Consider the following 115,343-nt stretch of genomic DNA (forward strand, 5'->3'; position numbering starts at 1 on the left):
TGACGGTGCGTATGGAGGCAATCATTAGCTCCATGACACCGAAAGAACGTGAATTCCCCGATTTGATCAAGGGCTCACGGAAACGCCGGATCGCCGCTGGTTCGGGTACGCAAGTACAAGACGTCAATCGTTTGCTGAAGCAATTTATGCAGATGCAAAAAATGATGAAGAAAATGAAAGGCGGCGGTATGGCAAAAATGATGCGAAGCCTTGGCGGAATGGGCGGCAAAATGCCTCCAGGCATGTTCCCTAAACGCTAGAGAATACTTGCATTCGACAGAAAAATCGGTAGAATTGCCGGGCTCTTCGACCCCGGTCGGAGATTTTTCTATTTATTTAACATTATAAAACTGTATCGAGGAACGTAATGGTAACCATTCGTTTACAACGCGGCGGCGCTAAAAAGCGTCCATTCTACCAGATGGTAGTAACCGACAGTCGCAATGCCCGCGACGGTCGTTTCATTGAAAATGTAGGCTTCTTCAACCCGCTAGCGCGTGGTCAAGAAGAAAAACTACGCGTAGATCTTGAGCGTGTTGAGCACTGGGTTGGTCACGGCGCAACAGTATCTGAGCGCGTAGCCAAGCTTTTAAAAGATGCGCGTAGCGCAGCTTAATTCAGCTTAATTAATCAACGTTGGTAATCGCGTAACTATGAATCAACCTGCAGAACATGTCGTCATTGGCCAGTTAGGCGCAGTGTATGGAGTGAAAGGTTGGCTAAAAATTCAGAGTTATACCGACGACGTTGAAGCCATTTTTGATTATCACCCTTGGCAGATTCGTAAGCAGGGTAAAGTGCAAGAAGTTCAAGTCGAGGAATGGCGTCGACACAATAAAGGACTGATTGCCAAGTTGGCAGGCGTAGATGACCGTGATGCGGCGCACTTAATGACAGGTGCTGACATCATTATCGAAGCCGAACAACTGCCTGAGTTGCCAGAGGATGAATTTTACTGGCGTGACCTTATTGGTATGACTGTGGTAAACACTGACGGTTATAACATGGGGACTGTTGACCAGTTAATGGCCACAGCATCGAATGATGTGATGGTGGTGAAAGCGAACAGCAATGATGCGTTTGGTCGTTCTGAACGTCTGATTCCGTTTATTCAGAGTCAGTACATTCAAGAAGTCGACAAGGTAAACAAGCGTATCGTTGTGGATTGGCCGTCGGATTTCTAATGGCTGGAAAATTACAGGTTGGCGTGATAACGCTGTTTCCTGAAATGTTCCAAGCAATTACCGACAACGGTGTAACGGGTAGAGCAGTACGCGATGGGCTGTTAGATATTCAGCTAACGAACCCACGCGATTTTACTCACGATAAGCATCGCACCGTTGACGATCGCCCCTATGGCGGTGGTCCTGGCATGTTGATGATGGTGCAACCGCTCACCGACGCGATTGCAGCAGCCAAACAACAGCTAGGGGCTGATACCAAGGTGATGTATTTGTCACCTCAGGGTCGCAAGCTTGATCACGAAGGCGTGCAAGAACTGGCACAACGTGACAAGTTCATCTTGATTGCCGGTCGCTATGAAGGCATCGATGAGCGTGTAATAAAGCGCCACGTTGATGAAGAATGGTCGATTGGTGATTACGTGTTAAGCGGGGGCGAATTGCCTGCCATGGTCATGATTGACAGTGTGGCACGGTTAGTTCCCGGAGTGCTTGGTCACCAAGACTCAGCTGAAGAAGACTCTTTTGCAGCCGGGTTGTTGGATTGTCCGCACTATACACGACCAGAAGTTTTAGATGGTGAGGCGGTTCCACCAGTGTTACTGAGTGGAAATCATGAAAAAATTAGACGCTGGCGTCTGCAGCAGGCTCTCGGTAGAACCTGGTTGCGACGTCCAGAAATGTTAAACAGCCTAGCTCTGACTGACGAACAGCAACAGCTACTCGATGAATTTATTCATCAATACCAAGCTGATTCTGATGCGGGTAGTTAATCTAGGAAAGTGAGGCTAACATGGCAAAAGTAAGTCAAAATTTGATCAAAGCGATCGAAGACGAACAAATGAAAACCGACCTTCCGGACTACGCACCGGGCGATACAGTGGTCGTTAATGTTAAAGTTGTTGAAGGTAACCGTGAGCGTGTTCAGGCATTTGAAGGCGTGGTTATCGCTAAGCGCAACCGTGGTTTACATTCTTCTTTCACGGTTCGTAAAGTATCAAATGGTGAAGGCGTTGAGCGTACATTCCAAGCGCACAGCCCAATCATCGATAGCATCAAAGTGAAGCGTAAAGGTGCGGTACGTCGTGCTAAGCTTTACTACTTGCGTGAGCGTTCAGGTAAATCTGCACGTATCCGTGAGAAGCTGTCTTAAGATCAGCTTAGATCTGAAAAAACCCGCCAATGGCGGGTTTTTTTATGCCCGAAATAAGGCACAATAAAAGCTCTAGAGAAGTAAGGAGCCCAGGATGTCAGACGCCGCTGTCCCCAACGACCCGCAACAACGCTTACAGCAATTGCGTGAAGCAATTGATGAAACCGATAACGCATTATTACAACTCTTGCAGCGTCGCCGTCAGCTCGCCGCTGAAGTCGGGACCGTGAAGCGTAGCTTGGGCCAGCCACTTTATGTTCCAGAGCGTGAAGTAAAGCTCATCGCGGCGCGACGCAGCGAGGCTGAGGCGATAGGCTTATCACCTGATCTGATTGAGGATGTCCTGCGCCGGGTGATTCGTGAGTCTTATCAGCAACAGCAAGCGGCAGACGTACATCTGGAAGACAAAACCATTGTTGTGGTGGGCGGTTACGGTGCGCTCGGTGGACTCTTTGCCGAACGTTTCCGCGAGGCTGGCGCACACGTACATTGCATTGGCGAAGGAGAGCAAGATCAATTAGCAGCTGTGTGTGCCAACGCCGACTTGGTACTTGTGAGTGTGCCCATCGCTGTCACCGAGGCGGTGATTGAGACCTTGCCGCAGCTGCCGGAACATTGCATCCTTGCGGATGTTACCAGTATCAAGGCAAAGCCATTGCAAGCCATGCTTAAGCAGCATCAGGGCCCAGTGGTTGGCCTGCATCCTATGTTTGGACCGCAGGTAGCGACCTTAGCGAAACAGCTGATCGTGGTGACCGAGGGCCGCGACGCTCCGGCCTATCAATGGTTGCTCAACACTTTGATCCGTTGGGGGGCTCAGCTCTATCAAACCAGTGCCGAGCGTCATGATGAAGCCATGGGCTTTATTCAAGTGATGCGCCACCTTTCCACGTTTGTATATGGCGCGCACCTCGCCAGTGAAAAAGCCGACTTGCAAGAGCTGTTAGATCTCAGCTCCCCGATTTATCGTTTGGAGTTAATGATGGTCGGGCGCTTATTCGCACAGAACGCTGATCTATATGCCGATATTATTCTCGCGCACCCTGAGAACTTCGCCATGATGCGCCGCTATCTGGAGAGCTTTACGCAGGTACTCGGCCAGCTTGAGCAGGGAGACAAATCAGGTTTTGTTGAGAAATTCGCCGAGATAAGCGACTACTTTGGCGAATTCTCACAAAAGTTTTTAGAGGACAGCCAGCGCTTACTTGCCAGTGCCGGCGATGCGCATCAGCTCAGTCAAGTCGCTGGGCGCTAGTGGCTTTTGAAGTAACGTATTAATGCCGGCGGCTTTGCATTCCGCGCTATATTCGCTCGGGTCATGGCCGGAAATCATGGCGGTGGTCGGGGTTTGCTCGCCTAATGCGTCATGAACTTTGCAATAGAGTTCAACGCCATTAAAATCAGGTAGTTCGTGGTCAAGCAGGACAAGATCGGGGCGTTTTTCCACGATGAGTTCGAGTGCTGCTTGGCCGCTTTGTGCGGTACTAATTTGGGTGTCGGGAAAGTGGCTGAGCATGGCTTTCATGACTTCGAGAGAAATGAGGTCGTCATCGACGATGACAACATGAGTTTCCGCAGCAGCCATAAATCCCCCTTAAAAGCGTTGTTTGCTATTCGCTGTTTGCTGTTTGAGAAGACAGATTAAAATAGCGCTCATGTTTTGGCAAACATCAAACATCAAACATCAAACAACAGTGGGTTATGAAGATTTGGGATAGTTTTGTGCGCGGCTACCACTGGCTTCTGGTGATGGCCATTTTCGGTCTTTGGTGGACCGCAGAAGAAGCTCTTATGGACTGGCATATGCGCATTGCTTTTGCCGTTGGAGCATTGTTACTAACGCGTTTCGTGTGGGCAATCGTTGGTAGTGAAAATGCACGCTTGCGGGCTTTTTTCCGTGGCCCCAAAGAGGTGGTACAGCATCTCAAGCATCTACAACGAAAAGACTACACGCCAACCGCAACCCATAACCCCGCTGGCGGTTGGGCTGTGATGTTGATGTGGGCGCTGCTGGTCGTGCAGGTTTCCACCGGCTTATTTGCGACCGACGAGATCTTTTTCTCGGGCCCTTTAGCGAGTCTTGTTAGCAGCGATCTGCAAGGGCAATTAACCGATTTACACGAGTTAAACTTTAATGTGTTACTCACGGTTATTGGCTTACACGTCTTTGCAATTCTGGTTTATCGGCTGAAGGGCGTAAATTTGCTGGGGGCCATGCTGCATGGCAAACGCGAGGGCGTTTCGCAGCCGAAGTTAGTAAATGGCAGTTTGGCTTGGGCACTGGCCGCGGCGATTGCAGCCAGTGCGTACTATTTTTGGTGGTAAACGCTTAGTCTTTGTATTGGTCGTGGCAACCTTTACAGTTTTTTGCGGCGGTCATGAAGGCGGAGCGCATTTGCCCTTGATCGCCGGTTGCCGCTGCAGCTTGTAAGGCATTCGCGTCGACTTGAAGTTGCTCAGCGCGTTCCTGAAAGTCATCCCAGTTATCCCAGATAGCGGGCAAGGCATCAGTGTTATTGCCAGGCATTGCGCCTTCTTGACTAAAACCAACCCACGGGACTGACGCTAGGGCTGCAAAGGTTTCCGCACGCTCTGCGAAAATAGCTGCATCGAACGGCATGTCGCCCTTTAGCATATCGCCCATGTAGGCGAAGTTGTTTTGCATCACTGAAAGTGCTTTTTGGCGATACTCGACCGCTTTATCGGCATCATTGAAAGCGTGTTGTGCGATGCCTGCGGTACTGACGATGAGTGCGGTAGCAACCGTGAATGTTTTGAGCGTTTTCTTCAACATGAAAGAACCCCTTTTTAGAATTGTATCGTATTCAAACTCATGACTAGCATACAACGCTTTACCGATTGTTCTAAGCTGTTTGTCCCTAAAGGCATTGCACTCAGCGCATGAATCCACTTAATGTAGGCTAGAACGTAAAGAATTTAAACCAAAACTCCAACTGCAGAACAACCTACCAAGGGGATGCCGATGATTAGCAGTAACCGCCTCAGCAAGTTGGCGGTGGCGATGTGTGCCGCGTTACCAGCGCTGGCAAGTGCGTCGCAGACCACAACTGTGCAAGGGTTGCATGACAACTCATCAAGTTTCGTCGCATTGCAAAATGCGACTATCATTACCGAGCCAGGCCGTAGCATTGAAAATGCCACGTTAGTGATTCGAAATGGCAAAATTGAACGCATCAATGAAAACAACCGAGCACCAGAGGGTGCGCGTGTGGTTGATTTAACCGGCCATACGATCTATCCGGGTTTTATCGATGCCTATAGCAACTATGGCGTACCAGCGCCGAAGCAAGAGCAACGTGGCCCTTGGTTTTCAACACGCCCGGAATACAACAATAAGCGTGAAGGCGGTAATGCGGCGAACGATGCAATTCATGCCCAAGAACGTTGGGTCAGTGCCTCTGCATCAGATATGAAAGCAGCCAAAGACTATATTGAGCAGGGTTTTACTGCGGTCCAAAGTGCGCGCTTGGATGGTATCTTTCAAGGCCAAGCAGTGACCTTGTCGCTGGCTGATAAAATCGCCAATGATGTGATTTATAATGCTGAAAGTCGCCACTTTGGTTCTTTTGATAAGGGGACGTCTCAACAGCAATATCCGAATTCACTCATGGGCTCGATTGCCTTAATTCGGCAAACGCTTTCCGATGCAAACTGGTACGAGCAAGCTTATGGCAAAGATGCCTATAACGGCCCGGTAGAATACAACGCTGCTTTAGCAGAGCTGGGACCGATTGAACAAGAGGGCATGGTTTTTGCCGTAACTGACGACAAGTCACTGCTTCGCGCCCATGCAGTATTGAGTGAATTTGATGTGCCAGTCACTTTTGTCGGTTCCAATTATGAGTATGCCCGTCTCGACGCGGTGAAAGCCACGCAGGCAAAACTTATCCTGCCGCTCAACTTCCCTGCGGCACCTGAAGTGTCAGGTGTAAACGACGATCTCGATGTCGATTTAGCCGATCTACGCCACTGGGAGCGCGCACCGGGTAATGCTGCAGCGCTGGCGAGCGCTGATATCGACTTCTCATTCACCTTACATCAGCTAAAAAAAGCAGGTGATTTCTGGCCGAATCTGCGCAAAGCGGTTCAACATGGTTTGGATAAAGATCGTGCGCTTGCTGCACTTACCACGGTTCCAGCACAAATTGCCGGTGTTAGTGATAAGGCCGGTAAGCTAGCGCCAGGCTACATGGCTGATTTTGTCATCGCTGAAGGGGACTTGTTCACCGACGGAACCATTAAATCAGTTTGGCTACAAGGTGCGGAAACTGAGCTAGCGCCTTTGCGTACAGCCAATTTTGCTGGGACTCTCGAGGCAGAGTTGGCCGGCCAAGCGGTAAGCTTTGAGTTCACGGGGTCTGACCGCGTAAGTGGTAGCCTGAAGGTCGGCGACGACAGCCATAAACTGCGCTCGGTACGTCGCGATGATGGCCATCTTAACTTTGTTGTTGATGCGACTATCGATGGTGCCCAAGGGGCATGGCGTGTGCAACTTGAACAAACTGCCGAGCATGCGTACGCCGGTGTAGCAGTGGGTCCTCAAGGGCAGCAATTGGCTTTCACCGCTAACCGCGCAGCAAGTGCTGAGACTGAAGTGACCACGGACAGCGCCGATAAGGCTGACAGCACCGTTGATTATGTCAGCCGTCTTACCTATCCGAATGTCGCCTATGGGCTCAATGGCCTGCCGGCACGACAAAACTTGCATATTAAAAACGCAACGGTTTGGACAGCGGATGAAGACGGTGTCTTGGAAAACACTGATATTTTGATTCGCGATGGCGAGTTCTATCGTATTGGTGAAGATTTACGCACCCCGTCAGGCTACGAGGTAATTGATGCGACTGGAATGCACGTCACGCCGGGCATTATCGATGAACATTCGCACATCGCTATTGACCGCGGTGTCAACGAAGGTTCTGAAGCAATCACCTCAGAGGTTCGTATTGGCGATGTAGTCAACCCTGATGACATTCACATCTATCGTTCGTTAGCTGGCGGTACGACGATGGCCCAGCTACTGCATGGCTCAGCCAATCCAATTGGCGGTCAAGCTCAGGTGATTAAACTTCGCTGGGGCGCAACGGCTGACCAGATGAAATTTGATGCGGCGCCGCCGTCCATCAAGTTCGCGCTGGGTGAGAACGTGAAACAAAGTCGCTATCCGTCATGGCTGAGCTCTCGCTATCCGCAAACGCGGATGGGGGTTGAAACACTGATGCGTGATGGTTTTACCGCGGCCTTAGAATATCGCGATCGTATGCAAGCCTACGAAAAGTTAAGTCGTAGTGAGCGGGCGAAAACCGCTGCACCACGTCCTGACTATCGCCTCGAAACCTTACTTGAAATCCTTGATCGCGAGCGCTTTGTACATGCTCACAGCTACGTGCAGTCAGAAATCTTAATGCTCCTGCGTTTAGCCGAGGACTTTAACTTTACCCTGACGACCTTTACTCACATTTTGGAAGGCTACAAAGTTGCCTCTGAAATGGCCAAGCACGGCGCTGGTGGTTCGTCTTTCGCTGACTGGTGGGCTTACAAGTTCGAGGTTTATGATGCGATTCCGCACAATGCCTGTTTAATGTCTGAAAAAGGCGTTTTAACTAGCATTAACTCCGATAGTAATGATTTACAGCGCCGCCTGAATACCGAGGCTGCTAAGTCCGTTACCTATTGTGGTATGGACGAGCACGAAGCACTGAAAATGGTGACCTTAAATCCAGCCAAGCAACTCAAAATTGATGAATATGTGGGTAGTATCAAGCCTGGTAAGCATGCGGATTTTGTCATCTGGAATAACCATCCGTTGAGCTCTTATGCGCGTGTCGAGCAAACGTGGATCAACGCTCGCAACTTCTTCAACCGCGAACGTGACGAAGAGCTGCGCGCAGAACTCCAGACTGAGAAGCAAGCGTTGATGCAAAAAGTTTTAGCTGACCCTAACGCAAGTAAGGGCGAGAGTAATGGCTACAAACGCGAGCAACCAGCTTGGCACTGCGACACTGAACATGATACCTGGCTAGGTACCTTTACTGCGCATAGCCACGGAGGACACTAATAATGAAGAAACTATTAATAGCGGTTGCTGCGGCGACAGTCACTTTGTCTGCTGCTGCCAACGATATCGTGCCGGCGGAGCCACAACAGCAACCCATTTTGCTGCAGAATGGCACCTTACACACGGTGACCAATGGCGTGCAAGAAGACACGGACTTACTCTTTGTCGACGGTAAGATAAGTGCTATTGGCAGTGACTTGGCAGCTCCAGCAGGGGCGCAGATCATTGATATTAGCGGCAAGCACGTGTACCCAGGTGTCATTGCGCTGGATACCACCATTGGCTTGCGTGAAATTGAGGCCGTACGCGCTACTGAGGACGCCGAAGAAGTAGGTGCAGTGACGCCAGAAGTTTCCGGTCATGTGGCTTATAATCCGGATTCAGAGGTGATTCCGACTATTCGCTACAACGGTGTATCGCATGCGCAAATCGTTCCGCAAGGCGACTTAGTTATGGGGCGTTCGAGTTTATTGCAACTCGACGGTTGGACCTATGAAGATGCCGGTGAGCGATTGAACGTGGGAGTTCACGTTAATTGGCCGCGCGTTGGCATCAATACCGCATGGTGGGAGCGTCGTTCGCCGGAAGAACAACGCAAAGCCAATGCTGAAGCCCGTAAGAACCTAGAAAAAACCTTGGTACAAGCGAAAGCTTATTATGACGCTAAGCTTGCTGGGGAGTTACAGGGTACCGACCTGCGTTGGGAAGCAATGCTTGGCCTGTTTGACGGTACATCAACTTTGTTTGTACACGCTAACGACCAGCGTCAAATCGAAGAAGCGATGGACCTTACGCAAGAATGGGGCTTTGATTGGGTGCTGATGGGCGCTCGGGACGCATGGCGCATGGCTGATGAACTCGCGGCGGCTGAAGTTCGCGTGGTGTTCGGTGCGCCGTTTGGTCTACCAAGTCGTCATGACGAAGCCTTTGACCAAGCGTTTGCAACGCCGGCCGCACTTGCTGAAGCTGGCGTGAACTTTGCGCTTAGCTATCCAGGTTATTGGGATGTTCGTAACTTACCGTTTGCGGCGGGTAACGCTGTTGCTTATGGCTTAGATCGCGAAGCTGCGCTGGCAGCTATTACGCTCAAACCAGCCGAGTTTCTCGGTGTTGCCGACCGTCTTGGTTCACTCGAAGAGGGCAAGCAAGCAACCCTGGTTATTTCTGCGGGAGATTTGCTGGACCCAATTGGACAAAAGGTAGAAGCATTATTTATTGAGGGGCGTAACGTTGATTTAAACAACCGTCATTTGCAACTCTATAATAAATATAAGCAAAAGCCTTAAGTAAAATGTTAAAGACAAAAGCCGATTCATTAGAGTCGGCTTTTTTTATTCAGGATTAGCGTAAAAATACGCGGCAAAGCTTGTGTTTAGTGGCTTCTATTGGCACTATTTACAGGTCTCTAATCAAATAATAACAATCAAAGTAGGTATCGAATGTCGGTTTCCCGTCACTTAACGAGCGATGGCAAAGAGTTAACGATCTCAATACATGGCAAATTTGACTTTGGAGTCGTTAATGATTTTCGCCGAGCCTATAGCTCGCTCGGCGATGAAAAGCCAAGAGTTTACATCGATTTACGAGAAACAGAATATTTAGATAGTTCAGCATTAGGGATGTTACTTAATATGCGTAAAGCAATTAACGAACATGTTGAATCTATCCACATCATCAATTGTCGCGCCGAAGTTCGCAACATCCTCGATATTTCGCGTTTCGATAAACTCTTTATTATCGACTAATCGTCGGTAACGGAGGCTCTCGTTATGTTGCAGCCGTCCAAACAAGCCGTTATTGACATCTTTCATGATGATTCGTCGTTCGCTGCGCAAGTAATCGCAGAGGTGCGACGTTTACGGCTGGCACGGAAGATACGGCAACGCAAGTTGGCAACGTGGTCTGCTGCAGATCATCCTCCGCATCCAACGCTTCTAGTCACTGTCGATGCTACCGGCGTGTTAACACCCGCGTTAGCTTGCGCTGAGCAATTGCTTATCGTTCCGGAGCCATTAAGTATAAGAGAGCTATCGCGTTGGCCGGGCGAAGTGATTGAATGGCCGCTCCACCCGACACATTTGTCGCGCCGTATTCAACGTGTATGCAATGCTTTTAATACCGCAGGGCAGTTGCGCGCGGTGCGCGAAAGCCTTTTCTGGCACAATCGCCGTGTCGATCGCGAATATGAGTTGATTGAACACATTTTTCGTAACGCACTAAGCCGCAACTATCTTGATTACCCGCATATCCGAACCTTGCTGGCGCCGGCAGCAAAATTTAACGGCGATCTGTGTTTAGTAACACCAGGGCCGCAAGGTGGCTTATACGTGATGATGGCCGATTTCACGGGGCATGGCTTGGCTCCGGCTACAGGCGCGCTGCCACTTTCTCAAGCCTTTTTCGCCATGGCAGACCGAGGCGTGTCGATTGCTGAGATGGTCACTGAGTTTAATTATCGGCTACATCGCCTGTTACCCAATGACATGTTCTGCGCCTGCTTTATTTTGGAGCTGTCGGCCAGTGGAGAGCGTTTGTCCTATTGGAATGGTGGCATGCCCCCAGCGTTGGTTTATGACGCCGAGGGAACGATTCGTCACCGCTTAAAAGCGCAGCACATGGCGCTTGGCGTGTTGTCCCCCGATGACTTTGATGCACAACTGGTAACCATCCGAACTGAACGCTCTGACTTTGTGGCGCTTTATACTGACGGTGTGATTGAGCTGCTGAGTCAACAACATGAATTTCTGGGTGCGGAAACGTTTGAGCGCTATCTCGCCGACTATCCGAGTCTGAGTGACTTTGATCGCCTTGTGGCCAAGCTTGAGAGCTTTCGCGGTAATCAGCCGCTGCATGATGATTTATCGTTGGCGGTCTTGCAGTGTCTTCCTACAGAGTTAGGTGCACCGGATGAAGAAGCCGAAGTCCATGCACTGCCGTTTAGTTTTGAATCACGACTTACCGTTGAAGACTTGCAACAGCTTGATGTCGTCAGTGCGGTCCTCAGTGTGCTTCGGCGTTTGCCAAAGTTACGTAGTCATCGCACGACGATTTACCTATTGCTAGCTGAAGCTTTTAACAACGCCCTAGAACATGGCCTATTAGGGCTCGATTCACGCATGAAAAATGATCCTGAGGGGTTCGCTTACTATTACCAACTCCGTGCGGAACGACTGGCGGCGTTACGCGAAGGCTGGATTGCAATTCGTGTGGAATATCATCCCCATGAACATTATTTGAAGTTTAACTTAGCGCATTCGGGCGAACCCTATGACCTCACTGAATTAGAGCAAGATAACCAGATACAGCGTACTTATGGCCGTGGTGTAACGTTACTGCAGCAGCTCGCCGACAATGTCCAGTGGCATGCCAACGGGCAAAGTGTCGAATTCGGTTACTACCTCAACAACGGCAACTCAACCGCCCGCTAGTTTCACCGTAAAGCCCTGTTGCTCGAGATAGGCTTTACTCGCTGCGCGCTGGTCACCTTGTAATTCAATCGTGCCATTTTTTACACTGCCACCCACACCACACTGTTTGCGTAAGGCTTTTGCATAGCGTTGCAAGAGTTCTTCTTGAGCAGGCAAGTCAAGAAGAACCGTGACACCTTTACCTTTACGCCCTTTGGTTTGGCGCTGAATACGCACCGGTAAACTGGTATCGGGCGTAACCTCTTGGGTTTGTGCGTCAGGCGTCGTAGCAGGCTCGTTGCTGCTGGAAAAACCTAAGTTCTTTAATTGCTCAGATAAGCTTGACACAGAATCCTCATATTTTAAGCTTGGAATAACTAATGATCGTGTTATATATTTTTAGAATAAGTGAACCATCACCTGTGAGGCTAGAGTTCGGCCATGAAATTGCAGCAGTTACGCTACATTGTGGAAGTATTAAATCATAACTTGAATGTTTCAGCGACCGCCGAGAGTCTCTACACCTCGCAGCCAGGGATCAGTAAACAGGTCAGGATGCTTGAAGATGAGCTAGGGATCAAAGTTTTTGAGCGTAGTGGTAAGCACTTAACGAAAGTAACTCCCGCCGGTGAAGAGGTGATTGTCATCGCGCGCGAAATTTTAAGCAAAGTCGACAGTATAAAAGCGGTAGCAAATGAACACACCTTACCCGACCAAGGTAAGCTGAATATCGCCACAACGCATACACAGGCTCGCTATGCGTTGCCGGCAAAAATAAAGCAATTCATGCAGCGTTATCCAAAAGTTTCGCTGCATATGCATCAAGGTTCACCAGAGCACATTAGCGGACTCGCTGCCAAAGGTGTCGCCGATTTTGCTATTGCAACCGAAGCCCTGCATCTCTATCAAGACCTTATCATGCTGCCGTGCTACCACTGGAATCGCTCAATCATCGTACCTAAGGATCATCCGCTCACTGAGTCGAATCATGTCAGCATAGCGCAGCTTGGCGAATTTCCTATTGTGACTTACGTCCATGGTTTTACTGGGCGTTCTGAACTCGATCGCGCCTTCAGTGCGGCAGGAATCGCGCCCAACGTGGTATTTACGGCAACCGATGCGGATGTCATCAAAACCTACGTGAAGGCTGGATTAGGCGTGGGTGTGGTTGCCACTATGGCGTTTGATGCGCAGCACGACAAAGGCTTAGTCGCATTGCCAGCACAGCACCTTTTTGCGCCAAGTACGACTAAGATAGGCTTTCGCAAAGGAACTTTTTTACGTAACTACATGTTTGAGTTTATCGAGACCTTTGCACCGCACTTGACCAAACCGGTAGTTGAAGAGGCGATGCAACAGCGTACACAAGACGCTGTTGATCGCTTATTTACCCAAGTGCAACTGCCAACACTCTAATGTGCAGGTGCGTGTTTAACACTCAATGATATTGACGGCGAGGCCGCCACGTGCGGTCTCTTTGTATTTGGTTTTCATGTCGTTGCCGGTGTCCCACATGGTTTTGATCACTTTGTCGAGTGAGACTTTGTGATCGCCGCTTCCACGCAACGCAAGGCGCGCAGCATTAATAGCTTTCACTGCCCCCATGGCATTACGCTCAATGCAAGGGACTTGTACCAAGCCACCTACAGGGTCACAGGTTAGGCCGAGGTTATGCTCCATACCAATTTCCGCGGCATTTTCGACATTGCTCGCGTTGCCGCCCATGAGCTCCGCTAACGCACCCGCTGCCATAGAACAAGCGACACCTACCTCACCTTGACAACCGACTTCAGCACCGCTAATTGAGGCATTTTTCTTATACAAAATACCGATGGCTGCAGAGGTCAACAGAAAACGCACGACCGTTTCTTCGTCGAGCGGTGAGATAAACTTGTCAGCATACTTCATGACCGCCGGAATGATGCCTGCGGCGCCGTTGGTTGGCGCGGTTACAACGCGTCCACCTGCGGCATTCTCTTCGTTTACCGCAAGGGCAAATAAGTCCACCCAGTCCATGGTTTGCATTGGGTCTGCTGACTTTTCGTTCTTCAGGCGTTGATAAAGCCCTGGAGCGCGACGACGCACCTTCAAACCGCCGGGTAAGATGCCCTCGGTTTTAATGCCACGGTCGATACATTCGTCCATGGTTTGCCAAATATGCATCAGGCGCTCGCGAATTTCTTTTTCGCTGCGGAACACTTTCTCGTTGGCAAGCATGAGTGAGCTAATACGCAAACCATGCTCATTGCACTGCGAGAGGAGCTCGGCGGCGCTATCGAATGGGTATGGGATCGGCTTACTCGATTGTTCGATGGCTTCCTCTAAGGTGTCATCGAAGTCGGCATCGCGGACAATAAAGCCACCGCCAATGGAGTAGTAAAGATCCTTATAAATGACCTCGTCGCCTTTGTAGAGGCGTAACTCCATAGCATTAGCGTGACGGGGCATAGTTTTGCGTCGATGAAAGGTGATTGCCCCTTCGCGCGGAAACTTAATCTCGTGTTCACCCAGTAACTTCAGCCGTTGGCTTTTCTCCGTCGTGGCTAAAAACTCATCGACTACCGTGGTATCTACGGTTTCGGGGTCTTCACCGGCAAGTCCGAGGATAACAGCTTTACCAGTACCGTGGCCTTTACCGGTTTGGCCAAGAGAGCCGAATAGCTCGACTTTGATGCCGGTAGCTTCGCTAAGCGATACCTTTTGTGCCGCGTCATGCAGAAATTCTTTAGCTGCGCGCATAGGTCCGACAGTATGTGAACTCGATGGGCCAATACCCACTTTGTAGATATCAAAAACACTAATCATAAATGTATTCGTTAACCTTCGTTGAGTGAGCGATACAATGTATGGCGCTCAGGATACACGTGATCGGCCAATTCTCGCAAAATTCCAGCCGTCGCACCCCAAATATTTCTATGTTCATATGGAATAAAGTATACCTGATCGTAAATAAAGCGCCGCAAGCGATAGGCAAAATGGCCTTGCTGCTGCATTAAGTGTGCCAATGGAACTGTGAAAATTTCTTCCACTTCACTGGGATCTGCTTGCAACGGTTGCTTAGGTGTAATGAAGCCGACATACGGGCGGATGAGAAAGTTACTAATGACTGGGTAGTCTTGTAGTACACCCACCAATTCAACATCGTTGGGCTGGAGGGCTATCTCTTCATGGGCTTCACGTAAGGCGGTGGTGTACAGATCAGGATCAGCTAATTCTTGCCGTCCGCCAGGAAAGCTAATCTGCCCCGCGTGGTGCCGCAAATGATTACTACGTTGCGTTAACACTACTTCGAGTTGCCCTTCACGCTCCCACAGAGGGATAAGCACAGCGGCAGGGCGCAGGCGTTTCAATAGTGGACGTTGCTGCAGCTGTTTCGAATGCAGTTGAAAACGGCGCAAAAACTCGTCGCGGGTCATGTGCCCATCTCGCTTACGCTGGTCGAACGTAACACCGGCAGAATTTTTGCGACCTTATCAAGGGTTTCTTGATACTCTTCTGCGCCGGCAGAGTCGATCACCAAGCCGCCGCCCGCCCAACAGTGCAACGCCCCATGCTCGGCTACGAGAGTGCGAATACAAATATTGGTGTCGCTGGCGCCATGCTGCGAAATATAGCCCATGCTGCCGCAATAGAAGCTCCGTCGGTGGGGTTCTAACTCGTCAATAATTTCCATCGCCCGCACTTTGGGGGCACCGGTAATCGAGCCGCCTGGAAAGCACGCTGCAAGCAAGTCTAAGGCCTGCATGGGGGGCTGGAGCTCGCCCACGACCGTACTCACTAAATGGTGAACGGCAGGGTAGCTTTCGATCGCAAACAATTTGGGCACCTGCACGCTACCAGGTTGGCAGACGCGACTGAGGTCATTGCGTAATAGATCGACGATCATGACATTTTCGGCGCGGTCTTTGCTGGCTGATTGTAACGCGTTGGCAAGCGCTTGATCGCGCTCGGGTGTAGCAGCGCGGGGGCGTGTGCCCTTGATTGGTTTGGTCTCGACATGACCTTTGGCATCGACGCGTAAAAAGCGCTCGGGAGATTGGCTCAACAGCGCGCCCTCGGGCAGCCGCATAAAGGCTGAATAGGGCCCTTGGTTGGCGTCACGTAAACGCTGGTAGGCGTCCCACTCGTCACCGTGGTAAGGGGCGGTAAAGCGTTGCGCGAGATTAATCTGGTAGCAGTCGCCAGCCCGCAAATAATCTTGTACTTGCGCGAACTTGGTCAAGTAATCGGCACGGCTCATGTTGCTCTGCCATGCGCCGGCTAAGGCGAAGGCTTCAGGATTCTTTGCAGCTGAGTCGCTGGTTTGCCAGAATTGCTGCCAGTGCTCTATTTCGCCAGCGGGGGCAAGCAGCCAGATACAATCTTTCACGCGGTCATGAATGAGCGCTCGCACATAAAGCCCCACTGCGAGTTGTGGTAACTGAATATCAGCAAGTGCGTGTTCTGGTAGACGTTCCAGCGCACGTCCCGCATCGTAGCTCCAGGCACCTGCAAGTCCACCTTGGAAGGGCAACTCACTAGGACCTTGGTAATGCGGTAACTGCGTCATGAGCTCGCTGAGCTTGCTCGGCCATGCGGCGGCGTCAGTGACAACTGCTTCCGGCTGCCAAAAAATGAAGTCATAATGGCTATGCGGGTGCTCGCAGCTGTCTAATAGTAGCGCCCATGGCTGCTCGGCAACCTTGCTGAACAGATCTACTAACGTCACTTTATCGTTTGCTTGCAGTGCCAGCGGAACAGCAACAATCGTCACGACATCTTTACTCCAAAAGCATTTGCCACAAGCTTAACATAAGCTCGGCTAAAACTGGTCAGCGTGCGCTGAAAACGCTATGATAACGCCCAATTGTAACCGCATGAAGTAGAGGAAAACATGGCCATTATTCGTCAGGCTGACTTTATTGAAAGTATTGCCGATGCCCTGCAGTATATTTCGTACTACCACCCGCTGGATTTTGTTCAAGCTTTAGAAAAGGCCTATCACAAAGAAGAAAGTGAAGCGGCTAAGAATGCGATTGCCCAAGTTTTGACGAATTCACGCATGGCAGCTCAAGGGCACCGCCCGATTTGCCAAGATACCGGTATCGTGACGTGTTTTGTCAAAGTTGGCATGGGCGTGCAATGGGACAAGACGGACATGGCCGTGCAGCAAATGGTTGACGAGGGCACGCGTCAGGCGTACACCAACCCAGAAAACCCGCTACGCGCATCGATTGTCGCCGACCCAGCAGGTAAGCGTAAAAATACCGGCGATAATACGCCAGCCGTGGTGCACATTGATATGGTGCCGGGTGACAAGATTGAAGTCATGATTGCAGCCAAAGGTGGCGGCTCAGAAAATAAATCGAAGATGGTGATGCTTAACCCAAGTGACTCAATTGCCGACTGGGTGGTTGAAACCATGCCGAAACTTGGTGCGGGCTGGTGCCCACCGGGCATGATTGGCCTTGGTATTGGCGGTACTGCAGAAAAGTCGGCAGTCTTGGCGAAGGAAGCCTTGATGGACCCAGTCGACATTCAAGAGTTGCTGGAACGTGGACCGCAGAACGCCGAAGAAGAACTACGCCTCGAAATTTATGAGCGGGTAAACAAATTAGGTATTGGAGCGCAAGGCCTCGGCGGCGTGACAACCGTCATGGACGTCAAAATCAAAACGGCACCCACTCATGCTGCGTCCAAGCCTGTGACCTTGATTCCAAACTGTGCGGCGACACGCCACGCGCACTTCTATCTCGACGGTTCAGGTCCCGCAGATTTGCAGCCACCGAAGCTTGAAGACTGGCCCGATATCACTTTTGAACTTGGTGATGATGCGCGTCGTGTCAATCTGGATGAACTCACGCAAGCGGATATTGAAACTTGGAAAACCGGCGAAACCGTATTGCTCTCGGGTAAAATGCTGACCGGTCGCGATGCTGCGCATAAGCGCATTAAAGATATGCTTGATAACGGCGAAACCCTGCCGGTCGACTTCAAAAACAAGTTCATTTATTACGTCGGTCCTGTTGATCCGGTGGGCGACGAAGTCGTCGGTCCTGCGGGCCCAACAACGGCCACACGGATGGATAAGTTTACCGACTTAATGCTCGATAAAACGGGCATTCTTGGCATGATTGGTAAGGCTGAGCGTGGACCTGCGACGGTTGAAAGTATCAAGCAACACAAAGCGGTTTACTTGATGGCTGTGGGTGGTGCTGCTTACTTAGTTGCCAAGGCAATTAAGAAAGCCAAAGTCGTCGCGTTTGAAGACTTAGGTATGGAAGCTATCTACGAGTTTGAAGTTGAAGATATGCCTGTCACCGTAGCCGTGGATAGCACCGGTGAAAATGCCCATGAAACCGGGCCGGCGATTTGGCGCGTCAAACTGGAAGCTGCTGATGCTTAGTCTGCAGCTATGGCAATGGTTAACGGCGGGTGCTGCGGCGCTCGTCGTTGGCGGCATGCTGACCTGGCTTTGGCAACGGGCAAAAGTGCAGCAGGCGGCGCAGCAGTTGGAACACCAAGTGGGGCTTGCGGCACAACGTGAAGAACAGCTCGAACATGAACTCGAGCAAACGGAACAGCGCCTACAGCTTGCCGAGCAGCAACAGCAACAATTGCAGCAGCACCGCAGCCAGCTACAAGCCGATCTTGCGGCAAATCAAAGCAAACTCGAAAGTTCACTGAAGCACGCGGAAGAGAAGCAACGCTTGCTCGAAGCGAGTGAAGAGCGCATGAAAAAAGAGTTTGAGCGCTTAGCACAGCAGATTTTTGAGCAAAAATCAGAGCGTCTTCAGCAAAGTAGCAAGCAGACGCTGGAAGTCACTTTAGCACCGTTCAAACAGCAGCTTGAGGCCTTCAAGAAGCAAGTTGAGAGCCAATACACTGAAGAGCTAAAACAACGCGCCTCGTTAACCACTGAAATCACCTCATTGAAAGAACTCAATAAGCAAATGGCAGCTGAAGCTGATGCGCTTACCCGTGCTTTGAAAGGCGATACCAAAGCACAGGGCAACTGGGGGGAAGTCGTATTAGAGCGTATTTTAACCCAATCGGGTCTGCGCGAAGGTCATGAATACGACACGCAAAGTCATCATCGTGATGAAGACGGTAAGTCATTTAAGCCTGATGTCGTGGTGCATTTACCCAACGAAAAAGACGTGGTGATTGACTCCAAAGTGTCGTTGGTAGCGTACGAACGCTATTTCAACAGCGACGATGATAAAGAGCGTGATGCCGCGTTAGCTGAGCATGTTAACTCGCTGCGCGCGCACATTAAGGGCTTATCTAAGAAAAACTATCAACAGCTCGACAGCGTGCGAACGCTTGATTATGTCTTGATGTTTATTCCGATTGAACCGGCCTTTTTGCTTGCGGTTGATCGCGATCCGGAACTGATTCGTCTGGCGCTCGAACACAATATCATGTTGGTGAGTCCTACCAACTTATTGGTGGCCTTGCGTACGGTGAACAATATCTGGCAATACGAACATCAAAACCGTAACGCGCAAAAAATAGCTGAGGACGCCGGAAAGCTTTATGACAAGTTCGCTGGCTTTATTGAGGATATGCAGAAAATCGGTAATAGCCTCGATACCGTGCGTAAGCATTATGATGGTGCGATGAATAAATTGTCGACTGGGCGCGGCAATCTAGTCGGGCGTGTTGAGAAGTTCAAAGAGATGGGCGTACAGACCTCGAAAAAGCTCGATAGCAAGCTGCTTGATGATGACAGCGACGCATAAGCGCCGCTGTCATTTCGTAATACAGAACTTGATATTAGCGAACCACAGTACCCCATAAATCGTACTCGTCGGCATGCTCGATTTGCACTCGAACACGTTCACCGGGTTGCACCTCGTATTCGCCATTGAGGTAAACCAAGCCATCAATTTCTGGCGCGTCGGCATAGCTACGACCGATGGCTCCTTCAGCGTCAACCTCGTCAATCAACACATCGAGTGTACGTCCGATCTTCTGCTGTAAACGTGCTGCGCTGATTTCTTGTTGGACTTCCATGAAGCGCGCGTAGCGCTCTTGCTTCACTTCTTCGGGTACAGGATCAGGTAGCTCGTTGGCCTTGGCACCTTCCACATCTGAGTAGGTAAAACACCCCACACGGTCGAGTTGCGCATCACGCAAGAACTGTAATAGCTCCTCAAACTCCTCTTCCGTTTCTCCTGGGAAGCCCACAATAAAAGTGCTGCGAATGGTTAAATCGGGGCAGATCTTGCGCCAATTCTGGATGCGTTCAAGGGTGCGATCAGCAGAACCCGGTCGCTTCATTAAACGCAAAATACGCTTGTTGGCGTGCTGCAGCGGAATATCCAAATAAGGCAAGATTTTGCCATCGGCCATGAGTGGAATAACATCATCGACGGATGGGTACGGATAGACATAGTGCAAACGCACCCAAATCCCTAACTTGCCGAGCGCTTCGCAAAGCTCCAGCATGCGGGTTTTCACCGGCTGGCCGTCCCAGAAGCCGGTTTTATGTTTGACGTCCACACCATAAGCGCTGGTGTCTTGTGATATTACCAGCAATTCTTTTACACCTGCATTGGCAAGTCGTTGTGCCTCGGCTAGGACATCACCGACGGGACGGCTCACAAGGTCGCCACGCATAGACGGAATAATGCAGAAGGTACAACGGTGATTACAGCCTTCGGAAATTTTTAAGTAGGCAAAATGCTTTGGTGTTAGCTTCACCCCAGTTTCAGGGACGAGGTTCTCGAATGGAATCCTTTCGGGTTGCGGCACATATTGGTGCACATGTCCCATAACTTCCTCATAAGCATGAGGACCGGTGATTGCCAAAACATTTGGATGAACTTCACGAATTTCGTCATCTTTGGCTCCCAAGCAGCCGGTGACGATAACTTTGCCGTTTTCATTCAGAGCTTCGCCAATTGCATCGAGTGATTCTTGCACCGCACTATCAATAAAGCCGCAGGTATTGACGATGACCATGTCAGCATTATCGTAAGTGTTAACGATGTTATAACCCTCAGTGCGCAGCTGAGTCAGGATTCGTTCTGAATCGACCAGGTTTTTAGGGCAACCGAGGCTGACAAAACCAATCTTTGGTTGGCTCTGCACAGTATTTTTTACTGGGGTGTAGGACTCAACACTCATATTAACCTTCGCTATTTGCTGCAAACACGTCGTTCAAGTACGCCGCGATGCGCACACCACCTTGTTGCAGGCGCTGTTTCATCACCGGTGTGTAATTGTAGACATAGTCCCAGCCGAGATACGGCTCATCGGTTTGTGGGTAAACCTCGTCACGTAATTGTGAACTTTCATTGATCCATGTGTAGGGATCGGGAGTTGCCCATGTTTGCGCTTGTGCAGGGGTAATACGCCGCTGTAACCAATGCGAGAACTCGCTGTAAGAAAGCTTTTGGTGATCGACTAAACCAGAGTCCCAAACGCGATGTAGGTTGCTTTGCTCACCGAAGAACACAACTTTAACGTCGTTACCACCGCGATCACTAAGTGCGGCTGAACCCACGTGAAGAGGCTGATGTAAATCGCCAATGATATGCACGATAAAACGCAAGGCTAGTTGCTTTTCTTCGCGGCTGGCATCGTCGCTTTTCAGAGTGGCAGTGAAGTCTTTCAACGCGCTCATGGCGTCGCCTTCTGGCGGACAATCGTCAGCATGATAGTCGTGCGGCTGCTGCAGGGTGACATAGTGAAATGGATTGGCTGTTTTTTGCCAGAATTCACTTGGGTTTGAGCGCATTTCATCTGCATAAGTAGAAGCTTCTGCCAATGATTCAGGTCCCAGCAGCTCCGCAATTGCCGCTTTTGCTTCAACAGAGAGATAGGCCGTTGCGATTTTACCGGTAATGCGGTGGCCCGTTTTGCCCCATGCATGAGCAGGTGTGGCGACCAAATTCGCGGTCGACGCCAAAGTGACAGCGCCAAGCGCCGCAATAGTAAATTTAGAGAGTTTCATACTATCAGCCGTTAACTATAAGGATGCTGATATTTTACGGGTTCTGTAGCAGAAGCCAACGATCTTTTGCGGCTTGAAACTGGGGATCTTGTTGAACTGCGGGTATTGCCTCGTTAATCAGTTCGATTGCGCGCTTGCCCCAAGGCGTTGCAGGGCAACCTACTGCCCCTTCAACCGCAATGCCTTGATTCTGCAGTATTGGCACGAAAACGAGGTCAATCGGCAGCACTTGATTATGGTAGTTGAGCAGTATTGGGTAGTCGATGACAAAATCGACGCGTTTGGCGTTGACCATGGCGAGCATATTGGCATTGGCGTCTTTGCCAGAAACCTCGGAATATTGCTCGCTATTTAGCAAAAAACGTTCGATGTAGGGTTGTAGATTACCGTAGCGGCGGCCCATGGGTTGGGCAAAACGATAACTGCGCTGCTTGAGCATTTCGACAAGGTCCACGGGGTTGCCAAATCGTTCGGTAAATTCTTTCGCTAATTCGGGACGGGTAATAATGCCATGTGGCGGGTAGCTGAAGACGCGATCTGAATAAGTCACTATTTCCGCCGGACTAATATTACGAATCATACAGGGAAAACAGAGATTTCCACCTTGGCGTATTTGCGCCGCGATGCGCGCTTGCGGGTAGTATTCGATCTGTTGTTCGACGTTGGGTAAAGCCCGTTCAAAAGCCGCGATCATTTGGTCACAGACGCCCTGATTAGCAAAGTAGCCGTCGAGAATATGGAAAGGTGGCGCACTGTTTACGCCCCAAATAATGCTATCTTTCGTCTGAGTTTGATTTTCTAATGCGTGCGCAGAAGCAATCGGCGGGAATATAGCCTGTAGTGAAAATAAAAAGGCACTGCATATGAGTGCTTTTAGCAGGCGGCGCACACTTCGATCCTCGTTTAGCTAACATTAGGTTAACTATCATAACGATTGCTAAAGCGAAGCGCTAGCCCAAATTTTCAGCACGCATATGATCGACCCACATCGCGGTTGAACCGCACACCGCAACAGGAATCATGATGAGATTAATCACTGGAATTGAGGCCAGAAAGGCAACGACGACACCGAAGGTAAGGCTCTTACCCTGATGCTTATATAAGCTAGCGCGCATATTACGAAAAGGGACTTTATGGTTATCGAAGGCATAGTCTGCGTATTGAATGGTCATCATCCATCCGCCCCAAAGCAACCAGAGAACTTGCCCGATAACTGGCAAAAAAATCAGCAGTAAAAAGAAGCCGAGCGAGCGAGGAATAAAGTACAGGATCTTTTGCATTTCTCGCCCGAGTGTACGAGGGATGTCCTTTATCATGCCGCCCACGCCGCCATTGGCTGCGGGTACGCCAGTAAGACGCTCCTCAACTTTTTCGGCCAAAAGGCTATTGAAGGGGGACGCAATGATGTTCGCAACACTGGTAAAAGTCAGGGCAAAGAGCAATAACACGGCGATGATGATTAACGGCCACAGGACAACTTCCAGCCAATGCAGCCATCCGGGAAGCCACGCCATAAAATCGGCAACCCAAAGCGTCGTGTAGTGGAACACAGCGGCAATTGCGAAACTGAAAAGTAGCACATTGATGGTGAGTGGGATGAGAGCATAGCGCCGGACCCCTTTTTGAAAGGCCAGCTCGAAACCCCGTGCCACATAACTGGCACCATTGTCGCTGTATTTTGCTTGCTGCATGCTCAACTCCTTGTCGCTTTATGACTACCGAACGTATTTTGCGAGAGCTTTACGCAGTATACAAACTTATAATCGCCAACTAACCTTGAAAATGTTACAAAATCTAGCATTATGAAGGTCTGCGAAGAATTACCCTGACATAATAACTAAAAACAGGACTCCATGCGCCTCAAACATATCAAGCTTGTTGGGTTTAAGTCGTTCGTCGACGCCACCAAAGTACCGTTTCCGCACCAGATGACGTGTGTCGTCGGGCCGAACGGCTGTGGCAAGTCGAACGTCATTGATGCTGTGCGCTGGGTATTGGGTGAGAGTTCTGCAAAAAACTTACGCGGCGATGCCATGACCGATGTCATCTTCAATGGTTCAGGCGCACGAAAACCAGTATCGCAGGCCAGTGTAGAGCTGGTCTTTGATAATTCAGATGGCCGTATTCAAGGCGAATATGCGAACTACGCGGAAATCTCTGTAAAGCGTTTGGTAACGCGAGACGGTCGCTCTGATTACTTTCTCAACAATAGTAAATGCCGCCGACGCGATATCACGGATTTATTCCTTGGTACCGGACTTGGTCCGCGCAGTTATGCGATTATCGAACAGGGCATGATTTCGCGACTCATTGAGTCGAAGCCGCAGGAATTAAGAGTATTCCTGGAAGAGGCTGCTGGGATCTCGAAATACAAAGAACGCCGGCGTGAAACCGAAAACCGCATGCAGCACACTCGCGATAACTTAGATCGTCTGAACGACGTGCGAGATGAGCTTGGCAGTCAATTAGATAAGCTACAACGCCAAGCAGCTGCCGCACGGCGCTACAAAGATTTGAAACAGCAAGAGCGCAAGTATAAAGCGGAGCTGCAAGCGCTCCGTTGGCTGACCCACGAACAGCAAGCAGAACGCTTGCGGCAAACCATTCGAGAGCACGAGGCCGAGCTCGAGCGCTGGTTGGCAGAGCAACGCGGCAGTGAACGTGGCACATTAGAATTGCGCGAACAAGCGAACGAAACCAAGGCAAAGTTGGACGAAATTCAACAACGCTTTTATCAGTTGGGTAATGATGTCACCCGCACCGAGCATCAGTTACAAGCGCTACGCACTCAAGCACAACAACGCCAACAGCGTCAGCAGCAATTGCAAAGCGAGCTGAGCCAGTTGGACCAAACCTATCAGCGCGATGTTGAACAAGAAGTCGAAATCAAACTGCAATTAGAGCAATTGCAACCAGAACTGGAGCAACTCGCTGAGACGGCTGAACAGGCGCAAGAAGCATTTCAGCAACATGAAGAAGCTTGGTTACAACTACAAAACGATTATCAACGCTTTCTGACCGAGCAACAGCAATACCGAGAGCGCTTGCAACAATTGCAGTTGCAACGTGAGCGTTGTGCTGACCAACTGCAACGAACCCAGCAACAAACCGATGACATCGGACGCCAGGCTCAGCAACTCAAGCAGGAGCTGCAAGAGCTCGCTGAGCACGAAGCTAATCAACAATTAGAGCAAGCAGAGCAGGCGGCCAGTAACGCAGAAGTCGAGCTAAAAGCTCTGCAACAACAACAGCATCAGTTGCGTGAACAACGTCAACAGCAGAGTCAGCAGTTAACTCAATTACAGCAACAAGAGCAGCAACTACTTGGTCGCGAAAGTTCGCTACAAACATTGTTGACGGCAGCGCAGGCCGACTGGCCCAACGTACTCGTTGACTGGCTTGCGCAGCAGGGGCTTGAGCCGCTAGGTCAGGTGCGAGACCTGCTGAATGTAAGTGATAAATGGCGGTTAGCTGCCGAGCAAGCTTGCCATGCGTGGCTTGATGCTTTTGTACTAGAACGAGCGCCCGCCGATTGGCCTGAAGAGTTGGGAACACGTTTGGTTATTTTGGGGCAAGACGAGGCACCGCGTGACTCTTTAGCTGCGCAATTGAGTGGGCCATTGCAACAGTGGCCGTTAGCGCAACAAATGCAGCTATGTGCTAATGCTGACACCGTGAATGAGATCTTACCGCAAGCAACGTCGCGCTGGTTGCTGACCGAGCAAGGCCAACTATGGTGTGCAGGAAGTTATCAGGCGCAACAGATTGCCGCACAAGAAAGTCAGTTACTGCAACAACAAGAGTTGGAGCAAACAACGGAAAAGCTCACAGAAACACGCAAGCAGTTGCGTGCCCAAGAGCAACACCTTGAACAATTAAATCAGCAACGAGAAACGCTTGCAGTGCAACTCGATGCGGCGCAGACGCGACTGCATGAAGCACAAGCAAATGCCGCGACTTGGCGCGAGAAACAGCGCTGGCAGGCCGCTCAGCAAGAGCAATTACAAGAGAAATTAGTGCGTTGCGAGGCGCAACAACAGGAGCTTGCGGAAAGCGCTGAAACCTTGTTGTTACAGCAAGAGGAGGTCAGCGCGCAATTGGCGGACGCCGAGGCAGCGCAACCGAATGTTGATGAGCACGAGTGGCAGAGCAAACGTGAACTGCTGCAGGCTGAGCGCCAACAGTTGCGTGATCAAGCACAGCAGAGCCAGCAGCAGTGGCAAGATAAAAAGCTGCAAGTCGAACAATATAAAACGCAGTTGCAGCACACGCATACTCTGTTGCAGCGTTTGCAACAACAGCAGCAGCAGGCGCAAGAACAGTTGCAACTGCTGGCCGATGGCGGTGAAGACCAAGAAGAAACCGAAGTGCTGGCGCTACAGCTAGAGGAGTTATTGCAACAGCGTGAAACGGTCGACGAAGAACGTCGAGAATGGGCTGACAAACTTGCCGAAATTGAGCAGCAATTGCAACAAGTGAGCAGCGGCGTCAAAGGCGTCGAAACGCAAATTGAGAAAGCTCGGCAGCAATTACAGAGCAGCCAGATGGAACTTGCTGCCGTACAGGAACGTAGCCGTAATGTACTTGCGGTCCTCGATGACATGCAGCAGCCATTGAAGCCCGTGCTTGAGCAGCTATCCGAAGATGCCGATGAGAAAAAATGGCAGCATGAAGTCGAACGTTTGCAAAGCGCTATTGCACGGCTTGGGGCAATTAACTTAGCTGCTATCGAAGAATCTGAAACACTTGCTGAACGTAAAGAGTACCTTGACCAGCAACACGAAGATCTTACGTCCAGCCTTGAAACCCTAGAAACGGCGATTCGCAAGATTGATCGCGAAACGCGACAGCGCTTTAAAACGACCTATGATGCGGTGAACAACGGTCTCCAAGAATTGTTCCCGAAAGTTTTTGGTGGTGGCAGTGCCTATTTGGAACTTACCGAGGATGATCTACTCGAAACAGGTGTAGCGATCATGGCGCGTCCACCGGGTAAGAAAAACAGTACAATTCACTTGTTATCGGGTGGTGAAAAGGCGTTAACAGCTTTATCATTAGTGTTTGCGATCTTTAGATTAAATCCAGCGCCGTTTTGTTTACTCGACGAAGTCGATGCGCCTCTGGATGATGCCAACGTGGGACGTTTCTGTCGTCTCGTTGAAGAAATGTCGCAAACGGTGCAATTTATTTATATCAGTCACAATAAAGTGGCGATGGAAATGGCGTCTCATCTAGCCGGGGTCACCATGCAAGAGCCAGGTGTCTCACGCTTAGTAGCCGTAGATGTGGATGAAGCTGTCGCCTTGACCGAAGCTTCGTAGAAGAACAACAACAGAACATCAAAATCATGGAAAGCCTGCAATGAGTACCATGCAAATTGTTTTTAGCATTATTGGATTACTGTTGATCGCGCTGATCATCGGCCACGGTATGTGGAATATTCGTCGCAATGAGCGGCGCAAACTCGAGCAGCAAATGGAGCTCGAACAAAAGCGTCAGCGTGCACAGGACAACTCAGGTTTCGATGATGATGGTATTGGCGAAGTGCGGGTGATTCGCCGTGCTTCCGAGCGCCAAGCAGAAGCACAGGTGCATAACTCCGCAACGAGCTCCGCAACGAGCAGGGCACCGACGCGCAAGCCGTCTCCTGCCAGCCGTGAAGACACCAGAGTTGCCGCTGAGGAATTAAAACCGCGGACTCAGCCTGATAGTGCGCCGACAATGGAATCGCAAGCGAGTATTCGCGCAAGTAGCGATGACGAAGACTTTGAATTGCCATCTGTGGCAGCACAGCCCGATGAGTTGAAAAAAGCAGAGCAAGCGGCAAAACCGGCTAAGCCGGTAGCGAAGGCATCTGCTAAACCTGCGCCGAAGAAAGCTGCCGGACCAGAACCAGCGCAGCAGAGTATGGATTTGCCTCTTGAACCGGATGACGAGCCGCCATTGACACAAGAGCCGGACATGGTGATTGCGCTTCATGTTGTCGGCCAAATCAACGGCCCGGTGCTGTTGCAACAACTCACTGAGTTGGGCTTTAAGTATGGCGAGTTTGATATCTTTCACCGCCATGTGGATACGGCTGGAACAGGGCCGGTACTCTTTAGTTTGGCCAATATGTTCAATCCAGGCACCTTTGATATTGATGCTATGGAGCACTTTGAGACGAAAGGTATCGCTTTGTTCTTGGCCTTGCCGATCAAGAGTAACTCCACTCAAGCCTTTACCATGATGCACAACGCCGCCGAGAAAATTGCTGCGGCGGTCGAAGGCGGGCAAGTGCTCGATGAACATCGCAATCCTCTTACCCGCCAAGCGGTTCAGCATATTCATCAAAGCATTCGTGAATACGAACGTAAACGTTTAATTCGACAGTAGGCCTATGACAGATTCAGCAGTCGTCAAGCGCGCGCAAGAATTACGTGCGCTCATTACCCAGTACAATCGTGAATATTATGAGCTCGACGAACCGACAGTTCCCGATGCCGAATACGATCGTCTCTTTCGTGAGTTACAACAACTTGAAAGTGACTACCCAGAATTAAAAAGTGCGCACTCACCCACACAGAAGGTGGGCAGTCAGCCGCTTTCCGCATTCACTCAAGTCGCCCATGAAATGCCAATGCTGTCGTTAGACAACGCCTTCGACAGTGATGAATTTACGGCGTTTGCGAAGCGCGTCAACGAGCGTCTTGATAGTGCCGCAGCTATCGCTTATTGCTGTGAGCCAAAGCTCGATGGCGCAGCGGTCAGTGTGCTCTATGAAGAGGGTAAGCTCGTGCGCGGGGCAACTCGTGGTGACGGGCAAACTGGTGAGGATATCACCGCCAATGTGCGGACCATCCGAAACTTACCCTTACAGTTGCAAGGTGATTATCCGCAGCGTCTTGAAGTGCGCGGTGAAGTCTTTATGCCGGTGCAAGCGTTTAGCGAGTATAACGAGAAAGCATTGGCGCGCGGCGAAAAGACCTTCGCCAATCCTCGTAATGCCGCCGCGGGTAGTTTACGCCAATTAGATTCGCGTATTACCGCCCAACGGCCACTGCATTTTTATGCCTACAGTATGGGCGTTGTAAGCGAGGAAACGACGTTAGCTAACTCGCACTATCAACGCTTACAGCAGCTTGCCGAGTGGGGTCTGCCTATTAGCGGTGAAGTTAAGCAAGTGAGCGATGCGCAAGGCTGTGAGGCTTATTACAACGAGATCCTGAATCGCCGTGAACAGTTGCGTTACGAGATTGATGGCATTGTGCTCAAGGTCGACTCGATTCAACATCAGCAAGACCTTGGCTTTGTGTCGCGGGCGCCACGTTGGGCGATTGCTTGGAAGTTTCCAGCGCAAGAAGAAATGACAGTGCTTAAAGGTGTTGATTTTCAGGTCGGCCGAACCGGCGCTATTACCCCTGTGGCTCGCCTTGAACCAATCTCTGTGGGTGGCGTAACCGTATCGAATGCAACGTTGCATAATGCTGATGAAATTGCGCGTCTTGATGCGCGTATTGGTGATACCGTGATCATTCGTCGCGCGGGTGACGTTATTCCGCAGGTCGTCAGTGTCGTTAAAGAGCGCCGTCCCGATGATGCCGAACAAATTGAGTTTCCCAGCGCTTGCCCAATTTGTGCGTCGCATGTCGAACGCGCTGAAGGCGAGGCTGTAGCGCGCTGTACCGGCGGCCTTATCTGTGCTGCCCAGCGTAAAGAGGCGATCAAACATTTTGCTTCACGTAAGGCGATGGATATCGACGGTTTAGGTGACAAACTGATTGAGTTGTTGGTTGAGCGCGAGTGGCTCGAGTCGCCTGCGGATTTATTCAAGTTGAAAGCGCGAGAATTAGCGATGTTACCGCGTATGGGTGACAAGTCAGCTGAAAATATTGTCGCAGCGATCAGCGCAAGCAAAACAACCACCTTAGCGCGTTTCCTTTATGCCCTCGGTATCCGCGAGGTCGGCGAAGCGACGGCGGCGAACCTAGCTGCACACTTTGCGACGCTTGAGGCGCTTATGGACGCAGAAAAAGAGCAGCTAGAAGAAGTGACTGACGTTGGTAGCGTGGTCGCCAATCATATCTATCAGTTCTTCCGCGAGCCGCACAATCAGACCGTTATTGATGAACTCTTAGCGCAGGGCATCAGTTGGCCAAAAGTTGAGCAGCTGGCTGCGAGCGAAGCGACTTTGGCTGGCAATACCTATGTTCTAACGGGCACGCTCACGCAAATGACCCGTGATGAAGCCAAGCAAGCCTTGCAAGCGCGCGGCGCCAAAGTGACTGGCAGTGTCTCGGCGAAAACCACCGCAGTAATTGCCGGTGACAATGCTGGTTCGAAGCTAGCGAAGGCAGAACAGTTAGGTGTGACGGTGTTAAGTGAGGACGATCTTGCAGAATTGCTGGGCTCATAAGTGATGAGCCCAGCAAACTGTGGCTTTATATGTCGTTTGTCATGCGGGTCACGTCGACGATAAGTTTCAAGCGTTGCCCTGGTTGTAAGTAATTACGGCGATTGATCTGATTCCACTTTTCAATATCGCGGATGGTGACATTGAAGCGGCTCGCAATACGCGCTAAAGAGTCGCCAGAGCGCACTTGATAATGAATGTTACGCGTCACCCCTGAAGTTTTCTCCTCTCCCTGCCAAACCACTAACTTACGCCCTGGGCGTAGTGGGTCGGTGGGAGCCATGCCATTCCATTTGGCAAGTTGGCGTAAATTAACGTCATATTTGCGGCTTAAATCCCACAAGGTATCGCCGCGTTGAATCGTGTGATCAATCTTGTAGCTTCCTTGCTGCTGCGATTGAGTGGCCGTCAGGCGCTGATCGGCAGAGAGGCTGTAGTCATCTAGCTCACGTGATGCCGCAGGAACGACTAAATAATCACCCGCACGAATCAAATGGCCGGTTAAATTGTTGGCTTGCTGAATGGCATGAGGCGTCGTGTGGTATTGCTTGGCAATCACGATCAGGCTCTCACCTGACTTTACTTTGTGGCGGTGCCAACGCACAAGATCTTGTTGTTCAGCGTTGGCAAGCCATTGCTGCAGACGTTCGGCATTTTCCAACGGTAATAGCAGACGATGTGGCCCTTCAGGGTTGGTCGCCCAGCGGTTATAGCCAGAGTTGTAATGATGCAACTGCTGCAACTCTAAGCCTGATTTTTCTGCTGCTAAGGCGAGGTCGATCTGACTACCCGTTTCAACCACTTGTAGATAAGGTTCATTTTCAATCGGTAGCCAACTCACCTGATATTTCTCTTGTTGGCTTAAAATATCTGCCAACGCTAGCAGCTTCGGCACATAGGCACGGGTTTCCCGTGGTAGATCAAGAGACCAGAAGTCGGTTGGTTTGCCAGCTCGTGCATTACGACGAATCGCCGAGTTCACTCTGCCACCGCCAGAATTATAGGCAGCGAGCGCATGCAGCCAGTTATCGAAACGCTCATTTAAAGCGGTGAGATAATCGAGTGCGGCGTGGGTAGCTGAATAGACGTCGCGACGACCGTCATACCACCAGTTGATATCCAAACCATACTGCCGTGCCGTACCCGGAATAAACTGCCAAATTCCTGAAGCACTGCCATGGGAATAGGCAAATGGGTCGAATGCACTTTCAACAATGGGTAAGAGCGCCAGTTCAAGCGGTAAATTGCGCTTTTCAATCTCTTCAACAATTAAGTGCATGAATGGTGCTGCACGCTTGGCGACACGATCCATGTAAGTTGGGTGCTGCAAGTAAAATTTACGTTGCGCATCAATGCGTGCATTTTCCGGTATTTGCATGGTCAATTGCCGACGGATACGTTGCCATAAGTCAGCTTCTTGTTGCGGAGTGATCTCTTCGACTACTGGCAAGGGTGCAATTAGCTCAGGGTTTAACAATTGCACTTGTTGTTGCACCGGCGGTTGTGGCTTTGCAGTTTGCGTTTCAACGTGAGTGCTTTGATCTTGCTGGTTTGTAGTTGTTGTTTTCGCAGTGTCCGTCGGCGTTGATTGGCAAGCAGCCAAAACCGACGCACTCAGCGTCAGCATTATCAATTTTTTCATGCATGCCTTCCTATCGGTAGGTTGAAATTCGTGCGTACTGTAGCGCAGTTTACGGTTTTAAAAGTTATCTTTCCACTGCCTTAACTTACCGAACTCCGCGGCGTCTTTGGCGCGGAGGAACGGATTTATTGCAAGTTCACGCTCGAGTCGCGAGGGCAGTGAAGGCTGATGTTGTTCACGTAGCTTTGCCACCTCATTTTGCGCAGCTTCGATTGCCATATTATCGGGCTCTGCAGCACGCGCAAAACGCAAATTTGCAGCGGTGTATTCGTGCGTACAATAGACGTGTGTTGTCGCTGGAAGTTCTGCCAATTTACGTAAAGATGCGAAAAATTGAGGTGCCGTTCCTTCGAACATGCGTCCGCAACCTGCACTGAAGAGGGTATCCCCGCAAAATAACATGCCCTCAGCTGTGTCTGGGGTATAGAAACTCAAGTGATCAAGGGTGTGACCCGGTGTTTCGATGACTTGAAACTCGACGGTTAATCCCGCTGGAATAAAACGGTCGCCTTCGTGTAACTTTTGACTGATACCTTGTATTTTGGGGTTGTTTGGACCATAGACCGGAACCTCAAAATGTTCTAACAGCGGCAGTAGACCATCGGTATGATCCCAATGATGATGGGTGATCAGGATACTGGCGAGGCCAATACCTTGCTGTTCTAACCATTTTAATACGGGAGCTTCATCACCTGGATCGACGATGACGGCATCCGCATTCTGTGTTGGCTGAATAGCCCAAATGTAGTTATCATCAAAAGCAGGGATGGGCGTAATAATCATGGCGCATTCATCTTTAGTTGCTAGCATTGCCATCAGTATACAGGGCCACGAGCACGATGTTAAAACCCGCTTTGCGAGATAAACGTACAGCAGCACCAGCGAACTGGCAGGACGTTGCGCATGGCACTTGGTTACAAAGCCAGGTTGAGCAAGTGTTGGCGCCGCATATCGAGCGTCTCTATGGTTATCATTTTGCCGCGGTAGGTCCCTTGAGCGCTCATCTGAGTTTACCAAAGTCTGCGATCAAGCATTGTTTTACCTTGGCAGAAGGGCACGGCAAACATGTCAACGTGTGTGCTGAATCGACTCAGTTGCCCTTTGCCGAAGCTAGCCTTGATGCAATTCTTTTAGCCTGTGAGCTTGAATTTGCGCAAGATCCGCACCAAGTATTAAGAGAAGTAAGTCATAGTCTTATCGCTGATGGTAAATTAATTTACGTCGGCTTTAATCCGTTCGCCTGGCATCAGGTGCAACAATTGTGGCCGCGGCAGGTGAACCAACTACCATGGCGAGGACGTTCTTTTACTAGAGCACGCGTTTTGGACTGGCTGGCGCTTTTAAATTTTGAGGTATGCGAAACGCATTACTTTGCGCCAAGCTTCCTTCAACAACGTTGGCAGTGGCCTGAGCGATTGGCAACAAAAGCGCATCAATGGCTGCCGCAACTGGCGAGCTGTTATTTTATCGTGGCGCGCAAACGCGAGTATCCGCTGACGTTGTTACCAGAGCGCAGCAAACGTAAACGAGTACAACCGAACTTACAGACGGTTCCCTTAGCGAACCAGACGCAATTAAAGGAGTGATGATGTTAAGTCCACAAGAATTATGTGCAACCGCAAAAGGTAATGTTGAAGAAATCAATGTTGAGCAATTGCAGGAGCGGATTGCTGAAGGCGCACGGGTGATTGATGTGCGTGAGCCAGGTGAATACGCAGCAGGACATATTCGCCAGGCGGTGAACATGCCACGTGGCGTACTCGAAATGCAACTCAACCAACATCCCGATGTCGCTGGCTATGATGATGCATTGCAGCGCATCGCAGAGCAGCCACTGTATCTCATTTGCCGCTCGGGTGGTCGCTCGGCTCTGGCTGCAGAGTCGCTGCAGCGTATGGGCTTTGATAAAGTTTATTCAGTGGATGGCGGTATGCAGGCTTGGGAAGAGAAAAAGTACCCACAAGTCACCGGTGAATAAAGCCGGCTAAGTTACCCTTCGTAGCCAGTGTCCTCAGCGAGTTTGTCGCCACTGGCTGCTTGTCGTGCCAGCTCATCGCAGCGCTCATTTTGCGGATGTCCAGCATGGCCTTTGACCCACTTCCAATGAATCGTGTGACGTTGGGCCGCTGCATCTAGAGCGCGCCACAAGTCAGCATTTTTTACTGCCTTTTTTGCGGCTGTTCGCCAGCCATTGCGCTTCCAGTTGTGGATCCATTTCTGAATGCCGTCCTTTAGATACTGGCTATCTGAGGTAAGGGTCACTTCACAAGGTTGGTTAAGTATTTCTAGGGCTTTCACCGCCGCCAACATTTCCATACGATTATTGGTCGTCAGGCGGAAGCCCTCGCTCATTTCTTTGTGATGTTTGCCATACTCGATAACAATTCCGTAGCCACCGGGTCCTGGATTGCCTAGGCACGAGCCGTCGGTATAAATATGGACGTGTTTCTTGGCTCCACTCACGAGTTCGGCTCCTGCCAGAGCGGCGCATCAATTAATTGCAACCGCTCTCGGTGCGCTTGCTCTTCGGCTGCTGTGGCTTTCACAACCTTCAATTGCGGTTTATTGGTAACGCGACTCCAATCGACAGCTTGTCCATTATGCTGATGGTTTTTCTTTTGGCTTGCGAGTTCAAGTTTGGTTTGTCCACCGGTCATCGCGAGGTAGACATCGGCGAGCAATTCAGCATCCAATAGTGCGCCGTGGAAAGTACGGTTGGAGTTGTCGATGCCAAAAGCTCGACAGAGCGCATCGAGATTATTTTTCTGCCCTGGACGCATTTCGCGTGCCAGCATTAGGGTATCGAGAACCTTACAATAGTCCGTTGTTTTGCCGGTGCCGTTGCGGAGCAGGGCAAACTCGTGGTCCATAAAGCCTACGTCGAATGCGGCGTTGTGAATAACCAATTCGCCACCGTCAATAAACTGCAAAAATTCATCGGCAATTTGCGAGAACACCGGCTTGTCCTGCAGAAACTCATTGGTGATACCATGTACTTCAATGGCCTCCTGCTCAACCACACGTTGCGGGTTGATATAAACGTGGAAAGTGTTTCCAGTGAGTTTACGGCCAATCAATTCAACTGCGCCAATTTCGATAATTCGATGTCCGCGCGCTGGGTCGAGACCCGTAGTTTCCGTGTCGAGAACGATTTGTCGCATGGTAAGATAGTCCTGAGCTTAAGCATCATGAAGTAGCAAGAGTACCTGAAAGCGGGGGCTTTGCGAACCCGCGAGGGGATGCAAAACTTGTAAAAATAGTACGATCTGATTGTTTTTCAGGCAAACGGAATAAATCTTCAAAAAAAAGGTTGACGGGAATGAACAGCCCTCGTAATATTCGCTCCGCATTCGGGGGGACCCACTCGGGAAACCCAGAATCAGGAAGTTGGAGCGGTAGTTCAGTTGGTTAGAATACCGGCCTGTCACGCCGGGGGTCGCGGGTTCGAGTCCCGTCCGCTCCGCCACTTTCCTGAAACGCAAATCACCGCTGCGGAGCGGTAGTTCAGTTGGTTAGAATACCGGCCTGTCACGCCGGGGGTCGCGGGTTCGAGTCCCGTCCGCTCCGCCATTTCAAACATGATTTTTTGTTGTGGAGTGTTGCGCGATGAGTACGGTTTCGGCCTGCTTGACGTGTGGGGCTTGCTGCGCCACCTATCGTGTTTCGTTTTACTGGGGAGAAGCCACTGGCGCTCCTGCGGGTTACGTTCCTTCTGAACTCACCGAAAACTTTCATCCTCATTTACTCTGTATGCAAGGCACTAATCAGGCCGAGCCGCGCTGTGTTGCGCTCGAAGGCGAGATTGGTAAGCAGGTAGGTTGTAGCATCTATAACAATCGCCCGTCTCCTTGTCGTGAGTTTGTGGCTGGCGATGAGGCAGCCAACCCGTTTTGTGATAAAGCCCGCGCCAAATATGGCTTAGCTCCCCTAATTCCTGTCAAAGAAGTAGCGTAATCCGCTCAAATGTAGGTTTTGCGCTACGAAAAGCTCTTGAGCCCCTGTTTACCAACGGTTACATTATTGAACGTTATAAACTAGCCCGATCTGCTATGGTAAAGGGCTACATAATTCACAGGGGAGTCTTACTCATGCGTAAAAGCCTGATCGCCGTTGCTATTGGTGCCGCACTAACTGTTGCTGCATGTGCCGATAAAGAAGCAGCGCAAACAACTGAACAACAAGCTGAACAACAAGTTCAACAAGCCGAGCAACAGACCGCTGCGGCAACCTTCAATGAATCGAATCCGTTCTATGCAGAAAGCACCTTGCCTTTCCATGCACCAGATTTCACTCAAATCGAGTTTGCTCATTACGAACCTGCGTTACTTGCAGGGATGGAACAGCACACTGCTGAAATCGAAGCGATTGCTAACAACCCAGAACCAGCGACGTTTGAAAATACCATCGTTGCCATGGAAAAATCAGGTGCTTTGTTAGGTCGTGTGAGCTCAGTATTCGGTAACGTTGCAGGCTCTGCTGGCAACGATGACTTCCGTGCTTTGCAAGTAAAAATGGCGCCTAAGTATGCGGCGCACGGCGATAATATCAGTCTGAACCCTGATTTGTTCGCACGCGTGAAAACGGTCTATGAAAACCGTGACCAGTTTGAAGGCGAAGAGTTGCGCTTGATTGAAGATACCTATAAAGGTTTCGTTCGCGCGGGTGCAGAGTTAAACGAAGAGCAAAAAGCGCGAATTCGCGAAATTAACTCTGAGCTTTCGTCGCTGACCACTGAATTCCGTAACAACCTCATGAGTCTGGTTGACGAGAATATGGTTGTGGTTGAAGACAAAGCAGAGCTTGCTGGTTTGAGCGATTCACAAATTGCACAATTAGCCGCAACTGCTGAAGCTAAAGACATGTCTGGAAAGTATGTGATCACGGTCACCAACACCACACGTCAGCCAATTTTACAGTCGCTTGAAAATCGCGAACTGCGCGAAAAAGTTTGGCGTGCTTCTGCCGAGCGTGGCTCTGGCAACACCGCAACGGACAACCGTCCACTGGTTAAACAAATGGCGCAGTTGCGTGCTGAAAAAGCGCAGCTTCTGGGTTATGAAAACTGGGGTGCTTACGTACTTGAGCAAAGCATGGCCGCTACGCCAAGTGCCGCACAACAAATGTTGCGTGACTTAGTGCCAGCAGTAGTAAGCAACGTTGAAGCCGAAATGGCCGAAATCCAACAAGTGATTGATGGCGAAGGCGGTGATTTCGAAGTTCAGCCATGGGACTGGGCATACTACGCAGAGAAAGTACGTGCTGAGAAATATGCGCTCGACTCAAATGAAGTGAAGCAATATTTCGAGTTCAACCGTGTGGTTGAAGACGGCGTTTTCTACGCAATGAACCAGTTGTTCGGTATTACTTTCGAAAAACGTGACGATATTCCAACGTATGCAGACGACATCGTTGTTTACGAAGTGAAAGACGTTAACGGTGAAAGCCTTGGCTTGTTCTATGGCGACTGGTTTACCCGCGACGGTAAGCGTGGTGGTGCATGGATGAGCTCATTTGTTAGTCAGTCGCACTTGCTTGGTAACAAGCCAGTGATCTTGAACAACATGAACATCACCAAAGCACCTGATGGCGAACCTACATTGTTGAGCTTTGACGAAGTAAGCACCATGTTCCACGAAATGGGGCACGCGTTGCACGGCATGTTCTCTGACGTAACTTACCCGTCACTGGCAGGTACTTCGGTATCACGTGACTATGTTGAATTCCCGTCAACCTTCCAAGAAGACTGGACGTTGAACCCGAAAGTTATCGCTAATATGGCGAAGCACCATGAGACAGGCGAGCAAATCCCACAAGAATTGCTTGATAAAGTAATGGCTGCGAAAAACTTCAACATGGGTTACGACACCCTTGAGTACATTGCCGCAGCATTGCTAGACCTTGAGTATCATACGCTTACTCCTGATTCAGCAGCGGGTATTGCGGACGTTAACAGCTTCGAACAAGCTGCATTAACACGCAATGGCGTAGCGGTTGAAGCGGTACCACCACGTTACAAGTCTAACTTCTTTGCACACGTGTTTGCTGGCGGCTATTCAGCTGGTTACTACGCTTACATGTGGTCAGAAGTATTAGCTGCAGATGCCTTTAAATTCGTACAAGACAATGGCGGTTTGACCTTGGAAAACGGCCAAGCATTTCGTGATGCGATTTTGTCGAAAGGTAACAGCAAAGACCCAATGCAACAGTACATCGACTTCCGTGGCCAAAAGCCTACGGTAGATGCGTTACTTGAGCGTCGTGGTTTGACTGCGCCGACCATCGACTAAGACTGACTACGACTTTAGTCGAATAAAGTCTGCTAAAAAGCCCGTCAAGCCGTTGAGGTTTGGCGGGCTTTACATTTTCATTACACTGTTATCTTGCTGAATTTCTTGTTTTATGCCATAAGTTAAGTTCATATTCTTTAAGAATATGTTAACTCATGTGGAAAATTATCCAGGGAATATCATCATGAAAACACCATTTCAATTATCGTTGTGCGCACTGGCTCTCAGTGCTTTTTACTCTCCACAGACTATCGCTCAAGAGAATGACTCTAGTGCTGAGGCTGACGAACGTATTCAAGTTACCGGTTCACGTATCAACCGCACAGATCTTGAAGGCGCATCTCCTGTAGATGTCATCTCGCGCGATGAAATAGAGGCTTCGGGTTTTTCTAATCTACAACAGTTGCTGGAGCGTAATCCGGCTGCTGGCGTGGGAACTTTCTCAACGCGTGGCAATAGCCAAGACTCTACCGCCAACGGCGGGGCAGCAGTAAGTCTGCGTGGCTTTGGCGCAGATGCGACATTGGTACTTGTGAATGGGCGCCGCGTGAACGTATCGGCGTTCGCCGAAGGGGTTGCCAACTCGTTTGTCGATATCAATACCATTCCGGTAGCGGCCATTGAGCGCATTGATATTTTAAAAGACGGCGCTTCGGCCATCTATGGATCTGATGCGGTTGCAGGTGTAGTCAACGTTATTTTGCGTGACGATTATGTAGGCACTGAGTTCAATGCGGGTTACGGCGGTACCACTGGGCCTTCGTACGATGAAACAACGTTTAGCACAGTCTGGGGTAATGGCGATTCATCGGGCAACACCACTGTTATTCTCGATTACTTCAAAAACTCATCCATCATGGGCTATGAGATGGGCCGATTCGGTACCGCCAACCAAGCACCTTATGGTGGTAATGATTTTCGCTCATCACGTGGTTATCCAGGGAACTTCATCCTCAATGGTGAAGTGGTTATTGATCCCGGTTGTCCAGCAGAAAATGCGTTCGGTCAAACCTGTGTCTACGACTATGGTCCGTGGACGATGACGATTCCTGAATCTGAGCGGGTGGGCGCATTAATTCTTGCGAATCGCGAACTGGGTAATAATGTTGAAGGCTACTTGGAAATTGCCGCGCAGCACAATTCGTCAATGGCAGGTGGTGCTGCGACACCACTGGACCTAGATGCAGGTTTATATGTGCCGGCAGATCATCCGAATAATCCATGGGGAGAGCGGGTTGATATTAACCGTTATCGTACAGTTGATGCTGGCAATCGGGTCTGGAGTATTGAGTCGGATACATTGCGTTTAGTAGCAGGCTTGCGCGGTATGGTCGGTATGTGGGACTGGGACGTTGCAGTGCAAAAAGCACGTAGCCGTTCGTTGCAAACCGGCGACAAGTCGCAAGGTTGGGTACGTACTGACTTGCTGCAGGAAGAAATCAATGCTGGCCGGTATAATCCGTTCGGTGGTGTGACCAACCCGCAAAGCGTGATTGATGCAATTACTACAAGCCTTGTACGTCGTGGTGAATCTCACCTTACTGCAGTTGACGGGAGTATCACCGGTGAAGCCTTCGAACTTGCTGGTCGTCCCGTAATGATGGCAGCCGGCTTTGAATATCGCGAGGAAGACGTTGAAGACATCCCTGATGATCAGTTCCAGCGTGGTTTAATCTTTGGTACTGAGTCGGTTTCAGCTAGCGCTGAGCGTGACCAGTGGGCTGCGTACGTTGAGTTTTTAGCGCCACTAACCGATGACCTTGAATTGAGTGTTGCAGCCCGTCACGATGATTATAGCGATTTTGGAACCACTACTAATCCACAAGTGAAGCTGCGTTGGAATGCGTCAGATACCTTAAGTTTCCGAGCTTCTTATGGTGAAGGTTTCCGTGCTCCGTCACTGGCGCAAATTGGTCTTGGGCCGTCACAGGTGTCACAGTTCTTCCTCGATACCTATCGTTGCCCTGAAGTTGATCCGAGCAATCCAGCGTGTGCGGCGACCGACTACACCATCGTGTTTGGTGGTAACCCAAATCTTGAAGCTGAAACCTCTGAGAGTTGGAACCTTGGCGCAGTTTGGCAGGTCAACCGAGACTGGGATATTAGTGCGGATATCTGGTCAATCACTCAAGACAATAAAATTGATCGAAATGACTTTGAGTTGGTTTATCAAGCTGAGTGTAACAACCAAAACAGCACCGTGTGTGTGCGTTTAGATCCGCTACCAGGCGAAACTCTGGGTCCGTTGTCACGTCTGTATAACAGCTATATCAATATTAGCTCACAAGAAGCTAATGGTATCGATTTTTCAACAAACTATGGCATGTCTCTTGAGGATATGGGCGATCTTAAATTTGCCTTAGATTGGTCATACATGAATAAGTTTGAGAAAAATGGTATCGACTATGCGGGCGAATATAATTACCCCGAGCACCGTTGGGTGGCTTCCGCAAATTGGACACGTGGAGTGCTTGGCGCAACTGCGACCCTGACTTATATCGGTGAGTTTGAGGATTACCAAGCGCCACAAGCTGTAGAAGCGAGTGAAGCTAGAATGATCGATGCACAAACACTGTTAGACTTGCAGGTTCGTTATGATGTTTCAGCGAGCATGCAGTTGGTGTTTGGCGGTACCAATGTCTTAGACGAAGAACCTCCATTTGCTATCGGTGATGGTGATGGAGACCTATATGGTTATGCTTCTTCAGTACATAACCCTCGTGGTAGCTTCGTGTATGGCAAGGTCAGCTATAAGTTTTAAATAGCTTTACTTACATACTTACAGTAAAAGGGATAGCTTGGCTGTCCCTTTTTTTAGGTTTGACTGGTGCCTTTTATTCCCGCTCAGGTTGATAGATAAACCAAGTGATCAAGGCGATGGAAGCTAAATAGATAAAAGCTCCGCGCATGGATGCGTCGCCCAGCTCGGTCTGCCACATTTGAAAAAATGCGCCACCGATGACTTGGAAAAAGCCAAACCATACCAGTAACGCAATACCGGCACCGACCAAAACCCAATACTTTTGTGCTTGAAAAACAACACTTTCATTACGTGCGCCGAGTAACCTCCAAGTGGCAAAGAGTAAAACCAGGCCTGCGATAAACTCCGCAGCGATAACTAAAGTCGCTGCAAACCATACCAAACTGGGTTGTGTCACGTTTACAGCGAAGGTTTGAGGGTAATACTGGTGACCGTCCATACCCATTACTGCCGACATTACGCCAAAAACAGCGTCAACATTAGCGATATTTTGTAGGGCGTAAAAAAGACAAAGGTAACTTAGCGCTAAGGTAAGTAGTATTTTTATCCATTTGAGTAGCATCGTGGGTTCCTCTCTATTATTCGTTATTCGTTATTCGTTACCCGAATGACCGCACGGATAAAGAAGGAATAGACTTTCGTTGTGGAACTGTCAAAGATAGGTAAGGCCATAATTCATATTATGAATACTCAATTTCAAGCTATGCTTACTGGTCTATAATCCGCTTTATTGCTATACTTCGCGCCACTTTTCACATCCTTTACGAACCTATTTGTGAGTAGGTTAGTGCAACCAAGTAAGGAATGACTATGGCGAATGACAAATCAAAGATTATCTACACGGAAACCGACGAAGCGCCGCGTTTAGCGACCTATTCGTTGTTGCCGATTATCCGCGCCTTTACTGATGCTGCAGGCGTTTCAGTTGAAACTCGTGATATTTCTTTGGCGGGGCGTGTCATTGCGTTGTTCCCAGAATTTTTAAGTGAAGAACAGCGGATCAATGATGCTTTGGCAGAACTGGGTGAGCTGGCGAAAACGCCAGAGGCCAACATCATCAAATTGCCAAACATCAGTGCTTCAATTCCGCAGTTGACGGCCTGTATCAAAGAATTGCAAAGCCAAGGCTATGCCTTACCTGACTATCCGTTTGAACCAAAAACTGACGAAGAGCGCGACATCAAAGCGCGTTATGACAAGGTTAAAGGTTCTGCGGTAAACCCTGTGTTACGTGAAGGTAACTCAGACCGTCGCGCGCCGGCGTCTGTTAAAAACTATGCCAAGAAACACCCACACCGTATGGGCGCATGGAGCAAGGATTCACAAACACGTGTTGCTCACATGGATGATGGCGACTTTTACAGCAGCGAGCAGTCAACTACGTTTGCGCAAGCAGACGACTTAAAAATCGTGCTAAATACGCCAGCGGGTCAGACTGTACTGAAAGACTCGGTCAAAGTGCTGGCTGGTGAAGTTGTTGATTCAGCGCGTATGGATGTGGCGCAGCTACAAGAGTTTTTCGCCCGTGAAACTGCGAAGGCGAAAGAAGAAGGCGTTTTGCTCTCGTTGCATTTGAAAGCAACCATGATGAAAGTCTCTGACCCCATCATGTTTGGTCATGCGGTCAAAGTTTACTTCAAAGAGTTGTTCGACAAGCATGGCGAGCTATTTAAAGAATTAGGCGTTGATGCCACCAATGGTTTTGGCGATGTGCTAGCAAAAATCGCTGACTTGCCAGCCGAACAACGTGCAGAAGTCGAAGCCGATATTCAAGCGGTGTACGACAACCAGCCTGATTTGGCGATGGTGAACTCACACAAAGGTATCACCAACTTGCACGTACCAAGCGATGTCATCATCGACGCTTCAATGCCAGCGATGATCCGCGACTCGGGCAAAATGTGGAACAAAAACGACGAGCGTCAAGACACCCGTGCGATGATCCCTGACCGTTGTTATGCCGGTGTGTATCAAGAAACCATTACCTTCTGTCGTGAAAATGGTGCGTTTGATCCAGCAACTATGGGTACCTGCCCGAACGTTGGCTTGATGGCACAGAAAGCCGAAGAATACGGCTCGCATGACAAGACTTTTGAAATTCCAGCGGATGGTACGGTGAAAGTTTTGAACCAAGCGGGTGAAGAGGTTTTCTCGCATGACGTGAAGCAAGGTGACATTTGGCGTATGTGCCAAGTCAAAGATGCGCCGATTCGCGATTGGGTCAAACTTGCAGTGAACCGTTCACGTTTAAGCGGCATGCCTGCGGTCTTCTGGCTTGATGCAAATCGTGCCCACGACGCTCAGTTGATTGAAAAAGTCGAGACATATCTGAAAGAGCACGACACTGACGGTCTTGATATTCAAATCATGGCGCCGGTTGATGCGACGCGTCACACATTACAGCGCATGAAAGAAGGCAAGGACACTATTTCTGTCACCGGTAACGTATTACGTGACTACTTGACTGACTTGTTCCCAATTCTTGAATTGGGCACTTCAGCGAAAATGTTGTCAATCGTGCCACTGATGAACGGTGGTGGTTTGTTTGAGACGGGCGCTGGTGGTTCTGCACCTAAGCACGTGCAACAGTTTGTTGAAGAAAACTACCTGCGTTGGGATTCACTCGGTGAGTTCTTAGCGTTGGCGGCTTCGCTTGAGCATCTAGCACAGCGCACTGACAACCAACGTGCACAGATTTTAGCTGATGCTTTAGACAAAGCGACTGCGAAGTTCTTAGAAAACGATAAATCGCCAGCACGTAAGCTAGGTCAAATCGATAACCGTGGTAGCCATTTCTACCTGGGCATGTACTGGGCCGAAGCTCTCGCGGCGCAAACTGAAGATGCGGACTTAGCTGCGCGCATGGGTAAATTGGCAAGCTTCTTGAATGAAAACGAAGCAAAAATTGTTGATGAACTCAATGGCGTGCAGGGCAATGCAGTTGAAATTGGCGGTTACTATCAGCCAAATGGTGAACTGGTAAGCAAAGCGATGCGTCCGTCAGCGACGTTGAATGAAGCACTAGCAAGTCTCTAACCTGTTAGCTGCTCGTCCGTCTTAACGACGAACAGAAGGCCGCACTTGTTGCGGCCTTTTTTATTACCGCACTACTAATGTCTGCGGTTCGTTGTTTGGCAGCTGATAGCGGATCCGATTGCGGCCTTCCGCTTTCGCTTGGTAGAGCAGAGCATCGGCCTGTTTTACCGTCTCTTCCCAGTTCGGTGGCATCCGACTGCTGGCGATGACGTTACAACCGCCGCTAAGGGTGATATGCAAACGCCCCACGCTGGTATGGAATGCTTTGCCACTGATGTCACTGAGGAGTTTGCGCGCGACTTGTAAAACTTGCTCGCTGTTGACATGTTCCAACACGATCAAAAACTCTTCACCACCCCACCGTACCGCCATGTCCGTTTTGCGAACTGCCTGTCGCAAGCGGCGGCCGAACTCAATTAAGACTTCATCGCCAACGCTATGGCCGTGCTTGTCGTTGATGGTTTTAAAATGGTCAATGTCAATTATAAATAATGCGTGATCACCGGTGTAAAGACGCTTGTCATCTTGTAGTAATCGGTCATAGATAGCGCGTCGATTGTAGAGGCCCGTTAATGGATCACGGAGTGATTGTTCATGGAGTTCGTTATTGGCATCGTTCAACAGGGCATTGAGTCGCCGCGTTTTGCGGTAGCCAAAGGCGAACAGCAGGATAAGCAGGATCAGCGAGCCGGCAGCCACAGCGAAGAGTTGTTGTTGGCGTTGTTTGACGGCTAACTCTTGTTCTTGGAGATCAGCTTGTTGTTCTAGTAATTTTATCTCATAGGATTTTTCTGCTGCTTGATAACGCACTTCGAGCTCGCTGATCTTTTGCTCGCGTTCTTCGGTAGCCAACTCGGATGTCATTTCCACTTGCTGCTGCAACACTTCTGCCTGCTTTTTATAGTTACCGGCAACTTCGTAGGCGCGCGCGATGTGGGTTAACAGGATGGCTTGCTCACGCTTTTGTGCAAAGCTGTTGAACACTTCGGCGGCGGCCAGCATTTCTTCTAGCCCTTGCTCATGTTCCCCTTGTAATACTTTGATGTAGCCAAGGTTGAACTCGGTTACAGAGCGTTCATTGACGTTACCGATCTCTTTTGCGACGGCGAGCCCTTGTTGTAGATAGAGCTTCGCCTCATCAAGTTCGGACATTAACAGCTTGGCTGCGCCCGCATTGTTATAGGCCAACATTTCGACCCGAGGGTTATCCAATAAGCGACCGGACTCTGCGGCTTTAAGAAACGCTGCGACAATCTCATTTGAAGGCCCCTCGGCATATTGCCGCGAATAAGCCGCAACCAAGTAGAGTTCGGGGAGGTGATTGTTATTGCCTGAGCGCAATGCGTCACTAATGGCATTTTCAGCTGTTTGTGCAGACGCTTCCCAGCGTCCGAGGTTAGCTTGCATGCGTGCTAGATGAAGGTTCAAAAATTGCCGACGACGTTGCTGTTCAGATGGCTCCGTTTGTGGGATTAACGTCTGAGCGGCGAGCAAGTGCTCGAGTGCCTTGGGGATTTGTCCATTTTGTTGCAAGGTACGCGCGATCAAATGATGGGCATGATAGCGTACCCGAGGATTCGTCACGTCAGGCAACAGTGCTTCGACGCTTTCTGCTTCGACTAACGCCTGCGCATAGTCGGCGTTGGCTAAATAAATTTCAGCAAAATCGATTTGCACTTCGGCAATCGCATTAGGATTACCGCTCTTTTGCGCAATGCTTTGCACTTCGTTGGCAATGGCCAATGCCGCGGGTAGTTTTTGCTCCAAGGCAAGCGTTAACACTTGATAGCCCTGCGCACGGACAAAGGTTTCGACTGGGGTATCGACGTCGACATTACGTAATAATTCGTTTAGCGCGCTACGGTTACTGGGAACTAAGTCACCGTCCATCAGCTCGTCCAAGCGTGCTTCTAAAGCTGGATCTTGTTGGCTAGTAGCGGTGGGTGCAACGATTGCAGTCTCATCGTCAAAAAGTGCGAAAAAGTGCTCTTGTTCAGCCGCAGCAGATTGGCACCCAAGCAACGCAAAGATGAGTACGGTAGGAGTGGTCAAAGTTTTACTGCGGTAGCCCATTGCCGTGCCATATTAATAATCTGGGGACGTTTCTTAACCTTACTCGTTAAGGCATGAGCTGTCTAGATTTTACCCACGCTTTTCTAAGCTAATCAGTACCTTTGAAAAAAGCTATGATTTGAGCAGGATAGCGCGCGAAGTCGACAAAACCGTGATCGCCCCCAGTCTCGATAGTTTGACGTGCGTGAGGCAACGCGATGACAGCTTCACGATAGTCCAAAAGTTCATCAGCGGTTTGCGCAAGCAGCCAGCAATTATCGTCGCTAAGTGCTGAAGGGTACGTTGGCTCGAGTTGTAGCAGAGTGTCGACGTAACTTTCGCGCCACTCATAAGGACTGTTATCGTAGTAATTGATAGCCTCACCCAAAGCACGTTGCAATGAGGTTCCAGCGTGCATCGAAGGGTTAATGAGCACGACTTTAAGATGATATTTGACTGCCAGGCAATGGGCATAAAAACCACCCAGTGAAGAGCCCATCACGCAAAGCTGCTGGGGCGCCAACAGAGCAGATAGTTGCTCTACCAATTCAGTTAAGGTTTGCCATGCAAGGGCTGGGATATGAGAAAGCGATGGCGCAATAAAGCGAATATCGTGCTTGGCACAGTAGTCGCGCATTATTTGCGCTTTACTACCAAAACCATTCGAGCCGAAGCCATGAATAAACAAAATGACCGGTTGCATGCGTGCCTCAGGAAGTTTTAATCAGTGATGAAGTATGCGGCATCAGCCCAGACTTCGTTGCCGTGCTGCATCATCAGTTGCAAGGTAATAGGTAATAGAGCTGCAAGAATACCGCAGGCATCGCGCAATTGCTCGCGATTAAGTCCACCATTCCAAGTGGCACCACCGTGCACCAATTGATTTCGGAGTGTATAGAGTCGATCCATGATGATGCTCAGGCTTGTTACGACATTACTTTCCGCCAGTGCTTGATGTGCTGCGCGCTTGGCTGAAGCGAAAGTGTCTTGCCAACTGTCTGCTGGGTTACGGCCAGAGGCACAATCCCAAAATGGCTGAAAAACATAAGGGTTATCCATCAAGGTGCGGATCTTGGTGGGGTAGTGTTGCCAGATGACCTGATAAAGCTGTTGCGTTTCGTCGTAGTCGACAATGCGGGTGAAAAACCGCGCAAAAGCATCGCGCTGCTGTAAGCGTTGATCATGGGTGTATTCACTGGCGTACGCGGCGTTGAAGCTGATCCACAAAAACAGGAACTCGGCATCCAGATCTTCTCGGGCACGCTCTTGTTCAGCTCGGTCGAGCCAACTGAGCGCGCGATGGACGCGCAGCGATAAGCCTTGGTTCCAGGTATCGCGGTGCGCACGTTGATAGTTTTTGAGTTGCTTGTGGGAAAGCTCTGTCATGTCTATCTCGCTAGAAATTTAATCGAAATTAGAATTAGTTGTATCACAATTGCTTGTGGCGTTGCAGTTGCTTGTGCTAACTTTTTTAAAAGAAAAGTTAACAAAAGGGATTGTTAAACCTATGTCGAAGTTTGTCCATTTAAGCTATTGGGTTGTCATTTTGGTACTGAGTGCACTGCTGTGGCGAGCGCATAATGACACTGTTGCGGAACCGAATACGTCCTTAGTAAACGGCGACGAGCAAGCTTCAGCAACAGCTTCGCAGCCGGCGAAGCGTTCTCCGGGAAATGAAGTAACAAACGAAAACCTCGGTACCACCAGCAAGCTATCTGAGCAACAACCTAGCGCCACAACGCCGGTGCCACAAGACGACATCCGACAGGTTGCTACAGTGGTTCGCCCAGCCACTGAAGATGAGGCGACCGCGCGTATGATGGCGCAGTTACAACGGGCGCAGAGTTACCCAGAGCGTTTGCAAAGGGAAGGAGTGGATCAAGATTGGAATTACCAAGTGAGCAGCGATGTCGAGCGTATTTTCTCTGAAGTGACGGGGTTGTCTGAGGACTATTTAGGCGAAGTAAACTGCCGCATGAGCTTATGCGAGGTGCAAGTATCCGCAAACACCACCGCGCCGATCGATACCATGATGCGCTTGCAAAAAGCCTTGATTGAGATGCCGTGGTACACCGAAGATTATTCCACAATCTTCGATGCCACGGATAAAAATGGTTACTACCGCATTTATTTAGAGCGCGAGAGCCCCTAATACGTCGCGCGCAAAATCATGTTCATTAAAGCCTGGCTCACCGGCGATATCGTAGCCGCGACGGACAATCACGAGGTTGTGACTCGGGATGATCACTAAAAATTGACCGCGGTTCCCGCGCGCAGCAATGGTATCATTCGGTAGTTCAGGGAAACGCTCATTATAGAGCCACCATTGCGCCCCATAACCAGGGGCACCTTCAGGCGGCTGTGCTGGCGCGGGGGTGCTGATGTACGCAAGCCAGTCGTTAGGTAAAAGCTGCTCGCCGTTCCATTGTCCGTTCTGCAGGTGCAATACACCTAGCCGGGCGAGATCTCGCGCGGTGGTCCACACTTGTGAAGACAGAATAAAGTCATCCTGCCAATCGGTTTCCAAAAAGGTGTGATGCATACCGACTTTATCGAGTAGCTGCTCATACGGGAAACGCAGATAGCCATCGCTGGTAGCGAAGCGCTCACGCAGTGTACGTAGGGCCAAAAGCGTATCGTTGTTGGCGTATTTCCAGCGCTCACCTGGCGTCACTTCGAGCGCACGCTCGGTTGCAGTATCACTCACCAGTCCGCCGCCCATATACACGCGATCGGTACGATTACCGGCGCGATTGCTATCGAGGCCAGATGCCATGTGCAATAAATTCGCTAGGGTAATGTGGCGACGTGGATCAAGTTCATGAGACCAATTCTCGAGGGCCGCAGGTGTGTCGACTTCGAGTAATTGTTGTTGCACCGCCACCCCGATGACACTAGCGCCAATACTTTTCGCTACCGACCAAGTCCGCTGTGCGGTTTCTGGAGTAAAACCAGGTAGGTATTGCTCGGCGAGGATATGCTCAGGCGTGGCGACCAAAATGGCTGAAGTACGTGCGCCACTACCGTAAGCTTTGCTAAAGGCGCGCTCAACCACCTCTGCTAATGCCTGCTGTTGCGCAGCAGTTAAGCCATTGGGTGTAGCTGACCAAGGCGCGCCTGAATCAGCGCTCGGTGCTGTACTGTCGGCAAAAGGGTTAGCGACTTTTTTCAGATCGGCGCTGCTGGCGCCAACGGGCAAGTCCACACAACCAAGCTTGGGTCGCCAAACTGAAATACGCTGACGTTTGCCGCCGTCATAACTCACGCTGACGAACTTATGTTGGTGATCGATATTCGGTGTTAACTCTTGCACCTGCGCCGCAACTAAGTCGTAGATGCCGGTGAGTTCATCGCGACGAATGGCGTCCATTTCTTTCTGTCCATTAAAGACCGCACTGCAGGTGAAGCCCGCGAGATAGCCCGCTGCATAAGCATGCTTGGTGGTTTCGGTTTCTTCGGCATGACCTACCGAGAGCGCTCCGGCACTAACAAGCAGCGAGGTAAGCACATAAGCAGAAAGAGGACGCATGATATTCGCCTTAGTTAGTTGAGTTTAAGGTGATTTTAAATATCTCAGTCTGATTGGTCACGTAGAGCACGCGGCCATCGGTCTCAACTAACGTAACATTCGCCGTAAAGTCGGGGAGGGCTATCGTTTCAAGCAGCTCGCCGCTGGCGTCGTAGACGTAAATTCCCTCGGGGCCAGCAACGTATAGCGTACCGTCGGCGGCTACGGCCATGCCATCCATGCCTTGATCATATTCACCTTCAAGTTCGGCAAACAAACGCTTATTGGTAATGCCTGCAGGGCTTACATCGTAAGCAAATATCTGCCAACGATAGGCGTCGGTGACATAAAGTGTCTGCTCATCAGGGCTTAAAATAATGCCATTAGGGCGGTGCAGTTGGTCATCGATGAGAGTTAATTCACCCGTTGTTGAGAGGGCGAAAACTCCAGCGAAAGCAAGCTCCTGCTCTTCTTCGCTCACTGCAAAAGGTGGGTCGGTAAAATACAGCACGCCATTTTCACCAAGTACGAGGTCATTGGGACTGTTGAGTCGTTTGCCTTCATAGGCATCAGCCAGTGACGTCTGCGTGCCATCGGCATTCAAACGCGCAATACGTCGCGCAGTGTGTTGTGCCATGAGTAAGTTGCCGTCGGCATCGGCAATCAAGCCGTTGGCACCACTTGAAGGGCGCACGGCGACTTCGCTACCGGTCTCAGGCTGCCAGCGGTAGATGGTGCTGGCAGGGATATCGGAAAACCATAAAGCATCATCGTGCCAGAGCGGCCCCTCGGTAAACTGATGGCCGTCACTTATGACCTCAATTGTATGCTCTTGGGCTGATATAGTTGGTATAAACGTAAGCAGCAAAAGAACCCATAGCAGTTTATTTTTCATTATCTTAGCCTCAGGTTTGTAACGGTAAAAAGTGTGACTTCAGCTTAGTCGAATAAGCGCAAAAAGACACCCGAACAGATTGAATCAGGGCATGACATCAGTGCTAGCATGCGGCACAATAGACGGATAGTCTCACGATAAGAAACGCCGATTGCGCATGACGGAACAAGCTCAAGACTCTACGCCAGCCTTTATTCACTTGCGGGTGCATAGTGATTTCTCGATGATTGACGGCCTCGCCAAAGTCGGACCTATTTGCACGGCTACGGCCGACCAAGGCATGTCGGCGCTGGCGCTGACCGATCAGATGAACATGTGTGGCCTGGTACGGTTCTATCGTACGACCCACGGCAAAGGTCTCAAGCCGATTGTCGGCTGCGATTTGTGGGTGTTACCTGAGGGCTGGACGGCAGACAGTCAGGAGCAACCTTTTCGCTTAACTGCGCTGGCGATGAACAATGACGGTTATCAGCAGCTGACGCAGCTTATTAGTCGTGGCTACTTGGCTGGGCATCGCGCAGGGCGACCTTGTGTTAATAAAGAATGGCTAGCCGAACATGCGAACGGTGTGTTGTTACTCAGTGGTGGTCGCGAAGGCGATGTGGGACGCAAGCTACTGCAAAATAGAAAAGCCGAAGCTGAAACTGAACTCGCTTTTTATCAACAGCACTTTCCCGATCGTTATTATCTCGAACTGTTGCGTACGGGTCGGCCGCAAGAAGACGATTACTTGCATGCCGCCGTGGCGTTGGCTGCTGAGCAAGATGTGCCGGTAGTTGCGACCAACGAAGTGGTCTTCTTGCGACCGGAAGACTTTCATGCGCACGAAGTTCGGGTTGCCGTAGCAGACGGCTACACCTTAGACGATAAACGCCGACCGAAAAAATACAGTCGTGAACAATATCTGAAAAGCCCAGCAGAAATGGCTGAGCTCTTTGCCGATATTCCAGAAGCGTTGGCCAACACCGTCGAAATTGCCAAGCGCTGTAACGTAACCATTACCCTTGATGAATACGTACTACCGGCGTTTCCAACCGGTGGCATGACCCCCGAAGATTTCTTGGTCAAGAAATCGGAAGAGGGCCTCGAAGAGCGTTTGTTGCAGCTCTTTCCTGACGAAGCTGAGCGCGCCGAGAAGCGCAAAGAATATGATGAGCGCCTAAAAATAGAGCTCGACGTGATTAACCAAATGGGCTTCCCCGGTTACTTCCTGATCGTTATGGAGTTCATCCAGTGGTCGAAAGATAACAATATTCCGGTTGGCCCGGGGCGTGGTTCAGGTGCCGGATCTTTAGTTGCCTATGCACTGAAAATTACCGACCTTGACCCGCTAGAACTCGATCTCCTATTCGAGCGATTCTTGAATCCAGAGCGGGTCTCCATGCCTGACTTTGATATCGACTTTTGCATGGAGCGTCGAGATGAGGTCATTGACCATGTAGCCGAGCTCTATGGCCGTGAGGCAGTGTCACAGATCATCACTTTCGGTACCATGGCGGCCAAAGCGTCGATTCGTGACGTGGGTCGTGTGCTCGGCCATCCTTATGGCTTTGTCGACAAGATCACCAAGTTAGTCCCAGGCGATCCGGGCATGACCCTTGAGAAAGCCTTCGAGGTTGAGCCGCGCTTACCGGAAATGTACGACCAAGACGAAGACGTGCGCGACTTGATTGATATGGCGCGTATTCTTGAGGGGGTAACGCGTAACGCAGGTAAACACGCAGGTGGTGTGGTCATCGCCCCTGAGAAAATCACCGATTTTTCGCCGTTATACTGCGATGAAGAAGGTAAACAGCCGGTCACGCAATTCGATAAGAACGATGTTGAAGCGGCGGGCTTGGTCAAGTTCGACTTTTTGGGCTTACGGACGCTGACGATCATTCAGTGGGCGCTTGATATGGTGAATGCGAAACGCAGCCGTAAAGGTGCGGAGCCGATTGCGATCGAGCGCATCCCCTTAGATGACCCGCGTTGCTTTAAGTTACTGAAAAAGGCGCAAACGACCGCTGTGTTTCAGCTTGAATCAAGCGGTATGAAGCAGCTGATCAAAAAGCTGTTGCCAGATAGTTTCGAAGACATCATCGCTTTGGTTGCTTTGTTCCGACCGGGTCCATTGCAATCCGGCATGGTCGATAACTTTATCGACCGTAAGCACGGGCGCGAGCAGATCTCCTACCCTGATAAAGACTACCAACACGAGTGGTTGAAGCCGATTCTCGAGCCGACCTACGGCGTAATTTTGTATCAAGAGCAGGTAATGCAAATCGCCCAGGTCTTGGCCGGCTACTCACTCGGTGGCGCCGACTTGTTGCGTCGTGCGATGGGTAAGAAGAAACCAGAAGAAATGGCCAAGCAGCGCGCGGTGTTCGCCGAAGGTGCTAAGAAGCAGGGCATTGACCCTGACCTCGCCATGAAAATTTTCGACTTGGTAGAGAAGTTTGCTGGCTACGGCTTCAACAAATCACACTCGGCCGCCTATGCCTTGGTGTCGTATCAAACGCTGTGGATGAAAACCCATTATCCAGCAGAGTTTATGGCTGCAGTAATGTCCGCCGATATGGACAACACCGACAAGATCGTCACCTTAGTCGATGAATGTGAGCAGATGGGACTGAAGCTCATGCCACCGGACGTTAATGTCGGTCAATATAAGTTCACCGTCGATGATGAAGGTAATGTGGTTTACGGTATCGGCGCTATCAAAGGCGTAGGAGAGGGGCCGATTGAGGCAATCCTTGCAGCGCGTAGTGAAGGCGGTGCGTTTAGTGATTTATTTGATTTCTGCTGTCGGGTGGATTTGAAAAAGCTTAACCGCCGCGTGTTGGAACGCTTGATTCGTGCTGGCGCGATGGATTCTCTCGGGCCGCATCGCGCGGCGCTTATGGCAACCTTAGAAAAAGCTATGCGCCAAGCCGAGCAGCATGCCCGCGCTGAGGCTATTGGGCAGTCTGACTTATTTGGCGTATTAACCACAGCGAGCGATACTGACGAAATCGAGCACGAATTCGAAAAAGTGCCGGAGTGGCCAGAGGCTATCTGGCTGGACGGCGAGCGTGAAACCCTTGGACTATACTTAACGGGACACCCGATCAATCGCTTCCGTCGTGAGTTACGCAACTATGTGCCATGCAATTTGAGCGATGTCCGCCCCACTGGGCGCGACCAAATGACCACTATCGCAGGTTTAGTGATCGATATGCGGGTGATGGTGAACAAGAAGGGCGCGCGTTGGGCCATTGTGACGTTAGATGACAAGACCGCCCGCTTTGATGTACGCTTTTTTGCACAAGATTATGAAAATTACGAGCATTTGCTGGCGAAAGACCAAATTTTGGTCATAAAAGGAGAGGTCAGCTTTGATGATTACTCGGGGGGCAATACAATGACCGCCCGAGAAGTTATGACCATAACGGGTATGCGCGAGCAATATGCCAAAGGCTTGCGTGTTGCGGTACGCCCAGAGCATCTAGAAGGTGCTGGCATGAAGAAGCTGTTAACGACGTTGCAGGCCTATAAAGGTGGTGCATGTCCGCTGCTTATTGACTATCAACGGCCGGATGTAAAGGCCAGCTATCAAGCCGCAACCGAATGGTACATAACGCCAGAAGACGAATTAATTTATGAGCTGGAACAACAGCTTGGGCCACAACAGGTCGCACTAGAATTTTGATCCGCAGCGGGCAATGACCGTTGCACATGGGAGTCCAAATGAATTTGCAATTTTTAGAGTTCGAGAAACCAATTGCCGAATTGCAGGCACAAATTGATGAGCTAAAAGCCGTTGGTGCAAAAGGCGACTTTGATATTTCGATTGAAGAAGAAATTGCCAAGTTGCAAGAGAAGCGTGAGCAACTGATCGAAAAAATCTTCGGCGACTTGGGTGCCTGGCAAGTTGCACAAATGGCACGTCATCCCTTACGCCCTTATACGTTGGACTACATCGAGCATATTTTCACTGACTTCGACGAGTTGGCAGGTGATCGCGCGTTCGCCGATGACCGTGCGATTGTAGGTGGTACCGCCCGTCTTGACGGTCAACCGGTCATGATCATTGGCCATCAGAAAGGCCGTGAAACCAAGGAAAAGATTCGCCGTAATTTTGGTATGCCTAAACCAGAAGGCTACCGCAAGGCGCTGCGCTTAATGGAAATGGCTGAGCGTTTCAAAATGCCAATTATTACTTTCATTGACACACCGGGTGCCTATCCGGGTATCGGCGCAGAAGAGCGCGGCCAGTCAGAAGCGATTGCCCGCAATCTGAAAGTCATGGCGCGTCTCAATGTACCGATTGTTTGTACCGTTATCGGTGAAGGTGGTTCTGGTGGGGCACTGGCGATTGGTGTGGGTGACCGCGTGAATATGCTGCAGTACTCAACCTACTCGGTGATTTCACCAGAAGGCTGTGCATCCATTTTATGGAAGAGTGCCGAGAAAGCCTCTATCGCAGCTGAAGCGATGGGTGTTACAGCCGATCGCAGCCTTGAACTTGGCCTCATTGACCAAATCATTCCTGAGCCATTGGGCGGCGCTCATCGCGACTACTCAGCGATGGCGCAGAGTTTGAAACAACGCTTACTGAGTGACTTGGCTGACTTAAAAGGGCTGGATAAAACCGCTCTGTTAGAGCAGCGTTATCAGAAGCTGATGTCATTTGGCTACTGCTAAGTCGACTCGGCTTAACGCAAAGTGAACGTTGAGTATCGCGACCTTTATCCAGAATTCTCCGTAGCGTTAGCCGCGCTAACGCTGCGTCCCTCACAACAAATTGTCGCTTGTCTCGGTGGCGGTGCAGATTCGCAAACCATTCTTGATCTTCTCGATCGCTGGCGGACTGAACATCCAAACCTGAGTTATCTCGCTATTCATCTCGATCACCGTTTTCATCCTAGTTCCGCTGAATGGGCGGCTGGTTTAGAAAAGGATTGCGCGCGGCGTGGTTTTCCGCTGCGCTGCGAGGTCCTACCGGTTGCACAAGGTGCTCGTATTAGCAAAGAAGCAGCAGGACGCGAAGCCCGTTACCAAAGGCTTAGCGAGTTGGCCGAAAGCGATGCAGTTATGCTGCTGGGGCAGCACCGAAATGACCAAATCGAGACATTCCTGCTGCAACTCAAGCGTGGCGCCGGGCCGAAAGGGCTGGCCTCAATGGCCCATGCGATAGCAAGTGATGCGCCACAGCGACCGGGTCAACAAACTTGGCTGCGGCCTTTACTGGGTGTCAGTAAGGCAGAAATTTATGCATACGCGGAGTACCATCAGCTGCATTGGATTGAAGACGATACAAACTACGACACCGCAATTGACCGCAACTTCTTGCGTCATGAAGTCGTCCCAAAGCTCGAACAACGCTGGCCCCATTTTGGCAACGCGGTGCTGCGTAGTGCGCAACTTTGTGCCGAGCAACAAGACGTACTCGATGAACTATTGGCAGAACAATTAAAACAGCTGCTAAATAGTGACGGGGCGCTTGCAGTTGATCCGTTACGGGAACATTCAGCGGCGACCCAACGGGCGTTATTAAGAGCTTGGTTGCACCAAAATGGTGCAACTATGCCGTCTTATGCGCAACTGGAAGAAATTCGCACTCAAATGGTGCAATCCGGTAATGATAAGCAGCCGCAGGTCGGGTGGGGTAGGTTTTTACTGACTCGCACACGACAACGCTATTTACAGTTGCAACAACGTCACGAGCGTTGAGGAGAATAAATGGCTGCGCCGCCCGTAGAACTCAATCAACGCCGAGCGTTGACGTTTGGTTTGGCCGCTGTTGCGCTGTGGTCGACGGTGGCAACGGCCTTTAAGATCGCGCTGAGCTATCTGTCGCCGCTTCACTTGCTATTCCTTGCTGCGCTCACCAGTACCTTTATCTTTTTTGTCTTACTCGCTTGGCAGGGTCGCATACGTGAAACCTTTGCTTTAGGACGACAGCGCTGGCTGTTTTACTTAGGACAAGGCGCACTGAATCCGTTTATTTACTATTGGGTGCTGTTTGCCGCCTATGACCAATTGCCGGCGCAACAGGCGCAAGCGATCAATTACACTTGGGCTATTACTATGGCACTGCTGGCCGTGCCGCTGTTGAAGCAACGTTTGAGTCAGCGAGAACTGTTGGCGATGCTTGTTGCCTACGGCGGCGTGGTGCTGATTGCAACCGGCGGGCAATGGGACTTTGCCCAAACCAATTGGGTTGGCATCGGTCTGGCATTGCTGAGCACTATGCTATGGGCCAGTTATTGGCTGATTAACACCAAAAATAAGGATGCCCCAATTCCCGCGATGTTTTGGTGCTTTGCCTTTGGTAGCCTATTGTTAGCATTAGCCGTGAGTGTGGATCCGACACCGGTCCCCTGGTTCGAATGGCGAGCACTGGTTGCCGCAGCTTACGTGGGCTTATTTGAAATGGGCATCACTTTTTTATTATGGCTCACGGCGATGCGCACGGCAGAACGGACTTCACAACTGTCGATGTTAATTTTTTTAAGTCCGTTCATGAGTTTGTTATTGATTTACTTTATTCTAGGTGAAGTGATTCAAACAACGACATTGATAGGACTCAGTTTGATTTGTCTTGGTCTTTACCTACAAAGGAAAAAAGCATGAATGGAGCTTTTGCGGACGTACTGTTACTTCTCGCTATCGCCGTAGTTCTGGTGTGGGGCTTTCGCCGCATCAAACTGCCTGCCATTCTCGCCTATCTCGTTGCGGGTATTATTGCCGGTCCTGATGTCACCGCGTGGATAAAAGATCCAAACGATTATCACTTTGTTGCAGAGCTCGGGGTAGTTCTGCTGTTGTTCTCGCTTGGGCTTGAATTCTCGTTGCCGAAAATGATTGCCATGCGACGTTTAGTATTTGGTCTCGGTGCGGGTGAAGTGGTTATTTGTACGCTCATTTTTGCTGGGCTTGCGTACTTGTGGATGGGCGACTGGACAGCGGCAATGGTGATTGGTGGTACCTTGGCACTCAGCTCCACCGCGGTGGTGATTAAGCAATTAGGCGAATCCTCACAACTTACCACGCGCAAAGGGCAGGCCACTGTCTCAGTGTTGCTGTTCCAAGATATTGCGGTGGTGCCGATGTTGATTATCATCCCGCTGTTAGCCGCAGAAAATGCACAAGTAGGTATTTGGGAAAGCCTCGGCATAGCGCTCCTGAAAGGAGCCGGCGTCGTTGTCGTACTGATGGCGATTGGTAAATGGGTGTTACCCCATATCTTCCGAGAAATCGCGCGCTTGCGTACCGATGAGCTTTTTGTTTTAGCGACCTTGCTTGTCGCTTTAGTGGCCGGTGGCTTGACTCATTTGTTTGGTTTATCGATGGCGCTCGGGGCGTTTTTGGCCGGCATGATGCTTGGTGAGAGCAAATACAAACACCAACTTGAAGCAGATATACGGCCGTTTCGCGATATTCTGATGGGGCTTTTCTTTATTACCGTGGGGATGCAATTGAACCTACAGGTGTTCTGGCAGAATCTGCATTGGATTTTGCTCGCCGTGCTAATTATTGGTGCTATTAAAATGGTAGTCGTGCGGTTATTAGCCGGTACTATGGGCGAACGCGAAGAAGACGCATGGGGCGCCGGCCTCATGCTATTCCAAATGGGTGAATTTGGTTTCGTACTTGTCTCGTTAGCGCTTACTTACGCGTTATTACCGCAAGATATTGCCTCTATGCTGGTGGGTGTCGGGGTGTTGGGGATGGCTGTTACTCCGTTGGTGATTCAGCGTTGTCGACAACTGGTTGCGCCCTTGGTGCGCGGGCGCACACGCGGTGAGCAAACTGAAATTATTCAGCCCGATGTTTCAGAACCCAAGCGCGTATTGGTCTTAGGTTTCGGTCGTGTTGGGCAAACCATCAGCCGCTTCTTGACTAACGAAGGCATTGACCACTTAGCGATTGACCATGACACCAAGCGGGTGCAAGAAGCTGTGGCGGGTGGCGCCAAGGTATATTTTGGTGATGCCGCACGACGCGATATTTTAAAAACAGTGCATGCTGATCAGGTGGAGCTCATCATTATAAGCTTTGCAGAAGACTTCAAAGCGCTCGAGGTACTCAAAGCCATCCGTGAACTCAATGAGCATGCCGAAGTTATCGTTCGCTCGCGTGACGACTTGCATCTTCAAGAAATGATGGATGCAGGTGCAACGCAAGTTGTTCCCGACACACTTGAAGCAAGTTTGATGCTTGTTTCTCAAGTTCTAAGCCGCTCTGGTATTCCGATACGCCGTATTTTGTCACGCTTAGACCAAGCTCGACGGTCGCACTATGGCGACATGCATGGCTTTTATCCTGGTGAAACGACGGATATGGATCCAGAAAAGATTGATCGGCTACAGTTTTTGCATGCGGTACAGTTAAACGACAATGCTTATGCTTGTGGTAAAGAGTTACGACAACTGGGACTCGATGAGCTCGCGGTGCAAGTGAAATCCGTGCGTCGTGAAGAAGAGGAGTTCAGTGAAGTGCATGGTGACTTCGTTTTAAACAAAGGTGATGTTGTCTTGCTTGCCGGTGGCCCGCGTGCAATCGAGGCCGGCGAAAGTTATTTGTTGAATGGTTAATGTAACAGTTGTTACAACTCGCAACATAATCTGGCTTAATAATCCCCACAAGCTAGCGCATACTATGCGCCATCTTCATGTTCAATTGGAATGATCTCAATGGCTTTTAAGAAACGTGCTCTACTTCCTCCGCTCATCATTATTGTGGCGATCGCTCTCGTGGTGTTGCTCGGTATGCTGCGCCCGCAGTTACCGATGCGTTCGATGGAACGCCCAGCCGTCCTTGTTGAAATTCAAGAAGCGCAAGCTGAAGACATTAACCTGTTAGTAAGCGGGCAAGGTAACGTAATGGCTAAGCACACCACTAGCTTGGTAACGCAGGTGAGTGGTCAGGTGATTGAGATCGCACCTAACTTCCATAACGGCGGCTACTTTAATAAAGGCGATATGATCATCAAAATCGACCCGCAGGATTACCAAGTCGCCCTGCAAAATGCTAAAGCAAACTTAGCGCAAGCCAAGGCTGCACTTGCTGAAGAGAGTGCACGAGCCAAAGTCGCCAAAGAAGAGTGGGAATCGCTGCAGCTTGGCGAAATTCCAGCGTTAGGTTTGCGCGAGCCGCAAGTTGCGAGCGCGGTCGCGGCGGTCCAATCGGCAGAAGCTGCAGTTGCCAAAGCGCAACGCGACCTTGACCGTACCGTCATTCGAGCTCCCTTTGCAGGCTTACTGCAGAACAAAAACGTCGATTTAGGTCAATTCGTGAACCAAAGCAATCAGGTCGCACAAATGATGGGAACCGAAATCGCCGAAGTGCGCGTGCCACTGAGTGACCGCGATCTAGCTTATCTTCAGCTCCCTAGTAAAGACCAAGAAAGCGACTTTCCGCGCGTCCGTTTGAGCTCTTTTGTCGCCGGCGAAAAGTATGAATGGCAAGGTCGTCTGGTGCGCAGCGAAGGTGTATTGGATAGCAATAGCCGTGTCATCTACGGCGTAGTAGAAATAAAGGACCCGTATAATCGCGAGGGGCAAACCCACGAAGAGATTTTGCGCTTTGGCCGTTTTGTGCAACTCGAAATTGAAGGTAAGTACGTTGAGAATGTCTTCCGTGTGCCGCGCTACGCTCTGAATACCGATGGCAACTTATGGTTGGTCGACGAGGAGCGCCGCTTAAAACGTCAACATGTTGAGGTGCTGCGCGCTGAAGAAAACCAAGTCATCATCAATGAAGGTTTGGAAGCTGGCGACAAAGTGGTGCTAACGCAATTAGCGAATGCGCTGCCAAGCATGAAGGTGCGTTTACCTGGCGACCCATTACCGCAACAAATGGAGCGGCCAAAAGCTGAACAAGATGACACCGCAGTCGCGGCGAAAGACGCCTCTGACGAAGCTGGCGAGTAAGGAGCTTAGTAATGCAAGTACCACAAAACTCGCCAGAAGCTGGCCGCGAAAAGGGATTGATTGCCTGGTGGGCTAACAATACCGTTGCGGCGAACTTGCTGATGGCATTGATCATCATCACCGGTATTTTCATGGTGTTTGAAGTTCGTAAGCAAATGTTTCCCGAAATCGAACTCAACACTATTAGCATTCAAGTGCCATTCCCAGGTGCTGCACCACAAGAAGTCGAACAGGGCGTCATCGTCCTCATCGAGGATGCTTTGGAAGACGTCAACGGCGTCGAACGCCTGACCTCAACTGCCCGCGAGGGGGGTGGCTCGGTCACCGTCGAGGTCGAAAACGGCTATGACCCACAGGTGGTCATGGATGAAGTGAAGATGCTTGTCGATGCCATTCCAAACTTCCCGCAGCAGATTGAAAATCCGAATATCTATCGTATACGGCCTCAGCGTCAGGTGATCTGGATTAGCGTGTTCGGTGATATGAGCGAGCGCAACCAGAAAGAGTTGGCCAAACAGATCCGTGATGATCTGAAGAATATTGGCGGAATCACCAAAGTTGAAACGGTTGGCGCCCGTGACTATGAAATTTCGATAGAGATTTCTGAACACGATCTGCAGCGTTATAATCTGACTTTTCAACAGGTCGTGAACGCCGTACGTGGCACTTCGATAGACGTTGCAGGTGGTTCGATTCGTACACCGAATGGCGATATCTTATTACGTGCGAACAATCAGGCGTACTACGGTGAAGAGTTTGAAAGTATTGTCCTGATTAACCGTCCTGATGGGACGCGTCTGACCCTTGGTGATATCGCCACCGTCAAAGATGAGTTTATTGAGCGGCGCCGCTTTACGCAATTCGACGGTAAGCCGGCAACTTTTGTACGCGTCGATTCTGTGGGTGATCAGAATGACCTAGCCGTCGCCGAAGCAGTGCGTAATTACATCGAGCGTAAACAAAAAGAGCTGCCGCCAGAAGTAAGTGTCGCCCATTGGGGCGATTCGTCCTACTATCTACAAGGCCGCCTCGACTTGATGCTCGATAACATGATCACCGGTGGTTTCTTGGTGTTCTTAATGCTGTCGTTGTTCTTACAGCTGCGTTTGGCTTTTTGGGTGATGATCGGCATCCCGATTTGTTTCTTGGGTACCATCGCCTTGATGCCGTTACCGATGTTCGACATTTCCATCAACATGATCAGTCTGTTTGGCTTTATTTTGGTGCTCGGGATAGTGGTGGATGACGCCATCGTTATAGGTGAAAGTGCCTATTCCGAAATTGAAAAATACGGCAAGAGCACAGATAACGTTGTGCGCGGCGCGAAGAAAGTCGCCATACCGGCAACTTTCGGGGTGTTAACCACCATGGTGGCATTTATTCCGATGCTGATGGTGGATGGTGGCATGGGCGCCATTTGGGAATCGATCGCTTGGGTGGTTATCTTGTGCTTGGCGTTCTCTTTGGTCGAATCTAAGCTGATTTTGCCAGCCCACATCGCGGCGATGAAATTCAGCAAAGGCGGTGGCGAGAAACTCAATGCCTTCCAACGTGGCCGCAATAAAATTTCCGATAGTTTGCGGGTGTTCGTTGAACGTTTCTATCGTCCATTTCTAGCGAAGTGCTTGCACTATCGCTACACCACGCTAGCAAGCTTTATTGGCATGTTCATTTTGATGATTGGCTTGATTAGCGGTGGCGTGGTACGCTGGGTGTTTTTCCCGAACATTCCAAGTGACTTCATTCAAACCAGTGTGGAAATGCAACCTGGCTCATCGGAAGACGCGACGATTCGTGCCCTGCAAACCATCGAAGATGCCTTGATGCGGGTCGACGCGCAAATTAAGGAAGAAGAAGGTGAAGGCGTGGTGCGCCATACCAACGTTTGGTTGCAAGGCACCACCAACGGCATGATCATGAGTGAGCTGCAAAAAGGCGAAGAGCGCGAAATTGACGGCTTTGGCATCATCAACCGTTGGCGTCAAGAGACGCCGGAAATCGCTGGCGTGAAGGCGATTAATTTCCAAGGAAGCATCGGCGGCGGTGGCGGATTTGACGTCGAATTTCAGCTCGCCGGCGACGACCTAGATCAACTTTCAGCTGCAGCCAATGATTTAAAAGAAGTACTCGGCCAATTTGATGGTGTGTTCGATATTGAAGATACCTTTGGTGCGGGTAACGACGAAATAATTCTCGAGACCAAACCGCTGGCTACAGCGATGGGCATCACCCTAAGCGATCTTGCCAACCAAGTGCGTTATGCCTTCTACGGTGCGGAAGCGCAGCGCATTCAGCGCGGTGATGAAGAAGTTCGAGTCATGGTGCGTTACCCAATTGATGAACGTCAGTCGGTTGGTAACCTCGAAGACATGAAGTTGCGTACCGATGATGGCGCTATGATTCCATTTACCGAGTTGGCTGATATTCGTTTCGCGAAAGGTTATAACACCATTACGCGTATCGATCGCGAGCGCTCCGTGCGGGTGCGAGCGCGGGTGGACAAAGAGCGCGTCGAACCGTTCGAAGTCGTGCAGCAGGTCCGCCAGCAGCATATTCAGCCGATATTAGATAACTACCCGACGGTAAGCTTCCAGCTCGAAGGGGCTTCACAAGACGAAGCCGAAGCCACCAACTCACTGGCGATTGGCTTTGTACTAGCGTTGTTTGCAATTTTCGCGCTGATGGCGATACCGTTGAAATCCTACAGTCAGCCGTTGATCATCATGTCGGTGATTCCATTCGGTATGATTGGTGCGGTTATTGGCCATTGGGTTATTGGTATGCCGATTTCGATTTTGAGTCTGTTCGGTATCATTGCCCTCGCGGGTGTTGTGGTAAACGACTCGTTGGTCATGGTGGACTATGTTAACCAAGCTCGACGTGATGGTGTGGCACTTCGCCAAGCTGTGCAGGACGCAGGCTCTGCGCGTTTCCGCGCGATTATCCTGACCAGTTTAACAACCTTCTTTGGTCTGCTACCGATCGTGCTCGAAAAGAGTTTGCAGGCGAAGATGGTAATTCCGATGGCGATTTCTTTGGCATTCGGTATTTTGTTTGCCACCGTGATCACCTTGCTGTTGATTCCATGTCTGTACTTGATTCTGGACGATACCAAGCGGGGCCTCAAAACGATGCTCTCGTGGTACGGCTTAGCGGAAAAGCCAGCACCGAAATCGGAGTCGGACAATCCCGTCACATAATGGTAAACTAATGACCTTAAACTAATTATCGAAGCCGCAGGTGGGAACACATTGCACCCACTGCGGCTTTCGTGCGTGGCACGTTAGCACAAGGTCAAAAGCATGAACCTGAGTACACTTGATATCGTCACCTTGACGTTTTTTGTGACGGTTTGGGTTTTCTACACGCAATTTGCGCGGATCCGTGCGCGCAGTACCTACAGTTTGTCGCACATTCTGCGGCAGCTTCGTATCGACTGGATGACGACATTAACGCGCAAAGAGCATCAGATTGCTGATGCCGCATTGCTTGGTAATGTCGAACGTACAGTCACCTTCTTTGCTTCATCGACGGTTCTGGTTTTGGCCGGTGTGCTGACTTTACTGGCCTCCGCAGACAAAGTCGTGACGGTGTTGCAGTCTTTGCCGCTCACGGCCGATACCTCGCCTGAAAAAGTGCAATTTAAATTAGCCGTATTAGCGCTGATTTTCGTATTCGCGTTTTTTAAGTTCACTTGGGCCATTCGTCAGTTTGGTTTTGTGTCGGTGTTGCTTGGCGCCGCGCCGCAATATCGTAGTACCGAATTTACTGATGAACAGCGTGAGGTGTTTGCGCGACAGTCCGCTAAGGTTATCGACCAGGCAGGGCATGAATACAATAATGGCTTGCGCGCGTATTACTTCGCATTAGCCTTCCTCACTTGGTTTTTACACCCCTTACTATTCATAATTTCTACTATCGTGGTGGTGTCGGTTTTATATCGTCGCGAATATCGCTCGCGCGTGTTACGCGCATTATTAGCGACCAAAGGTTTGGAACCAGGACGCATTAAACAGCAGGAGTCAGAAAGTGAGTCAGACGACAAATGAGTTAGCCACAGTTAATGTACTTGATTGGACGTTAGCGGGATACAACGGCGAACCGGTTGCCGAATCACAACAACTTTTAGGTAAATCCATTTCATACGCTGGCGGCGAATTGTATTTCCCCGATTACGGCATCGTCATTGTTGAGCCAAGCCGGCCGAGCGACAAAGATGTTGTTTTATCCTGTGCGGTGCACGGGGACGAGACGGCTCCCATTGAAATTGTGCGTGACATGATTCACGGCATTATGCGCGGTGAACTAAAACCCGTGCAACGCACCTTGTTTCTAATTGCAAACCCGGCGGCTATCGCAATTGGTAAGCGCTTTGTGGATATGAATATGAACCGACTGTTCAGCGGCGCACATCGCGAAGGCGATAGCCGCGAACATCAACGTGCGGCGCAGTTGGAGCAAGTGATCACTGACTTCTTTGCGGCGGCTCCAGCGGGTGAGCGACAGCGCTACCATTACGATTTGCATACCGCGATTCGCGACTCTGAGTTTGAAAAATTTGCCGTTTATCCATTCACTCACGGCGCACCCTACAAAAAAGAGCAGCTAACGTTTTTAGCCGAGTGTGGAGTCGAAACTATTTTATTGAACCAAGCTCCAACCACGACCTTTAGCTATTACAGCGTGCGCACGCACGGTGCTGATGCTTTTACAGTCGAGCTTGGGAAAGTTCGTCCATTTGGTGAGAATGACCGCAGTAAGTTCGCCGCAGCACAAAACATGTTTACGCGACTTATCTGCGAGCACGAGCTCAACTTACCTGCGTTCGATGAAAATCGTACACGCGTTTTTGACGTCTGCCGTACAATTAACCGTACAGTGGAGAGTTTTACCCTGCATTTTCCTGATGATGTTGCCAATTTTACCGCCTTTGAAAAGGGCGAGCTGTTGGCGACTGATGGGGACCAGGAGTATTTGGTTGAGCAGTCCGGCGAACGAATTATTTTCCCCAATGCCAAGGTGGCTCTGGGCCAGCGGGCATTACTGACGGTTGTCGAAGTTCCATTTGCGAACTTGCAACTGGTCTGATTTTTACGCAAATGCGTAGTCGCTTATTTGCATGTCAGTTGACGTAAAGGTAAAGTGAGCGCAATTTTTCTGAGAACGAGAAAGTTATGGCACAGGATAAACAACATCAGTTGGAAATCGTGACCAAACCGAGCTTTTTAGACGGTTCAGCGTTACAGATTCCCATGCTTCAAATCCTCAAAGAAGACGGTACCGTGCACAAAGGTGCAAAGGTTCCTGAGATCGATAAAGATCTTGCTTTGAAAATGTTCGATACCATGCAGTTCATCCGTATTTTGGACGAGCGTATGATTGCCGCCCAACGTCAGGGGCGTATCAGCTTTTATCTGTCTTCACTTGGTGAAGAGGCGGCCAGTATTGGCTCAGCTGCGGCACTGGATGATGGCGACATGATCATGGGCCAGTACCGTGAGCAAGGCGCATTGGCTTATCGCGGTTTCACTGTTGAACAGTTCATGGATCAATTGTTCTCGAACGAGCGTGATTTAGGTAAAGGTCGACAAATGCCAGTGCACTACGGCTGTGCGGCCCTGAATTTCATGACGATTGCCTCGCCGTTAGCGACGCAAATTCCTCAGGCTACTGGTTATGCCTATGGCCAGAAGATGGATAAAACCGGTAACTGCACCATCTGTTACTTCGGTGAAGGTGCGGCTTCTGAAGGTGATTTCCACGCTGCATTGAACATGGCTGCGGTTTATAAAGTTCCGGTGATCTTCTTCTGCCGTAACAACGGTTATGCCATTTCGACTCCGTCACAAGGTGAACAGTATGCTGGCGACGGCATCGCACCGCGCGGTGTGGCGTATGGCATGAAGACCATTCGTGTGGATGGTAATGACATTTTTGCCGTTTACCAAGCGACGCAGTTGGCACGTAAACTCGCCGTCGAAGAGAATGAACCGGTCTTGATAGAAGGTATGTCGTATCGTATGGCGGGTCACTCAACTTCAGATGACCCGACCGGTTATCGTACCCGTGATGAAGAAGACGCTTGGCGTGCAAAAGACCCGTTAGCGCGCTTCCAGACCTACTTGATCAAGAAGAAATGGTTAACCGAGAAAGACGCAGAAGAGAACTTCGCTGAAAAGAAAGCTGCTGTTCTTGCGGCACTCAAGAAGTCAGAAAAAGTTCCTGCGCCACACATTGATGAACTCATTAATGATGTGTACGACACCCCAACTCAACAGCTGAAAGAGCAGCTTGAAGAGTTAAAGGCGCATATTCGCAAGTACCCAGAGGCGTACCCGAAAACTGCGTCACGTATTGATGGGGGAGATAAATAATGGCGAACATGAACTTACTACAAGCCATCAATAGCGCACTTGATATCGCGATGGCGAAAAGCGACAAAGTGTATAGCTTCGGTGAAGATACCGGCGCTTTTGGCGGCGTGTTCCGCGCAACCTCGAAATTGACCGACAAATACGGTCGTCACCGTAACTTCAACACGCCGTTGGTCGAGCAGGGTATTCTTGGTTTTGCCAACGGTTTGGCCTCGCAGGGCAGCTATGCAGTCGCAGAGATTCAATTCGGCGACTACATCTTCCCAGCATTCGACCAAATCGTGAACGAGTCTGCGAAATTCCGCTATCGTTCTGGTAACGAATTTAACGTCGGTGGTTTAACGATTCGTACGCCATACGGCGGTGGTATTGCGGGCGGTCACTATCACTCACAGTCACCAGAAGCCTATTTTGCTCATACGCCTGGCTTGAAAATTGTCATGCCGCGTAATCCTTACATGGCAAAAGGCTTATTGTTGAGCGCTATTTTCGATCCAAACCCAGTGCTCTTTATGGAGCCGAAACGTTTGTATCGAGCCTCAACGGGCGAAGTTCCAGAAGAAGAGTACACGTTGGAGCTAGGCAAAGCAGACGTCGTGCGTGAAGGTAAAGACCTCACTATCGTCGCCTGGGGTGCGCAGGTTGAGATGGCCGAGAAAGCGGCCGAGAAAGCTGCTGAAGACGGTATCGATTGCGAAGTGATTGACCTTGTCAGCCTGTTACCATGGGATATCGAAACCGTGGCGAAGTCAGTAATGAAAACTGGCCGCTTAGTGGTCACGCAAGAAGCACCTTTGACCAATGGTTTTGCCAGTGAAGTGGCGGCAACAATTCAAGACAAGTGTTTCTTATACCTTGAGTCGCCGATTGCTCGCGTGTGTGGCCTTGATGTGCCGTATCCGCTGTGCCACGAGAAAGAATACTTTGTCGACCACCTGAAAGTGTACGAAGCCGTCAAAGCTTCGATGACTTACTAAGAGGGCCGTAGTATGAGTAAAGATTTTATCTTACCGGACATCGGCGAAGGCATCGTTGAATGCGAGATCGTTGAATGGTTAGTTGCTGAAGGCGATACCATCAAGGAAGACCAGCCTGTGGTCGACGTGATGACCGATAAAGCCTTGGTACAGATACCAGCCAAAGAAGATGGCGTGGTCAGCAAGCTTTATTATGCCAAAGGCGATATCGCCAAAGTGCACGAGCCGCTCTTCGCCATCACCGGCACCGACGATGAGGGCAGCGACGACGTAGCCCGCAGTTCTACTGCGGGGGAACCTGAACCCAAAAACGATGCTGAACCTAGCAGCGTTGCCAGTTCAAACAGCTCCGTCACCGATTTCATCCTGCCAGATATTGGTGAAGGTATCGTTGAGTGCGAAATCGTCGAATGGCAAGTCAAAGAAGGCGACGTTATCGAGGAAGACCAGCCTGTCGTTGACGTAATGACCGACAAAGCGTTGGTGCAGATTCCCGCGAAAGAACACGGTGTGGTCGAGAAGCTCTATTACGCCAAAGGCGACATTGCCAAGGTTCACGAACCGCTATTCGCCATCCGTGTTGAAGGCGAAGAGGGCGAAGGCAACGTAGCCCGTAGTTCTGCTACGGGGTCAGCTAGTGCCACGAGCGATGCTCAATCATCTGCCGCCAGCTCATCTGCCGCAAACCCAGGCCAAGCCGATGCTCCACAAGCAGCACGCCAAGGCAAGGCGATTGCGAGTCCTGCAGTCCGTCGCCGTGCACGTGAACTTGATGTCGACATTAGCAAAGTTCCAGGTTCTGGCGCCAAAGGCCGCGTGATGAAAGAAGACGTCGAAAACTTCGTAGCCCGTGGTTCTACCACGGGAGAAGCTACAACATCGCAATCGACGTCCGACTCAGCAGCCAAGCCGGTAGCAACCAGCGGCGGCACTCGCACCGAAGCCATCCGTGGCGTGAAAGCCGCTATGGCCAAAGCCATGACCGAGTCCGTCAGCACCATCCCGCATTTCACCTATGCGGACGAGTTCGACATGACCAATGTCATGGCGTTACAGAAGCAGTTGAAAGAACGTTACAAGGACGAAGGTATCCGCATCACCATGATGCCATTCTTCATCAAAGCCTTGTCGTTGGCGCTGAAAGAATTCCCAATCATGAATGCGCAGGTTAACGCTGATTGTACCGAGATCACCTATTTTGATGATCACAACATCGGTATGGCAGTCGACACCAAGATTGGTTTGTTGGTACCGAACGTCAAACAGGTACAGAACAAGAGCATCATCGATATTGCCAATGAAGTAACACGCCTAACCCAAGCTGCTCGCGAAGGGCGCGTGGCACAGGAAGATATGAAAGGTGGCACTATTTCCATCTCCAATATCGGCGTTATTGGCGGTACCGTGGCAACGCCTATCATCAATAAGCCAGAAGCGGCGATTGTTGCGCTAGGTAAAGTACAAGAACTGCCTCGTTTTGATGCGCAAGGCAATGTTGTTGCACGCAAGATCATGAATGTCAGTTGGTCTGGCGACCATCGCATCATTGACGGCGGCACCATTGCGCGCTTTAACAAGCGTTGGCAGGAGTACCTCGAGGATCCAACCTCGATGCTGGTGCACATGGTTTAAGCACCTAGCTCGTAGACGAAAGCCAGCCCTTCGAGGCTGGCTTTTTTGTATCTTCGCACTGACTTGTTAGATGTATTCTGTTATGTTGAGTTTTTGAAAAAAAATAACAAAAAGGTGTGTGTTTTGAAGTCTCTTTCTCTGCAATTTAAAACCGCATTATATGCGTCAGCGTTCAGTGTGTTAGCGCTGCAAGTTAATTCTCCAGCTTCTGCATTCGAGCAAGTCGACGCTAAACAAGCGTTTCAGCACTCTTATAAAGCTTATGAAACAGCAAATGCTGATGCTTCGACACCGAATAGCGTATTACAAGAGCTTGCCTTCGAAGCCTATATAGCAGGTCGCGATTACTTTGGCAGCGAACACTTAAATACCGCCAACTTAGCGCTAAATTACCTATTTTTGTTGAAGCCTAAGGAACGCGTTAGTGAGCAAGCACATGCATTAGCTGCTTTAGTTGTACGCATTTATCAACGTGAGTATGACGCTTCTGCAATCGAACTACTTGAACCACTGTTGCTCGCGTTTGAGACCATGCCAAGCGCAAAAGATGAGCAAATATCTCAATACGAAATTGCCATCACTGAAGTATTTGTCGCGCAAGAAGCAGCGCATCCTGGAGTGGTATTAGCGGTGAAAACCGCAATGGCAAAGGCGTTTTTGCGGTTGAATCAATCGCGGCCAGCACTTTGGTCGTCACTGTATGACGCATATCTTGAGCGTAATGGCGCGGATCATGTGCTGACTGTTACCAGCGCGTTTTATGCCGCAATGGAAGATGCAGGAGAAGGCGACGTTGATGACGCGATTGAAAAGCTTGAACAAGTGGTTGCTGTTGATGCCCTAGGTCGTGCAGCAGTATCGCAGTTGCAGTTAGCGGCGAATCACCGATTGGTAGCCTTTTATGCTAACCAAAAGGATGAAGACGCGGTCGACCGCAGTTTGGCGCGTATTGCTGAAATGAGCGCGGAGTTAGGTGTCGAGTCGACCAATGAAGTTGTGTATCGAGTCAATCCATCCTATCCAAAAGAGCATCTAAGATCAGATGAAGGTGGCCACGTCAAATTGAAGTTCGATATTAATACCTCAGGGCGCACCGAGAACATTCGCATCGAATCGGAGAGTGCGCCTGAGTTTGGTCGTGAGGGACTTAAGGCACTATCGAAATGGTTGTACGTTCCGGCCTATGAAAATGGTCAACCGGTTAAGGTGAAAGACGAGACCGTACAACTGGATTTTAGCATCCAAAAGTCAAACTAACGCTTAGCTACCATGCGGCGCACGAAGCTAGGCGAGATGCGCTGCAAAAAAGGAGCTAATTTCGACATGCCGGAGCCAACCACGACTTCGGCTTTTCCTTTCGCAATAGCTTGCAATGATTGGCGTGCGCATTCTTCAGCTGAAATACCACTGGCGTTATCTGGATCTTCTTTGCCAAGTGTAGAACCGTCGCCCGACAGTGAGTTGTGGGCAATGGCGGTATTGATAAAGCCTGGCAAAATTGAAGTGACCACCAGTCCATGTTCGTGCATTTCTGCGCGTAACGAATCCATAAAGCCAATGACCGCAAACTTAGCGCCGTTGTAACCACTACGCAGCTTGGTGCCAACCTTACCAGCCACAGACGAGACCGTGACGATCTGGCCACTACGGCGTTCTACCATGCGCGGTAACACAAGCTTGGTGAGCGCAACGACGCCGAAATAGTCGATTTCCATCAACTGACGATAGACTTTTAAATCGGTATCCAAAATCATCGAGCGTTGTGAAACACCGGCGTTATTGATCAATATATCGATGACTTGGTCGCCCAGAGCTTCGCGTGCCTGCGCAGCCGCAGCTTCTGGCTGGCTCAAATCGAGGGCCAACACTTGATGATGCTCAGGGTGAGCAAGTTTACTGCGAACTTGTTCGAGAACCTCGGCGCGGCGCGACGTCAGAATCAAATGGGCACCGGCTTCGGCAAGTTGCTCCGCCATAGCCAAACCGATGCCTGAAGAGGCACCGGTTAGCCAGACGGTTTTACCCGAAAAGTAGCTCATGGTTTAGCCTACCGCTGGGTACATGTAGTTGGCTTGGATACCGAGTGGAATGCCAAGCATCCAGTAGATAACTAGGAAGGCCGACCACAGCACTAATAAGCTAACGGTAAATGGCAGCATCAATGCAACCAACGAACCAATACCAGTACCTTTCACATAACGCTGACAGTACAACACCACGAGTGGGAAGTAAGGTAACAACGGCGTAATAATGTTACTGGTGGAGTCACCAACACGGTACGCGGCCTGAGTTAAGTCAGGTGAGTAACCTAGCTGCATCAGCATTGGTACGAAAATCGGTGAAATCAGTGCCCATTTCGCTGAAGCTGAGCCAACAAACAAGTTAATGAAGGCCACCAAGAAAATGATGCCGACCATGGTGACACCACCGGAAAGCTGCAATGAGCTCAAGAAGGTTGCACCTTTGATTGATAGCAGAATACCGAGGTTAGAGTCGCCGAATGCTTTGATAAACAAGGCACAGAAGAACGCCATAACCATATAGTAGGCCATGCCTTCCATCGACTTGGTCATTGCCCCAATCACATCTTGTGAGTTAGAGAAGTTACCCGAAACATAGCCGTGGACGATACCCGGTAAAATGAAGAGTAAGAAAATCAGTGGCACGATCATCTGCATCAATGGCGCGCTGAAAGACGCCAACTCACCAGTCACAGGATCAGCTAGAGGCGTGTTTTCCGCCGCTGCGGCAAAGTAGAGGCCGACTAAACCAACTACCATGGTTAACACGCCTAAATAGAACGCTTTACGGTCACGAGGCGTCACATCGTCAAGCGCAGGCATGTCTTCTTGGTCGCCGTCGATAGGCGTTTTGCTCAAACGTGGCTCAATCACGCGGTCGGTTAAGTACCAGCCAACTAACACCACTATAATTGACGATGCAGCGGTGAAGAAGTAGTTGTTCAACGGATTCAATTGAATATTCGGGTCAAGGATCTGCGCCGCAGACTGGGTAAAGCCTTGCAAGAGCGGGTCAATCGCTGACGGGACAAAGTTGGCACTGAAGCCGCCCGAAACACCGGCAAACGCAGCGGCAATACCCGCCAATGGGTGACGGCCCGCGGCGTAGTAGATGACACCACCAAGCGGAATCACCAGCACGTAGCCGGCGTCAACGGCGGTATGGCTGACAATCGCGATCAAGATGAGTACCGGAGTTAACAAGGCCTTCGGCGTGACATTCAACATCAGCTTGATAGCGACGTTAATAAAGCCACTGCGTTCAGCAACACCAACACCGAGCATGGCAACTAGCACCACACCTAACGGCGCAAAGCCCATAAAGGTGCCGACCATATTGGCGAGGAAGTCGGCCATGGCTTCGCCGCTCAGTAAGTTGGCAACTTGTACGTTCTCGCCCGTAAGAGGGTGTTTGGCATCAAACTCAACGCCCGAGAGCAAGAAGCTGAAAACCCAGACGATAATCAGTAAGCCGAAGAACATAACGGCCGGATCAGGAAGTTTGTTACCCACCTTCTCGACCTTGTCGAGCATGCGGTTGAGTAACGAAGGCGATTCGGACACGAGAAAACCCCTTTTCTATTGTTATTATTTGTTAGACGAAAGTATCATACCCCATCAACCGACAAGCACAATAGAAGAACGTGAGATCCGATGATTTGTGGAACTGATGAAGCAGGGCGCGGACCCATTGCGGGGCCAGTAGTAGCCGCAGCGGTCATTCTCGACCCCAACCAGCCCATTGCTGGCATTAACGATTCGAAAAAGCTTTCCGAGAAGAAGCGCCAGGCTTTGAGCGAAGAAATCAAAGCAAAAGCACTTTATTGGGCAATTGCGCAATGTGATGCCGAAGAAATTGACCAAATCAATATTTTAAAAGCTTCGCTGCTGGCCATGAAGCGCGCGGTAGAGGCGTTGCCAGTGGCGCCAGAGAAAGTTTTAGTCGATGGTAATCATTTGCCGCAACTAAAGGTCCCAGCGGAAGCTGTGATTGGTGGTGATGCCTTGCACGCCTGCATAGGTGCCGCGTCGATATTGGCGAAAGTCGAGCGTGATCGACAGATGCTCGAATGGCATGAGCTTTATCCGCACTATGATTTCGCCAAACATAAGGCCTATCCAACGAAAGCGCACCTAGCACTGCTTGAAGAGCACGGTGCGTGCCCGATTCACCGCCGTAGTTTTAGGCCTGTGATGCGAGTGTTGGGCCACATACCCGAGTAATAATCTGCCGCAGCTGGTGCTGTGCCGGCGCAATTTCATCGAGTCGAATAAACTCGTCGGGCTGGTGGGCTTGGGCAATGGAGCCTGGGCCCATGACGATGGTTTGGCAGCCTAAGTCCTGCACAAACGGTGCTTCAGTGCAGTAATTCGCCGGTTCAGCACTGTTGCCGGTGACCTCTTGTACTAATCGCACGATTGCGGAGTCAGGATCGCATTTGTAGCCAGGAATCGCCTCATGGAGGTGCTCGAGACAAATCGCATTGGGGAATTGTTGCTGCAGTGGTTTCAGCTTGGCATCTAGAAGGCCGTAAAGCTCGTCCATTGCCATTCCTGGTAATGGGCGCAAGTCAATATGCATTTCACAACACGCACAAATACGATTGGCTGCGTCACCGCCATGAATGTTGCCGAAGTTTAGCGTCGGGTAGGGCACGGCAAAGTTAGCATCATGGTAACTGCGCTGAAAATCACGCTGTAGCTCACGTAAGCCGGTGATGACGTCGTGCATTATTTCAATGGCGTTGACGCCACCCGCTGGATTAGAACTATGCCCGCTTTTCCCTGTGACTCGAATACCTTCGGTCAAATGGCCTTTGTGCATGGTCACAGGGGTCATTGAGGTGGGCTCACCAATAATGGCAAAGTCGGGTTTTAGCTCACCGAAAGCGGCGAGTTCACGTGCGCCTGCCATCGTTGTTTCTTCGTCTGCGGTTGCCAGCACATAAATAGGCTTGTCGAACTTAGCTAGGTCAAGACCTCGAAGTGCCTCTAACACAAAAGCGAAAAAGCCTTTCATATCGGCGCTACCTAAGCCATAGAGCTTGCCATCTGCTTCGTGGAGTTGGAAGGGGTCTTTGGTCCAGCGGCCCTCGTCCCAGGGAACTGTATCGGTATGACCGGCGAGTAATAAACCGCCTTTGCCATTGCTGCCAGAGGGGACGTATTTGGCAAGTAAGTTAAATTTACCTTGTTGTCGCGTGAGTTCATTAACCGAAACTTCGAAACCCAAGCTTGTCAGCCAGCCCGCGAGCTTATCTATTAACGCTTTATTACTAGTATCCCAGTGCGGATCGAGGCACGACACCGAGGGTGTGGCAATCAATTCACGATAAAGCGTGAGGAAGGCGGGTAGCTGTGACATCACGGAACTCCATAACTAGCGTGTTGATGTCACAGCATACCTGATTTTCTTAGAAGTGATAACTGGCTTCGATGCGTAGACCGTCGCCAAATTCACTATCTTGGTAACGCGCACCAACAGCAAATTCAGGGGTGATGTAGAAACGCGTACCGAACTGATATTGGTTGTCGCTACCGGCATCAGTGTAGTCGACCCAACCTAAACCGCCGTATATTTCGAAGCGGTCGATACGGGTACGTAGATTACCTTCAACGCCCCAGAAAGCGCTATCTTCAGGGCCGAAGTCAACGTGACCGAAACGCCCGGAAAAGTCTGCGACAAGGTTATCGCTTAACCATACATAGCGGCCAAGTTTGAGGCCTTGGGCATCACGACCATCGCCAAAGGGGCCGTCGTCGCCATCGCGAAGGTAACCACTAATAAACCAGGGAGAGTTAAATTGGTAGCTACCTTCAACGATGATGCTGTCACCACCGCCATCGTGATCGGCGACGCCGGCGCTTAGAAAGTTAAACGCGCGCGACGTTTGTGGTGTCTCAAACGGGGTAGACTCTTGCGTCTGTGCAAAGCTTGGTGCAGCGCAGGCAAGGGCACTGGTAACTGCTGTAAGGGTTAACACTTTGCTAAACGTTTTCATGGTTATTTACCTCGTTACAATGAATTCGCTATTGAGTGTGCAAAGATATTGGCAACTTGGAAAGACGGTTTACCAAAGATTTACCCGCGCAGATCGGCGGTTTTTATTTGTCAAAAGGCCCGAAAATTCATACTATAGGCGGCTGTTTTTAAACGTTTCGAAAGGTTACCAATGAAGTCTATTCCACACATTGACATGAGCCTCTACGACCAAAATTTCGAAGACTTTGCCAAGCATGTTGGCGAGGGCTACGAAAAGAATGGTTTCGTAGCGCTAACTAAGCACGGTGTTGACCAACAGTTGATCGAGGAAGCGCTCGATACCTGTCGTGAGTTGTTTGCTTTACCTGAAGAGGTAAAAAAGCAATATCACATCCCTGGTGGTGGCGGTGCTCGTGGTTACACGCCATTCGGAACTGAAATCGCAAAAGACGCCAAGCACGTTGACCTCAAAGAGTTCTGGCATGTAGGTCGCGAAATTGAAGGCGAGCCACCGTTCAAACAATTGACGCCGAATATTTGGCCAAAAGAATTACCTGAGTTTAAAGACAAAATCCTTAAACTTTATCGCTCACTCGATGCGCTAGGTTTGCGCGTTCTAGAAGCGTTAGCCGTGTATCTTGGCCAACCACGTGACTTCTTTAACGATAAAGTCGACCTCGGTAACTCGATTTTACGCCCGTTGCATTATCCGCCAATCGTCGACGAGGGTACACCGTCAGTACGCGCTGGTGCGCACGAAGATATCAACGTGCTGACCTTGTTGGTCGGTTCACGTGAACCAGGTTTAGAAGTATTGGCAAAAGATGGTTCTTGGATCCCAGTGACGATCATCGAAGGCGCCATCATTTGTAACGTCGGCGACATGTTGCAGCGCATGACCAATGGCGTGTTGCCATCAACTACGCATCGCGTGGTTAATCCGCCAGCGCCCTATAGCTCGAAGTCACGCTATTCAATTCCGTTCTTCTTGCACTTTAATCCAGACGTTATCATTGACCCATTGGATAGCTGTATTACTGAAGAGAACCCTAAACGTTGGGATGCCATCTCTTCAGATGATTACCTCATGGAACGGTTACGTGAAATCGGCCTCGTTAAATAGGGCGTTTATCAAATAAGGCGAGAATATGTTGCAACCTGGGTTCGGAAAGTTTGCTATTGCTGCAGTAAGTAGCTTGTTGTTGTTCGGTTGTGCCCAAGCTCCGAGTGATATCCCGCCAGCGCCATTCGAGCTCACTGTTGCGCATGTAAACGATCATCACTCGAACCTGTTGCCCCATGCAGGCACTCAATTGCATGTCATGGGACAAGATTACGAAGTCGAAACCGGTGGTTTTGCGCGTGTGGTGAGCCAAATTGCTGCGATTCGTGCCGCCAATGCTAACGTATTGGCGCTGCACGCCGGCGATGCCATTACTGGCACCTTGTTCTATACCATTTTCAACGGCGAAGCTGACGCCGCCTTAATGAATCAAGTGTGCTTTGATGCCTTTGCCCTGGGCAATCATGAATTTGATAATGGCGACAAAGGGTTAAAGCACTTTCTTGACGCCTTGGCGTTAACCCAAGACTGTCGAACCGAAGTTTTAGCCGCCAATGTTGAACCTCAAGTAGGTGTTTCACCACTCACGCCAAAAACTCGTTGGGATAGCTTCAAGCCCTACACTATATTCTCGGTTGGTGGCGAGAAAGTCGGGCTCATAGGTCTTGATATCGCCATCAAAACCAAAAACTCCTCGCAGCCTGATGCGACCACAATGTTCGCTGATGAACTGGCCACGGCGCAGTATTACATTGCCGAATTACAACAGCAGGGCATCGAAAAGATCGGCCTGTTGACGCATATTCAGTACAAAAACGACTTACGCTTAGCCGAACAACTACCTGCGGTAGATTTTATCGTTGGCGGTGACTCGCACACCCTATTGGGTGATTACGCTAGTTATGGTTTACCGACTGTGGGACCGTACCCGATGCAAGTCACCAACGCTGACGGCGCGCCCGTATGTATCGCGCAAGCGTGGCAGTACAGTCAAGTCGTGGGGGAGCTGAAAGTTAGCTTTGCCGGTGATGACGTTGCCAGTTGTGGCGGACAACCGCACCTGTTGGTGAGTACTGATGCGCCAGAAGCAATCACCCGTCTCGAAGGTTTCACCGCAGTGGCTCCGGATGCTACCGCCCAAAAGATGCTCGTCACCTACCAAGATAGCCTCGATGAGTTGACGCAGACCAACATTGCCGAAGTAGCCGAGCGCCTGTGTATGAAGCGCATGGGGCCAATGACCTTGGCTGATTGTGGTATTGGCCGTCAATCCGATGTTCATGCAATCGTCGCGGAAGCCTTTCTCGCTAGCGCACCACAGGCTGACTTTGCGTTGCAAAACGGCGGTGGCGTGCGTACCGATCTGAATGCCGGCGCTTTAACCATTGCCGACGCTTATCGCTTGTTGCCGTTTGCGAATACTTTGGTTGAAGTACAAATTACTGGCGCAGAGGTGAAGCAAGTGCTCGAACAGGCAGTGGAATACGCTTTGTCGGATTCTGGCTCAGATGGTGCTTACCCGCATGGCGCAGGTATCCGCTTCGATGTTGATATTAGTGCCGCAAATGGCGAGCGTTTTAGCAATCTACAGGTGAAAACAGTTTCCGGCTGGCAACCCCTGCAGCCCGAGCAAAGCTACACCATGATCACCAATAGCTTCTTGGCGGGTGGTGCTGATGGCTGGCGCTTACTAGGTGACCTTAAACAAGCAGGGTTAGTACAAGATACTTATGTGAACTATGCGCAGTCGTTTGTCGACTGGGCCCGCAAAATAAAAACAATAAAACGGCCGACCGAACATAGCACGCAAAGCTATCGGGCGGCGGACGAATGACAGTAACGCCGGTCTCCGATAAGGCAAAATTTGATCTAGTTGTTGTCGTCCTGGCCCTGCTCACCATGTTTGGGCCACTGTCGATTGACATGTACCTGCCTGCATTTGGCGATATCGCCGCAAGTTACGGCACCGAGTCGAATCGCGTAGAACTCTCACTGACTTCATTTTTCTTGGGACTTTTCATTGGCCAGTTGCTGTACGGTACGGCGTCGGACAAATGGGGGCGTAAGCCGCCGCTGTATTTTGGCCTAACGATCTATATCTTGTCGTCGCTGGCCTGTGCCTACGCGCCAAATCTTGAAAGTCTAATCGTCCTGCGTTTTCTGCAAGCTATCGGCTCATGTGCCGGTCTAGTGATTGCACGTGCGATGGTGCGTGATCTCTACACTCCGCAGGCATCGGCCCAGGTTTTCTCGTTCTTAATCCTGGTGATGGGTATCGCGCCAGTCTTGGCGCCACTGGCGGGCGCTTATGTCACTAAAGCGTTTGGTTGGCAGGCGATTTTTATCATTGTGGCGGTACTTGCCGTGGCGTGTATGGCGATTGTGCATATTCGGTTGCCAGAAACGCGAGGTTTTAATGGTGCCGTGCGGATGCGGCGCAGTTTGCCCATCTATTGGGATGTGCTCAAAGACCGGGGTTTTTTGCGTTATTCGTTAGCGGGCGGAGTGGCACAGTCGGGTTTGTTTGCTTATATCACTGGCTCGCCGTTGGTGTTCATCGAGCATTTCGGACTCGAACCAACCCATTACAGCTGGTTGTTCGGCCTTAACGCCATTGGCATCATTGGTATGGCGCAGTTCAATGCGTGGTTACTGCGTCGCCGCGATGCGCGTAAGATTCTTAACAAGTCGTTGCCTGTGCTGGCAGTTATTGCCATTACAGCAATCGTTTTGGGCGCGCTTAACGCTAATTTCTGGTGGGTCTTAATCGTCGTATTCGCCTACGTAAGTACCCTTGGTATGGTCTTCCCCAATGCCATGGCCGGCGCTCTCGCCGAACAACAAGAACGCGCTGGCTCCGCCAGCGCAGTCACCGGCAGCTTACAATTCCTCATCGCCGGCATGATCTCCGCCGTCGTCAACGTCGTCGGCCACCAACACCCGCTCGGCATGCTCTTCGTCATTGGCGCCTGCGGCCTGACGGCCACTTTGCTTTATCGCTTACTGCGTCGCCCACTTATATAGGTTCCTGGACTCGCCAGGCTGCGGTGCCTAGTCATGGATTGCGTAGCTTTAAATGTGCAGAACAACTCAAAGAGCTTGTGCAACCTCCGGGCCAAAACCTGAGTTTTGAGGTAGAAAAAATTCTACCAAGTGTGAATCAACAGTTGATTTGTTTTTTTTGTGATGTTACTTGTTACGTTAGTTACCAAATAAATTAACAACAAAACTAGTAAGGATGCTATATGGCACGGATGCACTCTTTTGCCGTTTCTGCGCTTTCATTTCTGCTCTTTGGGGCTGTACCAGTTGCCGCGGAGGAAGACGCCCCGCCACCGTCTCTCGAGCGTTCGATTGAGTCGCAAACTTCGATGCGCGACAGAGGCGACCTGTCGAGCGTTGAGCTTTCGCCGGCGTTGGAGTGGGATAAACGTAGTGAAATTGGTGAGCGGCTGTCCGAGCATGGTACGGGTTTACTCGGTGATACCATTGACCCGCACATGGGAACACTGTCATTTTCGCATACCGATATTTCGTTACCGGGAAATTCTGAGCTGCCCGTCGCACTCATCCGTGAGTTGACACAAGGTTACTTTCACAACCTTGATGAAAACGTAGAGTTTGGCGACTGGCACTATGCAGTGCCACGCTTACATGTGATCACCTCAACGCAGTCTGGCAATCCGGGAACGAATTGGGCTGGGGCTCGTTGCACCGACCCCTCATCAGCATTTGCTGTATCCATTTATTCGGGGGCGAATTCTCTCGACATCCAAAGCTATGTTTACCCAGTGGAATACAGCAATGGCTTGCAGCTTGCTATACCTGGGCAGGGCACGCAACAAGTGCTCAGTATGTCGCCGAACGTCAGCCAACCGTTCCCCTCCGCCGCGCAATTTGTCACACCTGCTGGCTGGTATTTTATCTGTGGCTCGGCGAGTGATGGTGACGATGGGTTTGTTGGCATCGCCCCCAATGGTGACCAGTATCGCTTTGACCGTTATGCGCAATTCAAACACCGTAACTTTGGCGCCATAACTCCGGATGGTGGTAATGCTGGTCCAAGCCGCATTATTGAGCGAGTACGGGCGATGTTGCTGGCCACCGAGGTGACCGATGTGCATGGGAATTGGGTGCGCTATGACTATGACGCGTCTGGCCGTTTGACCCGTATTTACGCCAACGATGGGCGCTCGATTACCTTAAGCTATAACGCAGACGGCGTGGTGTCCTCAGCAACCGCTAATGGCAGAACCTGGACTTATGGGTATGTCAGTGCTGAGGTCGGCGATATGATGCGCGGCGATTACGCGGCAGCAAAACAGGTGCTTGACAGCGTCACGCGCCCGGACGGTACTGCGTGGTCCTTTGACTTAGTCGCCATGCATCACCGCCCGGAAACCGGGACCTATTGCACCAACACTGGTGGAAGCTTAAGCCTTACGCACCCCAACGGGGTGACCGGCACGTTTGCGATCACCGAACTGAAACACCGCCGTGGCTGGGCGGAATGGATGACCGAAACCACACTGCGTTGCTCGGGGGCTTTTACCAATCCGCGGCAGCCGACCTATTACGATATCTACCACGCGCCCACCGAGACCATGGCGGTCACGCAAAAAACCGTCACCGGCCCCGACATGCCAACCTCGCAGTGGACTTACACCTATGAGCAGGATGTTGAAGAGGAGCGCTACCCGGTAGGCCATGAATACGAAGGGCATCCCATTGCGACGTCGGAGAACGACCCCACAAACTGGACTAAAGTAGTGAACCCGGATGGTTCAGAAACGACTTATGTGCATTATTGGTCAGAACTAAGCATTACAGGCTTTGACACGAGGCATGCAGGGAAGCTTGCAGTTAAAGAAACGCGCTCTTCACCCGGTGGCAGCGTGTTAGAGAGGGTTGATTACAGCTATGTAACTGCTGGAAGCTTTGGGCCGTCGTATTTACCCAATGACTATCAATATGCACCGCTAAGCTCATCGGTCTCGTCGGCGTCCGCAACCGCCAATGTGCAACTAGTCAAGCAAATTCAGGCGCGGGATGGGGATACTTTCACCACCGAATACGCCTATAACACAACACAGTCGTCGAGCGCATACTCCTACGGCAAGCCGATTCAAACGAAAGTCTGGTCGAATGTCTCAACAACACCACGAACCACCGACATTACCTATGCGCATAACACGACACACTGGGTGTTGGGTTTAACCAAAACCGTGACGGTGAACTCTCGCCTGACCGATAGCTACAATTACACGAGTAAAGGCGATATCTATCAGCATTGGAAGTATGGGCAAAAAATTGCTGAGTACAGTTACAACAGTTCGGGAACCTTGAATGCAGTGACCGATGCCCGCGGACAGGTCACGACGTTACAAAACTGGAAGCGTGGTATGCCGCAGCAAGTGACGCGCCCCGACAACACTGTCATTTACCAGTACGTTGATAATAACGGTTGGCTGACGAGCACGCGCGATGGCCGCGGCAATACCACGAGCTACTCGCGGGATGCGATGGGTCGGTTGACGGCGATAGACTATCCAGGCAGTTGGTTGAACACCACTATCAGTTATGACTTCTCGCAAGGCGGCGCGAAGCAGACCATTGTACGTGGTAGCGCACTGACCGAAATCGACTACGATGGTATGTTCCGCCCGGTGTTGGAGAAACGCCAGGCGTTGGATACCGGCTGGGTGGCGTACGTGAAGACCAACTACAACAACACCGGTCACGTCGCGTTTAAGTCGCTCCCGGCAACCAGCGCGTCGCCTGCGGCTGGAACTAATTACACGTATGACAGCCTCGGTCGAGTGCTTACGGAAACCGAAACCGTTGCGCCGTACGCTCAGGTGAGCCATCAGTACATGAGCTCACATCGGCACCGTGTCTACGACCCGTCTAATGCGTATACTGATTATTATGCCTATGGCTATGATGGCCCGGGCTCGGACGATTATCGCGCGATTTACCATAGCTCGGGCACCAAGACCGACCTCGTGAAAAACGTGTGGGGTGAGCTAACACAACTGCGCCAATGGGGTACGCAAAACGGTTATACGGTTGACCAAAGCCAGTATTATTATTACGACGCGAAGCGCCGCGTGTGTCGACATTACACACCGGAGACCGGTGCCACGCTGTATGCCTATAACGCGGCGGGGCAAGTGACCGCCTATGCGCAAGGGCAGGCAAACAGTGGTTGTACGGTGCCAAGTTCAACGGCGCGTGTGGATTTATCCTACGATGCCATGGGGCGCTTGACCGTCACCGATTATGACGATGGCATCACACCGAATATCAGTCGCAGCTACGATGCCGATGGAAATCTTCTCAGCGTCAGCCGCGGTGGCGTCAATTGGGATTACAGTTACAACAACTTAAGCCAGCTCACCGCCGAAACCTTAACGCTCGATAGTCGCACTTATGCACTGTCGTATAGCTATAACAGTGCCGGACAACTCACGCAAAAGACGCTGCCGTCAGGGCGCAGCATCACCTATAGCAACGATGGCTTGGGTCGCCCTTTAACGGTGCGCAATAACGGCGCACTGTTGGCTTCAAGTATGAGTTATCATGCGAACGGCAGTCTGGCTCAGGCCGCTTACGCGAACGGTCATCAGTTTACACAAGCACTGAATGCACGCGGCTTACCGCAGCAGCTTTATGTAAGCGATGGCGTGCAGGTCGCGCTTGACCAGTCCATGACGTACGATGCGCGAGGCAACTTAACCCAACTGACCGACGCCGCGGTGCCGAGCAATTCACGCGCCAATAGCTATGACGGACTCAGTCGCCTGGTCAGCGCCAGTGGTCCGTGGGGAAGTGGCAGCTATACCTACGATGCCCTAGGTAACCTGCGCCAGAAACAGCTCGGTTCGCGCACGGTCGACTTGAGTTACAATAGCGTGAACCGCTTAGCGACAAGTGACGACTCCGGCGCTTCTGGCTTGCGCAGCTTTAGCTACGACAGTCGTGGCAATGTCACTGCCGTCGGTGCCTTGCAGTTTAGCTATGATGCTGAGAACCAGCCCATTGGCGTTAGTGGCAGTAGTAGCGGCAACTATGTTTACGATGGCAATCTCAAACGTGTCAAACAAACTGTAAATGGCGCGACGATATACAACGTCTACGATAAAGCCGGCCAGCTAGTGCATGTCGATAAACGCGATGCTGACAAAAGTACGGATTACATTCACGGGACACAGGGCACGCTAGCACGCATTACCAATAACGCCGTGACCTATTTACATCACGACAGCCTTGGTAGTGCGCAAAGTGGAACGGACAGCAGCGGTGCGATCCTCTGGCAGGAAGCGTACACGCCATATGGTGAAGCTCTTAATGACATCTCTGCCAACCAAGACTTAGCTGGCTTTACCGGGCATATTAAAGATGATGCGACCGGCTTGAGTTATATGCAGGCACGATACTATGATCCAGTCATAGGTCGTTTTTATTCGAATGATCCGATAGGTTTTACCTCCACCAACCCGATGATGTTTAATCGGTATGCGTATGCCAATAACAACCCATATCGATTTAAAGACCCTTCAGGAATGTGTTCTGAAGAGCTTTCAGAGTCTGAGGTTTCTTGTGAAGCACAGGATACACTAACTGACATATTAGAACCTCTGATGGAGGATCTTTTAGAAGCTCTAGGTTTTGAAGTTGTTCCCGATGGAATGAGAGACCCTGATGGTAGGTTTGCATACGAGGCAGATGAAAACTCTGTTACCGAAGAGCTAATAGCAATTGGCATATTGGCCGGTAAATCGAAGCTAAAAGGTAAAAGACGAGGCCTACGCAAGAAACCTGGTTCTCTGGGGGCTGCTAAAGGTACTGATGCGCTTCGAAGAGAGAATAAACAAGTAAGAGATGCAGCAAATGCTGCTGGTGGATTAACCAAGGACCAGAAAAGCAAGCTTCACCAAGAAATTAGTGGGCAGGGTTATGATTATCATACTATTGTTGAATTAGCGAAGGAGATCAGAGGTGGCGGCTAATAATCAAAAATTGAAACATGCGCTAGAAAGTTTAGTAGGAGTGAGGTGTATTCATTGTCTCTGGGGCAAAGGTACAGGATCGGTTGTTAAGTTTGGCTTTACAATTAATGACTCCTTACAAACAGAGAAGCGTTCCCAACGATCAATATTAAGAAATGAACTAATGGTTTACTGCGCGTGGAGGTTGGTTTCGAATTCATTTGGTATCTTTTCTTGGAGAGACATTGGAATTCGCGACCAAGAACTAATAAAAGCGTTCGACTCAGTTTCTGGGCAAAGTATTGTTGAGCTTAACTATGATGCACAAAGTCACGACTTTAACTTTCAATTTGAAGACAATTCTGTATTCAGCATTTTTTGTGATATCGCAAGTGATGATGAAAGCGATGAAAATTACATTCTTTTTAGTAGTTCAGAAATTTTATATATTGATTATCAAGGGAATATTCAAACAGAGGCATATGCAGTTTAGATGTTAACAAAGACCTGACACTTTTAGTGCTTTTCAAGATGCCTAACACTTTTCTGTCGTTTAAGCGGCCTGTTGGGCTCGCAGCTTAACTGACAGTGTTGCAGGGTCCAATGGATGGAGTTCAATATTCTGTGTCAGCCAAGTTTTCATAAGTCGATTTGGCCATCCAGTCAACCTTAAAATAGATGGTCAGCTGCGACCAACGCTAAGATGTTTTATCCAACTGACCGACGCCGCGGTGCCGAGCAATTCACGCGCCAATAGCTATGACGGACTCAGCCGCCTGGTCAGCGCCAGTGGTCCGTGGGGAAGTGGCAGCTATACCTACGATGCCTTAGGTAACCTGCGCCAGAAACAGCTCGGTTCGCGCACGGTCGGCTTGAGTTACAATAGCGTGAACCGCTTAGTGACAAGTCATGATTCGGGCTCCTCAGGCTTGCGTAGCTTTAGCTACGACAGTCGTGGCAATGTCACTGCCGCCGGCGCCTTGCAGTTTAGCTATGATGCTGAGAACCAACCCATTAGCGTTAGTGGCAGTAGTAGCGGCAACTATGTTTACGATGGCAATCTTAAACGCGTGAAACAAACTGTAAATGGCGCCACGATATACAACGTCTACGACCAAGCCGGCCAGCTAGTGCATGTCGATAAACGCGATGCTGGCAAAAGTACGGATTACATTCACGGGGCACAGGGCACGTTAGCACGCATTACCAATACCACCGTGACGTATTTACATCACGACAGCCTTGGTAGTGCTGACCTTTCCCCTGAAATAACATCGTATTTTCAATGAGATTTCAGTCTGTTGACAGGCCGTAGATACGAATGCAATTTTATCCTCTCCACATTATAAAAAGCCGCCCAACCTAAGGAGTGTAGTAGGTTGGGGTTTCGACGCCTACTGGCATGCCGAGGGCGAACACCCAGATGAAGAACAGGATGCTCCAGCCGAGTAGGAACATGATGCTGTAGGGCAACATGGTGGCGATGAGGGTACCGATGCCGATGTCTTTTTTGTAGCGTGCGGCGACGGCGAGGATGAGGCCGAAGTAGCTCATCATTGGGGTGATGATGTTGGTGACGGAGTCACCGATACGGTAGGCCGCTTGGATGACTTCAGGGGCATAGCCGATGAGCATGAGCATGGGCACAAAAATTGGTGCGGTGATGGCCCACTGTGCTGAGGCGGAGCCGAGCATGAGGTTGACGAAGGCGCACATCAGAATGAATAGGATAAATACTGATGGGCCGGTGAGGCCGACTTCTTGCAAGAAGGTGGCGCCTTTAATGGCGAATATTGAGCCAAAGTTGGTCCAGCCGAAGAAGGCAACGAACTGGGCGGCGAAGAATACCAAGACGATGTACATGCCGAGCGTGCTCATGGACTCGGACATGGCGTCGATGACGTCGCGGTCGGTTTTCATGACTTTGGTAATACGGCCGTAGACGTAACCCGGGATTGCAAAGGTTATGAAGATAAAGGTGACGATACCTTTCAAGAACGGCGAGCCGGCGACTTTACCGTCTTCTGGATTTCGCAAAATCCCCCATTCTGGAACGATGGTCAGGGCGAGTAGGGCACCGAGGAGTAAGAAGCTCAATCCAGCACCTTTGAGGCCGCGTTTCTCTTGATCGGTAAGGGCTTCGATCTTTTGTTCACTGAGGTTAATGCTGGCTTCTTTCGTATCGTATTTACCGAGTTTTGGCTCGACGATTTTCTCAGTGACAAAGGTACCCATGATGGCGATCAAGAAGGTGGAAACCATCATGAAGTACCAGTTGGCTTCGGGCCCAACGTAGTACTCTGGATCGATTAGGTTTGCGGCTTTGGTGGTGATACCGGCGAGCAAGGGGTCGACAGTACCGATAAGTAAGTTAGCGCTGTAACCTGCGGAAACGCCCGAGAATGCTGCGGCGAGGCCTGCTAATGGGTGACGTCCGAGCGAGTGGAATATCATCGCCGAGAGTGGTACAAGAACGACGTAACCAAGCTCTGAGGCGGTGTTCGAGATAACACCGGCGAGCACTACGGCCAGGGTAACGACGCGTGGGTGCGCGTTCATGACGAGGCCGCGCATGGCAGCAGATAGCAAGCCTGAGCGTTCGGCGATACCGACACCTAAGAGGGCCACGAGTACGGTGCCGAGTGGGGTAAAGCCGGTGAAATTGGTGACGAGGCCGGTGACGATTCGTTGCAGGCCTTCGGCATTAAGTAAGCTGACGACTTCGATGACTTCACCGCCAGGGCGTGGATCCTGTGCGCTGACGCCAAAATAAGAGGCGATGCCACTGGCGACAATGACGCCGAGGGCAAAGAGGGCAAACAAGGTAATCGGGTGCGGTAAGAGGTTACCTAACCATTCAACGGTGTCGAGAAAGCGGGTAAAGGCGCCGCGTTTTTGGTTCTCGGCGGCTGAGTTTGATTGCGTCATGCAATACTGCTCCTGTCGTCATATTTTATCAAAGCGCTCGATTGTACACGAAAATAGCGTAGGGCTCATGTGGCTCTTTATTTTAGCTTGTGCTAAATTAAGAGCGTTGTTTGCTGTTTGTTGTTTGTTGTTCGAGGTGAAATATGGGAAAGGTTATCGTTTGGTTGTTAGTTTTGGCGCTGGCTCCAATTACTTGGGCTGGTGATACGGGGGATCGCGAGCGGGTGGAGCGTTCGCGGGAGTTGAGTCAGCAGTTGCAGCAGCAATTGGGGGCTGAGTTGATGGCGGCTATGCAGGCGCAAGGGCCGGTGCATGCGATTGATGTGTGTAACGTTGAGGCGCCGGGGATTGCGGCAAGTTTGAGTACTGCGGGTTTGGTTGATGTTGGGCGTACGGCGATTCGTTACCGTAACCCTCGTAATGCTCCAACGGCGGAACAGGTTGCAGTGATGGAGTCGTTTGCAGAGCAAATCAAACAAGACTCGAGCGTGGTTCCGGAGCGCTTAGTGACGCTCGAAAATGGCGAGCAACACTATATGCGTGCTATTGTCATGCAGCCGCAATGCCTTGCCTGTCATGGTCAATCTGTGGCGGAACCGATCAAACAAGCAATTGCGGAGAAATATCCCAATGATCAGGCGACTGGTTTTGAAGTGGGTGACCTGCGCGGTGCGTTTTTAATTAAGTGGTTGAGTGAAGAGTAACAAAATGAAGAAAAGTCGTAAGCTCCCGGCGAAGTATGAAGGTCGGGTGGTGGCTTTTCCAACGTTGCTGTTAGTGTTGCCGATGGTGAAGCGTTTGACCAAAGCGATCGTGGCGCCACCAGAACAGAGTTAGAGTACTGACTGGGTCAGCACAATGACCGCCATGATAATGAGAAAGATCGCAAAACCTTTCTGCAATTTGTCCCGTGGTAAGCGCGCGCTGATCCAGGCACCGGCAAAGCTACCTGCAATACCTGCAATAGTAACGATAGCAATGGTGGTCCAGTCAAAGGCATAGCCTTGTTCGGTAAGCGCGGTGAAGTACTTGGCGAAGCCGACGAAAGATTTTAAGGCGATAATCATTAAGCTGGTGCCGATGGCGAGAAACATTGGCACGCCCCCCAATAGAACAAGTGCCGGTACGATCAAGAAGCCACCGCCGACCCCGACAAAACCGGTGATCGCACCGACAATCAGCCCATCGATGGCAATACGTACCACTTTGACTTCTTGAATGGTTTCACCTTTGGGAGCTTTCCGTCGCCACATCATCAAAGCGGCGATGACCATCAAGATCACAAATACGAGTAATTGAATGCGGGGATCAACGGCACTGCCTAGCCAAGCTCCTAAATAGGCACCGAGCATTCCGGGTACGCCAAACAGCCAAACATGTCGCCAAGACACGAGCTTTTTACGGGTGGCCAGTAAGCCGCCGAATAAGCTGATAAAAGCAACGATAAGTAGTGACGACGCGATTGCCATATTGCCGGGCATATCAGCAAGGTAGAGCAATACAGGCACAGTAAGGATGGAACCGCCTGAGCCGAATACGCCAAGACTGATACCGATAAGGATGGCGCCTAAAATTGCTCCAATCATAGAAGTGCCTCATTTTTCTGTTTTAATATGTGAAAACGGAATAACTATATTCGTTATTATAATAAGTATTTCAATCAGAAACTTATTCTATTTTTTCGATTGCCACAATCGCCCTTCAGAGCAGGGATACACCTTGATCAATCTTACCTGATCCCTTACTTTAGTGAAACACGAAATAAGGAGGTCACATGAAAAACATTGTACGTTACAGTCCTTCAACCGGTGTCGGTTCCCCTGATGTTTGGGGAATTTACGAAGCGGATACTGGCTCAATTCAATACATTGTAGCTGATCCTAAAACTCGCGAAGCGGCGTTAGTGGATGTGGTACAGAACTTCGACCCGCGTTCGGCTAAAACAGACTTTAGTAGCGCCGATCAGGTGCTCGAGTTAGCCAAAGAGCATGACCTGAAAATCACTTGGGTGCTCGATACGCATCCGCATGCTGACCATATAATGGCTTCGAGCTACTTGAAAGAACAGACCGGCGCCCCGAATGCTATTGGTGAGAAGGTGTGTGAGATCGCTGAACTTTGGAGCGACTACTATAATCTACCGAACGCTTTTACGCCGACCGAAGACTTTGATTATCTTTTCAAAGAAGGTGACAGCTTCAACATCGGTGAGTTAAACGTTAAAGTATGGTTGTCGCCTGGACATACTTTAGGCTCAATTACTTATATTGTTGGTGACGCAGCTTTTGTCCATGACACCTTTATGTTTCCAGATAGCGGTACGTCGCGGGCTGATTTCCCAGGCGGTTCGTCGAAAGACCTATGGGACTCGCTGCAACGTATTTTGGCATTACCAGAAAATACACGCTTGTTTGTCGGCCATGATTACGGCAAAGGCGGCCGCGACCCGCAATGGGAAGCAACGGTTGCCCAGCACAAGCAAACAAATATTCATTTGGCAGGTGACGTAAGTGAAGCTGCCTATAGAAAACAACGCGATGAGCGTGACGCGACTTTAGCGTTACCAGATCGCATGTTACACGCACTGCAAGTGAACTTGCGCGCAGGAAAATTGCCTGAACCTGAAGCGGACGGTCATCGTTACTTTAAGATTCCGGCAAACAAGTTTTAATTCTTTTACGACGAAAGAGAGGTATTGAAAATGGGATTACGTATTGGTGATACAGCGCCTAACTTTGAGATTGATACTACTGAAGGCAAAATCAATTTTCATGACTGGGCGAAGGGTTCTTGGGTCTTTTTCTTTAGCCACCCGGCTGACTATACCCCAGTTTGCACCACGGAAATGGGACGCACGGCACAATTAGCAGAGCAATTCGCTGCGCGTAATGTGAAGCCGCTTGGTCTATCAACGGATACAGTTGAAGAACACAAGGGGTGGATGAACGACGTTAACGAAACCCAGAATACGACTGTAGGCTTCCCAATTGTCGCTGACAAAGATAAGAAGGTTGCTGAGCTGTATGAGATGATTCACCCAGGTGAAAGCACAACAGCTGCGGTACGCTCGGTGTTCATCATCGATCCGAATCAGAAGATCCGCCTAACCATGACCTATCCTATGAGCGTGGGCCGTAACTTCGCTGAAATTTTGCGTGTGATTGATGCACTGCAGACGGGTGACGAGCACGGCGTGGCAACACCTGCAGATTGGGAACTCGGCGGCGATGTCATTATTCCACCGAGCGTCTCAATGGAAGAAGCAGAGAAGAAATTTCCGCAAGGCTTCAAAACCGTGAAACCTTACTTGCGTTACACTAGTGTGAAGTAACGAAAGCTCATTGTTGAAGTATCAAAGGCTCAAGTCTCGGACTTGAGCCTTTTTTGTTTCTCAGCTGTTAAAAAAATAGTGGTGATCAAAAAGTAATCAATTATACTCAAGTGGCGTCCAAGGGGGGCGAAGCTTTAGAGAAAACAACAATGAATATACTCAAAATTTTTGCAGCGCTGGCGATCGCCATGCTTTCCGGACCTAGTTGGGCGCAAGCGCCTTCCGAACAATCGTGTAATCAAAAAAATGATGGTGAGTTTTGTTTCTATACGGGGGTTGAATACATTCAAGGCCAAGGTACGGCAAAAAACGTTCAAAAGGCTTTTGATTACTTCCAAAAATCTTGCGATTTGGGAATACCGGATGGTTGTAACGTATTAGGCTACCATTTTCAGAATGGCATTGATGTTGAAGTCGATTTTGCTGCCGCCGCACAACACTACCACAACGCCTGCAAGGTAGGTATGCATGCCGCATGCGACTCAGCAAATGCAATGTACTTACAGGGCAAGTACGGCCTGAACAACAAGCTGGCTGCAACGCAGGTTTGGTTCGATGCCTGCCAAAGTGGCGTATTGAAAATGTGTCAGTGGGGCATTGATTACCTCACTGAAGGTCGTGACGGATACTCCGAGAATCGAACCGCCGCGGCAAAAATGGCTTTAAAAGGCTGCTTGTTACAAGACCCAAATGCTTGCGATTGGGCCGAGTATCTCTATGCGACTCCAGACTCGCCTCAGTTTGAAGCCCTAGAAGCAATGCGCATTCTTAGCATTAACTGTGTGCAGCGAAAGTCTGCGAGTTGTTTGCGGCTTGGAACAATTTATCACGAGATCGGTGTCTACGATAAAGCTGAGTTCTTTTATCAACAGGCGTGTGACTTGCCGGAAGAGGAAGGTAATTCGCATCAAGGCTGTGGCCATGCTAAAGACATGCGAAAATACTTCGCAGACGTGGCCGAACGCGAGCGTATTATGGCCGAAATTGCGGAACGGAATAAGCAAAACTTTGCTCAGTTAAGTCAACTTTTAGCAAAAGGGGATTACGCGGGTGGTATGGCGTTCGCGGTTGAATCCCGCTCGGTCGAAGTAGCTGAGCGCGCCGTTACAGCGGTCAATCAGGCCGGTGCATGGGGCACGATCAGTGCTGACTATCTCTATATTATGGCGACATGGTTGAAAGGTGGGGCGTTGGCAGCAGTCAATGCCGAGATGCAAAGACGAGGCACTGGTTTAGAGGGGCAATTTGGTGAGGGAACGAACACGCCTGCACAAATCGCGAAACGCTACGCTGAGGCCAATAACGGTCGACAATTACCTAGCGCACGTGCGAGTAGCTCCTCATTCTCGCCAATAGCTGTGCCGAGTTCAGCTCAGATAGCTCAGTCGACACGGGACAAATATCGTTGGGCGCATTGCCAAATGTCCGGTTCGAATACAAGCGCAACTGTGTGTCAGTAAAACATAAAAAAACGGCGCCCATTGGCGCCGTTTTTGTTTTCCAGGCGAGGAGTTACGCCGCGTCAGATTTCTTTGTCTGACTCTTGCCCTGATTCTCAAGAGCCCACTCACGTGCGGCTTTGCCGGCCATGAGATCTTCATGAGCAAAGTCATCTACGTTGATGACGCGCAAGCGGCCTTGTTCAGCACGTTCAAGCAGGGCGACTTCATCATCGCTAAGTACGCCTAACTCTTTGCCTTTGGCAGCCACTTTATCCAAGAAGATGAACGGCATACGTTCGTTGGCAGCGCGCTGCACGCGGTCATGTAATGGTTCAGCTTCGATAATGTCGAGCAGGGTTTGCTCGAGGTAACCGAACTGACCTTCAACAGCCAAGAACTGGCCTGCACCCAAGCGTTCGCGACTGGCGTTTGGCTTCAACAAGATCTTCGCAACTTTGCTGTCCAAACGATCCGAAGGACGTTTCACGAAGCGGCCGAACGGATACATGATGGCACGCATGGTTTTACCCACGAAGCCAAAGTTATCAAGCAATTCGAGCTGTGCTTCTTGTAGCTTGTAAAGCGTATCTTGCATTGCCCAGTGCAACAACGGGAGGTCTTCGTGCTGACGACCTTCGTCGGCGAAGCGCTTCAGAGTTGCTGAGCCAATGTACAAGTAGCTCAGCATGTCACCTAAGCGCGCAGAGATGCGCTGCTTACGCTTCAATGATCCGCCGAGCACGCCCATAGCCACGTCTGATAACAAGGCAAGGTTGGCACTGAAACGGTTCATTTGCTGATAGTACTGCTTGGTGCTGTCTTTGAATGGTGCATCGCTGAAACGATAGCCGCCAAGACCCAGTGCCAACGAACGTACAAAGTTGCTCATGGCAAAACCAATATGGCCGAAGATAGCTTTATCGAAGCGGTTTAGTGCTTCTGAGCCAGACTCGGCAGAGGCAAGCATCTCTTCAAGCACAAATGGATGGCAGCGGATCGCACCCTGACCGTAAATCATCAAGCTGCGCGTTAGAATATTGGCACCTTCCACGGTAATCGCGACGGGCACACCTTGGTAGCCACGGCCCAAGTAGTTATTTGGACCCAAGCAAATGCCTTTACCGCCATGGATATCCATAGCATCGTCCATGCACGAACGAAGTTTTTCGGTCATGTGGTATTTGGCAATCGCCGAAATAACAGATGGTTTCTCGCCAAGGTCGATGCCCTTGGTTGAGAAGCTGGTGACGGCATCCATGAGGTACGCGTTACCACCGATGCGTGCCATGGCTTCTTGTACGCCTTCCATTTTACCGACAGGTAACTTGAACTGACGGCGAATATAAGCATATGCGCCGGTTGCTAGCGCGATAGATTTCACGCCACCTGCACTGTTTGATGGCAAGGTGATCGCACGACCTACTGACAGACATTCAACCAGCATACGCCAGCCTTTACCGGCCATTTCTTTACCACCGATAATGAAATCAAGCGGGACGAACACGTCTTCACCACGAATTGGACCGTTCTGGAACGGCACGTTCAATGGGAAGTGACGACGGCCGATCTCGACACCTTTGGTATCGCGAGGAATCAACGCGGCAGTAATGCCAAGTGATTCTTTGTCACTAATCAGGTGATCAGGATCGTAGAGTTTGAATGCTAAGCCGAGCACTGTCGCGACAGGGGCAAGCGTGATGTAGCGCTTGTTAAAGTTCAAGCGAATACCAACGACTTCTTTGCCTTCCCACTCACCTTTACAGACCACACCTGTATCTGGAATTGAGCCAGCATCAGAGCCTGCTTCAGGGCTTGTGAGAGCAAAACATGGTACTTCTTCACCTGTAGCTAGGCGCGGCAAGTAGTAGTCTTTTTGTTCTTTCGTACCATAATGCTGTAGCAGCTCGCCTGGGCCGAGAGAGTTCGGTACACCGACCGTACTGGCCAAGATAGTGCTGACACCGGCAAGCTTTTGCAATACACGTGACTGCGCGTAAGCAGAGAACTCGAGACCACCGTATTCTTTCTTGATGATCATGGCGAAGAACTTGTTGTCTTTCAGGTATTGCCACACTTCTTCTGGCATATCCGCCAGCTCGTGTGTCGCTTCCCAGTCGTCGAGCATTTTACAAACTTCTTCGACAGGGCCGTCAAGAAACTCTTGCTCTTCACGCGTCAACTCAGCTTTTTGAATGCTGTGTAAGTTTTTCCACTCTGGTGCGCCACGGAACAATTCACCTTCCCACCAAGTGGTACCGGCATCAATCGCGTCTTTCTCAGTTTCTGAGATTTCCGGCATGACTTTGCGGTACATGCCCAGCAGTGATTTGCTGATGTAGCCACGGCGGATAAAGGTGATGTTGAGCGGTAGCAATACGAGCGCTAACAGCACCCATAAGACTGGGCCAACAATGTCGAAGAAACTACCGATCGCAAACATTGCGACCATGCCGAGGCTGGTCACTAGCAGCGAACTGCGGTAGTAAAGTAGGCCACCTAACACTAGCAAGGTGGCGATGATCCATAAGGCGACACTCATAATGATACTCCGTCGTTGTGGTTAGAGGTCTGACCAGTAAAGTTATCCATTGAGAGTAGTCAATTTACGAGGCATTTTCAACCCTCATTGCACTTTTTCGTGATGTTGAGGTCAGACCTTTCAAGCTAATGTTATTGTATACGCTGACAAGCGTTTTGAAGATCGATGCACAGGAGTGACTATGAGAGCAGTTGTCGCATTTATTGCCGGCGCGTTAGGGCTTGTCCTAGCTGGTGAAGGTGTAGCCGCAACTCAGCCAAATAACATGCTGAGTACTTATGATGCGCGCTACGAAGTGCGCCGTGGCGGTTCTGATTATGGCGAGGCCATGCGCCGACTCGAACAGACCGCAGAGGGAAGCTATCAGCTTGCCAATGAAACCGAGATCTCATTTCTATTTTTATCAGATGTGCGACGCTACGAGTCGACCTTTGACTTTACCGCCGAACAGGTCGAACCGCTGAACTTCAGCTTTAAGCGTTCAGGTACCGGTCGCAACAAAGGCATTCGGGTGCGTTTTGATGCAGATGCGCAGCAAGTAGTTGACGTAGAAGCCGAAGCGCCGTTACCGGTTACTTGGCATGCCGATTTGATGGATGAGGCGAGTCTGCTTGAGCAACTGCGATATGATTTGGCGCACAGTGATGAAACTGAATTTAGCTATCAGATCATCGATGACAAAGGCGCTAACGACCAACAACGCTTCCGCCGTATGGCATCCGAGACCTTGAAGTTGCCTTATGGTGAGGTTGAAGCGGTGAAAGTAGAACGGGTTCGGGAGTCGAAGAAGCGTGAAACCATTTACTGGTTCGCGCCGGAACTCAATTACGTTTTGGTCAAAATGCAGCAACGCAAAGAGGGTGACGAAGTTGCCACCCTGTTGCTTGAGCAGTTGAATTAATCGGCTGCGTAGCCTTGCGGGCCGAGTAGGGTGCCGTCGAGTTCGGCACCTTTTTCGGTAAGCTTTAAGCGTCCAGAACAGAGCCACTGTACAACGAGCGGATAAATACGATGCTCTTGAGCATGCACACGCTGTTGTAAGTCACTTGCTTCATCACCTTCAAAAACCGGTACGCGGGCTTGTAAGATAACAGGTCCGCCATCGAGCTCTTCCGTAACAAAATGTACTGAGACACCATGTTCTTTATCGCCGTTATCAAGCGCGCGTTGATGGGTGTTGATACCACGGTATTTAGGTAATAGAGACGGGTGAATGTTGAGCATGCGACCGTGGTAATGCTGAGTAAATTCAGCTGTTAAAATACGCATAAAGCCAGCCAACACCACCACGTCAGGCTGAAAGCCATCAATCAGCTGCAGCAATTCGGCATCGTATGCCTCGCGTGTATCGTAGTCTTTATGCGACAACACAGCGGTAGGAATATTCGCCACTGCGGCTTTTTCAAGCCCACCAACATTCGCTTTGTTACTGATCACGCCAACGACTTCACCGTCGATGCGTTGCTGTTGGCAGGCCTCGACAATGGCCTGCATGTTCGTGCCAGAACCGCTAATTAAGACAACGATACGCTTCATTCGGTGATTTCAACCTGTGCTTCATTGCCTTCACGTGCTGCGACTTGGCCAATGACCCAAGCATCTTCGCCTTGTGCGCGCAGCTCTTCGACGATCGCGTCGGCTTCTGACTGACGTACTGCCATGATTAAGCCTACGCCGCAGTTAAATGTGCGGTACATTTCTTTAGTGGTGACGTTACCGTTGTGCTGAAGCCAGTTAAATACCGCTGGCCATTCCCAACTACTATCGTCGATCATGGCTTTCGCGTCATCAGGTAGCACGCGTGGGATGTTTTCCCAGAAGCCGCCACCGGTAATGTGCGAAATCGCGTGTACGCTGTGTTGCTCAAGTACTTTCAATACTGGTTTCACGTAGATGCGCGTTGGGGCCATCAGGTGATCCGCTAAAGGCTTGCCGTCGAGCTGTTCGGTGGCGACGTCGGTTTCACTTACTTCGATGATTTTACGAATCAGCGAGTAACCGTTTGAATGAGGGCCGCTTGAAGCAAGCGCGATGAGCGCATCGCCTGGTGCTACTTTGCTACCGTCAATGATTTCGCTTTTTTCCACTACGCCGACACAAAAACCAGCGATATCATAATCGCCTTGTTCGTACATGCCCGGCATCTCGGCAGTTTCGCCACCAATCAATGCGCAGCCAGCTTGCACACAACCTTCGCCGATACCGCTTACAACATCGGCAGCGACATCAACATCCAGCTTAGCGGTCGCATAGTAATCAAGGAAGAATAATGGCTCAGCACCTTGCACAATCAAGTCGTTGACGCACATCGCCACAAGGTCAATACCGACCGTGTCATGCTTGCCTAGGTCGATAGCCAGGCGTAATTTGGTGCCTACGCCATCGGTGCCTGATACTAGCACCGGCTGCTTGTATTTGGTTGGCAATTCACACAGGGCGCCAAAACCACCGATTGAACCCATGACTTCAGGGCGCGCAGTACGCTTGGTAACACCTTTAATACGGTCCACTAAAGCATTACCTGCATCAATATCAACGCCGGCGTCTTTGTAGCTCAAAGAAGGTTTTTGATCACTCACGGAAAAGTCCTCAGCTGGTGCAAAAAATTTGCGCGCTAGTTTAGCACTTTCTGTGCACAACTGCGATATACTAAGCGCGCATTTCCACTTCATGACGCACAATTTATGCAAACTCAGCTTGTTCCAGCCCAACGCCAACATCTTGACGCCCTTGAGCGTATCGAGCAGGCGAGTTTTACCACCGATAGAATCAGTCGTCGTAGTTTTCGACGCTTTATTGATCAGGGCATCGGTGATTTTCAAGTCTTGCTTGCTGACCAAGAGGTCGTCGGCTATTACATTGTTTTATACCGCCAAGCCACGCAACTGGCACGCCTATACTCATTGGCGGTGGCGCCGCAATTTCGTCGCCGCGGTTACGGTCGTTTGTTACTCAATGCAGCCGAACACGATGCGGATGAGCGACATTGTCTATTCATGCGCTTAGAGGTGAAAATCGACAACGCAGTGGCTTTGGCGCTTTATCATCAGGCTGGCTACTACGATATGGAGATTCGTCCCGAATATTATGAAGACGATTCTGATGCCGTGGTATTGCAAAAATTGCTGCCTCGCTTCGAGCCGCCCGCTGGCCAGAACGGTGCGCAACGTTTAGTGCCTTATCGCACCCAAACCACGGAATTTACCTGCGGCCCAGCAAGTTTGCTAATGGCAATGGCGTTCTTTGATATTCCGTCGCAGGATCCTGAACATGAAGAACTAGAAATTTGGCGCGAGGCGACCACGATTTTCATGACCTCTGGACACGGTGGTTGCGGTCCTCATGGACTCGCCCGGGCAGCGTTGCGTCGCGGTATGAAGGTTGAGCTGCATGTCAGTCACGATGGGCCTGTGTTAATGGACTCGGTGCGCAGCGCCGAGAAGAAGCAAATCATGGCGCGTATCCAAGAAAGCGATATTGCCGCTCTCAAAGCTGCCAAGGTGCCCATTCTAGTTGGCGACTACAGCTTGGCGCAGCTCATGGAGGATTTAAGCCAAGGCAAAGTAGTGGTTGCGCTGATTAGTACGTATGTTTTTGACGAGAGCAAAGCGCCGCATTGGGTGGTCATTTGTGCTGCCGACGAAAACTACGTTTACATTAACGACCCCGATCAGGACTCACTGCCGTGGCAGTCGGCCGCAGAGCGTCAATACTTACCCATTCCGCTGGCGACCTTTCGCCGTGCCTTCGGCTTTGGCCGACGCAAACAAAAAGCGGCGCTGGTGTTATCCCGAGCGCCGCACGTTGACTAAGCTTTCTTCTTTTTCAGATAGCGAGTAATTTTGAAGCTATCTGCGGGAAAGGAATAGATAGCGTTGACGCCGCGCAATAAGGTCCGGCCAGCTTGCTTTTGAATAACTTCACCGCGTTGGGCGATGGCAATCCGCGGAGTAATTAAATTAGACTCGAACTCCACAAGCGAACCGCTCACCATCTGGTTTTGGCGGTCTGCATCGTACAGTTGAATAGCTTGTGAAAAACCCTCTTCGATCAACGTTTGGAGTTCTTCTTGCTGCATCGCGTCGAGACCCGCAGCTATGTCTGCTTTCGCGTAAGTACGGTCGAGTTCATACAGATACATCCCTGACCAAGGCTTACTTCCCTCAGTTTCGAGTTCTACGGTCATCACCGTTGCCATGCGCAATACTTCATCTTCGTCGCGTACGACTAATAAATAAGGACTGATTTTACTCTGCGCTTGGGCTTGCTCGGTCAAGTTAGCGTTCGCACCAACTTCGGTAAATGTTTTATAGATATCGATCGGCAGTTTGCCGTAAAGCATTTCTTTATCTTCTTCGGTATTGGCTTCTATCATTTTTACATTCGCGAGCACGCCAACAGGGCCAAGCAGGAGACCGACACCGACACCACCGCCACCGAAATTTTGGATATAGGTGATCGTTTTCTCGTCATTCAGATTAACCGATACATGACTTTCCGCGACCGACGCTGGGTATTGATAAAACTTAAATTCATTTACCTGAGCGGGGGGCGGGGTAAGCATCGATGGAGCAGAAGCGCAGCCAGCAGCGATGAGCAAACTGGTGAGCGCGATAGTGAGTAAGCGCATGTAAATTTCCTATTATTATTGTTATAAAAAGGCGAAGGAGTATAAAAAAGTCTTTTGAGGCACGCAAGTCCTCGTCTTTACTTGACCACATGTGCTAACTCACATAGCGTACTGCAATGACCAAACTTTCCCTAAGGTGAGGATGTTATGTTTGATTCTGAGTTTTCGAGTATAGAATTTGCCGGCATGAAACTGGCTAATCGTTTTGCCCTTGCGCCGATGACGCGTGTCAGTGCACAGGCTAATGGCCGCGCTAATGAGCTGATGGTCGAGCATTATAAGCGCTACGCAGAAGGCGGCTTTGCGCTCATAATTACTGAGGGTATCTATCCGGACCAAGATGCCAGTCAGGGCTACGAAAATCAGCCGGGCCTCGCTGATGCCTTGCAAGTCGAGTCGTGGGTACCGGTGATCAAAGCGGTGCACGGCGCTGGCGCCAAAATTATTGCCCAACTCATGCACGCCGGTGCACAAATGCAATACAACCGTTTCGATAAACAGCCCTTAGGTGTTACCGATCAGAAGCCAGTAGGCAAGCCGCTTGGTTTGTATGGTGACCAAGAAGCGTGGCTCGAACCAAGAGTGATGGACGAAAGCGACTTTGAGCGTGTACTCAATGGCTTCCTGCACGGTATTCGCGGAGCGGTTGAGGCTGGTTTTGATGGCGTCGAGCTGCATGGCGCAAATGGTTATTTGTTGAACGAGCTGCTCAGCACTCACTTCAATACCCGAGAAGACAAGTGGGGTGGCGACATGCAACGCCGCGCGCAGTTCGTTATTGATGTAGTAAAAGCGGCGCGCGAAATGGTCGCCGATGACTTTGTCTTAGGCATTCGTCTCTCGCAAATCACGATTACCGACCCTGACTATCAATGGCCAGAGGGTGAAGAAGGCTTTAATTGGTTGGTTAAAGCATTAGCAGAAGCTGGGATTGACTACATTCATACGACTGACAATGAGGCGAACCGTCCAGCTTTGAAAGGCGGTGCACGCTCTCTTGCCGAAGTTGTGCGTGACGCGGGCATTCCGCTGGTTGTCAACGGTGGTATCGATGACAGTAACTATGCAAAAATCGCTGCGCATTATCCTGAGTCGTTGTTAGCTCTGGGCAAAGCCGCACTGGCTGACCCGCAGTTTGTCAATAAAGTGAAAGACGGCGACAAGCCGGATGCACTGGATTTTGCGATGTTACAGCCAATTGCCAATGTCGAAAATGAAATGCGCTGGCGCGCAGAACAAGAAGACTAACATGTGAAAACCTTTATCATTGAGTTTTGGCGTTTTGGCTTAAAACAAGCCAACGCCTGCATGTTCGGCGGGTTTTTACTCGCCGTCATGCTGATCACCCGCTACTGGTATCCCATTGAGGGACTACATCGCTACGATTTTATCTTTCTGGCAGCGATTGCTTTCCAAGTTTTCCTGTTGATTTTTAAGCTTGAAACGCTACGCGAAGCCTTCGTAATTATTGTTTTCCACTTAGTTGCCACGGTAATGGAATTGTTTAAGACCTCGGATGCGATTGGCGCTTGGGTATACCCCGAAGCCTATGTATTTGGAATTGGCAATGTGCCTCTGTTCACCGGTTTTATGTACAGCGCTGTTGGTAGCTATCTAGCGCGGGTTTGGCGTCTCTTTGATTTTCAGTATTCCTATTACCCACCCAAATGGGCAACAGTGGTACTCGTGACCTTGGTCTACATTAACTTTTTCAGCCATCATTTTATTTGGGACATTCGTTGGCTTTTGTTAGCCGCAACATTGCTGATGTTCTATCGCACTACCATCTACTTCAAAGTAATATCTAAGCATCGCAGCATGCCTTTGCTGGTCGGTTGGTTTTTGGTGGCTATGTTTATCTGGTTTGCCGAAAACATTGCCACCTTCGCTAATATTTGGATCTATCCGAATCAAAGCGACGGCTGGGAAATGGTGCCATTAGCCAAGCTGAGTTCATGGTTCTTGCTCATGCTGCTGAGCTTTGTGTTAGTCACACTGATAAAAGACATCAAGGTGCGCAAGCGCACGCCGCAAAAGGAGCCGGCCCATGCAACCTCGGATTAGTTATATCACTCTTGGCGTGGATGATTTAGAACGCTCTGTTGCTTTTTACCGTGACGTGCTTGGCTTGCCTACTGACGGCATTATCGGGGAGGAGTTCGAAAACGGTGCCGTGGCGTTTTTCAAAATGGCCGGTGGCCTGACCTTTGCGTTGTGGCCTCGGGATAGCATTGCCAGCGACTGCGGTGTGTCGAAAGGTGGACCTGACCCAACTGCACTAATGCTAGCGCACAACGTTGAACACCGTGATGAGGTTGATGCGCTGATGACTGCGCTGCCAGCCGAAGCGGTTGTAAAACCCGCTCGCGAGCTGTTCTGGGGTGGTTATGGTGGAGTATTCAAAGACCCAGACGGTCACTTATGGGAAGTTGTGTTTAATCCGAAGCATGCCGGTTGAAATGAGTTTTCGCTGCCCATACGTTTAAGGGTAAGCGAGCAAGAAAAGGATAATTTCAGCATGAAAAAAGTAGCAGTATTACTCTCAGGTTCAGGCGTTTTTGATGGCGCCGAAGTGAATGAAGCAGTACTAACGCTCCTGCATATTAGTAAGCAAGGTGCGAGCTACCAATGCTTCGCTCCCGATATTGATCAGTTGCACGTAGTGAATCACTTGAACGGCGACGTCACTGAGGAAAAACGCAACGTGTTAGTAGAGTCTGCGCGCATTGCGCGTGGCGAAGTGAAGCCGCTGAGCGAGCTCAATGTCGCTGACTTCGATGCTTTGATTTTGCCTGGTGGCTTCGGTGTTGCGAAGAACTTCTGTGATTTCGCAGTGAACGGCGCTGAAATGACCGTTAATGAGCAAGTGCTTGCGGTAGGGAAGGCCTTTGTTGAGGCGCGTAAACCGGCGGGTTACATGTGCATTGCGCCAGTCTTGTTGCCGTATATTTACGGTGACGGCGTTCGAGCGACCGTGGGCTATGATAAAGATGTAGCCAGTGCCATCGAACAAATGGGCGGCAAGCACGTAGAGTGCCCAGTTGATGACATCGTTGTTGATGACGCCAACCGCTTAGTGACCACACCAGCTTATATGCTGGCGCAGAATCTCGTCGATGCCGAGAAGGGCATCAGCAAATTGGTCGAAAAAGTGCTGTATATGGCGTCATAATCCAACAGCAAACGAACTGGCAAACACCTCAGGGTGTTTGCCGCTTTTAAGCAATTAACGTTTGATTTTAAAAAGAAAAAACATCCCAACCTTTACCTTCGTTTTACTCTGTTAAGTATTCATGTGCTGCTTTCGAACTGTTAGCTTCGAAAGGGTGTTGCTGAAAAACCAGTCAATTTAAACGACTTCATTATTACTCAGTAAGCACTTTCTAATGCAGCCAAATGTTGTATCCCGCCGCTGTAAAACTATGGCGCACAGACGCCAATTGATAATAAGAAAGAGAAAATAATTATGAAAAAACTTTCATTCCTAACCTTATCAGCCCTAGCTGTCTCGGTTTCTTCCGTCTTGGCACAGCCACCCGAGCACTCTAACGCAAAACCTCTAAAAGCAGCATCTGTTGAAGCATCCTCCGAAGCTCAGCGCTACATCATTAAGTTCAGAGAAAATAGCAAGGCAGTTAAAAGATCGAGTGCACGGGGGCGCTCGGAACTTGCGTTAGCACATGCTAAGTCAATGGTTGAAAAGGCCGGAGGTAAAGTAAAAATCAGTATGCGACATAATTTAGCCGTGGCGGCTGAGCTTAGCCCACAAGAGAAAAAGCGCCTTGAGAACAATCCCAATATTGAATACATCGAAGTGGATCAACGACGCCGTCTAATGGCGCAAAGCGTGCCTTACGGTATTGGCATGGTCCAGGCCGACCAAGTCGATGACAGTGTCGCTTCAGCAGCGGCCGGCGGTAAAAAAATATGTGTCATCGATTCGGGACTCGAATTGCCGCATGAAGACATGGGCACCCAAAACGGCACGATTACTGGAACCAATGACAGTGGGACCGGTAACTGGTATGACGAAGGTGGTCCGCATGGTACCCACGTAGCTGGAACTATTGCTGCGCTCAATAACGGCTTGGGTGTTCGCGGTGTCATCGGCAGCGATCCGAATATGCACATCGTGAAGGTGTTTAATTCGAGTGGCTGGGGCTACTCCTCATCACTAGTTGCGGCAATTGAAACCTGTGCCGATAACGGTGCAGATGTGGTGAACATGAGTCTTGGTGGCGGCGGTTCGAGTCAAACCGAAGCGAACGCCATGCAAAACCTCTATAACCAAGGCGTTTTATTAATTGCGGCGGCGGGCAACGATGGTTCGTCTTATACATCGACTGACGCCTTGTCTTATCCAGCTTCGTACAACGCTGTGGTTTCCGTTGCCGCGGTCGATAGCAATAAAGCATTAGCGTCGTTCTCACAAAAGAACAGTCAAGTTGAAATTGCAGGGCCCGGCGTCAATGTCCTATCGACCTATCCTGAAGGCACGGGGAGCCAAGGGAACTATGGCAACATGAGTGGTACCTCTATGGCATCGCCGCACGTGGCGGGTGTCGCAGCACTGGTATGGTCGCATCATCCAAGCTGTAGCGCGGCACAGATCCGTGGTGCATTAAATGACTCCGCACAGGATCTCGGCACTAGTGGTCGAGATGTACGCTTTGGTTATGGCTTGGTGCAGGCTAAAGATGCAATCGACTACCTATCCACCAACGGTTGCGATGGTTCGGGCGGCGGTGAAGAGCCACCAGCTACGAATGAGTTGAGTAATGGCCAAACCTTAACAGGTTTAGCAGCAACGACAGGTGACGCGCTGTATTACACGCTTGAGGTGCCAGCTGGTGCTACCGACCTGAGTTTTAACATAAACGGCGGCTCTGGAGATGCTGATTTATATGTGAGGTTTGGCGCGCAGCCGACTACCTCGAACTATGATTGTCGACCTTATCGCGCTGGCAATACCGAAACCTGTACTATTTCAAATCTGCAAGCAGGTACCTACCACGTGATGGTTTCGGCCTACTCAAGCTTCTCTAATTTGAACCTCACAGGTTCCTTCACCGAAGCAAGTACAGGCGGTGGCGATTCAGCCTCAGCTACCGATTTGTCTGGTGCCACAGGTTCATGGACGCATTATTACGTGGATCTTCCTGCCGGCATGACTACGCTAAATGTTACCATGTCGGGCGGCAGCGGAGACGCTGATCTGTATGTACGTAAAGGCTCACAACCAACGACATCCAGTTATGATTGTCGCCCTTACCGTTCAGGCAACAATGAAAACTGTTCGATTGACAACCCAGACAGTGGTCGTTGGTACATCAGTTTACAGGGTTACCAAGCCTATTCAGGAGTAGACCTATTGGTTGAATGGCAATAATGCCGTTAAATTTCGCTGTCAGCCTTGAAATGGCTGACAGCGACACCATATAGGTGTAGAATAGAGATTGTAAAAACCTGGGGCTGATTTGGATTCGACGGGATACACGAAACCCAAGGTGCATGCCGAGGTGAGGCTGGCCTCGTAAAAAGCCTCAACTTAATAGTTGCAAACGACGACAACTACGCTTTAGCGGCTTAATAACCCGCTGAGTCCGACCCCTAGCGCTTTGTCTGTGAGACTAGGATCAGTCGGTTCACCCCAAAGCAGACTCGCGTGGAGGCTTCGCCCGTAGCCAAAGCGTTAAAACCAATCGGGATCGTCACCTTAAGTAGCCTGTCTGTCGGCGACTTGGTGATTAACTAAAAGACTGACTAAGCATGTAGGACCGAGGATGTAGGTATTACGGACGCGGGTTCAACTCCCGCCAGCTCCACCACATTCCCTAAAAAGCCGCTCACCTGAGTGGCTTTTTTTATTCCCGTAGCCCGTGGTTCTACCACGGGGCAAACACGCCACCACTTCTATGTCGATTCAACGCTCGGAACCTGTTGGCACACCTTTGTCTAATTCTTCACCGAAAATTGCCCGCAAAAAGCTGCAATCCATTCAAAACTATGTTGTTATTTCATTAAAGGTAAAAGATCCTAGCTTGTGTGTAAGGAACGCAAATTCATGCAAATACTGAAATGTACCTTGTTGCTAGTGGCTTGTGTGGCATTAGCACCTGTTTGCGCTAATGCCGTAGCTGACGACAGAGCTACATAAGAAGCTGCTGAAAATACCGTCGCTCACGGCCCCAGCATCAACACGGCGAAAGCTAAGTTTGATGCGTACATTCAGGCAAACTACGGTAATACCTTTTCCTGTGGTGTGCGCTTGGCGACTCCTGACGAAACCTTGATGCATCGCTATATGTCAGGCGAGGTACGTCAGGTAGCGCGCTTTGGTACAACTTTAAAAGTGACCGATTACACGCCGATTTATGATCTGGCGAAGCAAAAGGCTCGGTCTGCGGTGGTGAGCCACACTTATTATATCGAGGACGAATGATGTTGATGGATAAACGCGCTCTCGCGATGTGTGCCATTCTCGCTTGTGTATCGAGCGCAGCGGCGGGTAATGAAACTACTAGCGAAACGACAGACGTATGCTTAACGCCAGGTACCGATTACTTTGGACTTGATTTCATGGCGTTCGATCAAACCATGAATGCCGGTTGGCGCGAAGTTGCAAATCGTGAGGGGTGTGCTGTTGCTGCGGCCGATCTCATTAAAGAGTACCGAACGACGAAGTCTGACCTAAGCGAGGGCATGCTAAGCACGATGGTCTGGCATGAGGGCCAGATGCGCGCTGAGGCAGGGCAGAATGAGCACGCGATAGCATTGTTCCAGACTACATACAAAGACGCTGAAAAAGACAGTTTCGGCTGGAATTACTATGTTGATGCAACGATCGCATTTCTTGAACAAGATCGCGATGCGTTGAATAAAGCACGAAACCAGCTCGCGGCTTTGCCCAAGCCCTCGGGCATAAATATGACAGACCCCGACGGTAATCCGGTGAAAATTGACTGGCCACCGAACCTAAAGGTGGTAGACAATTTTTTGAGTTGTTTTGGCAAGGATTACGCTGCCGCTTACGGTGAATGTGAATAAAACGGGGCACCATGAGGGTAACCCAAACGACGGCTTAAGCGCGCACAATGGAGCGTTCTACTGTTGCGTGCGAGCTGTTGAGGTTGATTGCGCTGAGCTCGTGAATCCACCCGCTATGTGATCGAAATGTCCCGCTCTTGCGTTACCACACCACGTACTCTATACCTTAATTAAGAGACTCTCCCTCACTTTATTGGAGCGGCATTACCATGAAAGCACATAATTATTTACTCGCAGCAGCCTGTGTTTCGAGCTTGTTCATCGCAACAGCGTCAGCCCAAGAACAATCACAAGTAGTGGTACCGTTACCGTCAGTTGACGACTTTTCTCAAGGCGAAGATGGCTGGAGTTTTGGCTTGGGTTTGGGCATTGAATATGAAACGGCCTATGAGGGCTCTGATGAGTTTGGTTTCGAGCCAGAGCCGGCGGGTGGCGTGCAATGGCGCAGTGGCGACAACACATTCTTTTTCGCCGGTGAAGCCATTGGTTGGCGTGGTCTGCGCGCCGATACCTGGTTTTTTCAAGCGGTTGTTGGTTTCGATGAGGGCCGTGAAGAAGCCGATTCGGATGAAGGTTACCTAGATGGACTTGGTGATCAAGATGAAGGCGCTGAGGTTGTTTTTGAAGCGCGCCGCGCGTTCGGTGCTGACTGGCGCAACTGGCTCGTGGGGCGAATTGTGACTGGCGGCGATGGCAACCTTGGTTTGTTCGGGGTTGGGCACCGGTTTGGTAATCAAATCGACGGCTCAGGCTCTGAAATTAACTTAGTTGCTGTGTTCCACGATAGTGAGTATGCAAACAAAGGCTTTGGTATCGATGCGGGTCAATCCGCTGCCTCCGGTTTGCCTGAATACCAAGTCGACAGCGGTCTGCGCTCGTTCGGTCTCAACTACAACTATCGCCACTACATTAACAAGAATTGGCAGATTTATGGTGAGGCTCTGTATGAACACTACAGTAGCGAGGTCCGCGATAGCCCGATCGCCCGTGGTGACTACGAAGCCGAAATAGGCGTCGGGTTTATCTATATCTTTTGAGGAGCTAACTTCCCTCCTGTAGTGGAAGCTACCGCCGTTTACGCTGGTTGTGTGCGTTGCATAGCCTTGAGCAACGATAGCAAACGTGGTAGCGTTCCCACCATCGAAATATTTAACTCTGGTTGTCGTGGTGTCAAAGACGATTTGGTCTTTTATCATTATCATATTGTTGCATAGCTTTTTCAGCTGTGCAGTCGCTGCTGGTCATGTAGAAGATAATGAGCACACCTTTGATTTTGCGCTGGAACATCACGTCCATACCGAGCATCAAAGTGATATTCCAGATAACCTAGACCCGAACCACGACCATCAATTCCACGCGCATGTGACGTGCTTTACAGGTTACTCACTAGTGGCGGAGCTACTTTTGTGTCCCGCCGCCGCGATTGCGCATACTAAAACTTCTTTCATTAACAATCCCAGCCAACCGCCTACGCCGCCGCCAAACGCCTGATCTTCGTTAGCTAAGAACGGTGCTTTAAGCACACTTTTTTACTATGGAGATTAATCATGAAATTTATACATTTTGTGATTGTTGGGCTCGTGGGCATAAGCTCTTGTGTGAGTTCAGCAATCGCTGATGAATTGTCTTTGCGTACCGCTTTTGAGAATGCGCTGCGCGGAAACCCAAACTTGCAGAAGTATTCGTACCAGCTGCGAATGGCGGAAGCCGAAAAATTGCAAGCATCGCTTCGACCCAATCCAACTTTGGGTCTCGAGTTTGAGAATATTTTAGGGACTGGCGAGAGTAGCGGTTTTAGTAACGGCCAAGCCACGCTTTCATACAGTCAATTGATAGAACTTGGTGACAAGCGCAAAAATCGTATGGCATATGCTTCGGCAGAGCAGCGACAAATAGCCGTCGAGTTTGAGTATGCGAAGAACGAAGTGTTGGCTGAGACAGCGTTGCGCTTTTATGAAGTACTGCGTATACAAGCGTTGTTACGTTGGAATCAGAAACACCTGCAGCGGCTTGCAGATCTTCATCAGCTTGCAAAGGCCAGAGTACAGTCTGCTGCGGTCCCACCCTCCGAAGCTACGCGGGTACAATTACAGCATCGCCAAGCCGAAGTTCGGGGCGAGGAATTGCAAGGACAATTGATAGCCGCGATAAGTAGTTTGAGTGCTATGTGGGCTTCGAAGCCGAACTTCGAAAAAGTCGTAGGTGAATTTAACAACGATTTTCATATACCTTCAGAAGTTGCCGTAGAAAACGCCATTAATGAGGCTCCAGAGCTACTTCGCTTGCTCGAGTCTGAAAGGCTTATAACAGCAAAAATAGGCTCTGTGAATGCCGCGGCGACGGCGGACTTAAACCTTGGTCTAGGTGTGCGCTACAACAATCAAGTAGATGACGCAGGGCTTGTCTTGCAAGCGTCCATGCCATTACAGCTTACCAATCCAAAACAAGGAACTCTCAAGGCCAACAAAGTTGAGCGGGAAATGGTTTACGAACAGCAGCGCTTGGTACGAGATAAGCTCCGAGCTTTCAGCAATGAATTACTTGTCGAACTTCAGACTAATGTTCGTTATTTACAAGCAGTGCAGTCTGATTTATTGCCATTAGCTCAACGTCTAGAACGCGAGATAAATGATGGCTATGAGAGGGGAACTCACTCATTGCTAACAGTGCTCGATGCCCAACATGAACTGGCACAGCAGGAATATCTTGTGATTGAGCGAAGAGCTGCGATTTACCGTGGCTTCTTGCAACTCGAGCTCCTTACTGGAAAAACATTTTTAGGATCTGGACTATGACACTAATTAAAAATCTATTTGTCACGTTAACGTTAAGTTTAGCTTTCGGTGTCTTTCCCTCGGCGCACAGTGCCACAGAAGCAGCAACTGAGCACTCTGAAGCTGAAGCGAAAGGGCCTAATGGTGGAACCTTATTAACAGATGGACCTTTGGCGGTGGAAATCACAATCTACGAATCAGGCGTCCCACCAGAAATGCGAGTCTACACCTATCTTGATGGAGAGTTGGTCAAGCCTGACAAGGTTGCTCTAGAGGTTACTCTTCATCGACTTGGAAACGTAAATGATGAACTGACATTTATCAGTGAGGGAGACTACTTGGTCAGCACACAAACAATTGTTGAACCTCATTCCTATGAGGTATCAGTCGATGCGGTAGTTAAAACCGCTCGCGGCGACTGGCATTACGAAGCGTTCGAAGGGCGCGTCACATTATCCGATCGGGTTATTTCCCAAGCTAATATTTTGATTGAGTCAGCGGGACCACAATCGTTGACATTTAAGGAACATCTGTTTGGGGTTGTCGCTCCAGTTAATGGCAGCAAAGCCAGAGTGACTGCTACTTATCGCGGTAAAGTCACCGACGTGCATGTCGCGGTGGGCGATAAAGTGACCCAAGGCCAAGCGCTAGCAACGATCACCAACGCTGCAAGCGGTGTGGCCTACAAGATTGAAAGCCCAATCAATGGAGAACTCACGGAGCGATTTGTCACAGTTGGAGAAATTGCTGACGAGCAAGTGCTTTTTGAAGTTGTTGACTTATCGTCAGTGTGGGTTGAGCTATCAGCGTTCCCTGAAAATATTGAAAAGCTTCAAGTTGGGCAAGTAGCAGAAGTTTATGATCTTCATCAACATAAACGCGTGCGTGGCAACGTGATCTATATTGCTCCCGCGATGACTGGCGGGCATATAGCACGCGCTCGGGTGCAAATCGATAATAGTGACGGACATTGGCGTCCAGGCATGCACGTACGGGCCGATGTCATCACTGGGGAAAAAGAGGTGGCATTAGCTGTGAAAAAGTCCGCATTACAGACATTCCGTGAAATGCCAGTCGTATTCGGTAAATTTGGCAATACCTTTGAAGTTCGCATGGTTGAGTTGGGCGAAAGTGACGAAGAGTACGTTGAGGTACTCGGAGGTCTGACAGTTGGTACAAATTACGTGGTTGGTAATAGTTACCTGTTGAAAGCTGATGTGCTGAAAGATGGCGCAAGCCATGACCACTAGGAGGCGAACTAATGATTGATATTTTAATTAGATTCGCTGTCCAGCGTCGTTGGCTGGTTATGGCGATAACATTACTTATTGCAGGATTAGGTATTTATAGTGCCCTTAAGTTACCCATTGATGCGGTACCTGATATTACAAATATCCAAGTTCAGGTAAATACTGAGGCGCCTGGTTACTCGCCGTTGGAAACCGAGCAGCGCATTACCTACATCGTAGAAAACGCGATGGCGGGTATTCCGAACCTAGATTATACGCGCTCTATTTCGCGTTACGGACTGTCGCAAGTGACCGTGGTGTTCGAGGAGGGTACTGATATCTATTGGGCACGGCAACAAATTAGTGAACGATTGCAGATGGTCCGTAGTGATTTGCCCAATACTGTTGACCCTGCATTAGGGCCTATCGCAAGTGGCTTGGGCGAAATCTTTACCTATATTGTAAGTGCCGAGCCGGGAGCGCTTGACGCGAATGGCGAACCCTACACCGCAGAAACCTTACGTACATTACAAGATTGGGTGATTCGACCACAGTTGGTGAAGGTTCCCGGTGTGACAGAAATCAACACCGTCGGTGGTTATGAACGTGAGTATCAAGTCGCTCCGCAGCCCGGTAAGTTACTTGCGTATAAGATTACAATCGAAGATGTGTTTCGTGCTCTAAAACTAAACAATGCTAATGCTGGTGCCGGTTACATTGAGCGAAACGGCGAGCAGTGGTTAGTGCGTTCTCCCGGGCAGTTGAAAAGCTTGGAGGATATCCGCAATGTTGTCATCACGAAGCGCGATGATGCTCCAGTAAGAATAAAAGATGTAGCCGACGTATTTTTTGGCAAGGAACTACGCACTGGTGCTGCTACCTCGGATGGCCAAGAGGTTGTGCTAGGTACAGCGATGATGTTGATTGGAGAGAATAGTCGGATAGTGGCTGAGGCAGTTGCCGAACGCCTCAAAGAAATACAACTTAGTATGCCCGAAGGTATCCTACTAGATCCCGTCTACAACCGCACGACACTTGTCGAGAAAACGATCGCAACGGTAGAGAAAAACCTATTCGAAGGTGCGGTTCTCGTTATTGTTGTGCTGTTCTTGTTGCTCGGGAATGTGCGAGCCGCACTTATCACCGCAATGGTTATCCCGCTAAGCATGCTGTTTGCAATTACTGGTATGACTGCAAATCGTGTTTCGGGCAATTTGATGAGCCTCGGCGCTATTGATTTTGGAATCATTGTTGATGGTGCAGTTATTGTGGTTGAAAATGCATTGCGCCGACTTGGTTTAGCGCAGCAACGTTTAGGACGCTTACTTACGACCAAAGAGCGCCTTCAAGAAGTATTCCAAAGTACTCGTGAGGTATTCAATCCAGCCGTTTTCGGTGTATTGATAATCATGTTGGTCTATCTGCCTATTTTTGCGTTAAGTGGTGTTGAGGGTAAGATGTTCCACCCTATGGCATTTACTGTGGTATTTGCTTTACTCGGAGCATTGATCTTCTCAATGACTTTCGTACCGGCTGCAATCGCGATTTTTGTAAACGGTAAAGTTAGTCACGGCGAGAATAGGTTGATGCGCGGTGCGCGACGTCTATATGAGCCTCTACTACGTATCTCATTGAAAAAGCCCCTACTTATTATTTCGCTGGGGACTGTTTTATTCGCTGGATCGGTCTATCAAGCGACGAAGATGGGCAGTGAGTTCTTACCGCAATTAGATGAGGGTGATATTGCTCTACATGCCTTACGCATCCCCGGCACGGGACTACAGCAATCGGTTGATATGCAAGGTTTATTGGAGTCGACTATTGCCGAGTTTGGTGAGGTGAAGCGGGTATTCTCAAAGATTGGAACGCCGGATGTGGCTACGGACCCGATGCCACCCAGCGTGGCTGACACTATAGTAATTTTGAAACCGAGATCTGAATGGCCTGATTCGAATAAAGGTAAAGATGAACTCATTGCTGAGTTGCGGGCAGCTGTTGAGGCTCTTCCCGGCAACAAGTATGAGTTCACGCAACCTATCGAGATGCGCTTCAATGAGTTAATTGCAGGTGTTCGTGCCGACGTAGCGGTAAGGGTCTACGGTGATGATTTGGAGCAACTAAAAGAACTCGGTGATACTGCGGTAGAAATTATTAGCCGTGTCGATGGCGCCGCAGATGTGCGTGTCGAGCAAATGACTGGATTGCCGACGTTATCGGTAAAACCGCAACGGGACCACCTTGCATTACTGGGGCTTTCTGTTCACGACGTGCAACGTGCTGTGCAAAGTGCAGTAGGTGGGTTGGTTGCGGGAACAATCTATGAGGGAGATAAGCGATTTCGTTTGATGCTCCGTTTAGATGATGAGTGGCGGAATAATATAGAGTCATTGAAGCGTCTGCCCGTAGCCGTTCCCGCAGCGAGTAACCCAGAACTGCAGTATGTTCCACTTGGCGAGATTGCCGAAGTTGAACTGACCGTTGGACCAAATCAGATCAATCGCGAGAGTGGTAAGCGGAATGTAATCGTGAGTGCAAACGTGGTAAGTCGCGACCTTGGTTCTTTTGTGGCTGCTATCCGTCAACAACTGCAGAACGAGCTTCCTTTACCGACAGGGTACTGGTTAGATTATGGGGGGACCTTTGAGCAGTTGGAGTCGGCGTCGCAAAAGTTGGCAATTGTTGTGCCATTAACCTTGCTATTGATTTTTGGCTTACTCTTTAGTGCGTTTAATTCTTTCAGTAACGCCCTAATTATCTTTACTGGTGTGCCTATGGCGCTAACAGGCGGCATCATTGCTTTGACAATTCGCGGCATGCCATTATCGATCTCTGCCGCAGTTGGCTTTATCGCGTTGTCAGGGGTCGCCGTCTTGAATGGGGTAGTAATGCTATCATTCATTCAGCAGCTTCGTGATAACGGTAAAGCTATCAGAGAAGCAATCTTCGAAGGTGCTAGGCAACGATTGCGCCCTGTATTGATGACCGCGTTAGTCGCGAGCTTTGGTTTTATTCCAATGGCATTCAATACTGGGACTGGCGCGGAAGTCCAGCGGCCGCTAGCAACGGTCGTGATTGGTGGGATTGTTTCTTCAACGTTATTGACGCTAGTTGTACTTCCGTCGCTCTACTTGATGGTTAACAAACTCAAGCGAACACCAGCATAGAATATAACAAAAAGCATGTTTGAGAGTTGGGTCTTGAGACCCAACTCTTTTATTGCGCAACTCTTTTATTGCGCAACACTTTTGGTAGGCTCTGCCTTTTCAGAGGTCTTCTTCTTAGGCGGCTTCTTTGCACCCAAGGCAATCAACATATCTTCACGCTCACGCGCCAAGAAAAACGCCAAATCTTCAAGTTTTTGTTCGTCAGTAACAACCTCACTCCGTTCGATAAGAGGCAAAAGTCGCTCCACCATATCCAGCATTTTGTCATGGGCATCGGCTTCGGCTTTTGTGGCAAAGGTCATTTTTTCCTCTCCGTTTCGTACGACAACGTATTGAGTGACTACCGGCATAGGTTTTCCTTAGTTCTTCAATCGAATAGGCTGTATATTTATACAGTATCTGCTGGAGTAGGGCAACAGCGAAAGCTGTATTCGTTTCTGTCGCTGAAGCTCTAACTCAAATGTAAAAAGTAAGTAGAAAAGCTCGTATCTTTGCTAACGTTCAGGTAGGCTACACGTAATTTCAAAAGGAAACTTAATAACAACAATAAGGATACGTTTCATGCGAGTTCTCGTTTTCCTAGCCTTAGCATTATTTTCCTCGACAGTTATGGCACAAGCGACCAGTTGGATCCCGTTTGAGAATGCTAATGGGCATGTCTTAATTAAAGTCGAAGTGGCGGGTATCGAAAGCTATGCGATGATCGACTCGGGCTCACAAGTGAATGCTCTAAACCTCAGCTTTGCTGAGCATCATGAGCTTGAATTTGACAGCAACAAGCGCATTAAGATTCAAGGTGCGCACGATGTTCAAGACCGACGTATTTACCGCGATGTGCCGACAAAGTTACTTGGCTTAGATCTCGACATGGAGCTGGTAGGCCTCGAGCTCGGTGGCAAGCATGTTAGCTTGCTGCTCGGTGCGCCGCTATTAAACCAGTTTATTTTGCAGTTTGACTACCCGAATAGTCGTTTGCGCTTCGCTAATCCTGGTACTTTTAATCTTGAAGAAACAGCGAACCTTGAAATGCGTCCGCAGGATGGTTCAGGGCGTCCGTTGGTAAAAGTAAACTTCAATGACGAAGCCGAACGTTGGGTCCTCCTCGATACGGGGAATAGCGGTGGTTTGTATCTACATCGCAACTTTGCCACGACTCAGAACTGGTTGGAACGTTTTCCTGTAATGGAAGGTGTTTCGCGCGGTGTAAATGCAAGCAAAGATGTAGAACTCTTTCAATTACCTCTCTTCGGTTTCGGTCCCTATAAACTAGAAGATATTGTGGTTATTGTGCCGAGTGAGGGCAGTCCTGCTGACTTTGGTAATCGTTATTCCAATATTGGCTCTCGAATGAAGGGGGTCGAAGTGAATGGCATTCTTGGCTACGACATTCTCAAGCATTTTATCCTTACCATTGACTATCGAAACGGTCGCGGCCACATCTACGTGCCGCAATAAGAATCAAATTAAGGTTGTAGTTTAAGCGGTTTCTCGGTATTGCTATAGTCATATGATGTTTGACCATAGCCGTTTGGGAAGTCGCTTTGATTTTTAAAAAACGCACGTTAGCTAGCTTTTTTGCGGTATTTGTAGTTGGCTTTGCAGTGCTCATCCATTTGACAGATTCTTTTAAAGAGCTGCTCGAAGAGCGCTTTAAGAATAATGCTGAAGACGAGCTTCTTGCGGAGCTGTTGTTGGCGAAATCAAATCTCGAGTCAGAGCTATTTAAAGATGTATTTCTGGTTGATAGCTTAGCGACAATATTCAATATTAATCCTCGCAATGGTGCCGAGAACTTTCCGCAAATTGCGCGCCGCTTACTACAAAAATCAGAGCATGTCAGAAATGTCGGGATGGCACCAAACGACGTGCTTTCTGAATTACTCCCGCTAGCCGGCAACGAGAGTGCGATAGGTTTTGATTATCGTACTGTACCCGCGCAATATGCCACCGTACAAGCGGCGCGTGAGCGCCAAGATATCTTTCT

General features: G+C 50.1%; 95 protein-coding genes, 2 tRNA genes and 1 other RNA gene (2 of these 98 cut by a window edge). 67 read left to right on the forward strand and 31 right to left on the reverse strand.

Annotated features, from left to right (window positions below):
• The 6 genes from ffh to tyrA form a co-directional block, all read left to right on the forward strand.
• A protein-coding gene (ffh, locus tag CWE21_RS05045) for a signal recognition particle protein (RefSeq protein WP_126833363.1) crosses the window boundary here: on the forward strand, window positions 1-260 show its final stretch. 1,114 nt of this gene lie to the left of the window's left edge; the window shows 260 of its 1,374 coding nt (coding positions 1,115-1,374); the start codon falls outside the window, past its left edge; its stop codon occupies window positions 258-260.
• 107 nt (window positions 261-367) lie between these two features.
• On the forward strand, window positions 368-616 hold the full coding sequence (gene rpsP / locus CWE21_RS05050) for a 30S ribosomal protein S16 (RefSeq protein ID WP_126769587.1): 249 nt from the start codon (window positions 368-370) through the stop codon (window positions 614-616).
• Window positions 617-653: 37 nt separating this feature from the next.
• The gene (rimM, locus tag CWE21_RS05055; RefSeq protein ID WP_126833364.1) at window positions 654-1,184 is read left to right on the forward strand and encodes a ribosome maturation factor RimM; all 531 of its coding nucleotides are present in this window, start codon (window positions 654-656) and stop codon (window positions 1,182-1,184) included.
• Complete coding sequence (trmD, locus tag CWE21_RS05060) at window positions 1,184-1,954, forward strand: tRNA (guanosine(37)-N1)-methyltransferase TrmD (protein WP_126833365.1); 771 nt, start codon at window positions 1,184-1,186, stop codon at window positions 1,952-1,954. The genes rimM and trmD overlap by 1 nt, the downstream gene beginning before the upstream one ends.
• 20 nt (window positions 1,955-1,974) lie before the next feature.
• The gene (gene rplS / locus CWE21_RS05065) at window positions 1,975-2,334 is read left to right on the forward strand and encodes a 50S ribosomal protein L19 (RefSeq protein WP_126769592.1); all 360 of its coding nucleotides are present in this window, start codon (window positions 1,975-1,977) and stop codon (window positions 2,332-2,334) included.
• A 94-nt stretch (window positions 2,335-2,428) separates the two neighbouring features.
• Window positions 2,429-3,589 carry a bifunctional chorismate mutase/prephenate dehydrogenase gene (tyrA, locus tag CWE21_RS05070; RefSeq protein ID WP_126833366.1) on the forward strand — a complete coding sequence of 387 codons (1,161 nt, stop codon included), beginning with the start codon at window positions 2,429-2,431 and terminating at the stop codon, window positions 3,587-3,589.
• On the opposite strand, the gene CWE21_RS05075 is transcribed toward tyrA, so the two are convergent.
• Complete coding sequence (locus CWE21_RS05075) at window positions 3,536-3,919, reverse strand: response regulator (RefSeq protein WP_126833367.1); 384 nt, start codon at window positions 3,917-3,919, stop codon at window positions 3,536-3,538. The two genes, tyrA and CWE21_RS05075, sit on opposite strands and share 54 nt — an antisense overlap.
• Window positions 3,920-4,035: 116 nt before the next feature.
• Here CWE21_RS05075 and CWE21_RS05080 point away from each other — a divergent pair, with 116 nt between their 5' ends.
• Window positions 4,036-4,659, forward strand: coding sequence for a cytochrome b/b6 domain-containing protein (locus CWE21_RS05080; RefSeq protein ID WP_126833368.1), 624 nt, complete (start codon window positions 4,036-4,038; stop codon window positions 4,657-4,659).
• Window positions 4,660-4,663: 4 nt separating this feature from the next.
• Here the strand turns inward: CWE21_RS05080 and CWE21_RS05085 are convergent, their stop codons facing one another.
• Window positions 4,664-5,128, reverse strand: a complete 465-nt coding sequence (locus tag CWE21_RS05085) for a c-type cytochrome (RefSeq protein WP_198675061.1) — start codon at window positions 5,126-5,128, stop codon at window positions 4,664-4,666.
• A gap of 189 nt (window positions 5,129-5,317) precedes the next feature.
• On the opposite strand from CWE21_RS05085, the gene CWE21_RS05090 reads away from it, so the two are divergent.
• The 4 genes from CWE21_RS05090 to CWE21_RS05105 all read left to right on the forward strand — a co-directional run bounded on the left by CWE21_RS05090 (window position 5,318) and on the right by CWE21_RS05105 (window position 11,841).
• The gene (locus CWE21_RS05090) at window positions 5,318-8,413 is read left to right on the forward strand and encodes an amidohydrolase family protein (protein ID WP_126833369.1); all 3,096 of its coding nucleotides are present in this window, start codon (window positions 5,318-5,320) and stop codon (window positions 8,411-8,413) included.
• A 2-nt stretch (window positions 8,414-8,415) separates the two neighbouring features.
• Window positions 8,416-9,699: an amidohydrolase family protein gene (locus CWE21_RS05095; protein WP_126833370.1), complete on the forward strand. Its 1,284-nt coding sequence runs from the start codon at window positions 8,416-8,418 to the stop codon at window positions 9,697-9,699.
• Window positions 9,700-9,852: 153 nt separating this feature from the next.
• The gene (locus CWE21_RS05100; protein WP_126833371.1) at window positions 9,853-10,158 is read left to right on the forward strand and encodes an STAS domain-containing protein; all 306 of its coding nucleotides are present in this window, start codon (window positions 9,853-9,855) and stop codon (window positions 10,156-10,158) included.
• Between the two features lie 24 nt (window positions 10,159-10,182).
• Complete coding sequence (locus CWE21_RS05105; RefSeq protein WP_126833372.1) at window positions 10,183-11,841, forward strand: ATP-binding SpoIIE family protein phosphatase; 1,659 nt, start codon at window positions 10,183-10,185, stop codon at window positions 11,839-11,841.
• Here CWE21_RS05105 and CWE21_RS05110 read toward each other — a convergent pair.
• Window positions 11,827-12,168 (reverse strand): translation initiation factor, encoded by a 342-nt coding sequence (locus CWE21_RS05110; protein WP_198675062.1) that lies wholly within the window; start codon window positions 12,166-12,168, stop codon window positions 11,827-11,829. The two genes, CWE21_RS05105 and CWE21_RS05110, sit on opposite strands and share 15 nt — an antisense overlap.
• 93 nt (window positions 12,169-12,261) lie before the next feature.
• On the opposite strand from CWE21_RS05110, the gene cysB reads away from it, so the two are divergent.
• Window positions 12,262-13,236 (forward strand): HTH-type transcriptional regulator CysB, encoded by a 975-nt coding sequence (cysB, locus tag CWE21_RS05115; RefSeq protein ID WP_126833373.1) that lies wholly within the window; start codon window positions 12,262-12,264, stop codon window positions 13,234-13,236.
• Between the two features lie 15 nt (window positions 13,237-13,251).
• On the opposite strand, the gene CWE21_RS05120 is transcribed toward cysB, so the two are convergent.
• From CWE21_RS05120 to pabB, 3 genes are read right to left on the reverse strand one after another with little or no spacing between them, the layout of a single operon-like run.
• Window positions 13,252-14,625, reverse strand: coding sequence for an L-serine ammonia-lyase (locus CWE21_RS05120; protein WP_126833374.1), 1,374 nt, complete (start codon window positions 14,623-14,625; stop codon window positions 13,252-13,254).
• Between the two features lie 11 nt (window positions 14,626-14,636).
• A complete protein-coding gene (locus CWE21_RS05125) occupies window positions 14,637-15,236 on the reverse strand; it encodes a CoA pyrophosphatase (protein ID WP_126833375.1) in 600 nt (199 codons plus the stop codon).
• A complete protein-coding gene (gene pabB / locus CWE21_RS05130; protein ID WP_241970224.1) occupies window positions 15,233-16,573 on the reverse strand; it encodes an aminodeoxychorismate synthase component I in 1,341 nt (446 codons plus the stop codon). The genes CWE21_RS05125 and pabB overlap by 4 nt, the downstream gene beginning before the upstream one ends.
• A gap of 120 nt (window positions 16,574-16,693) precedes the next feature.
• Between pabB and CWE21_RS05135 the strand changes: the two genes are divergently transcribed.
• Window positions 16,694-18,205 (forward strand): fumarate hydratase, encoded by a 1,512-nt coding sequence (locus CWE21_RS05135; protein WP_126833376.1) that lies wholly within the window; start codon window positions 16,694-16,696, stop codon window positions 18,203-18,205.
• Window positions 18,198-19,544 carry a DNA recombination protein RmuC gene (rmuC, locus tag CWE21_RS05140; protein ID WP_126833377.1) on the forward strand — a complete coding sequence of 449 codons (1,347 nt, stop codon included), beginning with the start codon at window positions 18,198-18,200 and terminating at the stop codon, window positions 19,542-19,544. The genes CWE21_RS05135 and rmuC overlap by 8 nt, the downstream gene beginning before the upstream one ends.
• A 34-nt stretch (window positions 19,545-19,578) precedes the next feature.
• On the opposite strand, the gene rimO is transcribed toward rmuC, so the two are convergent.
• The 4 genes from rimO to cysZ all read right to left on the reverse strand — a co-directional run bounded on the left by rimO (window position 19,579) and on the right by cysZ (window position 23,454).
• Window positions 19,579-20,934 (reverse strand): 30S ribosomal protein S12 methylthiotransferase RimO, encoded by a 1,356-nt coding sequence (rimO, locus tag CWE21_RS05145; RefSeq protein WP_126833378.1) that lies wholly within the window; start codon window positions 20,932-20,934, stop codon window positions 19,579-19,581.
• 1 nt (window position 20,935) lies between these two features.
• A complete protein-coding gene (locus tag CWE21_RS05150; RefSeq protein WP_126833379.1) occupies window positions 20,936-21,763 on the reverse strand; it encodes a S1/P1 nuclease in 828 nt (275 codons plus the stop codon).
• 34 nt (window positions 21,764-21,797) lie between these two features.
• Window positions 21,798-22,652 (reverse strand): hypothetical protein, encoded by an 855-nt coding sequence (locus CWE21_RS05155; protein ID WP_126833380.1) that lies wholly within the window; start codon window positions 22,650-22,652, stop codon window positions 21,798-21,800.
• Between the two features lie 61 nt (window positions 22,653-22,713).
• Window positions 22,714-23,454, reverse strand: a complete 741-nt coding sequence (gene cysZ, locus CWE21_RS05160) for a sulfate transporter CysZ (protein WP_126833381.1) — start codon at window positions 23,452-23,454, stop codon at window positions 22,714-22,716.
• Window positions 23,455-23,616: 162 nt separating this feature from the next.
• Between cysZ and smc the strand changes: the two genes are divergently transcribed.
• From smc to ligA, 3 genes are read left to right on the forward strand one after another with little or no spacing between them, the layout of a single operon-like run.
• Complete coding sequence (gene smc, locus CWE21_RS05165) at window positions 23,617-27,084, forward strand: chromosome segregation protein SMC (RefSeq protein WP_126833382.1); 3,468 nt, start codon at window positions 23,617-23,619, stop codon at window positions 27,082-27,084.
• A gap of 40 nt (window positions 27,085-27,124) precedes the next feature.
• Window positions 27,125-28,138, forward strand: a complete 1,014-nt coding sequence (zipA, locus tag CWE21_RS05170) for a cell division protein ZipA (protein ID WP_126833383.1) — start codon at window positions 27,125-27,127, stop codon at window positions 28,136-28,138.
• 4 nt (window positions 28,139-28,142) lie between these two features.
• The gene (gene ligA, locus CWE21_RS05175; RefSeq protein ID WP_126833384.1) at window positions 28,143-30,158 is read left to right on the forward strand and encodes an NAD-dependent DNA ligase LigA; all 2,016 of its coding nucleotides are present in this window, start codon (window positions 28,143-28,145) and stop codon (window positions 30,156-30,158) included.
• A 25-nt stretch (window positions 30,159-30,183) separates the two neighbouring features.
• On the opposite strand, the gene CWE21_RS05180 is transcribed toward ligA, so the two are convergent.
• A complete protein-coding gene (locus CWE21_RS05180) occupies window positions 30,184-31,797 on the reverse strand; it encodes a LysM peptidoglycan-binding domain-containing protein (protein ID WP_126833385.1) in 1,614 nt (537 codons plus the stop codon).
• Between the two features lie 57 nt (window positions 31,798-31,854).
• A complete protein-coding gene (gloB, locus tag CWE21_RS05185; protein ID WP_126833386.1) occupies window positions 31,855-32,580 on the reverse strand; it encodes a hydroxyacylglutathione hydrolase in 726 nt (241 codons plus the stop codon).
• Window positions 32,581-32,636: 56 nt separating this feature from the next.
• On the opposite strand from gloB, the gene CWE21_RS05190 reads away from it, so the two are divergent.
• Window positions 32,637-33,383, forward strand: coding sequence for a class I SAM-dependent methyltransferase (locus tag CWE21_RS05190; protein WP_126833387.1), 747 nt, complete (start codon window positions 32,637-32,639; stop codon window positions 33,381-33,383).
• A 2-nt stretch (window positions 33,384-33,385) separates the two neighbouring features.
• The gene (locus tag CWE21_RS05195) at window positions 33,386-33,775 is read left to right on the forward strand and encodes a rhodanese-like domain-containing protein (protein WP_126833388.1); all 390 of its coding nucleotides are present in this window, start codon (window positions 33,386-33,388) and stop codon (window positions 33,773-33,775) included.
• Between the two features lie 11 nt (window positions 33,776-33,786).
• On the opposite strand, the gene rnhA is transcribed toward CWE21_RS05195, so the two are convergent.
• On the reverse strand, window positions 33,787-34,260 hold the full coding sequence (rnhA, locus tag CWE21_RS05200) for a ribonuclease HI (protein ID WP_198675063.1): 474 nt from the start codon (window positions 34,258-34,260) through the stop codon (window positions 33,787-33,789).
• On the reverse strand, window positions 34,257-34,958 hold the full coding sequence (gene dnaQ / locus CWE21_RS05205; protein WP_126833389.1) for a DNA polymerase III subunit epsilon: 702 nt from the start codon (window positions 34,956-34,958) through the stop codon (window positions 34,257-34,259). The genes rnhA and dnaQ overlap by 4 nt, the downstream gene beginning before the upstream one ends.
• A gap of 228 nt (window positions 34,959-35,186) precedes the next feature.
• On the opposite strand from dnaQ, the gene CWE21_RS05210 reads away from it, so the two are divergent.
• The 5 genes from CWE21_RS05210 (at window position 35,187) to CWE21_RS05230 (ending at window position 40,845) form a co-directional block, all read left to right on the forward strand.
• A tRNA-Asp gene (locus tag CWE21_RS05210) sits at window positions 35,187-35,263 on the forward strand.
• 27 nt (window positions 35,264-35,290) lie between these two features.
• Window positions 35,291-35,367 (forward strand) — tRNA-Asp (locus tag CWE21_RS05215).
• Between the two features lie 36 nt (window positions 35,368-35,403).
• A complete protein-coding gene (locus CWE21_RS05220) occupies window positions 35,404-35,751 on the forward strand; it encodes a YkgJ family cysteine cluster protein (RefSeq protein WP_126833390.1) in 348 nt (115 codons plus the stop codon).
• 134 nt (window positions 35,752-35,885) lie between these two features.
• Complete coding sequence (locus CWE21_RS05225; protein WP_126833391.1) at window positions 35,886-38,084, forward strand: M3 family metallopeptidase; 2,199 nt, start codon at window positions 35,886-35,888, stop codon at window positions 38,082-38,084.
• Window positions 38,085-38,268: 184 nt separating this feature from the next.
• Entirely contained in the window at window positions 38,269-40,845 is a 2,577-nt protein-coding gene (locus CWE21_RS05230; RefSeq protein WP_126833392.1) for a TonB-dependent receptor plug domain-containing protein, read from the forward strand.
• Window positions 40,846-40,918: 73 nt separating this feature from the next.
• On the opposite strand, the gene CWE21_RS05235 is transcribed toward CWE21_RS05230, so the two are convergent.
• Entirely contained in the window at window positions 40,919-41,407 is a 489-nt protein-coding gene (locus CWE21_RS05235) for a DUF2165 family protein (RefSeq protein ID WP_126833393.1), read from the reverse strand.
• Between the two features lie 248 nt (window positions 41,408-41,655).
• Between CWE21_RS05235 and CWE21_RS05240 the strand changes: the two genes are divergently transcribed.
• A complete protein-coding gene (locus tag CWE21_RS05240; RefSeq protein ID WP_126833394.1) occupies window positions 41,656-43,881 on the forward strand; it encodes an NADP-dependent isocitrate dehydrogenase in 2,226 nt (741 codons plus the stop codon).
• A 63-nt stretch (window positions 43,882-43,944) separates the two neighbouring features.
• Here CWE21_RS05240 and CWE21_RS05245 read toward each other — a convergent pair whose 3' ends face one another.
• From CWE21_RS05245 to CWE21_RS05255, 3 genes are all read right to left on the reverse strand, one after another.
• Window positions 43,945-45,954, reverse strand: coding sequence for a GGDEF domain-containing protein (locus tag CWE21_RS05245; RefSeq protein WP_126833395.1), 2,010 nt, complete (start codon window positions 45,952-45,954; stop codon window positions 43,945-43,947).
• An 88-nt stretch (window positions 45,955-46,042) separates the two neighbouring features.
• Complete coding sequence (locus CWE21_RS05250; protein ID WP_126833396.1) at window positions 46,043-46,636, reverse strand: YqiA/YcfP family alpha/beta fold hydrolase; 594 nt, start codon at window positions 46,634-46,636, stop codon at window positions 46,043-46,045.
• A gap of 17 nt (window positions 46,637-46,653) precedes the next feature.
• Entirely contained in the window at window positions 46,654-47,319 is a 666-nt protein-coding gene (locus tag CWE21_RS05255; RefSeq protein ID WP_157982731.1) for a HEPN domain-containing protein, read from the reverse strand.
• A gap of 121 nt (window positions 47,320-47,440) precedes the next feature.
• On the opposite strand from CWE21_RS05255, the gene CWE21_RS05260 reads away from it, so the two are divergent.
• The gene (locus CWE21_RS05260; RefSeq protein ID WP_126833398.1) at window positions 47,441-48,085 is read left to right on the forward strand and encodes a hypothetical protein; all 645 of its coding nucleotides are present in this window, start codon (window positions 47,441-47,443) and stop codon (window positions 48,083-48,085) included.
• Here CWE21_RS05260 and CWE21_RS05265 read toward each other — a convergent pair.
• Together CWE21_RS05265 and CWE21_RS05270 are read right to left on the reverse strand one after the other, a co-directional pair.
• Entirely contained in the window at window positions 48,065-49,462 is a 1,398-nt protein-coding gene (locus CWE21_RS05265; RefSeq protein ID WP_126833399.1) for a serine hydrolase domain-containing protein, read from the reverse strand. The genes CWE21_RS05260 and CWE21_RS05265 overlap by 21 nt on opposite strands.
• 10 nt (window positions 49,463-49,472) lie before the next feature.
• Window positions 49,473-50,336 carry an SMP-30/gluconolactonase/LRE family protein gene (locus tag CWE21_RS05270; protein WP_126833400.1) on the reverse strand — a complete coding sequence of 288 codons (864 nt, stop codon included), beginning with the start codon at window positions 50,334-50,336 and terminating at the stop codon, window positions 49,473-49,475.
• Window positions 50,337-50,493: 157 nt separating this feature from the next.
• Here CWE21_RS05270 and dnaE point away from each other — a divergent pair, with 157 nt between their 5' ends.
• From dnaE to CWE21_RS05335, 13 genes are all read left to right on the forward strand, one after another.
• The gene (gene dnaE / locus CWE21_RS05275) at window positions 50,494-54,006 is read left to right on the forward strand and encodes a DNA polymerase III subunit alpha (RefSeq protein WP_126833401.1); all 3,513 of its coding nucleotides are present in this window, start codon (window positions 50,494-50,496) and stop codon (window positions 54,004-54,006) included.
• 38 nt (window positions 54,007-54,044) lie between these two features.
• Window positions 54,045-55,001 (forward strand): acetyl-CoA carboxylase carboxyl transferase subunit alpha, encoded by a 957-nt coding sequence (gene accA, locus CWE21_RS05280; RefSeq protein ID WP_126833402.1) that lies wholly within the window; start codon window positions 54,045-54,047, stop codon window positions 54,999-55,001.
• A 21-nt stretch (window positions 55,002-55,022) separates the two neighbouring features.
• Entirely contained in the window at window positions 55,023-56,030 is a 1,008-nt protein-coding gene (gene tilS, locus CWE21_RS05285) for a tRNA lysidine(34) synthetase TilS (RefSeq protein WP_126833403.1), read from the forward strand.
• Between the two features lie 9 nt (window positions 56,031-56,039).
• On the forward strand, window positions 56,040-56,933 hold the full coding sequence (locus tag CWE21_RS05290) for a DMT family transporter (protein ID WP_126833404.1): 894 nt from the start codon (window positions 56,040-56,042) through the stop codon (window positions 56,931-56,933).
• The gene (locus CWE21_RS05295) at window positions 56,930-58,897 is read left to right on the forward strand and encodes a cation:proton antiporter domain-containing protein (RefSeq protein ID WP_126833405.1); all 1,968 of its coding nucleotides are present in this window, start codon (window positions 56,930-56,932) and stop codon (window positions 58,895-58,897) included. Before CWE21_RS05290 ends, CWE21_RS05295 begins: the two co-directional genes overlap by 4 nt.
• Window positions 58,898-58,996: 99 nt before the next feature.
• Window positions 58,997-60,235 carry an efflux RND transporter periplasmic adaptor subunit gene (locus tag CWE21_RS05300; protein WP_157982732.1) on the forward strand — a complete coding sequence of 413 codons (1,239 nt, stop codon included), beginning with the start codon at window positions 58,997-58,999 and terminating at the stop codon, window positions 60,233-60,235.
• Window positions 60,236-60,246: 11 nt separating this feature from the next.
• Complete coding sequence (locus tag CWE21_RS05305; protein WP_126833407.1) at window positions 60,247-63,435, forward strand: efflux RND transporter permease subunit; 3,189 nt, start codon at window positions 60,247-60,249, stop codon at window positions 63,433-63,435.
• A gap of 102 nt (window positions 63,436-63,537) precedes the next feature.
• Window positions 63,538-64,284 carry a DUF599 domain-containing protein gene (locus CWE21_RS05310; protein WP_126833408.1) on the forward strand — a complete coding sequence of 249 codons (747 nt, stop codon included), beginning with the start codon at window positions 63,538-63,540 and terminating at the stop codon, window positions 64,282-64,284.
• Entirely contained in the window at window positions 64,265-65,323 is a 1,059-nt protein-coding gene (gene astE, locus CWE21_RS05315) for a succinylglutamate desuccinylase (RefSeq protein ID WP_241970225.1), read from the forward strand. Before CWE21_RS05310 ends, astE begins: the two co-directional genes overlap by 20 nt.
• An 86-nt stretch (window positions 65,324-65,409) precedes the next feature.
• Entirely contained in the window at window positions 65,410-66,609 is a 1,200-nt protein-coding gene (locus CWE21_RS05320; protein ID WP_126833409.1) for a thiamine pyrophosphate-dependent dehydrogenase E1 component subunit alpha, read from the forward strand.
• A complete protein-coding gene (locus CWE21_RS05325; RefSeq protein ID WP_126833410.1) occupies window positions 66,609-67,586 on the forward strand; it encodes an alpha-ketoacid dehydrogenase subunit beta in 978 nt (325 codons plus the stop codon). Before CWE21_RS05320 ends, CWE21_RS05325 begins: the two co-directional genes overlap by 1 nt.
• A gap of 12 nt (window positions 67,587-67,598) precedes the next feature.
• On the forward strand, window positions 67,599-69,218 hold the full coding sequence (locus CWE21_RS05330; protein ID WP_126833411.1) for a dihydrolipoyllysine-residue acetyltransferase: 1,620 nt from the start codon (window positions 67,599-67,601) through the stop codon (window positions 69,216-69,218).
• A 123-nt stretch (window positions 69,219-69,341) separates the two neighbouring features.
• Window positions 69,342-70,475, forward strand: a complete 1,134-nt coding sequence (locus CWE21_RS05335) for an energy transducer TonB (RefSeq protein WP_126833412.1) — start codon at window positions 69,342-69,344, stop codon at window positions 70,473-70,475.
• On the opposite strand, the gene CWE21_RS05340 is transcribed toward CWE21_RS05335, so the two are convergent.
• Window positions 70,472-71,257 carry an SDR family oxidoreductase gene (locus tag CWE21_RS05340; RefSeq protein WP_126833413.1) on the reverse strand — a complete coding sequence of 262 codons (786 nt, stop codon included), beginning with the start codon at window positions 71,255-71,257 and terminating at the stop codon, window positions 70,472-70,474. The genes CWE21_RS05335 and CWE21_RS05340 overlap by 4 nt on opposite strands.
• 3 nt (window positions 71,258-71,260) lie before the next feature.
• The gene (locus tag CWE21_RS05345; protein WP_126833521.1) at window positions 71,261-72,772 is read right to left on the reverse strand and encodes an AbgT family transporter; all 1,512 of its coding nucleotides are present in this window, start codon (window positions 72,770-72,772) and stop codon (window positions 71,261-71,263) included.
• A 120-nt stretch (window positions 72,773-72,892) separates the two neighbouring features.
• Here CWE21_RS05345 and rnhB point away from each other — a divergent pair, with 120 nt between their 5' ends.
• On the forward strand, window positions 72,893-73,462 hold the full coding sequence (gene rnhB, locus CWE21_RS05350) for a ribonuclease HII (RefSeq protein ID WP_126833414.1): 570 nt from the start codon (window positions 72,893-72,895) through the stop codon (window positions 73,460-73,462).
• Here the strand turns inward: rnhB and argE are convergent.
• Together argE and CWE21_RS05360 are read right to left on the reverse strand one after the other, a co-directional pair.
• Window positions 73,422-74,603, reverse strand: coding sequence for an acetylornithine deacetylase (gene argE / locus CWE21_RS05355; RefSeq protein ID WP_126833415.1), 1,182 nt, complete (start codon window positions 74,601-74,603; stop codon window positions 73,422-73,424). The genes rnhB and argE overlap by 41 nt on opposite strands.
• A gap of 49 nt (window positions 74,604-74,652) precedes the next feature.
• The gene (locus CWE21_RS05360; RefSeq protein WP_126833416.1) at window positions 74,653-75,240 is read right to left on the reverse strand and encodes an outer membrane beta-barrel protein; all 588 of its coding nucleotides are present in this window, start codon (window positions 75,238-75,240) and stop codon (window positions 74,653-74,655) included.
• A 171-nt stretch (window positions 75,241-75,411) separates the two neighbouring features.
• On the opposite strand from CWE21_RS05360, the gene CWE21_RS05365 reads away from it, so the two are divergent.
• The 6 genes from CWE21_RS05365 to CWE21_RS05390 all read left to right on the forward strand — a co-directional run bounded on the left by CWE21_RS05365 (window position 75,412) and on the right by CWE21_RS05390 (window position 85,564).
• Window positions 75,412-76,344, forward strand: coding sequence for an isopenicillin N synthase family dioxygenase (locus CWE21_RS05365; protein WP_126833417.1), 933 nt, complete (start codon window positions 75,412-75,414; stop codon window positions 76,342-76,344).
• Between the two features lie 25 nt (window positions 76,345-76,369).
• Window positions 76,370-78,118, forward strand: a complete 1,749-nt coding sequence (locus CWE21_RS05370) for a 5'-nucleotidase C-terminal domain-containing protein (protein WP_126833418.1) — start codon at window positions 76,370-76,372, stop codon at window positions 78,116-78,118.
• On the forward strand, window positions 78,115-79,308 hold the full coding sequence (locus CWE21_RS05375) for a multidrug effflux MFS transporter (protein WP_126833419.1): 1,194 nt from the start codon (window positions 78,115-78,117) through the stop codon (window positions 79,306-79,308). The genes CWE21_RS05370 and CWE21_RS05375 overlap by 4 nt, the downstream gene beginning before the upstream one ends.
• A 221-nt stretch (window positions 79,309-79,529) precedes the next feature.
• Window positions 79,530-84,296 carry an RHS repeat domain-containing protein gene (locus tag CWE21_RS05380; RefSeq protein WP_126833420.1) on the forward strand — a complete coding sequence of 1,589 codons (4,767 nt, stop codon included), beginning with the start codon at window positions 79,530-79,532 and terminating at the stop codon, window positions 84,294-84,296.
• Window positions 84,286-84,768 (forward strand): hypothetical protein, encoded by a 483-nt coding sequence (locus CWE21_RS05385; RefSeq protein ID WP_126833421.1) that lies wholly within the window; start codon window positions 84,286-84,288, stop codon window positions 84,766-84,768. Before CWE21_RS05380 ends, CWE21_RS05385 begins: the two co-directional genes overlap by 11 nt.
• Before the next feature lie 238 nt (window positions 84,769-85,006).
• Window positions 85,007-85,564: a hypothetical protein gene (locus CWE21_RS05390; protein WP_126833422.1), complete on the forward strand. Its 558-nt coding sequence runs from the start codon at window positions 85,007-85,009 to the stop codon at window positions 85,562-85,564.
• Window positions 85,565-85,637: 73 nt separating this feature from the next.
• On the opposite strand, the gene CWE21_RS05395 is transcribed toward CWE21_RS05390, so the two are convergent.
• On the reverse strand, window positions 85,638-87,203 hold the full coding sequence (locus tag CWE21_RS05395) for an AbgT family transporter (protein WP_126833423.1): 1,566 nt from the start codon (window positions 87,201-87,203) through the stop codon (window positions 85,638-85,640).
• A 143-nt stretch (window positions 87,204-87,346) separates the two neighbouring features.
• Here CWE21_RS05395 and CWE21_RS05400 point away from each other — a divergent pair, with 143 nt between their 5' ends.
• Together CWE21_RS05400 and CWE21_RS13450 are read left to right on the forward strand one after the other, a co-directional pair.
• Complete coding sequence (locus tag CWE21_RS05400) at window positions 87,347-87,907, forward strand: Tll0287-like domain-containing protein (RefSeq protein ID WP_126833424.1); 561 nt, start codon at window positions 87,347-87,349, stop codon at window positions 87,905-87,907.
• 4 nt (window positions 87,908-87,911) lie between these two features.
• Window positions 87,912-88,040 (forward strand): DUF2798 domain-containing protein, encoded by a 129-nt coding sequence (locus tag CWE21_RS13450; protein WP_126833425.1) that lies wholly within the window; start codon window positions 87,912-87,914, stop codon window positions 88,038-88,040.
• On the opposite strand, the gene CWE21_RS05410 is transcribed toward CWE21_RS13450, so the two are convergent.
• Window positions 88,037-88,789, reverse strand: coding sequence for a sulfite exporter TauE/SafE family protein (locus CWE21_RS05410; protein ID WP_241970226.1), 753 nt, complete (start codon window positions 88,787-88,789; stop codon window positions 88,037-88,039). The two genes, CWE21_RS13450 and CWE21_RS05410, sit on opposite strands and share 4 nt — an antisense overlap.
• Window positions 88,790-88,977: 188 nt before the next feature.
• Between CWE21_RS05410 and CWE21_RS05415 the strand changes: the two genes are divergently transcribed.
• The 3 genes from CWE21_RS05415 to CWE21_RS05425 all read left to right on the forward strand — a co-directional run bounded on the left by CWE21_RS05415 (window position 88,978) and on the right by CWE21_RS05425 (window position 91,994).
• Complete coding sequence (locus CWE21_RS05415; RefSeq protein ID WP_126833426.1) at window positions 88,978-89,874, forward strand: MBL fold metallo-hydrolase; 897 nt, start codon at window positions 88,978-88,980, stop codon at window positions 89,872-89,874.
• A 30-nt stretch (window positions 89,875-89,904) separates the two neighbouring features.
• On the forward strand, window positions 89,905-90,534 hold the full coding sequence (locus tag CWE21_RS05420; protein WP_126833427.1) for a peroxiredoxin: 630 nt from the start codon (window positions 89,905-89,907) through the stop codon (window positions 90,532-90,534).
• Window positions 90,535-90,683: 149 nt separating this feature from the next.
• Window positions 90,684-91,994 (forward strand): tetratricopeptide repeat protein, encoded by a 1,311-nt coding sequence (locus CWE21_RS05425; protein WP_126833428.1) that lies wholly within the window; start codon window positions 90,684-90,686, stop codon window positions 91,992-91,994.
• A gap of 52 nt (window positions 91,995-92,046) precedes the next feature.
• Here the strand turns inward: CWE21_RS05425 and fadE are convergent, their stop codons facing one another.
• The gene (gene fadE, locus CWE21_RS05430) at window positions 92,047-94,515 is read right to left on the reverse strand and encodes an acyl-CoA dehydrogenase FadE (protein ID WP_126833429.1); all 2,469 of its coding nucleotides are present in this window, start codon (window positions 94,513-94,515) and stop codon (window positions 92,047-92,049) included.
• Between the two features lie 181 nt (window positions 94,516-94,696).
• Here fadE and CWE21_RS05435 point away from each other — a divergent pair, with 181 nt between their 5' ends.
• The gene (locus CWE21_RS05435; protein ID WP_126833430.1) at window positions 94,697-95,416 is read left to right on the forward strand and encodes a DUF3108 domain-containing protein; all 720 of its coding nucleotides are present in this window, start codon (window positions 94,697-94,699) and stop codon (window positions 95,414-95,416) included.
• On the opposite strand, the gene purN is transcribed toward CWE21_RS05435, so the two are convergent.
• On the reverse strand, window positions 95,413-96,051 hold the full coding sequence (purN, locus tag CWE21_RS05440) for a phosphoribosylglycinamide formyltransferase (RefSeq protein WP_126833431.1): 639 nt from the start codon (window positions 96,049-96,051) through the stop codon (window positions 95,413-95,415). The two genes, CWE21_RS05435 and purN, sit on opposite strands and share 4 nt — an antisense overlap.
• Window positions 96,048-97,094, reverse strand: coding sequence for a phosphoribosylformylglycinamidine cyclo-ligase (gene purM / locus CWE21_RS05445; RefSeq protein WP_126833432.1), 1,047 nt, complete (start codon window positions 97,092-97,094; stop codon window positions 96,048-96,050). Before purM ends, purN begins: the two co-directional genes overlap by 4 nt.
• A gap of 105 nt (window positions 97,095-97,199) precedes the next feature.
• Between purM and rimI the strand changes: the two genes are divergently transcribed.
• On the forward strand, window positions 97,200-98,327 hold the full coding sequence (gene rimI, locus CWE21_RS05450; protein ID WP_126833433.1) for a ribosomal protein S18-alanine N-acetyltransferase: 1,128 nt from the start codon (window positions 97,200-97,202) through the stop codon (window positions 98,325-98,327).
• Here rimI and CWE21_RS05455 read toward each other — a convergent pair.
• Window positions 98,324-99,145, reverse strand: a complete 822-nt coding sequence (locus CWE21_RS05455; protein ID WP_126833434.1) for a hypothetical protein — start codon at window positions 99,143-99,145, stop codon at window positions 98,324-98,326. The genes rimI and CWE21_RS05455 overlap by 4 nt on opposite strands.
• A gap of 147 nt (window positions 99,146-99,292) precedes the next feature.
• Between CWE21_RS05455 and CWE21_RS05460 the strand changes: the two genes are divergently transcribed.
• From CWE21_RS05460 to CWE21_RS05510, 12 genes are all read left to right on the forward strand, one after another.
• Window positions 99,293-100,393 (forward strand): oxidoreductase, encoded by a 1,101-nt coding sequence (locus tag CWE21_RS05460; RefSeq protein ID WP_126833435.1) that lies wholly within the window; start codon window positions 99,293-99,295, stop codon window positions 100,391-100,393.
• A gap of 3 nt (window positions 100,394-100,396) precedes the next feature.
• On the forward strand, window positions 100,397-101,209 hold the full coding sequence (locus CWE21_RS05465) for a DUF817 domain-containing protein (protein WP_126833436.1): 813 nt from the start codon (window positions 100,397-100,399) through the stop codon (window positions 101,207-101,209).
• Window positions 101,193-101,603 (forward strand): VOC family protein, encoded by a 411-nt coding sequence (locus CWE21_RS05470; protein WP_126833437.1) that lies wholly within the window; start codon window positions 101,193-101,195, stop codon window positions 101,601-101,603. Before CWE21_RS05465 ends, CWE21_RS05470 begins: the two co-directional genes overlap by 17 nt.
• Before the next feature lie 60 nt (window positions 101,604-101,663).
• Entirely contained in the window at window positions 101,664-102,317 is a 654-nt protein-coding gene (elbB, locus tag CWE21_RS05475; RefSeq protein ID WP_126833438.1) for an isoprenoid biosynthesis glyoxalase ElbB, read from the forward strand.
• 294 nt (window positions 102,318-102,611) lie between these two features.
• A complete protein-coding gene (locus CWE21_RS05480; RefSeq protein WP_126833439.1) occupies window positions 102,612-104,534 on the forward strand; it encodes a S8 family serine peptidase in 1,923 nt (640 codons plus the stop codon).
• A 79-nt stretch (window positions 104,535-104,613) separates the two neighbouring features.
• Window positions 104,614-104,973: a transfer-messenger RNA gene (gene ssrA / locus CWE21_RS05485) on the forward strand.
• A gap of 440 nt (window positions 104,974-105,413) precedes the next feature.
• Window positions 105,414-105,587, forward strand: a complete 174-nt coding sequence (locus CWE21_RS13365; protein ID WP_157982733.1) for a hypothetical protein — start codon at window positions 105,414-105,416, stop codon at window positions 105,585-105,587.
• Window positions 105,588-105,592: 5 nt separating this feature from the next.
• Entirely contained in the window at window positions 105,593-106,192 is a 600-nt protein-coding gene (locus tag CWE21_RS05490) for a hypothetical protein (RefSeq protein WP_126833440.1), read from the forward strand.
• A 209-nt stretch (window positions 106,193-106,401) separates the two neighbouring features.
• Window positions 106,402-107,229 (forward strand): MipA/OmpV family protein, encoded by an 828-nt coding sequence (locus CWE21_RS05495; RefSeq protein WP_126833441.1) that lies wholly within the window; start codon window positions 106,402-106,404, stop codon window positions 107,227-107,229.
• Window positions 107,230-107,739: 510 nt separating this feature from the next.
• Complete coding sequence (locus CWE21_RS05500) at window positions 107,740-108,987, forward strand: TolC family protein (RefSeq protein WP_126833442.1); 1,248 nt, start codon at window positions 107,740-107,742, stop codon at window positions 108,985-108,987.
• Window positions 108,984-110,216, forward strand: a complete 1,233-nt coding sequence (locus CWE21_RS05505; RefSeq protein WP_126833443.1) for an efflux RND transporter periplasmic adaptor subunit — start codon at window positions 108,984-108,986, stop codon at window positions 110,214-110,216. Before CWE21_RS05500 ends, CWE21_RS05505 begins: the two co-directional genes overlap by 4 nt.
• 11 nt (window positions 110,217-110,227) lie before the next feature.
• On the forward strand, window positions 110,228-113,359 hold the full coding sequence (locus CWE21_RS05510) for an efflux RND transporter permease subunit (RefSeq protein WP_126833444.1): 3,132 nt from the start codon (window positions 110,228-110,230) through the stop codon (window positions 113,357-113,359).
• Between the two features lie 65 nt (window positions 113,360-113,424).
• Here CWE21_RS05510 and CWE21_RS05515 read toward each other — a convergent pair whose 3' ends face one another.
• Window positions 113,425-113,709 carry a YebG family protein gene (locus CWE21_RS05515; RefSeq protein WP_126833445.1) on the reverse strand — a complete coding sequence of 95 codons (285 nt, stop codon included), beginning with the start codon at window positions 113,707-113,709 and terminating at the stop codon, window positions 113,425-113,427.
• Window positions 113,710-113,920: 211 nt separating this feature from the next.
• Here CWE21_RS05515 and CWE21_RS05520 point away from each other — a divergent pair, with 211 nt between their 5' ends.
• Window positions 113,921-114,814 carry a pepsin/retropepsin-like aspartic protease family protein gene (locus CWE21_RS05520; RefSeq protein WP_126833446.1) on the forward strand — a complete coding sequence of 298 codons (894 nt, stop codon included), beginning with the start codon at window positions 113,921-113,923 and terminating at the stop codon, window positions 114,812-114,814.
• 86 nt (window positions 114,815-114,900) lie between these two features.
• Window positions 114,901-115,343: the 5' portion of a diguanylate cyclase gene (locus tag CWE21_RS05525; protein ID WP_126833447.1), read on the forward strand. Its footprint extends 937 nt past the window's final position; the window shows 443 of its 1,380 coding nt (coding positions 1-443); it begins with the start codon at window positions 114,901-114,903; the stop codon falls past the right edge of the window.

Source organism: Pseudidiomarina aquimaris (assembly GCF_003987395.1).
Classification (GTDB): domain Bacteria; phylum Pseudomonadota; class Gammaproteobacteria; order Enterobacterales; family Alteromonadaceae; genus Pseudidiomarina; species Pseudidiomarina aquimaris.

Excerpts from the sequence above, each read along its gene's own strand:
- rpsP (WP_126769587.1), top strand. The coding sequence starts at position 368 with ATGGTAACCATTCGTTTACAACGCGGCGGCGCTAAAAAGCGTCCATTC.
- rimM (WP_126833364.1), top strand. The coding sequence starts at position 654 with ATGAATCAACCTGCAGAACATGTCGTCATTGGCCAGTTAGGCGCAGTG.
- trmD (WP_126833365.1), top strand. The coding sequence starts at position 1,184 with ATGGCTGGAAAATTACAGGTTGGCGTGATAACGCTGTTTCCTGAAATG.
- rplS (WP_126769592.1), top strand. The coding sequence starts at position 1,975 with ATGGCAAAAGTAAGTCAAAATTTGATCAAAGCGATCGAAGACGAACAA.
- tyrA (WP_126833366.1), top strand. The coding sequence starts at position 2,429 with ATGTCAGACGCCGCTGTCCCCAACGACCCGCAACAACGCTTACAGCAA.
- CWE21_RS05075 (WP_126833367.1), bottom strand. The coding sequence starts at position 3,919 with ATGGCTGCTGCGGAAACTCATGTTGTCATCGTCGATGACGACCTCATT.
- CWE21_RS05080 (WP_126833368.1), top strand. The coding sequence starts at position 4,036 with ATGAAGATTTGGGATAGTTTTGTGCGCGGCTACCACTGGCTTCTGGTG.
- CWE21_RS05085 (WP_198675061.1), bottom strand. The coding sequence starts at position 5,128 with ATGTTGAAGAAAACGCTCAAAACATTCACGGTTGCTACCGCACTCATC.
- CWE21_RS05090 (WP_126833369.1), top strand. The coding sequence starts at position 5,318 with ATGATTAGCAGTAACCGCCTCAGCAAGTTGGCGGTGGCGATGTGTGCC.
- CWE21_RS05095 (WP_126833370.1), top strand. The coding sequence starts at position 8,416 with ATGAAGAAACTATTAATAGCGGTTGCTGCGGCGACAGTCACTTTGTCT.
- CWE21_RS05100 (WP_126833371.1), top strand. The coding sequence starts at position 9,853 with ATGTCGGTTTCCCGTCACTTAACGAGCGATGGCAAAGAGTTAACGATC.
- CWE21_RS05105 (WP_126833372.1), top strand. The coding sequence starts at position 10,183 with ATGTTGCAGCCGTCCAAACAAGCCGTTATTGACATCTTTCATGATGAT.
- cysB (WP_126833373.1), top strand. The coding sequence starts at position 12,262 with ATGAAATTGCAGCAGTTACGCTACATTGTGGAAGTATTAAATCATAAC.
- CWE21_RS05120 (WP_126833374.1), bottom strand. The coding sequence starts at position 14,625 with ATGATTAGTGTTTTTGATATCTACAAAGTGGGTATTGGCCCATCGAGT.
- CWE21_RS05125 (WP_126833375.1), bottom strand. The coding sequence starts at position 15,236 with ATGACCCGCGACGAGTTTTTGCGCCGTTTTCAACTGCATTCGAAACAG.
- CWE21_RS05135 (WP_126833376.1), top strand. The coding sequence starts at position 16,694 with ATGGCCATTATTCGTCAGGCTGACTTTATTGAAAGTATTGCCGATGCC.
- rmuC (WP_126833377.1), top strand. The coding sequence starts at position 18,198 with ATGCTTAGTCTGCAGCTATGGCAATGGTTAACGGCGGGTGCTGCGGCG.
- rimO (WP_126833378.1), bottom strand. The coding sequence starts at position 20,934 with ATGAGTGTTGAGTCCTACACCCCAGTAAAAAATACTGTGCAGAGCCAA.
- CWE21_RS05150 (WP_126833379.1), bottom strand. The coding sequence starts at position 21,763 with ATGAAACTCTCTAAATTTACTATTGCGGCGCTTGGCGCTGTCACTTTG.
- cysZ (WP_126833381.1), bottom strand. The coding sequence starts at position 23,454 with ATGCAGCAAGCAAAATACAGCGACAATGGTGCCAGTTATGTGGCACGG.
- smc (WP_126833382.1), top strand. The coding sequence starts at position 23,617 with ATGCGCCTCAAACATATCAAGCTTGTTGGGTTTAAGTCGTTCGTCGAC.
- zipA (WP_126833383.1), top strand. The coding sequence starts at position 27,125 with ATGAGTACCATGCAAATTGTTTTTAGCATTATTGGATTACTGTTGATC.
- ligA (WP_126833384.1), top strand. The coding sequence starts at position 28,143 with ATGACAGATTCAGCAGTCGTCAAGCGCGCGCAAGAATTACGTGCGCTC.
- CWE21_RS05180 (WP_126833385.1), bottom strand. The coding sequence starts at position 31,797 with ATGAAAAAATTGATAATGCTGACGCTGAGTGCGTCGGTTTTGGCTGCT.
- gloB (WP_126833386.1), bottom strand. The coding sequence starts at position 32,580 with ATGATTATTACGCCCATCCCTGCTTTTGATGATAACTACATTTGGGCT.
- CWE21_RS05190 (WP_126833387.1), top strand. The coding sequence starts at position 32,637 with ATGTTAAAACCCGCTTTGCGAGATAAACGTACAGCAGCACCAGCGAAC.
- CWE21_RS05195 (WP_126833388.1), top strand. The coding sequence starts at position 33,386 with ATGTTAAGTCCACAAGAATTATGTGCAACCGCAAAAGGTAATGTTGAA.
- dnaQ (WP_126833389.1), bottom strand. The coding sequence starts at position 34,958 with ATGCGACAAATCGTTCTCGACACGGAAACTACGGGTCTCGACCCAGCG.
- CWE21_RS05220 (WP_126833390.1), top strand. The coding sequence starts at position 35,404 with ATGAGTACGGTTTCGGCCTGCTTGACGTGTGGGGCTTGCTGCGCCACC.
- CWE21_RS05225 (WP_126833391.1), top strand. The coding sequence starts at position 35,886 with ATGCGTAAAAGCCTGATCGCCGTTGCTATTGGTGCCGCACTAACTGTT.
- CWE21_RS05230 (WP_126833392.1), top strand. The coding sequence starts at position 38,269 with ATGAAAACACCATTTCAATTATCGTTGTGCGCACTGGCTCTCAGTGCT.
- CWE21_RS05235 (WP_126833393.1), bottom strand. The coding sequence starts at position 41,407 with ATGCTACTCAAATGGATAAAAATACTACTTACCTTAGCGCTAAGTTAC.
- CWE21_RS05240 (WP_126833394.1), top strand. The coding sequence starts at position 41,656 with ATGGCGAATGACAAATCAAAGATTATCTACACGGAAACCGACGAAGCG.
- CWE21_RS05245 (WP_126833395.1), bottom strand. The coding sequence starts at position 45,954 with ATGGGCTACCGCAGTAAAACTTTGACCACTCCTACCGTACTCATCTTT.
- CWE21_RS05250 (WP_126833396.1), bottom strand. The coding sequence starts at position 46,636 with ATGCAACCGGTCATTTTGTTTATTCATGGCTTCGGCTCGAATGGTTTT.
- CWE21_RS05255 (WP_157982731.1), bottom strand. The coding sequence starts at position 47,319 with ATGACAGAGCTTTCCCACAAGCAACTCAAAAACTATCAACGTGCGCAC.
- CWE21_RS05260 (WP_126833398.1), top strand. The coding sequence starts at position 47,441 with ATGTCGAAGTTTGTCCATTTAAGCTATTGGGTTGTCATTTTGGTACTG.
- CWE21_RS05265 (WP_126833399.1), bottom strand. The coding sequence starts at position 49,462 with ATGCGTCCTCTTTCTGCTTATGTGCTTACCTCGCTGCTTGTTAGTGCC.
- CWE21_RS05270 (WP_126833400.1), bottom strand. The coding sequence starts at position 50,336 with ATGAAAAATAAACTGCTATGGGTTCTTTTGCTGCTTACGTTTATACCA.
- dnaE (WP_126833401.1), top strand. The coding sequence starts at position 50,494 with ATGACGGAACAAGCTCAAGACTCTACGCCAGCCTTTATTCACTTGCGG.
- accA (WP_126833402.1), top strand. The coding sequence starts at position 54,045 with ATGAATTTGCAATTTTTAGAGTTCGAGAAACCAATTGCCGAATTGCAG.
- CWE21_RS05290 (WP_126833404.1), top strand. The coding sequence starts at position 56,040 with ATGGCTGCGCCGCCCGTAGAACTCAATCAACGCCGAGCGTTGACGTTT.
- CWE21_RS05295 (WP_126833405.1), top strand. The coding sequence starts at position 56,930 with ATGAATGGAGCTTTTGCGGACGTACTGTTACTTCTCGCTATCGCCGTA.
- CWE21_RS05300 (WP_157982732.1), top strand. The coding sequence starts at position 58,997 with ATGGCTTTTAAGAAACGTGCTCTACTTCCTCCGCTCATCATTATTGTG.
- CWE21_RS05305 (WP_126833407.1), top strand. The coding sequence starts at position 60,247 with ATGCAAGTACCACAAAACTCGCCAGAAGCTGGCCGCGAAAAGGGATTG.
- CWE21_RS05310 (WP_126833408.1), top strand. The coding sequence starts at position 63,538 with ATGAACCTGAGTACACTTGATATCGTCACCTTGACGTTTTTTGTGACG.
- CWE21_RS05320 (WP_126833409.1), top strand. The coding sequence starts at position 65,410 with ATGGCACAGGATAAACAACATCAGTTGGAAATCGTGACCAAACCGAGC.
- CWE21_RS05325 (WP_126833410.1), top strand. The coding sequence starts at position 66,609 with ATGGCGAACATGAACTTACTACAAGCCATCAATAGCGCACTTGATATC.
- CWE21_RS05330 (WP_126833411.1), top strand. The coding sequence starts at position 67,599 with ATGAGTAAAGATTTTATCTTACCGGACATCGGCGAAGGCATCGTTGAA.
- CWE21_RS05340 (WP_126833413.1), bottom strand. The coding sequence starts at position 71,257 with ATGAGCTACTTTTCGGGTAAAACCGTCTGGCTAACCGGTGCCTCTTCA.
- CWE21_RS05345 (WP_126833521.1), bottom strand. The coding sequence starts at position 72,772 with ATGCTCGACAAGGTCGAGAAGGTGGGTAACAAACTTCCTGATCCGGCC.
- rnhB (WP_126833414.1), top strand. The coding sequence starts at position 72,893 with ATGATTTGTGGAACTGATGAAGCAGGGCGCGGACCCATTGCGGGGCCA.
- argE (WP_126833415.1), bottom strand. The coding sequence starts at position 74,603 with ATGTCACAGCTACCCGCCTTCCTCACGCTTTATCGTGAATTGATTGCC.
- CWE21_RS05360 (WP_126833416.1), bottom strand. The coding sequence starts at position 75,240 with ATGAAAACGTTTAGCAAAGTGTTAACCCTTACAGCAGTTACCAGTGCC.
- CWE21_RS05365 (WP_126833417.1), top strand. The coding sequence starts at position 75,412 with ATGAAGTCTATTCCACACATTGACATGAGCCTCTACGACCAAAATTTC.
- CWE21_RS05370 (WP_126833418.1), top strand. The coding sequence starts at position 76,370 with ATGTTGCAACCTGGGTTCGGAAAGTTTGCTATTGCTGCAGTAAGTAGC.
- CWE21_RS05375 (WP_126833419.1), top strand. The coding sequence starts at position 78,115 with ATGACAGTAACGCCGGTCTCCGATAAGGCAAAATTTGATCTAGTTGTT.
- CWE21_RS05380 (WP_126833420.1), top strand. The coding sequence starts at position 79,530 with ATGGCACGGATGCACTCTTTTGCCGTTTCTGCGCTTTCATTTCTGCTC.
- CWE21_RS05395 (WP_126833423.1), bottom strand. The coding sequence starts at position 87,203 with ATGACGCAATCAAACTCAGCCGCCGAGAACCAAAAACGCGGCGCCTTT.
- CWE21_RS05400 (WP_126833424.1), top strand. The coding sequence starts at position 87,347 with ATGGGAAAGGTTATCGTTTGGTTGTTAGTTTTGGCGCTGGCTCCAATT.
- CWE21_RS13450 (WP_126833425.1), top strand. The coding sequence starts at position 87,912 with ATGAAGAAAAGTCGTAAGCTCCCGGCGAAGTATGAAGGTCGGGTGGTG.
- CWE21_RS05410 (WP_241970226.1), bottom strand. The coding sequence starts at position 88,789 with ATGATTGGAGCAATTTTAGGCGCCATCCTTATCGGTATCAGTCTTGGC.
- CWE21_RS05415 (WP_126833426.1), top strand. The coding sequence starts at position 88,978 with ATGAAAAACATTGTACGTTACAGTCCTTCAACCGGTGTCGGTTCCCCT.
- CWE21_RS05420 (WP_126833427.1), top strand. The coding sequence starts at position 89,905 with ATGGGATTACGTATTGGTGATACAGCGCCTAACTTTGAGATTGATACT.
- CWE21_RS05425 (WP_126833428.1), top strand. The coding sequence starts at position 90,684 with ATGAATATACTCAAAATTTTTGCAGCGCTGGCGATCGCCATGCTTTCC.
- fadE (WP_126833429.1), bottom strand. The coding sequence starts at position 94,515 with ATGAGTGTCGCCTTATGGATCATCGCCACCTTGCTAGTGTTAGGTGGC.
- CWE21_RS05435 (WP_126833430.1), top strand. The coding sequence starts at position 94,697 with ATGAGAGCAGTTGTCGCATTTATTGCCGGCGCGTTAGGGCTTGTCCTA.
- purN (WP_126833431.1), bottom strand. The coding sequence starts at position 96,051 with ATGAAGCGTATCGTTGTCTTAATTAGCGGTTCTGGCACGAACATGCAG.
- rimI (WP_126833433.1), top strand. The coding sequence starts at position 97,200 with ATGCAAACTCAGCTTGTTCCAGCCCAACGCCAACATCTTGACGCCCTT.
- CWE21_RS05455 (WP_126833434.1), bottom strand. The coding sequence starts at position 99,145 with ATGCGCTTACTCACTATCGCGCTCACCAGTTTGCTCATCGCTGCTGGC.
- CWE21_RS05460 (WP_126833435.1), top strand. The coding sequence starts at position 99,293 with ATGTTTGATTCTGAGTTTTCGAGTATAGAATTTGCCGGCATGAAACTG.
- CWE21_RS05470 (WP_126833437.1), top strand. The coding sequence starts at position 101,193 with ATGCAACCTCGGATTAGTTATATCACTCTTGGCGTGGATGATTTAGAA.
- elbB (WP_126833438.1), top strand. The coding sequence starts at position 101,664 with ATGAAAAAAGTAGCAGTATTACTCTCAGGTTCAGGCGTTTTTGATGGC.
- CWE21_RS05480 (WP_126833439.1), top strand. The coding sequence starts at position 102,612 with ATGAAAAAACTTTCATTCCTAACCTTATCAGCCCTAGCTGTCTCGGTT.
- CWE21_RS05490 (WP_126833440.1), top strand. The coding sequence starts at position 105,593 with ATGGATAAACGCGCTCTCGCGATGTGTGCCATTCTCGCTTGTGTATCG.
- CWE21_RS05495 (WP_126833441.1), top strand. The coding sequence starts at position 106,402 with ATGAAAGCACATAATTATTTACTCGCAGCAGCCTGTGTTTCGAGCTTG.
- CWE21_RS05500 (WP_126833442.1), top strand. The coding sequence starts at position 107,740 with ATGAAATTTATACATTTTGTGATTGTTGGGCTCGTGGGCATAAGCTCT.
- CWE21_RS05505 (WP_126833443.1), top strand. The coding sequence starts at position 108,984 with ATGACACTAATTAAAAATCTATTTGTCACGTTAACGTTAAGTTTAGCT.
- CWE21_RS05510 (WP_126833444.1), top strand. The coding sequence starts at position 110,228 with ATGATTGATATTTTAATTAGATTCGCTGTCCAGCGTCGTTGGCTGGTT.
- CWE21_RS05515 (WP_126833445.1), bottom strand. The coding sequence starts at position 113,709 with ATGCCGGTAGTCACTCAATACGTTGTCGTACGAAACGGAGAGGAAAAA.
- CWE21_RS05520 (WP_126833446.1), top strand. The coding sequence starts at position 113,921 with ATGCGAGTTCTCGTTTTCCTAGCCTTAGCATTATTTTCCTCGACAGTT.